The sequence below is a fragment of the Aliivibrio thorii genome, assembly GCF_057368585.1.
On the sequence record NZ_CM170654.1, the window covers coordinates 2,941,244 to 3,056,586 of the forward strand.

The window sequence follows — 115,343 nt, forward strand, 5'->3', positions numbered from 1 at the left end:
AAATAACACACTGCATCGCTACCTATTTGAAGATTTATCAGTTCGTGGTGAATTGGTTCAACTAGATGATGCTTACCAACAAATTATTTCTAGCAAGGAATACCCAAAAGCAGTTCAGAATTTATTGGGTGAGCTATTAGTTGCAACGACGCTATTAACTGCGACATTAAAATTTGAAGGATCTATTACTCTTCAACTTCAAGGTGATGGTCCTGTATCACTGGCTGTTATCAATGGCGATAACGATCAAAAAGTTCGTGGCGTAGCTCGCTTTGAGGGTGATATTGCTGACGATGCTACCTTGCACCAATTAATGGGTAAAGGTTACTTGGTTATCACGATCTCTCCAAAAGATGGTGAGCGTTACCAAGGTGTTGTTGCTCTTGATGGCAAAGATTTAGCAGCTTGTTTTGAAGGCTATTTTGAGCGTTCAGAACAATTAAAAACTCGTCTATGGTTACGCCTTGGTGAATTTGAAGGTAAACCTCAGGCAGCAGGTATGCTTCTTCAAGTCATGCCTGACGGCACAGGTTCTGCTGATGACTTTGAACATTTAGAGCAATTGACAGATACCATTAAAAACGAAGAGCTATTTGGCCTAGAAGCTGAAGATGTTCTATACCGTTTATATAATCAAGATAAAGTACAACTTTTTGAACCTCAAACTGTTGAGTTTTTCTGTGGCTGTTCTCGTGAGCGCAGTGCAGGTGCAATCGTAACAATTGAACGTGCTGAAGTTGATGATATTGTAAAAACAGAAGGCAAAGTATCTCTTCATTGTGACTACTGTGGCACAAGCTACGATTTTGATAGCATTGATGTTGCCAACATATTCGAAGAAGCAACAAAAGGTAATGACACCGTTCATTAATTTACTGCATAGAATAAGTTGTAGAAATGTTACAAAAGCCAGCCATTAGGTTGGCTTTTTTTATAACTAAATTTGATATAAACCACGTTTTTAATTCCACTTATCCACACTTAATTTTGCTTAAATAATAATCAATTACATCTAGCGCAATCGATTTCTTTAAGAGTAGAATAGGGCAATTGCTATTTTGTGATGCTGATTAAATAACCACTACTACTTTGTGGTTAATTTATGATTTATCTCCCTGTTTTCAATTTACCGCATTGATAGCATGTTTAGCAGACAATAAATAATTACAAAATATTAAAATCCCTACAAAATTCCTTTAAGGAGCACCTATGACTGTTATGGAACACAAAAAGGCTGCACAACTTGATCTTACTCAACATGGCCTAACTGGCGTTACTGACGTTCTTCGTAACCCAAGCTATGACCAATTGTTTGAAGAAGAGACCCGTCCAGACCTAGAAGGTTATGAGCGCGGTGTAATGACTGAGCTTGGCTCGGTTGCGGTAGATACTGGTATTTTTACTGGCCGTTCACCAAAAGATAAATACATCGTAAAAGATGAGACAACTAAAGATACATTATGGTGGTCTGATCAAGGTAAAAACGACAATAAAGCTATCACACCTGCAGTCTGGGATGATCTAAAAGCCCTAGTAACAGAGCAACTCTCTGGTAAGCGTCTATTTGTTATTGACGGTTACTGTGGTGCAAACCCTGATACTCGCTTAAGTGTCCGAGTTATTACTGAAGTTGCATGGCAAGCACACTTCGTAAAAAACATGTTCATTCGTCCAACAGAAGAAGAGCTAGCAACGTTTGAACCTGATTTTGTGGTAATGAACGGCGCGAAAGTCACAAACCCTAATTACGAAGCACAAGGCCTAAACTCTGAAAACTTTGTTGCCTTCAACCTAACAGAACGTGTTCAAATTATCGGCGGTACTTGGTACGGCGGTGAAATGAAAAAAGGCATGTTCGCAATGATGAACTACCTTCTTCCACTGAAAGGCATTGCCTCTATGCATTGTTCTGCCAATGTGGGTGAAGAAGGCGATGTCGCGGTATTCTTCGGTTTATCAGGCACAGGTAAAACAACACTTTCAACCGACCCTAAACGCCAACTGATTGGTGATGATGAGCACGGTTGGGATGATGACGGTATCTTCAACTTTGAAGGTGGCTGTTACGCAAAAACAATTCGCCTATCTAAAGAAGCTGAACCAGATATCTACAATGCAATCCGCCGCGATGCACTACTAGAAAATGTAACCGTTCGTAGCGATGGCACGATTGATTTTGATGATGGTTCAAAAACAGAAAACACGCGTGTTTCTTACCCAATTTATCACATTGATAATATTGTTAAGCCAGTGTCAAAAGCAGGCCATGCAAATAAAGTTATTTTCTTAACGGCTGATGCATTTGGTGTTTTACCGCCTGTTGCGAAATTGACGCCAGAACAAACTAAATACCACTTCTTGTCGGGCTTTACTGCTAAATTAGCGGGTACAGAGCGTGGTATTACTGAACCAACACCAACATTCTCTGCAGCATTTGGCGCAGCGTTCTTAACGCTACACCCAACACAATATGCAGAAGTATTAGTTAAACGTATGGAAGCGGTTGGCGCAGAAGCGTATATCGTCAATACAGGTTGGAACGGTACTGGTAAACGTATTTCTATCCAAGATACTCGTGCCATCATTGATGCAATCTTAGATGGATCAATTGACCACGCTAAGACGAAAAATATCCCAGTGTTTAACTTTGAAGTCCCAACCTCATTACCAGGTGTTGATACTTCGATTCTAGACCCTCGTGATACTTACACTGACCCTCTACAGTGGGACAGTAAAGCTGAAGATCTTGCACAACGATTCATCAAAAACTTTGCTCAATACACAGATAACGATGAAGGTAAGGCGCTTGTGAAAGCAGGCCCTCAACTTGACTAACCCAAGTTAATACCTCGATAAATTCAAGCCCTTCGATAACGAAGGGCTTTTTTTATTCTATTTGATCCCTATCTTGCTTTCAAAACAGTGATTACCTTTAAGTAAAACATTACAATAACTTGATTGAATCTCACTTTTAATCCACTCTTTCTATTCTTATTTCTTTCTGGAGTTAACAATGTATACCACGCTGAAAAGCCTTGGTTGGTTTATTACTTTCTTCCTACTACTTGTGGTCGCATTCTTATCCCTTTTGCATACTCCTTATGCGCAACCATTATTAAACCCATTAGTTGAAAAATTATCAGATCAAAAAATCTCTTTTGGTGAGCTTAATTACTCAATTCAAGATCCTCTTCACCTTACTCTATCAGAAGTCACTATCCGCACTGAGAATGAATTGTTCGTACAGCATGTTGATTTTTGGCTTTCTCAGCACCCTATCCAGCAAGGTAAGTTAGCATTTAATAGCATTAAAATTGATGGCTTAAGTTTACAAAATGGATTACCAAAAACAGAGCATCTCGATTGGGTTTCTATTGCCCAGTTAAGCATCTCTAATTTAGATTTTGCCAATGACGACTTAGTTATTCGTGACGCACAAGTCCAACTCACCAATTGGTCTGTTGAACAAGAAAAAACAGTGCCATTTGAAGGTAATTTCCAATTTTCAACTCAACAACTATATTGGCAGGGTGAAGCCCTTGACGATGTGTTAATTGATGGTTATTACAGTGAAAATTACACTGCATTACATGGAATATCACTCACTTGGCGTGACAGTACTATCACAGCTCAAGCCGAGCTGAAAGACAACAAACTATGGGTTATCCCTCAATTCACTCTGCGAAAATTTAATTTAGAATCTGACAATGCAGACATTATCGGTAAACCATTGGAATGGCTTACTAAGCAAAACTTCACCTATCAATTTGAACGAATTGATCTGTTAGATATTAATATTGAACTCCCTCAATTCTCGGTAAATAATTTAAGTTTATCTGCGGAGAATGTGTTGCTGCCTTACCATTTATGGCAACAAAGTAATGCGAATATTTCTTTTAATGCAGATAGCTTAGTATGGAATGAACAAGTTATTGAGAAGCCTATTTTTAATCTCATGCTGAATGGTAAAGAAGCAAATATCTCAACGCTTTCTTTTGATATTTTTAATGGCAATGTTCAACTTGAAGGTAAAATTTCTCCGACTAAAGTTAACCTAAAATCACTGACATTAAGCCAAATAAAATGGCTACTAAGCGAAACAGAAGTCTCCGCTATTCAAAAATACATCAAGCAACTTGAGCAAGTTAAAATAGCAAATTTAGACGTTAATAACATCCAACTCATTCAGCTTGATAATCAGCACCCTTACCAAGTTTCAGGTGTAAACCTGGAGGGTCACGATCTTGATTTATTACGTTATTATCAATGGGGGTTATGGGATGGAAAATTATCTCTTAGCGCTTCTAATGCCAGCTTTAATTACCTATTAAGTCAGCAATTATTGATAGAAATGAACGCTGAAAATGGATTATGGACAATAGAGCGAGCACTTTTCCCTTTAGCTGAAGGACTTGTTGGATTAAATGGCAGTATTTATTTAACTCAAGATAGCCAACCCTGGCAATTAGAGGCTTACGGAGATGGCTTACCAATCAGTTACCTAACCACTTTTTTCCCAAATACTATACCTCTAGAAGGCGTTGCTGAATTTAACTTAAATGCGAATGGTCTTGCTGCTAATAGAGACAGTTTTAATTACAGCTTTAATGGTGAGTTAAATATCATTCCAAGAGAGATGACAACCACCAAAACAGCGAAAGAACTGTGGCAATTTAAACTAGGATTAACCCCTGACGAAGATCATCCTAATATTTCATCTAATGGCAATGACATTAATAAGGAAGTCTCTTCTATACATTATCCAATACAAGTGGAGCCAATTAAGATAGTGGCTAACAGAGGGCGAATTTCAATCACACCCATAACCATTATTGGTGACGGTTTTAATTACAACATTGAAGGTGATTACGATTTAGTCAATCCAGAAAACGCTCAAACCGTTACTTCTATCACTCAAGAGTGTCATCAGTTAGTACAGAAATTATTTTCTAAAGAAGTTCAAATCATCAATTATTGTCAGTAATCTTTAAAAAATTAGAAAACAAAAAGCCCCATCAAACATTACGGTTGATGGGGCTTCGTTGTATTAAATTAGAGTGACTTTATTTAACAAGAATCGCTTGATACCAATTTTCTGCCTCTTGGTATGTCTTTTCTACCGTCTTTGGAGAAAAACCAAGCAAACGACTTGTCTTATCAAGCTGAGTCCAATCACCAGACTTAATGCTTTCGTATAGCTTTAGCATTGTTCCTAATAAACCCGCGCGAAGTAATATTGCTTGTTCAATTTCATCCGTTAACGAAAGCTGTTCTAACACATCATCTAATTTCCGATCAAGCAAAGCATCAAGCAGTGAAAACAGACCAACAATAAATGCTTGTTGCCCTGGTGTTCCATTTTGGCAGCGACAAATCATTAATTCACAAAAACGACCTTTCACTAACGATTGTTTATACAATTCTTTCGGTTTATTAATTGCAGCGTGCGCGGTTGCTACTAAGGTCACAAACATTTTTATTTGTTCTTCACCTAAATAGACTAATGCCTGTTTAAATGACGAGATTGGTTTTTCAAGTCGTACAGAAGCGGTATTTACAAATTTCAGAAGCTGATACGACAATGACACGTCTTGAGCAATTAACTGTTCAATCCGAGCAAAGTTTACTTCTTCACGACACACTTCTTGAAACAGTTGCATCGTTAATACTTCCTCTGGCTTCACAACTCGATTTTTAATAATTTGTGGTTTACTAAAGAAGTAGCCTTGATAAAAATGAAAGCCTACTTGAAACGCTTGTTCAAACTCTTCATAAGTCTCTACGCGTTCAGCAAGATAATGACGCTTACAGCCTTGCTGTTTTTTCTTTTTCACATAATCACAAGCAACATCAATACCTAATTGCATAATGTCTAATTTAACGATGTGTGAATAAGGTAAGAATCTATCCCACTCCGCATCCAAACTAAAGTCATCTAACGCAATAATATACCCCATTCGATGAAGGTGTTTAATCGCACTAAAAAGCTCATCATTAGGGATACAAGTTTCTAATACTTCAACGACAATTTTACGTTTAGGGAAAGCTGTAGGGACAAGAGAAATCAAAGACTCTTGAGGGAAGTTTATAAAGCTACGAGGAGATTCTAATGCAGGGTTACTGCCCGCCGACATAAAGTTTTCAACTAATAATCGGCACGTAGCCTGATTCGCTTCCATATCTGGAAACGCATTAGTCTCACCATCACGAAAAAGTAACTCATACCCTATCGTCTGTTTTTTTCGATTAAGTATCGGTTGTCGGGCAACGTATGCATACATAACTTGAAAACGGTATCCTGTGAAAATATATAGGTATGATAAATAATCATATCGGCTAATTACTTCGAATCTTGAGTAATTTAAATTAATGCCGACCTACTAAAAAAACATAGTAGTCTAATCAAATGAGTAAAAAAATGCGCTTGCTTAAGAACTGTGCAAGAACTTACCAAAATATGATACACATTTCACTATTGTTATTATAATAAGATTGAACCCGCATTCATAATCATGCAGTGAGCCCAATGAAAAAAAACGATTTCACCCAAGAAACAAACTACCTAGAAACAATAAAAAACCACATCACTCCTTTTTGGGAGAAGCGTCAGCATGGTTTTTACCAAGGTGAAAAAGAGACACAACTTCATTGGGTTAGCTTTACTAGCCCCACAAATCAGAAAGCCATTATGATCGTTAATGGCCGCATTGAAAGTGTTTATAAATACCAAGAGCTATTTTATGACCTCTTTTGCCAAGGTTATGACATTTATTCATTTGATCATCGTGGGCAAGGCTTATCTGATCGATTAACAGAAAACAGTGATATTGGTCATATCGAAGATTTTAATGATTATGTATTAGATCTCAACAATATGACTCACCATTTGATCACGCCTGAACATTATCAAGATTGCTATTTGTTGGGTCATTCCATGGGAGGCGCTATTGCCACTCAATACGTAGAAACTCATTCTCACCCATATTCAGCATTAGCGTTAAGCGCTCCAATGCATGGTATTCATATTGAACCTTGGTTAAAACCAATAGCAGGTACAGTCAGTCATTATTTAAGTCGTTGGGCTTCACACCCTACTTACGCATTAGGGCAAGAACCTTATCATGCGAAGCCTTTTTTAAATAATACACTGACAACAAGTGAGATCCGCTACCAATGGTTTAGAGAGCTATACGCCTTAAAACCAGAGCTGCAAATCGGTGGCCCAAGTAATCACTGGGTAAATCAAGGGTTAAAAGGGGCAAAACGTTGTATTAAACACGCGTCATCTTGTGTTATTCCAACTTTATTATTACAAGGGGAGAATGATCGTATCGTCGATAATAATGCGCACATCTCCTTCCAAAAAAAAGCGGCCAATTGTCAGCTCATTACAATTAAAGACGCAAAACACGAACTTCTGTTTGAATCAGATACATGCCGAAATCAAGCGTTGAGCGAGATCCTCAGCTTTTTTTCTCAGCACACAAAATAATTAAAGCGTGACACCCCACCAAAGAAAAAAGAGGAAGGCTAATATAGTTATCTTTACCCTCTTTTTTCTTTATAAAGTCACGTAAACTAAATTCAGCTGACTTCGAGTCTATTATTTTATTTTCCCCTGAGGCTTTATGATTACTATTGTTGCATCTGATCTTGACGGCACACTGCTTACTCCTGAACACAAAATTGCTGATTTCACTAAAAAAACGCTAAATAAACTTCATCAACAAGACCTAACGTTTATTTTTGCTACTGGTCGCCACCACATTGATGTTGGTAATATTCGTAAAGATGTCGGCATCCCGGCTTACATGATCACTTCTAACGGCGCTCGTGTTCATGATGTCAACGACAATCTTATTTACAGTAAAAACCTTCCTGAAGCTTTTATTCCACAAGTACTAAATCTATTAAAAGACGATGAATCTTTATCTATTCATATGTACTCAGACGATAAATGGTTTATGCATAAAGAAGACGAAAGCCTAAAAGATTTTCATGATAATGGATTCACTTACACCTTATTTGATGCAAATAAACCACCAGTTGAAAATATCGCAAAAATCTTTGTAACTATGCCAGAGCATGACTACTTAGTAGAATATGAGACTAAGCTAAAAGCACAATTTGGTGATGAATTAATGGTAGCTTTCTCTACCCCTTGGTGTTTAGAGGTAATGGCCTCTGAAGTCTCAAAGGGCGCAGCATTAGAAGCGGTTGCTAAGTTACTTGGTAAAACGTTAGATAACTGCATCGCGTTTGGTGATGGCATGAATGACTATGAAATGTTGAGCATGGCAGGCAAAGGGATCGTGATGGGTACATCGCATGAGAAAGTAAAAAAAGCCCTGCCAAATAATGAAGTTATTGGCTCGTCTGCCGACGAAGCGGTTGCTCATTACTTAGAAAACCTACTATTAAAGTAAGCTTATAGCTCACTTGGCCCATCACAGACCAAATAGTTAACTACTCTTTTAAAACAAGTAGTTATAAAATTTAAAGTGAAAACTATCAAACCTAAAAAAGCCAGATACGTCATAATTCGCACCTGGCTTTTTTATGTTGCTCTCAATCTAAATAAGTAACTACCCAGATTATTTTTTCTTCGCTCTTGGGTGCGCTTGGTCATACGCTTGAGCAAGGTGCTGAAAATCTAAATGGGTATAAATTTGCGTAGTAGAAATATTTTCATGCCCAAGTAACTCTTGAACGGCACGTAAATTACCACTCGATTCAAGCATGTGAGTTGCAAATGAGTGACGTAATTTATGCGGACTAATATGACTATTAACCCCTTGTTTCATTCCCCATTCAGCCATTCGTTTTTGTACATTTCGATGCGAAATACGAACCCCTAATTTAGATACAAACAATCCAGTTTCTTCCGGTTTAGCAAGCTGATTTCGAACTTGCAACCAATGCCCTAACCACTCTTTCGCCTGACCTGAAAAAGGAACTTTACGTTCTTTATCGCCCTTACCAATAACACGTAATTCACCTTGGCGTAATTGAATATCGCGAACATCAATGCCCACCAATTCAGCCAAACGTAAGCCTGCACCATACATTAGTTCCATCATGGCGCGATCACGAATAGATAATGGGTCATCTTCATTTACTTCGAGTAACTGCCCCATTTCATCAACATCGATATTTTTTGGTAATGGACGTGATTTACGAGGCGCTGAAACGCCTTTAGCTGGGTTTGCCGCTAATACGTTACGTAATACAAGAAAATCAAAAAAACTGCGTAGTGAAGATAATCGAGTGGATAAGCTACTCGCCTTTAATCCTTCTCGCATGCCTTTACTGGTAATTTGACGCACCCAACCCGCATCAACGTCTTGCCACGACTCAACACCTAACTCAACCAACTGCTCAGCAATCGTGGTGAGTTGGCGTTTATAACTACGCTGAGTATAAATACTTAAGCCTTTCTCATTACGTAAAAACTCATAAAAGGCATCAAGATGTTTTGAATATTGAAGAGGGAGTACATCACTCATGAAAAGATTTCGACCATTGCATTAATAAATAATGGAAAACACTAACCAGCTGTTCTAAAAATAAGGTATCCATATTAGGTTCGAAATGCCCACCATCATGACTAGCAAAAACCATAACCCCAATCGGTTGAGATTGACCTAATGGAAGAACCGCAAATGAACCCAATTCAGCACTTAATTGGTTTAGCCCACCATAGGCCAATAAGTTATCACGCTCTGCTTGACGCAAACGCCCCAAATACGCAGAGTGTCCATTCAAAAACTTTTTACTGAAATTATCGAGTGCAGTTTTATCAACATGATACTTAGGATGAGAATGATCAATAATTTTAATATGTGCAGTTAAATCTAGAGAAAGTGCTTTCTGCTCAATCACTTTCGCTGCTTGAGAAAAATCCTCACACGCGAGTAATTGTTTTTGTACATTCGCAAAATCGTGAAATAACCGATCATTCTTCGCAGCAAGTGACATAAGTTGAGTTATTTCTTCTTCTAAGTCACCGATACGATCACGCAATTTACTGACTTGTACTTCAACTAAAGAAACCACGCCTCGCTCAGGCGTGTCTACTTTAATTCGCCCAAGCAGCTCTGGATGCTGTTGAAAAAAATCCGGATGGTCCATTAAAAATTGAGCAACAACGTCTTCAGTAATCTGAGTTGGTTGCGGCTCTATTGGTGCGACATCATTCATATTGATAATTGACCATCATAAACATGAGCTGCAGGTCCTGTCATAAACAACGGATAACCCGGACCTTTCCATGAAATCTGTAAATCACCACCAGGTAAAGAAACTTTAACGTCTTCACCTAATAACTCTTGCATAATACCAATAGCAACAGCACCACACGCACCGCTGCCACACGCTTGAGTTTCACCAGCACCGCGCTCATAAACTCGTAATTTCACTTCATTAGGTGACACGATTTCCATAAAGCCTGCATTCACACGCTCAGGAAAACGATCATGACCTTCAACTAAGGGACCGTATTTATCAACGTCATAGTTATCAACATCATCCACAACCGTGACACAGTGTGGGTTACCCATACTTACTGCTCCACAGAAAAGTGTTTTATCGTCTGCTCGTAATAAATAGGTTTTCTCAGCTTGAGTTGCTTTAAATGGAATTTTATTTGGTTCAAATACTGGCTCACCCATGTTTACCGTTATTTGATCATCATCTTCCACTTTTAAGGTCATTTTGCCTTTTTTAGTGCTCACTGAAATGCTGATCTTATTGGTTAAGCCTTTCATTCGCACGAAACGTGCAAAACAGCGAGCGCCATTACCGCATTGCTCTACTTCTGTACCATCGGCATTAAAAATACGGTAGTGGAAATCAGTTTCAGGATCATAGGGAGCTTCAACCACCAATAGCTGGTCAAAACCAATACCACGATTACGATCTGCTAAACGACGAATTAAATCGGGTGAAAAGAAAATATTTTGAGTTAAGCAGTCAACCACCATAAAGTCATTGCCAAGCCCGTGCATTTTAGAAAAATGAAAGTGCATAGTTGTTCTTCTTTTTATATTTTTAGGTTGAATACCAAAAGAGCAAGTAACCTTCAGCTCCTTGCTCTTTAATCTAAGTTAATTTGGTAAGATGGATTCTAGCTCCCATAAAGAGCTTAACTCTTCTCGCTTACGAACGAGATGAACTTGGTCCCCATCGACCATAATTTCTGCGGCGCGAGTACGTGTATTATAGTTTGATGACATCACAAAGCCATAGGCTCCAGATGAACGAACTGCAAGCAAGTCATCAGCTTCGAGAACTAAGTCACGATCTTTACCTAAAAAGTCACCCGTTTCACAAATAGGGCCAACTAAATCATAGCTTTGAGCGTTACCCTCACGAGGTGCAACAGGCACGATATCTTGCCATGCTTGATATAATGCCGGACGCATTAAATCGTTCATTGCCGCATCAATAATGGCAAAGTTTTTGTGCTCTGTGTGCTTTAAGAATTCAACTTTAGTTACTAAAATACCTGCATTTGCTGCAATCGCACGGCCTGGTTCGAAAATCAGTTCAAGATCTTCACGACCAGCTAAACGACTTAATAGCGCTGTCGCATACTCTGATGGTTGTGGTGGTAATTCATCACGGTAAACAACGCCTAAGCCACCACCAACATCAAGGTGTCTAATATTGACACCCTGTGCTTTTAAATCATCAATCAAGGCAAGAAGACGATCAGTGGCATCGATGAACGGGGTAATATCCGTTAACTGGGAGCCAATATGACAATCAATGCCTTGAATATCTAAATTCGATAAGGTTTGTGCAAATTTGTATACTTCAGGTGCACGATCAAACGCAATACCGAACTTATTATCACGCAGTCCTGTCGAGATATAAGGGTGCGTTTTAGCATCAACATCGGGATTGATTCGTAATGAAATTGGCGCAATCACACCCATTTCAGCAGCCACTGCATTTAGACGCTCAAGCTCTGGCTCTGATTCCACATTAAAACATTTAATATTAAGTTCTAACGCACGACGCATTTCGTCAGCCGTTTTACCTACACCAGAGAAAACGACTTTTGCTGGGTCGCCACCCGCTGCCACAACGCGCTCAAGCTCACCTTGAGATACAATATCAAAACCTGAGCCTAGACGGGCAAGTGCATTCAACACACCAATATTTGAGTTTGCTTTAACGGCATAACACACAAGATGTGGTTGCTCACCGACAGAGCTATCAAATGCATTCCAATGACGCTCTAATGTCGCGCGAGAATACACATACAATGGCGTGCCATACTGTTCTGCTAACTGTGCAACAGGTAACTCTTCAGCCCAAAGTTGTCCATCATCCTTATAATTGAAATAATCCAATGTTATCTTCCTTGTCTAGTTCAGTGTTCATTAGCCAGTCATTACAAAATACACTGGCTACAAATAAATTATTCTGCTGCTTCTGTTTTTGGTGCATCATCCGCAGGCATATATAACGCCCCAGTTTGACCGCAACCGGCAAGTGCTAAGGCACTCAATAGCATTAATGCCATCACTCTTTTTTGCATAAGATTTTACCATTAGTGTTAATATCTGGTTATGCTCTCTATAATCGCACCACAGCCAAGAAAAGCAATAGGATAAACAAGATGAATAACACTGAATTTCACGAACTAGTCGATGAAAAACTGCAATTAATCGAAGATATGATCGATGATTCAGGTGCTGATATTGAACCGGTTATCACTGGAAACGTATTAACACTAGAGTTTGAAAACCGCAGCCAAATCGTAATTAACAAACAAGAACCAATGCACGAGATCTGGTTAGCGTCAAAATCTGGCGGCTTCCATTTTGCTTATACCGATGAGAAATGGATATGTTCTAAGACGGGCATGGAGTTTATCGAGATGGTAAAAGAAGAGTGTCAGAAGCACGCAGACGAAGAGATTGAATGGGCTTAATCAAGACGCCTGCGGCTTAAGAAGAAAATAAATTTTCTAAAGACGGGCTTCGCCCTTGAGAGTAAAGCCCTTCTCCAGAGCTTTGCTCGTCTCAAGGCGAAGCCGTCCTCAAGCAGCTTGCTGCGTCTTATCCCTTAAGCTCCAATACCTGCATGACGCAGCATTGCATCTACTTGTGGCTCACGGCCACGGAAGCGTTTAAACAATTCCATTGGCTCTTCACTGCCGCCCATTTCAAGAATATTATGCAAGAAACTTTGGCCAGTTTCTGTATTGAAAATGCCTTCTTCTTCAAAACGAGAGAACGCATCCGCTGATAATACTTCTGCCCATAGATAGCTGTAATAACCTGCACCGTAACCACCTGCAAAAATATGGCTAAAGCTGTGAGAAAAACGGTTCCACTCAACACTTGGTAATACCGCGACTTTCGCTTTTACTTCAGCCAGCGTTTCTAATACTTTGGCACCTAGATCAGGATCGTAGTTTGTGTGCAGTGTGAAATCGAACATACCGAACTCTAGCTGACGTAAAATAAACATCGCTGATTGGAAGTTTTTCGCAGCCAGCATTTTATCTAGCATCTCTTTTGGTAGCGGCTCACCCGTTTCATAGTGACCAGAAATAAACGCCAACGCTTCTTCTTCATAACACCAGTTTTCTAAGAACTGACTTGGCAATTCAACCGCATCCCAAGGCACGCCATTGATACCAGACACTGACGCCACATCAATTTGCGTTAGCATGTGGTGAATACCGTGACCAAATTCGTGGAATAAAGTAACCACTTCATCATGAGTAAACAGCGCTGGTTTACCACCAACAGGCTTACTGAAGTTACACGTTAAGTATGCCACCGGCGTTTGCAGTTCACCATTTTCAGTAATACGACGGACACGACACTCGTCCATCCATGCGCCACCACGTTTGTGCTCACGCGCGTATAAATCTAAGTAAAAACTACCACGTAAGGTATTGGTAGAATCAAAGATATCAAAGAAACGCACTGACTCATGCCATACATCAACACCCTCACGCTCAACTACCGTCATACCAAATACACGGTTCAATACTTCAAATAGACCTGACACGGCTTTTGATTCAGGGAAGTAAGGGCGCAATTCTTCATCAGAGATTTGGTATAGCTTTTGTTTTAGTTTTTCAGAGTAATAAGTCACATCCCACAGATCTAACTCATCAATATCAAATTCTTCTTTTACAAAGGCTTTTAACTCTTCAACTTCGCGCTCACCTTGTGGTTTCGCTTTTGCTGCTAAATCATTTAAAAAGCCCAGTACTTGCGTTGGGCTTTCCGCCATTTTGGTTGCTAGTGACTTTTCACTGTAAGAAGCAAAACCTAATAGACGCGAGACTTCATGACGAAGTTGCAGCTCTTCAGAGATTAAATCTGTGTTATCCCACTTACCGGCGTTTGGACCGCGATCCGATGCGCGAGTCACGAACGCTTCGTAAATTTCACGACGCAGTGGTTTATTGTCAGCATAAGTCATGACTGGAATGTAGGATGGCATTTCTAGTGTCAGTAACCAACCGTCTAACTCTTTTGCTTCGGCTGCTGCTTTTGCTGCTGCCATTGCTGATTCTGGTAAACCTGATAATTCAGCTTCATCAGTAATGTGTTTTGACCAACCCATGGTTGCATCAAGCACGTTGTTGCTGAAGTTTGAGCTTAATTCTGAGGTACGCTTGCTGATATCACCGTAACGTTTTTGTTGATCTGCCGGTAAGCCAATGCCTGATAATTCGAAATCACGCAGCTCATCAACGATTGTTTTTTGTTGAGCTTGAGACAGGGTTGCAAACGTCTCACTTTCTTTAATTGATTTATACGCTTCGTACAATCCTTTATGTTGACCAACCCACGTTCCGTATTCAGATAATGCAGGTAAACACGCTTCATACGCTTCACGCAGTGCTTCACTGTTTTGCACTGAGTTCAAATGGCTCACAGGCGACCAAATGCGACTAAGACGGTCATCGGTTTCTGCCAGAGGAACAATAATGCTGTCCCATGTTGGAGCATCATCAGAGGCTAATACTTCTTCAATTTTTGCGCGACAATCGGCAATGGCTTGTTCTACCGCAGGCTGAATATGCTCAGGCTTAATTTGAGAAAACAGCGGTAAATCAGTAAAGGTAAGTAACGGGTTAGACATATTCATTCCTTTTCTATTTTTCGTTTTTAGGATCGGCTTATCCCTTAAAGATGGTGCTTAATGGATAAAATTTCAATGGCTGATGCAAGAGTACACACATTGAGCGATAAACTTGGGTATAATCATGTGATTCCAATAGTGAGAGTTCATCCATGCTAAGTTATCGTCACAGTTTTCATGCAGGCAACCATGCCGATGTGGTTAAGCACATTGTTCAAAGTCTTATCCTTAATTCATTAACACAAAAAGATAAGCCATTTGTTTATCACGACACCCACTCAGGGGTTGGTCGTTACGATTTAACGCATGAATGGTCTGAAAAAACAGGCGAATACAAGCAAGGTATCGCTCGCATCTGGGAGCAAACAGATCTTCCTGAAGAGATCACAAGCTACCTAAATGCCATCACTGAATTAAACGACGGTGAAGAACTGCGTTATTACCCAGGCTCACCTCGTGTTGGTCGTGCTCACCTTCGTCGTCAAGACCGCATGGTATTAACCGAGCTTCACCCTGCCGATCACCCTCTGCTTGAGCAAGAGTTTCACCGTGATCGCCAAGTGTCTATTTATAAAGAAGACGGCTTTGCACGACTAAAAGCAAGTCTTCCACCAAAAGAGCGCCGAGGATTAGTCCTAATCGACCCACCTTATGAGCTTGCAAAAGAATACTACGACGTAGTTAACGCAATTGGCCAAAGCCACAAGCGTTGGGCTACTGGTATTTATGCGATTTGGTACCCAGTCGTTAATCGTCATGACATCGACGATATGATTAAGGGCCTTAAAAAATTAGATATCCGTAACATTCTACAAATTGAATTGGGTGTTTCTGCTGATACTAACGAGCGTGGTATGACCGCATCTGGCATGATCGTCATTAACCCGCCGTGGAAATTAGAAAGCCAAATGAAAGAAATTTTGCCTTTCTTGAAAGAAGCAATTGCACCAGCAACAGGTCACTTTAAAGTCGAGTGGATTGTTCCGGAATAAGCCCTAAAAGATCTAAGGGTTCAGATCGGTCGCAAGCTCCCTCAAAGGATTCAGGGAAAAAGATAGCATTGCTCAGTTTTATCTCCTTCCTGAAACCTGTAAGCGAAGCGACCTGAAACCTCGCAGACCTTGAAAAAGAAAAATTTGGTCGCATTTCATACATAGTATGTAAAAAGAATTAATATCAATGTAATTAATTAGATAATTATTGGAATTGGTATAACAATTATTGGAGAGAAAGTAATGGCTACGCATTTTGATTATATCTGTATCGGCGGTGGTTCTGGCGGTATCGCATCAGCAAACCGTGCGGCTATGCACGGCGCAAAAGTTGCTCTTATCGAGGCACAAGATCTTGGCGGCACGTGTGTAAACGTAGGTTGTGTTCCTAAAAAAGTAATGTGGCACGGCGCTCAAGTTGCTGAAGCAATTAATTTATACGCTGAAGATTACGGCTTTGATGTTGAACTGAAAAAATTCAACTGGGGCAAAATGATTGAAAGCCGCCAAGCGTACATTGGTCGTATTCATGAATCTTACGATCGCGTTCTTGGTAACAATAAAATCAATGTAATTAAAGGCTTTGCTAAGTTTGTTGACGCAAACACAGTTGAAGTTAATGGCGAACACTACACAGCAGATCATATCCTTATTGCTGTTGGCGGCCGTCCATCAATCCCAAATATTCCAGGTGCTGAGCACGGTATCGATTCAAACGGTTTCTTTGAACTGATGGAGCAACCAAAACGAGTTGCTGTTATTGGCGCAGGTTACATCGCAGTTGAAATCGCGGGCGTTCTTCACTCTCTAGGCACTGAAACTCACCTGTTCTGCCGTAAAGAATCTCCTCTTCGTAGCTTTGATCCAATGATCATCGATACGTTGGTTGAAGTAATGAATACTGAAGGTCCAACACTTCATACTCACTCGGTACCAAAAGAAGTGGTTAAAGAAGCCGATGGTAGCCTAACGCTTCACCTAGAAAACGGTGAAACACAAAACGTTGATACCCTAATTTGGGCAATTGGTCGCCACCCTGCGACTGACGCTATCAACCTAGAAAAAACAGGCGTAGCTACTAACGATCGCGGTTACATTAAGGTTGATGAATACCAAGAGACTAACGTGAAAGGCATCTACTGTGTAGGTGACATTATGGAAGGCGGCATTGAGCTAACACCTATCGCGGTTAAAGCCGGTCGTTTATTGTCTGAGCGTCTATTCAACGGTCAAACAAACGCAAAAATGGACTACACATTAGTTCCTACTGTTGTGTTTAGCCACCCACCAATTGGCACTATTGGTCTAACCGAACAAGAAGCTGACGAGCAATACGGCAAAGACAACGTGAAAGTGTATACATCAGGCTTCACTGCGATGTACACAGCGGTAACTAAGCACCGTCAGCCTTGTAAGATGAAACTAGTATGTGCGGGCGAAGACGAGAAAGTTGTTGGCCTACACGGTATCGGTTTCACGGTTGATGAAATGATCCAAGGTTTTGCAGTAGCAATGAAGATGGGCGCAACTAAGGCTGATTTCGATGCCGTTGTCGCTATCCACCCAACAGGTTCTGAAGAATTTGTAACGATGAGATAGTCTATTTTTAGACTGTTTTGACGATAAAAACGCCGCCAATTAACCTTGGCGGCGTTTTTTATCACAATTCAAGCAAATCAATAATACATTGAACAATTAAAGTTAATGACTATTAATATCTTAATGGTAGTATACTAAAACCTACCACCTTGGCGCTAAAACACAAAGAATGAAAAAACTCACAAAAAAAATGACGATACTTCTCCAAATTAGAAGAAATCAGAAGTTACGTAGTGAAGCTAAAAAAAAACGCCATTTAATTCAAAAACAACGTAAAAACCCAGAAAATGCTACTTATAGGAAAGAAGCAGCTCAATATTACAAAGAACATTTATTCGCATACTCCAAAATTAGCAACCATACACCGCGGATTTATCGGAAAATAAATCAACACATATTAAAACTCCCTAAAATGTTTTGCCTTTACGAAAATCCGGAAGGTGTTCTACAAAGCATTAAAGAAGTCGTATCATTAGCAAATTTTAAGCACATTAGCTCATTATATATTGATCATACAAAGTGTATTCAACATGATTTAGCAGCAGAAATGTTATTTGCAAGCGCGGTTAACAGCCTAAAAGCATCAAAACCAAAAGGGTTCAGAATCCGTGGAACCCTGCCTGCTGATGATAAAATGAAACGTCTACTAAAATCAGTGGGTGTAGTAAAAGATACAGCCGCTCCTAAATTTCACGAAAATGACAAAGAGCATGTAAAACGCTATAAAATGCGAAGCGACCTAAATGAAGCCTCTGAAAAAAATATTTTTGAGCAAGATCGTAAATCAGCAGCTACTACTGGGTTTGTAAACTATCTAAATGACTGTTTAGGTTTAATTTCAAGCTCTTTAGACGATGACGAAGAAAGCAAGTTATCAAAATATTTAGCGGAAGTTCTCGGTAATGCTGAAGATCATTCAGGTGAAAAGCTTTGGCAAATCGTTGGTTACCTAGATTCGACTGATCCTCAAAATCTGTGTTGTGAAATTGTAATCTTCAACGTGGGGAAAACATTTTATGAGACATTTGAGGAAAAAATAAATACTGCTGTTGTGAATGATAAACGATTAAATTATATCAACCAACACAGAAACTGTATGAAAGAAGAGCTTTTGACTCTTGTCTACGCAATGCAGCAGAATGCCTCTAGTAAATTAGATGAACAAATAGATAGAGGACAAGGTACTAAGTACTTTATGGAACTCTTTCATCATTTTGCTGACAAAAACAAAAAAAATAATTTAGCTCCAAAAATGTTAATATTATCCGGAGGCGCTATATTAAAGATGGACGGTACATATAGCCCAATAATGAATAATGATAAATTAGTCTATGCTATGAATAATGCTAACGACCTTTCAATAGCTCCCGACATTAAATATATTCACGGTCTAGGAGACGCCCGCTTCCCAGGAGCTGTTATTTACATTCGTTATTCACTTAAAGAAGTAAAAGATTTGGAACAAGAAAATGAAACCAAATGAAATTGATTTAACCATTATGGCAGGACGAGTATACGTAGGCAGACCAAATGGAGTTGCTGCTAGAGTATATTTTCAGCTACATGAACGAGAAATCGAAGGTAATTACCCGATTATTATTACTTTTCCAAATAACGCAAAGACATTAGCAAGTTCATTTTTCTTAGGTATGTTTGGAGAAAGTGTCAGATCTGCGGGCTCAAGAGATAAGTTTCTAAGCAGATATAAATTCAATGCAAATAAGCAAATATTAAGAGAAATTGAAGTTGGTATTATCGAAGCTTTAACTGCAGGAAACTAAATTGATTAAGCGTATTATTTCAGTTTTACTTATAGTTCAAGTTAATAATGTTTCAGCAGACACACTTGAAGATGTTGTATGTCATTTGAAAGAGGATGTACCAACATGTGAAGTCGAAAATAAGAAGCAGCATATAAAAATCACTTTAGATTCTAATATAAAGCAGCCACAAAATGTTACTCCAATAGTAAAAATAGAACCTGTATTAAATATTCAACCAAAAACTTCAATAAGTTTTAGAGATATAATTAGCACAATCCTTGCTGCAATAGGTTTTCTCGGCTTTTGTTTAAACTCTTGGATTTATTTCACTCAAGCAAGAAACCGAAAAAAAGATAAAGAAAGCGAGCTTTTTAACTTTTGGTTAAAGGAAATTATTTATCCAAAACATATAGAACCACTCCTTAAAGAACTATCCTATATAGATAATATCTACGATAAGTGGGTCAAGGCCATCGAAAGCGAAGAAGACTCTGCAAAAAAAAACTTTATGGATGAGTGGCCTAAAAAAAAGATCGAATTACTACAAAATGTCCCTGCTAATTCATCTCTACCGTATTTAAATAATATGTTCATGGAACTTCGTCAATCAATATCAGAGATTGATGATTATATTTTACCTCATGCATATTCAGACGAAATATTTGTTGTTAAGGATGAGGAAAAACCTGCCGATAAACTCGATAAAGAACCAATCAAAGCAGATCTTTTCTCCGCTCTAGCACAGCTTATATACAAAAGTATTCAAGAGCAACAAACAAAAGTTTTACATGAAAAGCCTAGAAATACTTTTAAATTCAGATCCAAAAAGTAAATTAACATCCTTTAACTAAAAAGTATTTGAACAATAAAAAACGCCGCCAATAGTTAATATTGGCGGCGTTTTTGTTTTATTGAGTCACGTTTAATTCAATTAAACAATTAGTGGCATTACTTACCCGACTTTTCTGCGATTTTAGCTTCAACCATTGGTGCTAATTTTTCATAAGGTAAATAGCCCGGAAGAAGTTGACCATCGATCAACATAGCAGGTGTTCCCCTTGCGCCTAAATCCGTAAATAATTGGCGGTTTTTCGCCACCATATCTTCAACTTCTTTATCCGTTGATACGTACTTTTCAGCATCATTCGCTTTTGCTACTTTCATAACAGAGCGCACATTGTGAATGCCGGGTTTACTCCATAAGGTTTCGTTAATTTTATTAAATTTTTCAGGACTTTCTTTCCATACTCTCATTGCAAAGGTGGCAGAGTTAATCGGGTTTAAGTGCTCTTTAAGTGGTACATAAATATTTATCACTTTAAGATCATCAGGATTCTCTTCGACCAACTTCATTAATACTGGATCTAGTTTTTTACACCAAGGGCAGCTTAAATCCGTTAACACCACAATAGTTAACTTAGGATCTTTGGCACCAAACGACGGAAGATTTGGGTTGTTGTACATATAATCATGATAATCCGCCAATGTTTTTTGATAGTTACCTTGTTGAACAATATACATAGCTAAACTTTCATGAAGACTATCAATGATTGCAGGGTTACCTTTAAGCATCTCATTGATATCTTGAATTTTCTCCGACTGAGTCATTGCAGAAGCAAGGGGAGAAAATAAGCATGCCATTACCAGTGTTGTGATTAGTTTCGTTTTAAATTTCATTTTTATTGTCCAAATTTATTCGTTTAGATAAGCCATAAGCGAGCAAGTAATCCCATCGGAGTTGTTATCCCCGTAGTAATATTTTTTATCTCACCTTTATCAATAATGACGATCGTTGGGGTCACTCTAATACCCCACTCTCTTGAAATATTGCCGCGCGTATCATTAATATTTTTAAAGGTATATTCGTGGGATTTCATATAGCCGGAAACTCTTCTATCCTCTCCAGAACTCGTACTCACCCCAACAACCTGATAAGAATCACTGAACCAATTAATTGTTGGTGTTACGAATCGACACGCTGCACACCACGTCGCCCAAAAATAGACCACCACAGGTTTTTCTTGGCTCATCGCAATAACATCTATCGACTCTCCTGTTGTGCTAATTCCTGCTACTGCAGGAGTTGCATTAACAGGCATATCTTTGGTTCTCCACCTATCAACAGCAAAGCTAAGAGTAATGATCATAACCAAGTAAATAAGCGCTTCTTTACCCCAACGTTTCATTTTTTTACTCTTACCCATCACTATCCCCCTGCTTTTTTAATCGCATCCATAACGGCTTTTTCATTTAAAATCACAGGAAGTTCGATGCCGTTTGGCGCTCCTGGACCATAAACCACATTAAATGGCACCCCAAATCGGCCATGATCTTGTAGGTAAGAAGTAATCTCTTCATTCGGAACCGTCCAATCTCCCTCCATAGGAACAACATTGGCGCTGTTTAACTCGCTATAAACCGGCTCTTGAAGCAACACACCAATTTTGTTTGCCTTACAGGTCACACACCAATCGGCGGTAACATCAACAAAGACCACTTTTCCTTCATCGACATGTTGCTGAATAGATTCACTCGATAAAGGAACCCAGTTGGGCTCTGCAGGTAAAAGGTCCGTTGACGTCATGCTGTCTATCACGGAGCCAAAACCAAATGCGATAGCAAACAAAATACTCAACCATCCCGCCGCTTTCTTACTATGCACTTGAACCGTTCGCAGCAAAATTGCACCACCTGCTATCACAGCAATGGCATAAACCCAAAATTCAGAGAGATGATTAGAAAGCAAGTTCAGCAACCAAATGCTAGTAATGAGCATCATTGCACCAAAGAGATACTTCACCTTACTCATCCATGGGCCGGGTTTAGGTAATGAAAGAGCAATCGATGGGAAGATCGCAACCAATATCCACGGTAAGGCCATACCAAGCGCTAACGCAGTAAAAATGCCGTACATGGTTGGGATATTTGTCGCTAAAGCAAAAGCAACCGCAGTTCCTAAGAAAGGAGCGGAGCAAGGTGTGGCAAGTAAGGTGGCAAACATACCTTGAATGAAGTGACCAAAGTAAGAGTTGTTCCCTTTTGATGCGATCCAAGTGTTGGTGTTTGATGATAATCGGATTTCAAATAAGCTCAGCATATTGGCACCAAACAACACGGTAATGAGTGTCATTGCCCCAATAAACCATGCACTTTGAAATTGAATCCCCCATCCAATTGCATTACCCGATAACTTGAGCACCACTAAGAAAGAAGCAAGAAGCCAAAACGAAAAAACAATCCCACTTGCAGAGGCTAAAAACTGCAATTTAATCTGCTTTTTCTCAAGGCCTTGGGCTGAGATAACACTACTTAATTTCATACCCAGTACAGGGAAAACACATGGCATGATATTTAAAATAAAACCACCAAATAAAGCAAACAGGACCATTTGTACAATAGACTGCATGCTGCTTGCGATCATTCCATCGCGAATACTTGCGGGTTGCTCAGCAATAAACGCCTTATCTTTTAAGGTAACACTGATATTTTCACCGGTGAGATTAGGAGTTCCCATCCAACTGCTGACATCGAATGTTGCGGTGATATCATCACCATCCACATCAATCTTTGGACGAGAAAAGTTATCGTCCTGCATCTCATCGGAAGGACCATCAACCAATACATCGGGCGCTATCCACCCCATTTTTTTGGTTGCTGTCACCTGAAGCTGCATTTTTGTGGCATCCCACACCGCTTTTACATCACTGATCAATGCCGATTCTTTTGGAACCTGACTTAGCCCTTGGGCATAAACGTGCATCGCTTCTTTGGAAAGCGTTAGATCGGTAGGAGTGAACGTAAGTTCAAATGGATAGTCAGTCAGTACACAGATAGTGGTACAAGATGACAAGGTGAGATCAGCCTTAAAGGTAACAGGCTTATTGAGATCATCAATATGAAGTGTCATAGGGAAAATCACACTTCCCTTATAGCCTAGGGTTTCAATCCCAAGTAAATCGAAGCGTTTCGGATATGGCCAATACCAATCGATACTGCGAATGTTTTGAGAATCTTCCCACGTCATGCTCGGGGCTATTCCCCCTTCTCCAGGACTTCTCCAATAGGTTTTCCAATCACCGGCAAGACGAACTTCTAAGAATCCGGCAACGGTTTGGTCTACTTTATTGATTTGCCCTGTAAGAACAAAACGCGTTTCAATCGGGGTATGATTTAGGTTTTTAAGCCATCCAGTATTCGGTGTTTCTGCTTGAGCAACGGATATAAATACGCTGCACAATACCGCGAATAGTCCAAATAAGACTATACGCGCTGTCATTACTGATTTTTGCATGTGTGTTTCCTTTAAAAATAAATATACGTCGAATGTCGATAAAACATTCGATTATTTATTCTCTAAAAACACATAACTTGAGGTGAAGCCGCCTTCCTTTATGAAGGATTGGCTCTGTAAATAGGGAGGTATAACTAAAAGATAACTGCAGCCCTATCACTAGAAGGACTGTAAATATTTGCATAATTAGCGCATGATCGCCAACTTGATGTTGCTCGAAATGGACTAAGTGCTCTGAAAGATCGCATTTGTCGGTTAGCCCATTTTTATCTTGTTGTTCTGCCTGTACTTGCTGTGCAGAATTAGATACTGACTCTCCTAACGGTAAAGAACACGAACTCAATAAACCAATATTATTTGCCGCACAGACAAAGATAACCCAACACACAAGAATGAGGGGCCATCTAAAAAAATCATGTCTGTAAAACGCAAATTTCATCAACTGGTTAACTACAAATAATAAAGAACGAGTGCAATTAGGACATACGCTCTTTAAAATAGTTTCCTAGTTTACCTATTTAAATTTAATGCGAGTGATCGTGATGATGGTGATGACCACAGCCACATGTTGGTGCTGCAACTACGCTTTGTAATGGATGGAATTCCATTTTTTCTTGCAAAGCTTCAGGTGTTAATGAATTCAATAGGTGCATATTCTCAATATTTACCACATTAACATCGCCTAATTCACGCTGTGCTTTTGTTACCTCAATAAACTGACGGCTTAATGCTTCAGGTAACGTAAATTCACGAATTGCACATAATAAATTGGTTGCTGTATCTACTGCTATCATCGAAACAGACAATGTTTTATCTTCAGTCAATGTGAAGTAATCGCCAGGAATTGCCGCTGAGTTTAATTGCATCTCAAACGCTAAATCACCAAAGCTTGCCACAACCAAACAACCGCCATTATCAGAGGTAATGACACCAAGTTGCGCGCCAGTTTGACCTAAAATCGCCTGTTCATCAGCGGTGATATTACCAAGACCAACATAAAGCATATTTGGTAAATCATTACGGAACAACTCAAGCATTGCACCGTCACCTTCTTGGAACGGGTGATCTGTAAACGTTTGTCCAACTTGAAATTGCGGAGTGTTGTGTTCAGCCATAATGATTACCTTCTATGCATTAACTCGATTTGATGAAACTAAGTGTAAGCTTTATTTGAAAAATGACTATCCCAGTAAAAAGCAAATGACTATTACGTGAGTGTAATAATAAATCTCAATCTAAAAATCCAACCAGAATCACAAAACTCATTACTCTTAATTTAACTTCCACTTTCCATTACTACGATTTCCAGTTCATAACCCTATAATAAATAAGTTAATAAATTTAAAACTTTGAACTCATCCCACCAACTCCTTCCTATTTCCACTTCAAAGTGGAAAAACTCTCCCTGTTCACTTTTTCTTTCCACTTATATTATTCAACCATCAAGTTAAACATTAAAACTTATTATGTAGAGGGAACAACAAACGTGGATAGTCCTACTCTAGAAATTAATGAAGAGTTATTCACTGAAGAAGTAGATTCAACGTTCAATAAAGTAATTTCTATTTTAAGAGCTGAGAAAATATTTCCAGACAGTGTTCAAAAACAAATGCTTTATTCTCATTTAAAAGCAATGGTAATTAGATCTCATACTCATGAACCATTACCAGAAGTTGAAATTGACATGTTTGATGAAATATCAAAATCATCACACAAATTAGCAGAAAATGTTGTTAATTTATTTCCAACATTAGCGTACGAAGAATCTTATTTATTATCTGTTCACTTTGAAGTGGCAAAAGAAAACGAATTAACCGAAGAATTTGGAGCATAACATGACAAATGTAAAAGTAGTAATTGGTGACCGTCTAGGTAAGGGACAAAAAGTAGGTTTAGGTGTTGAAGCAGCAGGTGGTGGTGTTACCGTTATTCCGGGAATGGCTGCAGACATGAAGCTTGGTGACATCATGAACCAAGAGCAAGCAGACTTTGGTATCTCTTTCTGTGGCAGCGGCGGCGCTGGTGCAATCACAGCTCAAAACAAATATGGCTACAAAGCAAAATATGGAATGCGTTCTGTTGAAGAAGGCGTAACAGCTATTAATGAAGGCTACAACGTTTTAGGTTTTGGATTCATGGATAAAGAAGAACTTGGCCAAAAATTGGTTGAAGCATTCATTAAAAAATACAGAAGCTAATATGAAAGAATCTATTACAACAACTGTAACGGTTAGTGGTGATGGAAATACAAAACAATCAGCTTTCAGTGCCGCATTAAATAATATTCAAAAAACAATTCTTAAAGATAATGAGCAAGTTATTTTACGTATAGAACCTGTTGATGTGAAATTAATCACTGCGGACAAAAAAGAAAGAATAGAAAAGTTTATGTTTTTCTTTTTACCACGAAATAAAGCCACGTATTCAGTAACGTTAGATGTCACTGTTAATGTCATCATTATTAATATTGACCAACTAGATTTTAAATCAATATAAACACCTATTCGCTTTAAATAGTAAAACTTATTTAAGTATATAAATGGAAGGTATATATAGATGTTCTTAATTATATTAATGAAGTCTCTAATAATAGGGGCTTTAGTGGGCGTAGGCGTCGGTGTAGGTGCCGCTCGTATGTTCCACGCTCCAACGGTTCAAGGTATGGGGGCATTCCGTACTCTTGGCGAACTTAACTCTTGTGAAGGCGATCCTGCATCTCACTTTTCTTTTGGCCTTGGCTTCTTCTTTAACGCATGGGCGTCTTCTGTTGCAGCGGGTGCCTTCACTCAAGATGTTGACCATCGAATCATCCCTCACTGGGGTGCTGCGGCTCTAATGTTTAAAAATAAAAATGTTGCAGAGACAATGCATGACCCGAAAAAAATGGGTATTGCGTGTGGCATCATCGGCATGATTGTCGTGGCATTTTTAAACTCAACAGCATCTGCTGTTCCTGAAAGTCTACAAATTACCGCAGTGAAAGTACTGGTTCCAGCAGCCAACCTACTCGTAAACATTGCGATGCCAGTTATCTTCTGGTTAGCCGCTATCGAAGCAGGTCGTCGCTCTGGTTTTTGGGCAACTATTTTTGGTGGTTTGGCTCAAATGATCATGGGTAACGCTGTACCTGGCCTTGTTCTTGGCATCTTAATCGGTAAAGGCGTTGAAGATGGTGGATGGAATAAAGTAACCAAAATTATGCTGGCAGCGGTTATCACTCTGTTTGTTATGAGTGCCTTCTTCCGTGGGTTCGACATTGAGCTTATCGAGTCTTTCAGGCTCACCGTTCCTACTTGGTTAGAGAATGTTCATACCACCCTTAGCGGCAATCAGTAAGTCTGGAGTTGAAAATGGATGACAAATTAAAGAATAACTTTTGGTACGCAGATTGGTCTTTTCCTTTCTTCGTAGGTCTGCTGTCTTCAGGCGTGTTTGCTGGTACACACATGTACTATTTATACGGCATTGGCGCATTTAATGAAGTGGCATTCGTATCGATGTTACGTGCTGGAATGGACAGTGGCGTATATGGTGCAGTAGCAGCCTTTGGTGCAAGCTTCCTGTTTGCTCGAATCATTGAAGGGTCACTGGTTGGTATTTTAGATATAGGTGGTGCGGTTCAAACGGGGGTTGGTTTAGGGGTTCCTGCCCTGCTACTTGGTGCTGGTATTGTTTACCCATTAGAAAACTTCGTCGCTTCATTGATTGTCGGTTTCTTACTAGGCTTAGCGATTGGCTACATCATTATCTTGGCTCGTAAATATACCATCGGCCAAAGTAACTCAACTTATGGCGCTGACGTCATGATGGGTGCTGGTAATTCATCAGGTCGATTCTTAGGTCCACTGATTGTTCTGTCTGCAATTGCCGCGTCAATTCCAATTGGTATCGGTTCATTAATTGGTGCGCTTGCATTCTATCAATGGCAAAAACCAATTACTGGCGGTGCAATTATCGGTGCAATGGTATTTGGTTCTCTATTCCCAGTCGCTATTGGCTAACTCTCTCCACATTAATGCTCTTTCAATAAGAGGGAGCATTACGTAATGCAGGTAAGAATTATGTATGACTTACTGATAAAAAACGGAAAACTGACAAATGGTGACATTGTTGATGTCGCTATTCGAAATGGGAAAATCGCTGAACTTGGCTCTAATATCAACGAAGTAGCGACAAAAGCAATAGATTTACAGGGCTTACACTACCTTAGTGCTGGTTGGATTGATTTACACACTCATTGCTATCCGTCATCTCCAATCTACAACGACGAACCAGATTTAATTGGTGTTAATCATGGCGTTACTACCGTGGTTGATGCTGGCAGTGTTGGTGCTGATGACGTAGATGATTTTTATCGTTTAACTCAACAAAGTGCAACTAACGTATACAGTATTTTAAATATCTCTCGTATTGGCTTATTACGACAAGATGAACTGGCTGACATGAGTGACATCGATTTAGATGCCGCGAAAACCGCCATCACTACACATTCCGATTTTGTCGTTGGAATTAAAGCAAGAATGAGCGGTAGCGTTGTAAAAAACAATGGGTTAGCGCCACTGGTTAAAGCCAAAGAGATGCAAGCTCAAAATAACAACCTCCCTTTAATGGTGCATGTTGGAAATAACCCTCCCAATTTAGATGATATTGCCGAGCTACTCACAAAAGGCGACATCATTACACACTGTTATAACGGTAAACCAAACCGAATCTTAACTCCTGATGGTGAGTTAAAAGAATCGATGAAAAAAACCATTAAGCGCGGTGTTATTTTAGATGTCGGTCACGGCGGGGCAAGCTTCAGTTTTGATGTGGCCGAACAAGCGATTAAAAAAGGGATTTATCCTGACACCATTAGCTCTGATATTTATTGTAAAAACCGAATTTCAGGCCCTGTACGTAGCTTATCTCATATTATGTCGAAATTTTTAACTATTGGCTTACCAATGGAACAAGTGATCGAATGTGTCACCACCAACGCTGCTAATGCGTTAAAAATAACAACAAAAGGGAGATTAGAAGTAGGCAAAGACGCTGATATCACTATTTTTAATATTCTCAATGAACCTTGTACCTTTGAAGACTCAGAGCAAGGTTCACGCAAAGGCTCTGAATCCTTTTTACCGCTAGCCTGTATTGTTTCAGGCAAACTAATTACTACACAACATGGGGAACAACATGATGTCTTCAATGCATGAAAAATACGGTCTTACTGAAGTAATTAATGCATCAGGTCGAATGACAGCATTAGGGGTTTCAACGCCAAACGAAGACATTGTAAATGCGGTGAAAGAAGGCCTTGGTCAATATTTTGATATGAAAGATCTGGTGATAAAAACTGGTGAATATATCGCAAACCTTTTAAATGTTGATGCAGCCGTTGTGGTTTCTTGTGCCTCTGCGGGTATCGCTCAATCTGTTGCTGCTGTGATTGTGCAAGACAGCCAATATCGATTAGAAAACTTACATGCTCACGCTCATGATGTTCCTTCTGAGATTGTTCTTCCAAAAGGTCATAACGTGAACTTTGGTGCGCCAGTTGGCACCATGGTGACATTAGGTGGCGGCACAATCAAAGAAGCTGGTTATGCCAATGAATGTTCATCTGAACAATTAGAAGCTGCAATCACAAAAAATACCGCAGCTATCTTATATATAAAGTCTCACCATTGTGTTCAAAAAAGTATTTTAACCGTTGAACAAGCCGTTGCTGTCGCACAAAAACATAACTTACCATTAATTGTTGATGCTGCTGCTGAAGAAGATTTACACGTTTACTTTGCTATGGGTGCTGATTTAGTTATTTACAGTGGCGCTAAAGCAATTGAAGGCCCTACAAGTGGCTTGGTTGTCGGTAAAACACAATATGTAGATTGGGTACGAAAACAATCTCAAGGTATTGGTCGAGCAATGAAGGTGGGTAAAGAAGGCATTCTCGGTCTAACTCATGCCATTACTGATTATCTGACAATTGAAAAAGAAACAGGCCAAGAAATGGTCGCTAAGATGGAAAAATTCATCTTTGATATCAATACCATTAACGGCATTAAATCCCGAGTGGTATGGGACAGTGCGGGTCGAGATATTGCAAGAGCGGAAATTGCATTTGATCACGACGCCCTAGGCACGACCACCACTGATATTGTAAAACGCTTAAACAATGGTAATCCGGCGATCTACTGCCGTGGTTACAAAGCCAACGAAGGCATTATTGAGATTGACGTTCGCAGTGTTAATGCAACTCAACTTAATACTATTTTCCTAAAAATTAACGCATTATTTTAAGAGAGACATCCCATGAGTTTAAAAGCTAATTTCTACAAAAATCGTGTATGCCTGAACGTATTAGCAGGCTCTGTTGATAATGCAGGTGAAATTTATGACGCCGCAGAAGGTCATGTTTTGGTTGGTGTTTTATCTAAAAACTACCCAGACGTTGATACCGCTGTTAGCGACATGAAAAAATACAGTGAAGTCACCAACAATGCTGTATCAGTTGGCTTGGGGGCTGGCGATCCAAACCAATCAATGATGGTGTCTCTTATTTCTCAGCACGTACAGCCACAACACATCAACCAAGTGTTTACTGGTGTCGCAACGAGTCGAGCACTAGCAGGGCAAGATAAAAGCATTGTTAATGGCTTAATTTCACCAACAGGTACGGTGGGAATGGTTAAGATCTCAACTGGCCCATTAAGTTCTCGCTCGGAAGATGCGGTTGTTCCTGTTGAAACAGCGATTGCAATGCTAAAAGACATGGGTGGAAGCTCTGTTAAATATTTCCCAATGGGTGGATTAGAAACACGTGAAGAGTTTGCCTATGTAGCCAAAGCTTGTGCCGAGCTAGATTTTTGGTTAGAGCCAACTGGCGGCATTGATCTTGAAAACTACGAAGAAATCATGCAAATCGCATTAGATGCAGGCGTGAGTAAAATCATTCCACACATCTATAGCTCAATCATTGATAAAGCAACAGGAAATACCCGTCCAGCAGACGTAACGACTCTACTTGAAATGACAAAAAAATTGATTAACTAAGTTTGCCCCTCCAAAGCCGGAACCCTGACCCCAGGTTTCTGGCTTTTTTATTTTCTTGAAAAATAGACTTATTTTTAATCAAAAAAAATAACTCAAGATAGTAATCACACATTCAATAAATATTGATATCTAGTTGCTTAAAACTAGTTGATATTATTATTAATAAAAATCAACTTACTTTATCGGTTTTCATATGATTCAATTGCCTTATCCGCGCCTTAATACCATCTTTGAAGCTCTTAGATACGAAGCTCTCCCTCAACAAGAGCTTGCACAGCGTTGTGATATTTCAACTCGAACCATTCGTACTGATATCTCTGCATTAAATGATATTTTAGCTTCTTATGGCGCCCAAATTCAGCATCAACGCGGAAAAGGCTACCACTTCGATATTTATGATGAAACACGATTCTCTGATATTGAAAAACAAACAAAAAAGATGAAAACCTCACCACGAAATGCAAAAGATCGCGTAGTGTATTTAATTATGCGCCTACTCTCTCAAGAGGAAGAATGTAAATTAGATGACTTAGCCAATCAATGGTTTGTTAGTCGCACCTCTTTACAAGCAGACATGAGCGAGATTCGTGAAATATTAGAGCAGTATAATTTAGAGATTGTCAGCAAAGCCCACCATGGGCTGAAGTTGTTTGGTGAAGAACAAGCCATACGAGCATGTATCGCTCATGTTTTATTTCAATTCAAACCAAGTGATCGTACGTTTATTAATGTATGCGAACATTTTTTCCCTGAAATAAACCTTCCATCTTTACAAGAAGATTTACTTCATTTAATTAATCAGAATCATATAAAATTAACCGATGAGGGGCTTCATCATTTATTGGTTTATTGCGGTGTAACCTTACACCGACTTAAATTAGGAGCGGTAATTCATCATATTCACCAACCAAAGTTAAGTGATGAAGCACAGAGAGCCGCATTAGACCTGAGTAAAACGATTGAAACCTTACTTGGGTTCCCTATTCCTAAATCTGAAATTGATTATTTAAGCATTCAAATTGCAGCTCGACGAGTGACAGGCGTCACTATTATCGATACAGAAAAATACACTGAACAACTTGAATTAACTCATTTTTTATTAGATTACGTTAATGAGCATTACAACTACAATTTGCGTAATGATGAGTTACTAAAACGTGATTTACTATGTCATATCACAACAATGATATTACGTGTTAAATATCAAATCACCATTCCCAATCCGCTTGTTGACCATATTAAGCGCTATTACCCACTTGCTTATGACATGACCGTCGCAGCGATTTCGCACTGGGGAAAACATTTAATTCCAGATGGAGAAGTAGGTTATTTAGTTATGCATATTGGTGTTGGTTTAGAGCGTAACTTCGCATTAGAAGAGCAACAACAACCAAAAGCACTATTGGTGTGTGATTCTGGCACTTCAATTATGCGCTTATTGGAATCTCAATTACTTCGCTCTTTACCACAGCTAGAAATTCAGAAAATTAATTCTGTCAGAGAATATGAATCTTTAATTAAAGTTGAGACTGACTTTGTTATCTCAACAGAAAAGGTATCTCAAAAAAATAAACCAACCATTACGATTTCACCACTACCAACGAGCTTCCAACTAGAACAAGTAAATAAGTTAATATTGATGAACCGCTCTCATCCTTATATGTTGGATAAGTTTTTTGATCATCGTTACTTCTCTGTGCTTACAGAGCCAATGACTCAAGCTGAAGTACTTAAAAAGTTCGCTTCTCATTTTACAGAAGAAAATATCACCCCAGATGAGTTCTATGAATCGGTGCTCGAACGTGAAAATATTACCTCGACTATTCTAGGTGAAGGCATTGCTATTCCCCACTCCTTAGGTCTATTAGCAAATGAAACCAAGGTCTACACCATTATTTCACCTCATGGCGTTGATTGGGGAAATGGAAAAATAGCCCATGTCATTTTTCTTTTTGCGATAAATAAAGATGATTATGAAGAAGCGATGAGCCTTTATGATTTATTCGTGACCTTCATGAATGGAAAAGCAGTGGATACCATTCTTGATTGTTTATCGTATGAAGAATTTCAATACGTAGCGAAAGAGTGTTGGTTTAATAGAAAAAAAGATTGGTAGTATAAAAAATCCCAGCATAACTGGGATTTTTTATAGAAAAGAGATTACGGTCGCGGCTTAAACTCCAATACTGGCGCTTTTTCACCGTCATTCACATCTTTAGGGTTATTAATCACGATTAAATCTAATGCTCGACCTGTTGGACTTAGCAGTGCGAGCTCTTCTTTGTGCTCATCTTCCAGACAGATATTTAATGAAATATCTGATAACGCCTTAACGCCAAACTCTTCTTCTAATGTTTCTAATGCTTCTTGTAAGTTCTCAGCCAGAGATTTACTGTCCCAACGACCTTTAAATTGAATTTCCAACGACTTTATCCTCTACCTTCTTAGTACACACCACATTCAGCATCGATGTGTTTTTTAATTTTCTGGCTGTACCCCCTTTAAAGAGACCGATATTATCCGCGCCCCAATAAGGTAATTGCATTGGCCATTTATCTTTCGTCATTATCGTTGAATCAACTAGTATTTGCCATTGCTCTTTAGTCAATAAATCCATCTCTATTTTTTGGCAAACGGTGTGAGCATTTTGTGCTGTTGCTCTTAACCAAGGCATTTTATTTTCCATATAGAAGCCTTCATTTCCATTATCAATAAACGGCACTGCAAAATGAACTTGGTTAATAATCACTTCTTTACGAATAGTTATCGGATCTGGTTCTATTACCTTTTCAGGCATCAGTGCTTCTTTATTAACATCTGATAAATCGACTTCACGCAGTCCTGCATGTTTAAATAACCGCTGATTTTGTAAAGCTTTCAATTCTTTATTCGCTATAAAATAATCAATATACGGACCAACTAAACAACGGTTAAGCTCTCCTTCTTTTTTCATATTAATTGGCATATCTACCGCGCGATTAATTTGTTCAATAGCGTCTTTAGTTAACTCTTTTTTAAACAGGCCACATTGGATCCAGTACTCACTATTATCAACTTTCTCTTTTGTAGGTAGACTTCCCCATAGCCCTTCCCCTATCGGGCAAAGTTCAGACAAAATATGCTCTTCTTTTTTATTGTCTCCTTTAGAAAAGCAAACCGCAGATAAAACACCTTTATTTAGAGTTTCTGGCTCTGTCGCCTTTTCGTTCGCAGATACACTTGCGACTGCTACGAAACTACCGAGAACACCTAATGATATTGCTGTTCTTTTTATTAATTTAGCCACTAGACTTCTCCAAACAAACTTACAATATTATCAGCATAGCAAAAGTTCTGTTTCAGATCCGAGATCCTATTTCCAATGCCTTCGTCTCACTCAATTTAATTGAATTAACATAGCTATCCATAAAGCGATAAACTAAAATTATAGTCTATTCTCCTTTAATTTATGTTGAGTGACGCATGGAAGTTGAACTGTTAGAGATCCAACACTTTTTATCACAATACCCTCCCTTTAACTTATTACCTGAAGAGGCAATAAAAGAAGCGGCTCAAAGCGTAGAAATATCTTATTACCGCGCAGAAAGTATGGTGATTGGGTTTGGTGATGAGATCAAAGACCTTTATATGGTTCGCAGCGGAATAATTGAAGTCTATCGTCGTAATGGCGAGCTTTATAACCGACTTGATGAAGGCAGTATTTTCGGGCAAATGGGCCTATTAATGAATAATAAGGTTCGTTTCCCAGCCAAGGCTCTGAACGATTCTTTATTATATTGCATCCCTGAATCGGTATTTGATGATTTCTGTGAACGCTATGATGAGTTCTCAGATTTTGTTGAAGTAGAAGATGCCACCCGCTTAAAGCAAGCGGTTGAAAACAATCATGATGACGCTAACGATCTAACCACGTCCAAAGTAAAAACATTACTGACTCGTGAAGCGGTCATGATTACCAAATACGAAACCATTCAATCTGCCGCTAAAACCATGGCAGAAGAAAACGTATCTGCGGTATTAATCACCGATCCTGAAATCGATACAGAAGAAGAAGACAATGATTTTGTCGGTATTATTACTGACCGTGATTTATGTACTAAAGTGCTTGCCTGTGGGTTAGATTTTGAAACCCCCGTATCTGAAGTCATGTCTACAGAGCTGATTTCACTCGACCATAATGCCTATGTATTTGAAGCCATGCTGATGATGCTTCGATACAACGTACATCACTTACCAGTATTGAGAAATAAGCAACCAATCGGTGTTCTAGAGGTGTCTGACATCGTACGTTACGAATCTCAAAATAGCCTGTTGTTCGTAAGCAGTATTTTCCAACAACAAACTATCGAAGACTTGGTTATTTTATCTAGCCAATTGAAAGATTGCTTTATTCGAATGGTAAATGAAGACGCTAATTCTCACATGGTTGGTAGCGCGATGTCTGAGATTGGTCGAAGCTTTAAACAACGTTTATTAGAGTTGGCCGAGGAAGAACTAGGCGCACCTCCAGTCCCTTATTGCTTCTTAGCGCTTGGTTCTATGGCTCGTGATGAGCAGTTAATTGTTACAGACCAAGACAACGCGATTATTTTAGATAATGATTATAACGAACAAGAGCATGGTGAATACTTTAAAGCGTTATCTACTTTTGTTTGTGATGGTTTAGCTGCGTGTGGATATACCTACTGCACTGGCGACATAATGGCAACGAATCCTGAATGGCGTAAAACGCAATCAGAATGGGAAGAATGTTTTGCCGATTGGATTGATAACCCAGATCCACAAGCACTATTAAATAGTTCTATTTTCTTTGACTTAAATGGCGTTTATGGCCGAACCAAATGGGCAGAACAACTCAATGGATTTATTGTCCGTCGAGCAAAGAAAAATAACCGTTTCCTTGCTTGCCTTGCTCGAAATGGTTTACGCCGAACACCACCACTGGGTTTCTTTAAGGATTTTGTGATGGAGAAAGATGGCCGCCATAATAATTCAATAAATTTAAAACGCCGTGGTACAGCACCTCTTGCTGATTTAATCCGAGTTCATGCATTAGCGATTGGCTCTCAAGCGCAAAACTCATTTGAACGTTTAGACGATATTATTGAAGCTGGTATTTTACCTAAATCAAAAGGCAGTGATCTTCACCATGCAATGGAATTAATTTCATTGGTTCGTCTACGCCATCAGGCATTAGATGTCGAAGCGGGGATAGAACCTGATAACAATATAGAGCCAGAGAACATGTCTGACTTTGAACGTCGAAATCTAAAAGATGCGTTCCAAGTACTGAGTAATGCGCAAAACTTCCTTAAGTTCCGTTATAGCGCTAACAAATTTTAGGAGTGAATGATGATATCGAACACTCAACAAGAAATTCTCAACTGGCCTGCTTTCTTTACGCATAAGTTTGAAATGAGTAAAGATAAACGGCTTAAAAATTTTTACCAAACCGGAACGTATGAAGAAGAAACACCACTCAAAGATATTGAATTTGTTGCTTTAGATTTTGAAACAACAGGATTAGATGCAAATCAAAACAGCATTATTAGTATTGGTTTAGTGCCATTTACTTTACAACGTATTCGTTGTCGAGAATCTCAACATTGGTTTGTTAAAGCTCAAGACAGCTTAGAAGAAAACTCTGTTGTCATTCACGGAATTACTCACTCTGACTTACAAGGGGCTCCTGATTTACGTCGTATCTTAGAGAAGGTGCTCGATGCGTTAGCAGGAAAAGTCGTAGTGGTTCATTACCGAAAAATAGAACGTGATTTTTTTGATGCTAATTTACGAAGCTTGATTGGTGAGGGTATTGTTTTTCCAGTGGTCGATACAATGCAAATCGAAGGGGATTATCAACAAGGCCAATCTAAAGGCCTAATTAATTGGCTTAAAGGAAAGCGTCCTGAATCAATCCGTTTGGCAAATAGCCGATTACGTTATGGCTTACCGGCTTACCCTCCTCATCACGCATTAACTGATGCGATTGCGACAGCTGAATTATTTCAGGCTCAAGTGCGTCATCACTTCTCGGAGAATGACCCTATTCGTAAGTTATGGCAATAATAAAAACCGTTTAACCTAAAAACAAAAAAACCGATGAAGATTATCTCTCATCGGCTTTTTAGTGTTTGTTCACTAAAGAATTAAGAACGGTTATGTTTCTCAGTTCTCATACCCATAAGTAAACTCACACACATGACAAGCAATATAATGGTGAATGGTAAGGCTGTTGAAATAGCCCCAGCTTGAAGAGCCTCAATTGCTTGAGTACCACCAACCCATAGCAGAGCAACTGCAATTGCCCCTTCCATAAATGCCCAGAACACTCGTTGTGGTACAGGCGCATCAACTTTACCACCAGCAGTAATGCTATCGATAACTAATGAACCCGAATCTGATGAGGTGATAAAGAATACCAACACTAGCACAACCGCGATCAGAGAAAGAATATTCCCCATAGGTAGAGCATCAAACATTTGGAACATAGCTAGAGAGACGTCCGTTAACCCTTCAGAGCCTAAGGTACCTACATGATTGATCACCTGATCAATCGCAACACCACCAAACGTAGACATCCAAAGCACGGTAAATACAGTTGGTACAACTAATACTGCAATCAAGAACTCACGAACAGTACGACCACGAGATACTCGAGCAATAAACATACCTACAAATGGAGACCATGAAATCCACCACGCCCAATAAGTAACAGTCCAACCGTGCATCCACGCTTGATCACCACGACCGTGTGGATTACTTAATGGAATAATATTTTCAATGTAGCCCATAACTGTCGTTGGAATCGTCCCCATCGAGACAGAAAATGAAACCAAAGCAACAAAAACAACTAATACAACCGCAATAATCATATTAATGTTACTGATGACTTTTACACCACCATCAATACCACGCATTACTGAAACAACAGCAAGCAAGGTAACAATGAAAATAATCGCGACTTGTAAACCTAATCCACCTTCAATTCCAAACACATGCTGGAAGCCACTTGCTGCTTGTTGAGCACCAAGACCTAAAGAGGTAGCAAGACCAAATAACGTTGCTAGAACAGCAAGAATATCAACAATATGACCGGGCCATCCCCATGTGCGATCTCCTAAAATTGGATAGAAGATTGAGCGCATAGAAAGTGGTAAGCCTTTATTGTAAGAAAAGAAAGCTAATGACAAGGCAACAACACCATAAATAGCCCATGGATGAATACCCCAATGGAACATGGTTGCACCAAGTGCTAATTGTTTTGCTTCCGGTGTATACGCTTCAACGCCTAGTGGTGTTTCAAACCAACCAGTAAAGTAAGCAACTGGTTCTGATACACCCCAAAACATAAGACCAATACCCATGCCAGCAGCAAATAACATCGCGATCCAAGAGACCATCGAGTAATCAGGTTTTGCTTTATCACCACCAAGGCGAATTTTACCAAATGGTGAGACAATCAATGCTAAACAGAAAATAACAAAGATATTCGCTGACCACATAAACAAACCATCAAATGCATTGATAATCTGTAATTTCAAACCATTTAGCACTGTTTTTGCAGTTTCAGGATCCGTCACTGCAACTGCTATTAAGAAGAGTGCAATCAAGCCAGCACTAATACCGAAGACGGAGTTATGAATATCCAATCCCCATTTTTGAACGTTATCCTGTCCAACAGTATAATCTGTATTATCTATACTGTACTTGTCCTTATTTCTACTCATTATTCCTCACTTCGAGCCTTAGCTCTCTGTTTTGGTTTAATTCAAATACTCGCTTTAAAATATTTAAACACACCTTATGATCCTAACAACTGAGCAAATTATTACCAGTAAAAGCGGTAAATAAGCCAGAAAAACAATAAAACAAGCGAAATTTCCTTATCTGTAAGACATTGTTTATGTTTTACAAATGAAAAAAAAGCGATGACTAAATCATCGCTTTTTATTAGTTAGCTATGATTAACCTTTATAGATTTTAGGATTAAATACATCTCTTAACCAATCACCAAGTAAATTAATTACCAAGACTAAAGTAACCAAAACTAATCCAGGGAAAGCGGTAATCCACCATGAACCAGAGAAAATATAATTAAATCCAATACTGATTAATGAACCTAATGAGGGTTGGTCTACCGGTAAACCTAAACCTAAGAAAGACAACGCAGCTTCAGACATAATCGCATTGGCAATTTGTACTGTAGATATAACTAAAATTGGAGATAAGCAGTTAGGCAGAATATGACGGAACATGATTCTCGGAGAACGAAAGCCCATCACTTTCGCTGCTTCTACGTATTCCTTCTTCTTCTCAGCCAATACTGACGCACGGATTGTACGTGCGTATTGTGGCCATTCAGCAATACCGATAATAACCACCAACATTACGACGGCATATTGACTAAAAAACTCTGTTCCAAAACTGGCTTTAAAGATAGCAGAAACAATGATTGCAACCATCATGGTTGAAAAAGACAACTGCACATCAGCAAATCGCATTAAAAAGCTATCTATTCGACCACCGAAATAACCTGCAGATAGGCCAATAATAATACCTAATGTCAGTTGTACTGCTACAGCTAAGAAGCCAATCGTTAATGATAAACGCGAGCCATAAAGAATGGTCGACAATACATCACGACCTTGGTCATCAGTGCCTAAAAGAAAGCGTTCATCTCCCTCTTCCATCCAAGAAGGAGGTAACTCTGAATCCATAATATCAATTGAACTAAGATCATATGGATTATTTGGAGCAATAACTGGTGAAAGTAATGCCCCCAGAACAAAGACCAAAAAGACAGCAAAACTAAACATTGCCACTTTGTCGCGTAAAAAATAATACAAAAAATCTGAAGATTTAAATCGTTCCCAACGAGTTGGAACGTGGTTAGTTGTAGTGTTCATGATTACGCTCCTTTACCTGTAATATCTACGGTTGGGTTAATTAGTCCATATAATAAATCAACAATCGTATTCGTTACGACGAAGATCAACCCGACAAAAATAACGTAAGCGGTAATCAAAGGAGTATCTACACGGTTAATCGCCTCTAAGAATAAAGAGCCTGTTCCCGGCCACTGAAAAACAGTTTCAGTTAAAATTGTATATGCCACCATAGTACCAATTTGAACACCACCAACCGTCAAGACAGGCAACATAGTATTTTTTAATGCGTGCTGATAATAAATTTTATTCGTTGCGACACCTTTAGCTTTTGAAAACTTAATGTACTCAGAACTCAATACTTCAAGCATTTCTGAACGCACCAAACGAATAAACAAAGGCAGCATAATGGAAGCCAGTGAAATACAAGGCAATACTAAATGAGCTAAGCCATCAATAGTAAAAAACCCTGATTCCCAACCAAGTAAATTGTACGTTTCTCCACGCCCATAGGACGGTAGCCAATTTAATTCAATTGAAAAAACATACATCAACATTATTGCGGTTAAGAAGACAGGGATCGATATACCAACGCTACTGAACGCCATAATTGCTTTAGTAAAAAAGCTTTTAGGATGAATAGCCGAATAGACACCAAGAGGGATCGAGAGACATATAATGATAATCGCAGAACCCAATACTAATTCAAGGGTTGCAACAAGCTTATCTAGGATGACCTCAACGGCCGGCTTTTTGAAGAAATAAGACGTGCCCAAGTCACCTTGAACCGCATTAGTAATAAAACGAGTATACTTTGTGATGAACGGGTCATTTAACCCTAGATCATCTCTCAGAGCTTGACGCTCTGCTTCTGAAACTGATTGTCCAACCAATTCACGTAACGGGTCACCCAAGTTATCTTGAATGGAAAACGCAACCAGACTGATCACAAACATCACTATCAGTGCCTGAAACAGGCGCTTGACCAGAAACGTAAACATTCCTTGTCCCCTTAATCTATCCTAAGAATGACATGATTATTTTCATGCCTAACACATTGTTGTTATTGCTGTGGGTATAAATAAAGGCTGCCTTGATTCATTCAAAGCAACCTACTTATTTTTGTTTAATGGCTATTTAACAACTAGGTCGCCAAAGTATGGGTATTCCATTGCATTTACGATTGGTTTGATATCAATGTTAGATTTCGCACCCCATGCAAGGTTTTGCCAATGTAGTGGAACAAACGCAGCATCGTTATATAGTGTATCTTCTACTATTTTTAGCATTTGGCTACGCTTAGCTGGATCAGTTTCTACATTTGCCGCTTCGACTAAACGGTCAACTTCAGGGTTTGAATAATGACCACAGTTGTACTGACCTTTACCAGTTTCTTCATTACGCGTCATTGTTAGGAACTCAGAGAAATTCGCTGAATCTTCGGTATCCGAATGCCAACCAATCATCATCATGTCTGCTGAACATAAATCAAACTCAGGCCAATATTGCGCTTTTGGTAAAGTTTTTAAATCAACTTTAATGCCAATTTTAGACAGCATTGCTGCAGCAGCTTGAGCAATTTTTGCATCATTTACGTAACGGTTATTTGGCGCCATCATGCTAAGTTTAAAGCCATTCTCGTAACCCGCTTCTTTCATTAGCTCTTTTGCTTTCTTAAGATCATAACGTGGAACTAAGTCAGCATCATAACCAGAATAACCTGAAGGTCCTTGTTGACCAGCTGCAGTAGCAAAACCTTTCATGATTTTCTTAACGATGCCCTCGTTATTAATTGCATGAACGATTGCCTGACGAACACGTACATCTTTTAGTGCTTCATTACTTGTTTGGTTCATTTGAAAGGAAATCAAACGAGTACCTGGTAGCGTAACTAAATCAATACCTTTGGTATTTTTTACTCGCTTGTGATCATTTGGGGCCACAGGAGCTATGACATCAACATCACCAGAAAGAAGAGCTGCAACACGCGTTGCATTTTCTTTAATTGGAACAAGAGTTAATTCGTCTACATTACCTGGAGAATTTTTATCCCAGTAACCATCAAAACGATCAAAAACAACTTTTACGCCTTGCTCACGAGATTTAACAACAAATGGACCCGTACCAGAAATGTGTGTTGAAGCGAATGAATTACCGTGTTTTACAATTTCAGACTTATCTTTACCATTTTCTGTTTTACCAGAATAGAACTTGCTGTCCATTGGGAAAAGGTATGTTGCTGTCTGCAGAACTAACGGATAAGCGCCTTTAGAAACAAGTTCAACCGTATAATCATCAATTTTAACTAGCTTTTCATAAGGTTCGAAAATCGCTTTAAAATCAGGAGAGTCTTTTAGACGATCAAACGTCCAAACAACATCGTCAGCCGTCATCTCATTACCTGAATGAAACTTAACGCCTTTACGTAAATTAAAAAGGAATGTTTTTTCATCAATACGTTCCCACTTTTCAGCAAGACGCGGTTCAAAATCAAATGACTGCGTATAACGCACTAGGGGATCAAACACCATATGAGAAAGTTGTAGTGTACCGCCAGACAATTGCTCATGTGGATCAAGTGATACTGGATCGGCATCGTAAGCAACAGTAATGTCAGCAGCTGCCGCACTAAAACTTAGGCCAGCAGCCATAAGTGCGATAGCTAATTTTGTCTTCATGGTTTTCATTGCATAACTCCTTATGCGGGAATTTATCCCTAATTTGTTGTATTTATACTTATTATTAGACGGTTTAAACCGCTGCTAGATCATCTCTTAACCCTTTAAAGTCAGGCATAAGCGAAATCAATTGCTTGCTGTATTCGTGCTGTGGGTTGGTATAAAGATTTTCCGTTGGAGCCACTTCTAAAAGTGTTCCCATTTGCATTACACCGACACGATCACACATTTGGCGAATAACAGGTAAATCATGACTGATAAACAACATGGTTAGGTTTAACTCATCTTGTAAATCTTTTAATAGGTTGAGGATTTGAGCTTGAACTGATACATCCAAAGCAGATGTAGGTTCATCACAAATAAGTAGACGTGGGCGCGTTGCTAATGCTCTAGCAATAGAAATACGTTGGCGTTGACCACCAGAAAATTCATGTGGATACTTCAATGCAGCCATTCTTCCCAAACCAACATGACCCAAAAGATCATTAACGATCTGTTGCGTTTCTGATTCTGAACGCGTTAGCTTATGAAAACGGATCGGTTCTGCAATGATATCGAAAATTTTCATACGAGGATTCATGGACGTATAAGGGTTTTGGAATACCATCTGCATTTGACGGCGCATAGGACGGCGCTCTTTTTCTGATTTCAGCGCTGTAAGGTCAATGCCTTCAAAAATAACAGAACCGGAATTAGGCGGATATAAACCAGAGATAATACGGGCAATGGTAGATTTGCCTGAACCAGACTCACCAACAAGGCCGAATGTTTCCCCTTCATGAATTTCAAAGCTAACATTATTAGAGGCTTGAACGTATTCACGGCGACTTTCGAAAAATGAGTCTTTCGTTATAAATCGTAAATTTACATTTTCTACTTTTAATAACGGCCCTACGTATTCACGCTGGTCTTGGCTTTGACCTAACCAATGATTCTTTACATCAATAGGATCGTGTTGAACAGCTTCTTCGATATAGCTCACTAACGGGAAACGCTCTAACTTAACATCAGAGCGAGGAACCGCAGAAATCAAACTACGAGTGTATGAGTGATCAGGATTACCTAATACTTTCTCTGTCTTACCAAACTCAACCAAATCACCACGGTACATTACCGCAACTTTATCCGTTACATTTGATACAACCCCCATATCATGAGTAACAAGCATACAACCTACGTTTTTCTTAACACAAAGATCTCGGATAAGACTTAAGATTTGATCTTGAATCGAAACATCTAGGGCTGTAGTCGGTTCATCGGCAATAATAAGGTCCGGTTCACCGGCTAATGCTATTGCAATAACAACACGTTGACGCATGCCACCTGAAAATTGGTGTGGATATTGTTTTAAGCGATTTTCAGGTTGCGGAATACCAACTTGCTCCATCAAAGATAATGCTCTCGCATAAGCTTCTACAGATGACATTTTTAAATTGGCATGAATGGTTTCGGTTAACTGTTGCTCAACCGTAAATAAAGGGTTTAACGAGGTCATTGGGTCTTGGAAAATAAAACCAATTTTAGAGCCTCTAACTTTACGCATATCCTCTGTTGTTAGACCTGATATTTTTTCGCCATCAAGAAATACCTCACCTCCAGCAATAACACCTGGAGGGCTTAATAAATCAATTACAGCATTACCGACAGTTGACTTACCTGCACCAGACTCTCCAACAACACCAACAATCTCACCGCGTTCTATTGAAAACGACAGCGACTTAACCGCGGCATGAACCCCGTGACGAGATGGATATTCGATACGTAAATTTTTAACTTCTAAAAGTGACATTATCAGACTCCGACTACTCGGCAGCATCCTGCCCTGTCTGCACATTGATTCCATTCGAAACAGCAATAAGTACTGTAACTTGATTAGGACACCAATGTAGTCAATTGTTCACAAAAAAGCAACAATCAAAGAGTATAAAACTAATATATGCCAATATATTGAATAAAAAGTCACTTTCCTCAACCTGACCTAATATGAAGAACTATTTTAAATAGTCATAGCAACCAAATAAAACATACAGTTAAAAACAAACTACTAAGATAGTGATTTATCTAAAACCCATCTCACTTTAGATAAATAGACAAAAATAAATTTAACATTTAAAACAACTTTTTAATTGGAATTAGAAGTTAAAGTCAGTGTTTTATATTGATTTAACTATAAATAATCAGTGTAAGCTATCAAAATAAAGATAAATAGAAGCAGTTGGAACTCAAAGAAAAAAGAAAGAAATGAGGCATAGAGCGTAATGTAAAATAGCGATTTTGTGATGAAGATAAGAATAATATAAAGCAGAAATGAAAAAAGCCTCGTCATTTCTGACGAGGCTTTCAAATGTGGTCGGTGAAGAGGGATTCGAACCCCCGACCCTCTGGTCCCAAACCAGATGCGCTACCAAGCTGCGCTATTCACCGAGCTTTTATTTGATTCTTGGGGTATAAATGAATCAAAAGGGAAACTGCTTTTACAGTTACCAAAATTAATGGGGTGGCTAACGAGATTCGAACTCGCGACCACCGGAATCACAATCCAGGGCTCTACCAACTGAGCTATAGCCACCACTAATTTTTTATATAACCGCTATTGCGATTATTGAAATAGTGGTCGGTGAAGAGGGATTCGAACCCCCGACCCTCTGGTCCCAAACCAGATGCGCTACCAAGCTGCGCTATTCACCGACAAATTTCGTTTCGATTCTTGGGGTGTTTCTTGAATAAAAACTGGAAACCTTATTTTACTACATAAACTTGGTTACCAAAATAATGGGGTGGCTAACGAGATTCGAACTCGCGACCACCGGAATCACAATCCAGGGCTCTACCAACTGAGCTATAGCCACCACTACTTTTTTTCGCCTTTAATTTATATTCCGGATGGCACGCCCGAAAGGATTCGAACCTTCGACCTTTGGCTCCGGAGGCCAACGCTCTATCCAACTGAGCTACGGGCGTATACCCTATCGGCGGAGAGGAATAATACGGATCTGCGTGACCTGCGTCTAGTGTTTTTTTTACTTTTTTTGTCGTTTGGTCTCTTTTTCAACAATTTCTACCTATTTATCCTCATTTTCTTTAGCTCTAGTGGTTTATTGCAACAATTTAAGCAGATATACTCACTCAATATTTACACAAAGTTAACGCAGCTATTTTATTAAGTTCGCTTTTCAACTGGGTAAATACAATAAAATGGGCTAAAGCCAATAATAATAACTGGGAGTGGAAAGTGAGCTTTATGGAAAAATCTATTCGTAACATCATTATTGCAACGGTTGCTGCATTAACTTTTTCAACTACCTCTTTTGCAGCGGGTAACTCTGATGATGTAATAGCTGAGCGAATTAAGCCTGTAGGTCAAGTTTACCTAGCAAGTGACGTTCCTGTGGTTGAAGAGCTGACAGGACCTCGCTCAGGGGAGCAAGTATACAAAACATTTTGTACTGCTTGCCACTCAACTGGAGCTGCTGGTGCACCAAAAACTCAAAATGCAGCAGATTGGACCCCACGTATAGCAAAAGGTATGGACGTATTAAAAGAGCACGCTCTTAATGGCTTTAATGCGATGCCTGCTCGTGGTACTTGTATGAATTGTACTGATGACGAAGTTGTCGATGCAATTAATTACCTAGTTAAAGGGTTAGTAAATTAAGACTGACTTAATCCAAAAAAATAAGTTAATCAAAAATGGCCACAGCTAAATAGCTGTGGCCATTTTTCTTTCTATTACTTTTTAAGCATGGCTCTAAGATTAGCAATATTACTCTTCCCTCTTTCCATTCTCTCTTCTTGAGTTGGCTTTGGTTTTTTCATCTCCCAATCTAAATCGTCATGTGGTAACTCTTCTAGAAAACGACTTGGTTCCGGACGAATTAATTCACCATATTGTCGACGCTCTTTGCATAATGTAAAAGTCAGTTCTTTTTGAGCTCGTGTTATTCCTACATAAGCTAAACGACGCTCCTCGTCTACGTTGTCTTCATCCATACTAACTTGGTGAGGTAAAATACCCTCTTCAGCACCAATTAAAAAGACATACGGAAACTCTAAACCTTTTGATGCATGTAAGGTCATTAACTGAACCTGATCGGCGCCGTCTTCATCCTCACCGCGCTCCATCATATCTCGTAGGGTTAAACGTTGGACAACTTCTTTTAATGTTTTCTCTTCATTATCATAATTATCCCCTTCTAAATCGGCGACAATCCACGAATAAAGATCAGAGACGTTTTTCATTCTCATCTCTGCAGCTTTTGCGCTGGTAGATGTTTCGTACAACCAATCTTCATAATGAATATCTTTCACAAGAGAGCGGACCGCTTCTACTGTATTACCACGCTCTGCGTTTTCAGAAATAGAAACAACCCAATGACTGAAACGACGTAATGACTCTAACCCTCTTCCTGTAAGCGTTTGTTCTAACCCCATTTCAAAACTGGCTTCAAATAAGCTTTTTCCACGCATGTTGGCATAAGTACCCAATTTCTCTAAAGTCACAGGGCCAATTTCACGACGAGGCGTATTCACTACTCGTAAAAATGCATTGTCATCGTCAGGGTTTGTTAACAAGCGTAAATACGCCATGATATCTTTAATTTCAGCTCGAGAGAAAAAAGAGGTTCCACCTGATATTTTATAAGGCACTCGGTTTTGCATTAGTGACTTTTCAATCAAACGAGACTGATGATTACCTCGGTATAACACTGCGTAATCTTTATAGTCCGTTCGATTTAAAAATCGATGTGCAATAATTTCACCGACAACTCGCTCTGCTTCGTGCTCATCATCTTTTGCTGTAAGTACTTTTATCTGCTCCCCATCAGGAATTTCTGAAAAAAGACGTTTTTCAAATACATGAGGGTTATTAGCAATAAGTATATTAGCCACCCGTAGAATTCGGCTGGTCGAACGGTAATTTTGCTCTAGTTTAATCACTCGTAAGTTTGGGTAATCTTCGTTTAATAGCACCAAATTTTGAGGCTTTGCACCACGCCATGAGTAAATTGATTGATCATCATCTCCTACAACGGTTAAACGCCCTCTCTCTCCAACTAATAACTTCACCAATTCATATTGACTGGTGTTGGTATCTTGATATTCATCCACAAGTAAATAACGGATCTTCATTTGCCAGCGTTCACGCACCTCTTGATTAGTTCGAAGCAGTAAAACGGGTAATGAAATAAGATCATCAAAATCAAGCGCGTTATAGGCCTTCATCTGTGCTAGGTACATTTCATAACAAAAAGCAAATAACTGGTCTTGTTCCGAACGAGCAAACCCTTTTACTTGCGCAGGTGTTAACATGTCATTTTTCCAATTAGAAATACTACTGAGTAACTGACGCAATAAATCTTTGTCACCATCAATCTGCTTTTCTGTTAACTCTTTAAGCAGAGCCAATTGGTCTTGATCATCAAATAAAGAAAAACCCGCTTTCAAGCCAAGCACTTTATATTCTCGTCGAATAATATCTAAACCTAACGAGTGAAAAGTAGAAACCATTAACCCTCGGGACTCCTGCTTATTTAGTGTCTGCCCTACACGTTCTCTCATTTCTCTCGCTGCTTTATTGGTAAACGTTACGGCTGCAATATTTCTCGCTTTATAACCACATGTCTGAACGAGGTAAGCTATTTTATTTGTGATTACACGGGTTTTACCTGACCCTGCACCAGCCAATACTAAACATGGCCCTGAGACAAATTTAACTGCCTCATCTTGCTGTGGATTAAGTCTCATGAATCACCTATTAAATCGATAATGAATTATTTGGGTCTATAATAAAGCGGACTACTTTGGAATACCATGTAAACAATCAATCAAAAAATGTGACCTTTACGTTTCTTGACACAAAAATAGATTACATTTTATTCGTCGTGTCCTAGAATAATGAATGAACGTTCATTCATTTCATAAGGATCTATTTATGAAGGAAAAACGCCAACTCATCATTGAGTCAGCTGAACAGTTGTTAGCCACCGATGGGTTTAGCGGTTTATCCATGCAAAAGGTAGCAAACCAAGCGGGCGTTGCCGCAGGTACGATCTATCGCTACTTTGATGATAAAGAAGCATTAATCCAAGAAATAAAGCTAAATATCATGCAGCGAGTAGCCCTTGCTATTCAAGAAAACGTACAGGATTCAGATCCAATTAAAGTCCGTTTTCGTACTATGTGGTTGAATATTTGGCATTTTGCTATTTCAGAAAGAAATACGTTTTTGAACCGCAATCAATACGATTCACTTCCTTGCTTTGATTTAGTCAAACTAAAGGAACTAGAGGAGAAAATGTTTGCCCAAGTTAATCAGCTCTTTATTGATGGACTTGAGCAAGGCATTTTTAAGCCTCTTAGCGTAGAAATATTAACTGGCCTTAGCTTAGAAGCGAGTGTTTGTTTAGCTCGAAAACATGCTCAAGGTTTTTTTACTTTAACAAACGATGATCTTGACGCGGCAATTGAAGCCAGTTGGGATGCCATTATTAAACACTAATTTGGAGTTCTAATCAGAATGAAAAAGTGGACTTTCTTTATGTTGCTTCTTGCGCTACTTCTTTTCGGTAGTGTTATTGGTTTTAACATGTTTAAACAACAAAAAATTGCTGAGTACATGGCAAATAGACCTGAACCTGAATTTCCTGTTACGGTTGAAACAGTTACGTCGTCCCTTTGGACTCCAACTATCGAAGCGATTGGTTTCATTGAGCCAAACCAAGGTGTAACACTGACAACTGAAGTTAATGGTGTAATCGATAAAATCTCGTTTGATTCTGGTAGTCAAGTAAAAGAAGGGCAATTACTTCTTTCTCTTGACTCTAAAGTAGAAAAAGCCAATTTAAAAAGTACTCAAGCTCGCTTACCTGCTGCAGAAGCAAAATATAAGCGCTATAAAGGCTTATACAAGAAAGGGTCGATTTCTAAAGAATCATACGATGAAGCTGAGGCGAACTACTTCTCTCTTGCTGCTGATATTGAAAGTATGAAAGCATCAATTGAACGTCGTGAGATTAAAGCACCTTTCTCTGGTGTCGTTGGTATTCGTAATGTGTATCTTGGTGAATACTTACAACCAAGCACTGATATTGTACGCCTAGAAGACACTAGCATCATGCGTTTACGTTTCACTGTTCCTCAAACTGATATCTCTCGTATCAACATTGGTCAAGACATTGATATCACTGTTGATTCGTACCCTAACGATGTCTTTAAAGGATCGATTAGTGCAATTGAACCTGCGGTAAATATCCAAAGTGGCCTAATTCAAGTTCAAGCTGACATCCCTAATAACGGTGGGAAACTACGTAGTGGTATGTTTGCTCAAGCAGATATAATTCTGCCTACATTAGAAAGCCAAGTTGTTATTCCACAAACAGCGATTACCTATACTCTTTATGGTGACAATGTTTACATCGTTACTGAAAAAGACGGTGATAAACGTGTTCAACAGCATGTAGTAAAAGTTGGTGAGCGTTCAGAAGCTATCGCACACATTCTTGACGGTGTTAAACCTGGCGATGTTGTTGTTACATCTGGCCAAGTTCGTTTAAGTAATGACGCGAAAGTACGTATCGTTGAAAGCGATGCAACAACACCACCTGCTGAAACACCAATGCTGTAACCGGAGGAACTATGCGCTTTACTGATGTTTTTATTAAACGTCCAGTTTTAGCGGTATCAATCAGCTTTTTGATTGCTTTGCTTGGCATCCAAGCTATTTTCAAAATGCAGGTTCGTGAATACCCTGAAATGACGAATACCGTTGTAACGGTAACAACAAGCTACTACGGTGCAAGTGCTGACCTTATCCAAGGTTTCATCACTCAACCCTTAGAACAAGCGGTAGCTCAAGCTGATAATATAGATTTCATGACGTCACAATCTGTAATGGGTCAATCGACTATTACGGTAACGATGAAATTAAATACAGACCCCAACGCCGCATTGTCTGACGTACTAGCTAAGACTAACTCTGTTCGCTCACAACTTCCAAAGGAAGCAGAAGATCCAACAGTTACCATGTCAACAGGTTCTACAACAGCGGTACTTTATATTGGCTTTACAAGTGATGAGCTTGTATCAAGTCAAATTACCGATTACCTAGAGCGAGTGGTTAATCCTCAACTATTTACTGTGAATGGTGTTTCAAAAATAGACCTTTATGGTGGTATGAAATATGCGTTACGTATTTGGTTAGACCCTGCTCGTATGGCTGCAATAAATATGACAGCAACTGATGTTATGGGTGTATTAAATGCCAATAACTTCCAATCAGCAGCAGGTCAAGCAACCGGTGAGTTCGTTCTTTATAATGGTAGCGCAAACACACAAGTCTCTAATGTAGAAGAACTTGAACGTTTAGTTATTAAAAGTGAAGATGGTGAAGTTGTTCGTCTAAGTGATATTGCGAAAGTATCCCTAGAAAAAAGTCATGATGTATACCGAGCAAGTGCTAACGGTAAAGAAGCTGTTGTTGCTGCAATCAATGCTGCACCAAGCGCTAACCCGATTAACATTGCTGCAGATGTTTTGGAACTGTTACCTCAACTAGAGAAAAACCTTCCTAAAAACATCAAAATGAACATCATGTACGACTCTACGATTGCGATTAACGAATCAATCCATGAAGTAATTAAGACCATTGTTGAAGCGGCTGTTATCGTACTTATCGTTATCACATTGTTCTTAGGTTCATTCCGAGCAGTAATCATCCCTATTGTAACGATCCCATTATCTCTTGTTGGTGTTGCAATGGTAATGCAAGCTATGGGGTTCTCATGGAACTTGATGACACTTCTTGCCATGGTTCTCGCCATTGGTTTGGTAGTAGATGATGCTATCGTTGTACTTGAAAACGTAGATAGGCACGTCAAACTTGGAGAGACTCCATTTAGGGCTGCGATTATTGGTACGCGTGAAATTGCGATACCTGTAATTGCAATGACTTTAACACTGGGTGCCGTATATGCTCCTATCGCTATGATGGGCGGTATTACTGGTTCTCTATTTAAAGAGTTTGCCTTAACCCTTGCTGGCTCAGTATTTGTTTCAGGGATCGTCGCACTAACACTATCTCCAATGATGTGTTCTAAGATGCTTAAAGCAAATGAAATACCAAGTAAGTTTGAAAGCACAGTTCATCACTTCCTTGATGGCATGACAAGCAAATATGAGCGCATCCTCGGTTCGGTAATGCAACACCGTCCAGTAATCATAGCATTCGCTGTTATCGTTTTTGCCAGTCTACCATTGCTATTCAAGTTCATTCCAAGTGAGCTCGCTCCTTCTGAAGATAAAGGAGTTGTAATGCTTATGGGTACTGGTACATCTAACGCTAACTTAGATTATCTACAAAATACAATGAATGATGTTAACGCAATTCTTTCAGACCAACCTGAAATTGCCTTTGCTCAAGTATTTACTGGGGTACCTAACTCAAATCAAGCATTTGGTATTGCATCAATGGTTCCTTGGAGCCAACGAGAAGCAAGTCAAGCTGATGTAACTGGTCGTGTAGGCAAATTAGTACAAGATGTTCCTGGTATGGCTGTAACTGCCTTCCAAATGCCTGAACTGCCAGGAGCTGGTTCTGGTTTACCAATTCAATTTGTAATTACAACACCAAATAGCTTTGAGAGCCTATTCCAAATAGCAACCGAAGTATTAACTGATGTTAAAGGTAGTCCTTTATTTGTTTATTCTGATATCGATTTAAACTTTGATTCAGCAACAATGAAAATCAATATCGATAAAGACAAAGCAGGAGCTTATGGCGTAACCATGCAAGATATTGGTATTACGTTAAGTACAATGATGGCTGATGGCTACGTTAACCGTATCGATCTAAATGGACGATCTTATGAGGTAATCCCTCAGGTAGAGCGTAAATACCGCTTAAACCCTGAATCAATGAACAGTTATTATGTTCGCTCTCTCAGTGGTGAAGCCGTTCCATTAGGTAGCTTAGTCTCTATTGATGTAATTGCTGAACCTCGTTCTTTACCTCACTTCAATCAGTTAAACTCTGCTACCGTTGGAGCTGTACCATCTCCAGGAGTTGCTATGGGTGATGCGATTTCTTGGTTTGAAGATATAGCAAACACGACACTACCAAGTGGTTACAATCATGATTACATGGGCGAAGCTCGCCAGTATGTAACAGAAGGTAGCGCATTATATGCAACCTTTGGTTTAGCGTTAGCGATCATCTTCTTAGTTCTTGCGATTCAATTTGAATCAATTAGAGACCCATTAGTAATTATGGTTTCTGTTCCATTAGCAATCTGTGGAGCATTAATTGCACTTGCTTGGGGTGCCGCAACAATGAATATCTACTCACAAGTAGGCCTAATCACCTTGGTTGGTCTAATTACAAAACACGGTATTCTTATTTGTGAAGTGGCCAAAGAAGAACAATTACACAATCTAAAAACTCGTATGGAAGCGGTAACCGAAGCTGCAAAAGTTCGTCTTCGCCCGATCCTAATGACAACAGCTGCAATGATTGCCGGTTTAATTCCGTTAATGTACGCAACTGGTGCAGGTGCAGCACAACGCTTTAGTATTGGTATTGTTATCGTTGCGGGACTAGCAATTGGTACCCTGTTTACTCTATTTGTACTGCCTGTAATTTACAGCTACTTAGCAAGTGAACATAAACCACTACCTGTTTTTGAAGAAGGCAAAGAAATTCAAGAATAAGGTAAGTAAAATTTTAAAGGCTACTTCGGTAGCCTTTTTTATATTTGAATAGCGACAATGAGCTGTGCTTTATTTAAAATAAAGAAAAGTATCGACCAAGGAATAAATGATGTTTGATCCAAAAAAGTTAGAGCAGGTAGCAAAACAGATTCATGATTCAATGCCACAACCAGTCAAAGAGTTAGGTAGTGATGTAGAGCAAAAAGTACGTCAAGTAATTCAGGGGCAATTGAATAAACTTGATGTGGTGAGTAGAGAGGAATTTGATGTTCAAACACAAGTTCTCCTACGTACCCGTCAGAAACTAACAGCGATGGAACAAAAACTTACTGAAATAGAAGAAAAATTGTCAGAAAAATAAAATCGTATTTATATACGACTAGGATAAATCATTACGTTATCCAAAAGATACATCGAGTAGGGTGAGGCTTTTGCCTCATCCCTCTCACAGAACCGTACGTACGGACCTCGTATACGGCTCCTGCAATTTACTATTTCTTAATAAAAAGAAGCGAGTACACCTGTTTTAACTTCGTCTATTGAATACAAGCCTAGATTTTTGAACCACTGATTAGGCATCGCATAGCTTGCTAACGGACTCGCACTGTTTCGCCATGAGTCCATTTTTATGGACTTAAATGGCGGTTTGTACTTTAGTTGCTTAAGACGACGATGCAATCTGCACGGCTTCTTCCACAAACTCATTTGTACCGCTCGCAATCTCCGCCTTATCCAAGCCGCAAGGCTTTTCAGTGTGCTCGTAATATTGGCTATTTTGAAGTAGTTTACAAACTGGATTCAGTTACTTTAGCACTCTCGCTAAATTCAATCCTCCATTACGCTTGGTGAGTTGTCTTACTTTCGCTTTTAATGTTTTGAGCTTCTTTTCTTGAATTGCCGTGTAATTTGTAAAAATTTCCACTCCCAAGAATTTAATACCTGTATCGCTATGTGCTATATGGGTTTTCCGCTCATTCACTTTAAGTTTTAGCGTTACTTCTAAAATATGGCTAGCTACTTTTAATGCATTCTCTGCACCCTTTTTCGAGGTGCAGAATATCAAAATGTCATCCGCGTATCGCACTATTCGATGCTTACGCCTCATCATTTCTTGATCGAATTCATCTAAGTAGATATTAGCAAGTAGTGGACTAATCACCCCACCTTGTGGACTGCCTATTACACTATTCTGCCAGTTTTCACCAACCATGACTCCACTTTTTAGAAATTGACGGAGCAAGCCTAAGATACTGCCATCCACGATGCGCTTTCGCACGAACTTGATTATCAGATCGTGGTCAAGCATGTCAAAGCATTTAGACAGATCCATATCAACAACATGCCGCTTATTATATTTACGTATAAAGAGTGTAGCTTTGCTGATGGCTTGATGACAGCTTCGCCCAACCCGATATCCATAACTGGATGGATGAAAGTTTGGGTCAAATATGGGAGTCATTATATTCGTTAAACATTGTTGAACAATTCGGTCTCGAACTGTGGGGATCCCCAATAACCTGATACCGCCATCGTCTTTGGCGATCTCAACTCGTTTTACGGGCCGCGCTTGATAGCGCTTTTCTTGTAGTTCAAGTAATAGTTTTCTGAGCTCTACTTCCAAATTTTGTGTGAAATCATCGATACGCTGCCCGTCAATACCAGCTGCGCCTCCATTCTTTCTCACTTGTTTGTATGCCACGTAAAGCGCTTGCAGTGATAGCATGCGCCCGTAAAGGCTATAGTGTACTCTCAAATTATTATCTCACATCACCTGCTGCTGACTTTATTTATGTTGGTTAGGTTTATTTCGTTGTCGCGTTAAGTTTTCTAGCAAGGCTACGCCCTTTTATTCGCAATATGCTTAACCGCCTCTATGCCTCTAGTAAAGAGAAACACTTACTCCCCGTGCCCAGTTCTATTCACAGCTTTAGTATCACCCTTAGCCATTAAAATAGAGACTTTACCTTATTTGGTAATTCGTGAACCCATCATAAATTACGTCACTTTAAGGTAATTTATAAATCACTTCCCCCCTTCGCAATCAATAAGTGCTTTTGGCTCAAATTGACTCTATCAGATATATTACTGATAGTCGGCTTGGTTTTGTCCTCCACACCATCACTGGCTTTCACAGGCCTAGCCTTACTCACTACTACGGGTTCATCTGCCACCTCACATCGGCATTAGATCTTGAGTTTCTTCTTGAATCTAAGCCACTTACTGACAATTAAGTTTAGATGCCAGGCTTCCCCAGTTATTGCACTGACTCCCTGTTAGATATGCCACCCTCAAGCACAGAATTGGTCTGACTAAGTATTGGGCTTCGCGCTATTTTGGACGCTTACCCACCAATCCCGCCGAAACAGGTTACGGTTAGTTGTGTACATCTAACTTCCTATGGCTTCCTTCAGACCTCACCGTTAGCCAGTGACGCCCTTGCCATTCAGATTGTCTTCCCCTTAGTCGGGGTGACTCTGCTATCTTGCAAGCAGACGGGTTTGCCAGCTTTGCTGGGCAAACAAAAAAGGCTTGGTCATTAAACCAAGCCTTTTTAATTCAGATATTAATTCAATTAGAATTAACCGCCTACGGCAATTCGCTTCATATCACTCATATAGCTACGCAACTCCTCACCAATATACTCTACTGGGTGATTACGAATGGCTTCGTTAACAGCGATTAGCGTTGCATTATCAACTTGATTTGATGTTTCACCTAAACCTCGACCAATTACATTAGTCTCAACAGATGGCATAAACTTCTCACGAAGCAACGGTGTTGCTACATTAGCAAATAGGTAGTTGCCATACTCAGCAGTATCTGAAATTACGACATTCATTTCATATAAGCGCTTACGAGCTACTGTATTTGCAATTAATGGAAGCTCATGCAGTGATTCATAGTATGCAGACTCATCAACGATACCCGATGACGTCATTGCTTCAAACGCCAGCTCTACACCAGCACGAACCATTGCCACTAACAAAATACCATTATCAAAATATTCTTGTTCTGAGATTTCAACATCAGACTCAGGGTAGTTTTCAAAAGCTGTTTGCCCTGTTTCTTCACGCCAACCTAGAAGGTTAACATCATCATTTGCCCAATCCGCCATCATTGTACGAGAAAACTCACCTTGGATGATGTCATCCATATGTTTATTGTATAGAGGGCGCATTAAATCTTTAAGCTCTTCTGAAAGTTCAAAAGCTTTAACTTTAGCTGGATTAGACAAACGATCCATCATGTGAGTAACACCACCAAATTTAAGTGCTTCAGTGATAGTTTCCCAACCAAATTGTAATAGCTTACCGGCATAACCAGGTTTAATGCCATCAGCAATCATTTTTTCATAAGAAACAATTGAACCAGCTTGTAACATGCCGCATAAAATTGTTTGTTCACCCATTAAGTCAGATTTAACTTCAGCCACAAAAGAAGACTCAAGGCAACCAGCACGATGTCCGCCAGTACCAGCAGCCCATGCTTTTGCAATATCCCAACCTTCATCTTTTGGATCATTTTCAGGATGAACAGCTATCAAAGTCGGAACACCAAAGCCACGCTTATATTCTTCGCGAACTTCTGTACCTGGACACTTAGGAGCAACCATAACAACAGTGATGTCTTTACGAATCTGCATGCCTTCTTCAACAACATTAAAGCCATGAGAATAACCTAATGCCGCACCCTCTTTCATTAATGGCATTACTGTTTCAACAACATTCGTATGTTGTTTATCTGGGGTTAGGTTAACAACAAGGTCTGCTTGAGGAATTAATTCTTCATAGCTAGCAACTACAAACCCATTTTCTTTTGCATTTTTAAATGATTGACGTTGTTCATCAATAGCAGCCTGACGTAGTGCATATGCAACATCTAAACCTGAATCTCGCATATTAAGGCCCTGATTAAGCCCTTGAGCACCACAACCAACAATTACAACCTTCTTGCCTTTTAGATAATCAGCTTCGGTTGCAAATTCTTCTCGGTCCATGAAACGACAACGACCAAGTTGATCCAATTGCTCACGTAAATTCAGTGTATTAAAGTAGTTAGCCATGATAAAACTCCGTAAATATCATTTAATCCATTAGGATGATTCTGTGTATACAAAGATAATAACGAAAGATTAACATTGTAAAAAGTGATATATTAGCAATACATGATTGCAAAAATAACAACAATATGAATATAAAATTACTACAAACATTTTTACACCTTTGTGAGAGCCATAGTTTTACTTATACATCTAAAGCTATGCATTTAAGTCCTTCAGCATTAAGTAGGCAAATTCAGAAACTTGAAGAGGACATAGGACATCCCTTATTTATCAGAGACAATCGCAGTGTAGAATTAACTAGCGCAGCCAAACAATTAATACCAGTCGCAATGAATATATGCTCAGAATGGAATGGTTATAAAACACATTCAAATATTGTAAATAATGCTTTGAAAGGGCAGTTAAAACTATTTTGCTCCGTAACTGCTAGCTATAGTCACCTCCCTCAATTACTAAATGATTTTAAAGTTAATTATCCTCATATAGACATTAAGTTATCTACTGGAGATCCAGCACAAGCAATAGAAAAAATTGAAAGCTCAGATGCTGACATTGCTATATCTGCGATTCCTGAGAAGATTTCAAATAAATTAGCTTTTGAAATCATCAGTGAAATACCACTATCTGTAATTGCCCCTACAGGAAATAATCAATTTATTGGCGATATAAATAAAGAAAATACAAATTGGAATTCACTGCCTTTCATTCTTCCTGAATCTGGAACCGCTAGAAACAGAGCAAATCAATGGTTTAAAGAACAAAAAATCAAACCAACAATTTACGCTCAAGTTTCAGGACATGAAGCTATTGTCAGCATGGTGGCTTTAGGTTGTGGGATTGGAATTGCGCCAGATGTGGTTATTAATAACAGCCCTGTAAAAGACAAAATTCAACGCTTGAATACTACACCTATAGCACCATTTAAATTAGGGCTATGTTGTAAAAAATCAAAGCTTAATGACCCTGTAGTTCAAGCTTTATGGCAAATAGCAGAAAATACATTTATTTAGGTTTAGAAACAGAAAAAGGCTTCCCAATGGGAAGCCTTTTAAAATTTGAGCCTAGCGATGTCCTACTCTCACATGGGGAAACCCCACACTACCATCGGCGCTATTACGTTTCACTTCTGAGTTCGGCATGGGTTCAGGTGGGTCCATAACGCTATGGTCGCTAAGCAAAATCTGTCAGTAAATGGTGCTGATACCCAGACTCGAACTGGGGACCTCACCCTTACCAAGGGTGCGCTCTACCGGGCTGAGCTATATCAGCAATATCTATTTACTTATGTAATCGAAAAAAGCCATCCGTTAAGATGGCTTTTTAAAATTCAAGCCTGGCGATGTCCTACTCTCACATGGGGAAACCCCACACTACCATCGGCGCTATTACGTTTCACTTCTGAGTTCAGCATGGGATCAGGTGGGTCCATAACGCTATGGTCGCCAAGCAAATTCTTTCTATCTACCTCAATAAGAGATAAATAATAATCTGGAAAGCTGTTTCTCTATATAAAGAGCTGTTCTTAATCACATTCAATCTGTTTCTTGTTACTTCAAATCCGTTCAAAACCCCTTGGGTGTTGTATGGTTAAGCCTCACGGGCAATTAGTACAGGTTAGCTCAATGCCTCGCAGCACTTACACACCCTGCCTATCTACGTCGTAGTCTCCAACAACCCTTTAGGATACGTAAAGTATCAGGGATGACTCATCTCAAGGCTCGCTTCACGCTTAGATGCTTTCAGCGTTTATCGATCCCGAACTTAGCTACCGGGCAATGCTACTGGCGTAACAACCCGAACACCAGAGGTTCGTCCACTCCGGTCCTCTCGTACTAGGAGCAGCCCCTTTCAATCATCCAACGCCCACGGCAGATAGGGACCGAACTGTCTCACGACGTTCTAAACCCAGCTCGCGTACCACTTTAAATGGCGAACAGCCATACCCTTGGGACCGACTTCAGCCCCAGGATGTGATGAGCCGACATCGAGGTGCCAAACACCGCCGTCGATATGAACTCTTGGGCGGTATCAGCCTGTTATCCCCGGAGTACCTTTTATCCGTTGAGCGATGGCCCTTCCATTCAGAACCACCGGATCACTATGACCTGCTTTCGCACCTGCTCGAATTGTCATTCTCGCAGTCAAGCGGGCTTATGCCATTGCACTAACCACACGATGTCCAACCGTGTTTAGCCCACCTTCGTGCTCCTCCGTTACTCTTTGGGAGGAGACCGCCCCAGTCAAACTACCCACCAGGCACTGTCCGCAACCCCGATAAGGGGCCAACGTTAGAACATCAAGCATACAAGGGTGGTATTTCAAGATTGCCTCCACCAATACTAGCGTACTGGTTTCAAAGGCTCCCACCTATCCTACACATGTAGGGTCAATGTTCAGTGCCAAGCTGTAGTAAAGGTTCACGGGGTCTTTCCGTCTAGCCGCGGGTACACTGCATCTTCACAGCGATTTCAATTTCACTGAGTCTCGGGTGGAGACAGCGTGGCCATCATTACGCCATTCGTGCAGGTCGGAACTTACCCGACAAGGAATTTCGCTACCTTAGGACCGTTATAGTTACGGCCGCCGTTTACTTGGGCTTCGATCAAGAGCTTCGACCGAAGTCTAACCCCATCAATTAACCTTCAAGCACCGGGCAGGCGTCACACCGTATACGTCATCTTACGATTTAGCACAGTGCTATGTTTTTAATAAACAGTTGCAGCCACCTGGTATCTGCGACTCCCGGCAGCTTAGAGAGCAAGTCTCATCACCGCTAGGAGCGTACCTTCTCCCGAAGTTACGGTACCATTTTGCCTAGTTCCTTCACCCGAGTTCTCTCAAGCGCCTTAGTATTCTCTACTCGACCACCTGTGTCGGTTTGGGGTACGATTCCTTACAATCTGAAGCTTAGAGGCTTTTCCTGGAAGCATGGCATCAATGGCTTCACTACCGTAGTAGCTCGACATCGTGTCTCAGCCTAGTGTATTCCCGGATTTGCCTAAGAATACAGCCTACACACTTGAACTTGGACGACCGTCGCCAAGCCCACCTAGCCTTCTCCGTCCCCCCATCGCAATTATAAGAAGTACGGGAATATTAACCCGTTTCCCATCGACTACGCTTTTCAGCCTCGCCTTAGGGGTCGACTTACCCTGCCCCGATTAACGTTGGACAGGAACCCTTGGTCTTCCGGCGAGGGGGTTTTTCACCCCCTTTATCGTTACTCATGTCAGCATTCGCACTTCTGATACCTCCAGCAGCCCTTACAGACCACCTTCAACGGCTTACAGAACGCTCCCCTACCCAGCACAATAAATTGCACTGCCGCAGCTTCGGTGTATAGTTTAGCCCCGTTACATCTTCCGCGCAGGCCGACTCGACCAGTGAGCTATTACGCTTTCTTTAAATGATGGCTGCTTCTAAGCCAACATCCTGGCTGTCTGAGCCTTCCCACATCGTTTCCCACTTAACTATAACTTTGGGACCTTAGCTGGCGGTCTGGGTTGTTTCCCTCTCCACGACGGACGTTAGCACCCGCCGTGTGTCTCCCGGATAGTACTTACTGGTATTCGGAGTTTGCAAAGGGTTGGTAAGTCGGGATGACCCCCTAGCCTTAACAGTGCTCTACCCCCAGTAGTATTCGTCCGAGGCTCTACCTAAATAGATTTCGGGGAGAACCAGCTATCTCCAGGTTTGATTGGCCTTTCACCCCTAGCCACAAGTCATCCGCTAATTTTTCAACATTAGTCGGTTCGGTCCTCCAATTGATGTTACTCAATCTTCAACCTGCCCATGGCTAGATCACCTGGTTTCGGGTCTATATCCAGAGACTGAACGCCCAGTTAAGACTCGGTTTCCCTACGGCTCCCCTAAACGGTTAACCTTGCCACTGAATATAAGTCGCTGACCCATTATACAAAAGGTACGCAGTCACACCACGAAGGTGCTCCTACTGCTTGTACGTACACGGTTTCAGGTTCTATTTCACTCCCCTCACAGGGGTTCTTTTCGCCTTTCCCTCACGGTACTGGTTCACTATCGGTCAGTCAGTAGTATTTAGCCTTGGAGGATGGTCCCCCCATATTCAGACAGGATATCACGTGTCCCGCCTTACTCGTTTTCACTGATGATGAGATGTCGGTTACGGGGCTATCACCCTGTATCGCGGCACTTTCCAGAGCCTTCACCTGTCTCATTAAAAGCTTAAGGGCTAACCCAATTTCGCTCGCCGCTACTTTCGGGATCTCGGTTGATTTCTCTTCCTCGGGGTACTTAGATGTTTCAGTTCTCCCGGTTTGCCTCACTACACTATGTATTCATGTAGTGATACTAGCTTATGCTAGTGGGTTTCCCCATTCAGAAATCGTAGACTCAAATGGTTTTTACTACCTAATCTACGCTTATCGCAAGTTAATACGTCTTTCATCGCCTCTGACTGCCAAGGCATCCACCGTGTACGCTTAGTCACTTAACCATACAACCCCAAGAGGTTTCGTATGGCATAAACAACCAAGGTTGAACTCGTCATTGCGAGTTCTGGTTTTTCGCCGGATTCAAAATACAAGAACACTTGAATGTGTTTTTAGTTTGTTTATCTAAAGATAAACAAAAGATATTAAGAACTTTTAAATTTTGATTTATCTAACTCGTAAGTCAGTTAAATCAGTCAGCTTTCCAAATTGTTAAAGAGCAATGTTTCTTTCGAAACCATTTTTAAAGACTCTCAAAGAGAATACTTAAAGATGGTGGGCGATACCGGGCTCGAACCAGTGACCCCCTCCTTGTAAGGGAGGTGCTCTCCCAACTGAGCTAATCGCCCACGAAAGTTTTAATTCCTTCGTGAGAAAGAATGGTGGGTCGTGCAGGATTCGAACCTGCGACCAATTGATTAAAAGTCAACTGCTCTACCAACTGAGCTAACGACCCAATGGTATCCCGTAGGGGAGTCGAACCCCTGTTACCGCCGTGAAAGGGCGGTGTCCTAGGCCTCTAGACGAACGGGACACTGGATATTTGAAGGTGTTGGGCACCTTCTATTGCTTCTTTACGTTTTTAACCTAATCAATCTGTGTGAACACTCATAAATTGCAATCTATCGTTTAAGGAGGTGATCCAGCCCCAGGTTCCCCTAGGGCTACCTTGTTACGACTTCACCCCAGTCATGAACCACAAAGTGGTGAGCGTCCTCCCGAAGGTTAAACTACCCACTTCTTTTGCAGCCCACTCCCATGGTGTGACGGGCGGTGTGTACAAGGCCCGGGAACGTATTCACCGTGACATTCTGATTCACGATTACTAGCGATTCCGACTTCACGGAGTCGAGTTGCAGACTCCGATCCGGACTACGACGCACTTTTTGGGATTCGCTCACTATCGCTAGCTTGCAGCCCTCTGTATGCGCCATTGTAGCACGTGTGTAGCCCTACTCGTAAGGGCCATGATGACTTGACGTCGTCCCCACCTTCCTCCGGTTTATCACCGGCAGTCTCCCTGGAGTTCCCACCATTACGTGCTGGCAAACAAGGATAAGGGTTGCGCTCGTTGCGGGACTTAACCCAACATTTCACAACACGAGCTGACGACAGCCATGCAGCACCTGTCTCAGAGCTCCCGAAGGCACTAAGCTATCTCTAGCGAATTCTCTGGATGTCAAGAGTAGGTAAGGTTCTTCGCGTTGCATCGAATTAAACCACATGCTCCACCGCTTGTGCGGGCCCCCGTCAATTCATTTGAGTTTTAATCTTGCGACCGTACTCCCCAGGCGGTCTACTTAACGCGTTAGCTCCGAAAGCCACGGCTCAAGGCCACAACCTCCAAGTAGACATCGTTTACGGCGTGGACTACCAGGGTATCTAATCCTGTTTGCTCCCCACGCTTTCGCATCTGAGTGTCAGTGTCTGTCCAGGGGGCCGCCTTCGCCACTGGTATTCCTTCAGATCTCTACGCATTTCACCGCTACACCTGAAATTCTACCCCCCTCTACAGCACTCTAGTTCACCAGTTTCAAATGCGGTTCCGAGGTTGAGCCCCGGGCTTTCACATCTGACTTAATGAACCACCTGCATGCGCTTTACGCCCAGTAATTCCGATTAACGCTCGCACCCTCCGTATTACCGCGGCTGCTGGCACGGAGTTAGCCGGTGCTTCTTCTGTCGCTAACGTCAAGATGTGCAGCTATTAACTACACACCCTTCCTCACGACTGAAAGTACTTTACAACCCGAAGGCCTTCTTCATACACGCGGCATGGCTGCATCAGGCTTTCGCCCATTGTGCAATATTCCCCACTGCTGCCTCCCGTAGGAGTCTGGACCGTGTCTCAGTTCCAGTGTGGCTGATCATCCTCTCAGACCAGCTAGAGATCGTCGCCTTGGTGAGCTCTTACCTCACCAACAAGCTAATCTCACCTGGGCTAATCTTAGCGCGAGAGGTCCGAAGATCCCCCTCTTTGGTCCGAAGACATTATGCGGTATTAGCTATCGTTTCCAATAGTTATCCCCCACACTAAGGCATATTCCCAGGCATTACTCACCCGTCCGCCGCTCGTCAGCGAATTAGCAAGCTAATTCCTGTTACCGCTCGACTTGCATGTGTTAGGCCTGCCGCCAGCGTTCAATCTGAGCCATGATCAAACTCTTCAATTAAAGTTTTTTGGTTTGTTTCAGCAGAAACAAAACCGGCTCAATGATTAATACTGATTGTTACATAAAAGTAATTTTGTGTAGTCACTCAGTTCATTGATTATTTTGTTCGTCTTACTTCGAGAAGTAAGAGCAAACTAGTGATTATCAACTCACAAGTGCCCACACAGATTGATTTGGTTAAATTGTTAAAGAGCGTTGTCTTTCAACCACTTAGCGCTTCAGCTTCGTCGTTTCAGGCTGCGTATATTACGCTTTCTGATTTGAAAGTCAAGATAATATTTTCAACTTTTTCATTTATTTATGAAAGACTTAAAAACGTTATGTTGACTTGGCTCACAGTGACAATCTGAGAGCGAAATAAAAGCCCGTTCTATTGAACGGGCACTTATTCAAATTCAAGCCTGGCGATGTCCTACTCTCACATGGGGAAACCCCACACTACCATCGGCGCTATTACGTTTCACTTCTGAGTTCGGCATGGGATCAGGTGGGTCCATAACGCTATGGTCGCCAAGCAAATTCTTTCTATCTACCTCAATAAGAGATAAATAATAATCTGGAAAGCTGTTTCTCTATATAAAGAGCTGTTCTTAATCACATTCAATCTGTTTCTTGTTACTTCAAATCCGTTCAAAACCCCTTGGGTGTTGTATGGTTAAGCCTCACGGGCAATTAGTACAGGTTAGCTCAATGCCTCGCAGCACTTACACACCCTGCCTATCTACGTCGTAGTCTCCAACAACCCTTTAGGATACGTAAAGTATCAGGGATGACTCATCTCAAGGCTCGCTTCACGCTTAGATGCTTTCAGCGTTTATCGATCCCGAACTTAGCTACCGGGCAATGCTACTGGCGTAACAACCCGAACACCAGAGGTTCGTCCACTCCGGTCCTCTCGTACTAGGAGCAGCCCCTTTCAATCATCCAACGCCCACGGCAGATAGGGACCGAACTGTCTCACGACGTTCTAAACCCAGCTCGCGTACCACTTTAAATGGCGAACAGCCATACCCTTGGGACCGACTTCAGCCCCAGGATGTGATGAGCCGACATCGAGGTGCCAAACACCGCCGTCGATATGAACTCTTGGGCGGTATCAGCCTGTTATCCCCGGAGTACCTTTTATCCGTTGAGCGATGGCCCTTCCATTCAGAACCACCGGATCACTATGACCTGCTTTCGCACCTGCTCGAATTGTCATTCTCGCAGTCAAGCGGGCTTATGCCATTGCACTAACCACACGATGTCCAACCGTGTTTAGCCCACCTTCGTGCTCCTCCGTTACTCTTTGGGAGGAGACCGCCCCAGTCAAACTACCCACCAGGCACTGTCCGCAACCCCGATAAGGGGCTAACGTTAGAACATCAAGCATACAAGGGTGGTATTTCAAGATTGCCTCCACCAATACTAGCGTACTGGTTTCAAAGGCTCCCACCTATCCTACACATGTAGGGTCAATGTTCAGTGCCAAGCTGTAGTAAAGGTTCACGGGGTCTTTCCGTCTAGCCGCGGGTACACTGCATCTTCACAGCGATTTCAATTTCACTGAGTCTCGGGTGGAGACAGCGTGGCCATCATTACGCCATTCGTGCAGGTCGGAACTTACCCGACAAGGAATTTCGCTACCTTAGGACCGTTATAGTTACGGCCGCCGTTTACTTGGGCTTCGATCAAGAGCTTCGACCGAAGTCTAACCCCATCAATTAACCTTCAAGCACCGGGCAGGCGTCACACCGTATACGTCATCTTACGATTTAGCACAGTGCTATGTTTTTAATAAACAGTTGCAGCCACCTGGTATCTGCGACTCCCGGCAGCTTAGAGAGCAAGTCTCATCACCGCTAGGAGCGTACCTTCTCCCGAAGTTACGGTACCATTTTGCCTAGTTCCTTCACCCGAGTTCTCTCAAGCGCCTTAGTATTCTCTACTCGACCACCTGTGTCGGTTTGGGGTACGATTTCTTATAATCTGAAGCTTAGAGGCTTTTCCTGGAAGCATGGCATCAATGGCTTCACTACCGTAGTAGCTCGACATCGTGTCTCAGCCTAACAAGAGTCCGGATTTACCTAAACTCTTAGCCTACGCACTTGAACTTGGACGACCGTCGCCAAGCCCACCTAGCCTTCTCCGTCCCCCCATCGCAATTATAAGAAGTACGGGAATATTAACCCGTTTCCCATCGACTACGCTTTTCAGCCTCGCCTTAGGGGTCGACTTACCCTGCCCCGATTAACGTTGGACAGGAACCCTTGGTCTTCCGGCGAGGGGGTTTTTCACCCCCTTTATCGTTACTCATGTCAGCATTCGCACTTCTGATACCTCCAGCATGCCTTACAGCACACCTTCGACGGCTTACAGAACGCTCCCCTACCCAACACAATAAATTGCATTGCCGCAGCTTCGGTGTATAGCTTAGCCCCGTTACATCTTCCGCGCAGGCCGACTCGACCAGTGAGCTATTACGCTTTCTTTAAATGATGGCTGCTTCTAAGCCAACATCCTGGCTGTCTGAGCCTTCCCACATCGTTTCCCACTTAGCTATAACTTTGGGACCTTAGCTGGCGGTCTGGGTTGTTTCCCTCTCCACGACGGACGTTAGCACCCGCCGTGTGTCTCCCGGATAGTACTTACTGGTATTCGGAGTTTGCAAAGGGTTGGTAAGTCGGGATGACCCCCTAGCCTTAACAGTGCTCTACCCCCAGTAGTATTCGTCCGAGGCTCTACCTAAATAGATTTCGGGGAGAACCAGCTATCTCCAAGTTTGATTGGCCTTTCACCCCTAGCCACAAGTCATCCGCTAATTTTTCAACATTAGTCGGTTCGGTCCTCCAGTTGATGTTACTCAACCTTCAACCTGCCCATGGCTAGATCACTTGGTTTCGGGTCTATATCCAGAGACTGAACGCCCAGTTAAGACTCGGTTTCCCTACGGCTCCCCTAAACGGTTAACCTTGCCACTGAATATAAGTCGCTGACCCATTATACAAAAGGTACGCAGTCACATAACAAGTATGCTCCTACTGCTTGTACGTACACGGTTTCAGGTTCTATTTCACTCCCCTCACAGGGGTTCTTTTCGCCTTTCCCTCACGGTACTGGTTCACTATCGGTCAGTCAGTAGTATTTAGCCTTGGAGGATGGTCCCCCCATATTCAGACAGGATATCACGTGTCCCGCCTTACTCGTTTTCACTGATGATGAGATGTCGGTTACAGGGCTATCACCTTGTATCGCGGCACTTTCCAGAGCCTTCACCTGTCTCATTAAAAGCTTAAGGGCTAACCCAATTTCGCTCGCCGCTACTTTCGGGATCTCGGTTGATTTCTCTTCCTCGGGGTACTTAGATGTTTCAGTTCTCCCGGTTTGCCTCGCTGCGCTATGTATTCACGCAGCGATACTAGCTTATGCTAGTGGGTTTCCCCATTCAGAAATCGTAGACTCAAATGGTTTTTACTACCTAATCTACGCTTATCGCAAGTTAATACGTCTTTCATCGCCTCTGACTGCCAAGGCATCCACCGTGTACGCTTAGTCACTTAACCATACAACCCCAAGAGGTTTCGTATGGACCATTTGCTTTCACTTTTAAAAAGTGAAGACAAAACAGCAACCAAGGTTGAACTCGTCATTGCGAGTTCTGGTTTTTCGCCGGATTCAAAATACAAGAACACTTGAATGTGTTTTTAGTTTGTTTATCTAAAGATAAACAAAAGATATTAAGAAATTTTAAATTTTGATTTATCTAACTCGTAAGTCAGTTAAATCAGTCAGCTTTCCAAATTGTTAAAGAGCAATGTTTCTTTCGAAACCATTTTTAAAGACTCTCAAAGAGAATACTTAAAGATGGTGGAGCTATGCGGGATCGAACCGCAGACCTCCTGCGTGCAAGGCAGGCGCTCTCCCAGCTGAGCTATAGCCCCAAAATATAATGTTATCACCAATACTTACTGGAAAAGTATTGGTGGGTCTGAGTGGATTTGAACCACCGACCTCACCCTTATCAGGGGTGCGCTCTAACCAACTGAGCTACAGACCCAACATTATGTCTCTTTTATTTTTTAACCTAATCAATCTGTGTGAACACTCATAAATTGCAATCTATCGTTTAAGGAGGTGATCCAGCCCCAGGTTCCCCTAGGGCTACCTTGTTACGACTTCACCCCAGTCATGAACCACAAAGTGGTGAGCGTCCTCCCGAAGGTTAAACTACCCACTTCTTTTGCAGCCCACTCCCATGGTGTGACGGGCGGTGTGTACAAGGCCCGGGAACGTATTCACCGTGACATTCTGATTCACGATTACTAGCGATTCCGACTTCACGGAGTCGAGTTGCAGACTCCGATCCGGACTACGACGCACTTTTTGGGATTCGCTCACTATCGCTAGCTTGCAGCCCTCTGTATGCGCCATTGTAGCACGTGTGTAGCCCTACTCGTAAGGGCCATGATGACTTGACGTCGTCCCCACCTTCCTCCGGTTTATCACCGGCAGTCTCCCTGGAGTTCCCACCATTACGTGCTGGCAAACAAGGATAAGGGTTGCGCTCGTTGCGGGACTTAACCCAACATTTCACAACACGAGCTGACGACAGCCATGCAGCACCTGTCTCAGAGCTCCCGAAGGCACTAAGCTATCTCTAGCGAATTCTCTGGATGTCAAGAGTAGGTAAGGTTCTTCGCGTTGCATCGAATTAAACCACATGCTCCACCGCTTGTGCGGGCCCCCGTCAATTCATTTGAGTTTTAATCTTGCGACCGTACTCCCCAGGCGGTCTACTTAACGCGTTAGCTCCGAAAGCCACGGCTCAAGGCCACAACCTCCAAGTAGACATCGTTTACGGCGTGGACTACCAGGGTATCTAATCCTGTTTGCTCCCCACGCTTTCGCATCTGAGTGTCAGTGTCTGTCCAGGGGGCCGCCTTCGCCACTGGTATTCCTTCAGATCTCTACGCATTTCACCGCTACACCTGAAATTCTACCCCCCTCTACAGCACTCTAGTTCACCAGTTTCAAATGCGGTTCCGAGGTTGAGCCCCGGGCTTTCACATCTGACTTAATGAACCACCTGCATGCGCTTTACGCCCAGTAATTCCGATTAACGCTCGCACCCTCCGTATTACCGCGGCTGCTGGCACGGAGTTAGCCGGTGCTTCTTCTGTCGCTAACGTCAAGATGTGCAGCTATTAACTACACACCCTTCCTCACGACTGAAAGTACTTTACAACCCGAAGGCCTTCTTCATACACGCGGCATGGCTGCATCAGGCTTTCGCCCATTGTGCAATATTCCCCACTGCTGCCTCCCGTAGGAGTCTGGACCGTGTCTCAGTTCCAGTGTGGCTGATCATCCTCTCAGACCAGCTAGAGATCGTCGCCTTGGTGAGCTCTTACCCCACCAACTAGCTAATCTCACCTGGGCTAATCTTGACGCGAGAGGTCCGAAGATCCCCCTCTTTGGTCCGAAGACATTATGCGGTATTAGCTATCGTTTCCAATAGTTATCCCCCACATCAAGGCATATTCCCAGGCATTACTCACCCGTCCGCCGCTCGTCAGCAAATTAGCAAGCTAATTTCTGTTACCGCTCGACTTGCATGTGTTAGGCCTGCCGCCAGCGTTCAATCTGAGCCATGATCAAACTCTTCAATTAAAGTTTTTTGGTTGCTCTGTCTTTTCTATAAAGAGAAGCAGAAACAAAACCGACTCAATGATTAATACTGATTGTTACATAAAAGTAATTTTGTGTAGTCACTCAGTTCATTGATTATTTTGTTTGAATTCACTTCGAAAAGTAAAAGCAAACTAGTGATTATCAACTCACAAGTGCCCACACAGATTGATTTGGTTAAATTGTTAAAGAGCTTGTCTTTCAACCACTTAGCGTTACCGCTTCGTCGCTTCAGGCTGCGTATAATACGCTTTCTGATTTGAAAGTCAAGATAATATTTTCAACTTTTTCATTTATTTATGAAAGACTTAAAAACGTTATGTTGACTTGGCTCACAGTGACAAACTGGGAGCGAAATAAAAGCCCGTTCTATTGAACGGGCACTTATTCAAATTCAAGCCTGGCGATGTCCTACTCTCACATGGGGAAACCCCACACTACCATCGGCGCTATTACGTTTCACTTCTGAGTTCGGCATGGGATCAGGTGGGTCCATAACGCTATGGTCGCCAAGCAAATTCTTTCTATCTACCTCAATAAGAGATAAATAATAATCTGGAAAGCTGTGTATGCGTTCTTAATCACATTCAATACGTTTCTTGCAACTTCAAATCCGTTCAAAACCCCTTGGGTGTTGTATGGTTAAGCCTCACGGGCAATTAGTACAGGTTAGCTCAATGCCTCGCAGCACTTACACACCCTGCCTATCAACGTCGTAGTCTTCAACAACCCTTTAGGATACTTAAAGTATCAGGGATGACTCATCTCAAGGCTCGCTTCACGCTTAGATGCTTTCAGCGTTTATCGATCCCGAACTTAGCTACCGGGCAATGCTACTGGCGTAACAACCCGAACACCAGAGGTTCGTCCACTCCGGTCCTCTCGTACTAGGAGCAGCCCCTTTCAATCATCCAACGCCCACGGCAGATAGGGACCGAACTGTCTCACGACGTTCTAAACCCAGCTCGCGTACCACTTTAAATGGCGAACAGCCATACCCTTGGGACCGACTTCAGCCCCAGGATGTGATGAGCCGACATCGAGGTGCCAAACACCGCCGTCGATATGAACTCTTGGGCGGTATCAGCCTGTTATCCCCGGAGTACCTTTTATCCGTTGAGCGATGGCCCTTCCATTCAGAACCACCGGATCACTATGACCTGCTTTCGCACCTGCTCGAATTGTCATTCTCGCAGTCAAGCGGGCTTATGCCATTGCACTAACCACACGATGTCCAACCGTGTTTAGCCCACCTTCGTGCTCCTCCGTTACTCTTTGGGAGGAGACCGCCCCAGTCAAACTACCCACCAGGCACTGTCCGCAACCCCGATAAGGGGCCAACGTTAGAACATCAAGCATACAAGGGTGGTATTTCAAGATTGCCTCCACCAATACTAGCGTACTGGTTTCAAAGGCTCCCACCTATCCTACACATGTAGGGTCAATGTTCAGTGCCAAGCTGTAGTAAAGGTTCACGGGGTCTTTCCGTCTAGCCGCGGGTACACTGCATCTTCACAGCGATTTCAATTTCACTGAGTCTCGGGTGGAGACAGCGTGGCCATCATTACGCCATTCGTGCAGGTCGGAACTTACCCGACAAGGAATTTCGCTACCTTAGGACCGTTATAGTTACGGCCGCCGTTTACTTGGGCTTCGATCAAGAGCTTCGACCGAAGTCTAACCCCATCAATTAACCTTCAAGCACCGGGCAGGCGTCACACCGTATACGTCATCTTACGATTTAGCACAGTGCTATGTTTTTAATAAACAGTTGCAGCCACCTGGTATCTGCGACTCCCGGCAGCTTAGAGAGCAAGTCTCATCACCGCTAGGAGCGTACCTTCTCCCGAAGTTACGGTACCATTTTGCCTAGTTCCTTCACCCGAGTTCTCTCAAGCGCCTTAGTATTCTCTACTCGACCACCTGTGTCGGTTTGGGGTACGATTCCTTATAATCTGAAGCTTAGAGGCTTTTCCTGGAAGTATGGCATCAATAGCTTCACATCCGTAGATGCTCGACATCGTGTCTCAGCCTAACAAGAGTCCGGATTTACCTAAACTCTTAGCCTACGCACTTGAACTTGGACGACCGTCGCCAAGCCTACCTAGCCTTCTCCGTCCCCCCATCGCAATTATAAGAAGTACGGGAATATTAACCCGTTTCCCATCGACTACGCTTTTCAGCCTCGCCTTAGGGGTCGACTTACCCTGCCCCGATTAACGTTGGACAGGAACCCTTGGTCTTCCGGCGAGGGGGTTTTTCACCCCCTTTATCGTTACTCATGTCAGCATTCGCACTTCTGATACCTCCAGCAGCCCTTACAGACCACCTTCAACGGCTTACAGAACGCTCCCCTACCCAGCACAATAAATTGCACTGCCGCAGCTTCGGTGTATAGTTTAGCCCCGTTACATCTTCCGCGCAGGCCGACTCGACCAGTGAGCTATTACGCTTTCTTTAAATGATGGCTGCTTCTAAGCCAACATCCTGGCTGTCTGAGCCTTCCCACATCGTTTCCCACTTAACTATAACTTTGGGACCTTAGCTGGCGGTCTGGGTTGTTTCCCTCTCCACGACGGACGTTAGCACCCGCCGTGTGTCTCCCGGATAGTACTTACTGGTATTCGGAGTTTGCAAAGGGTTGGTAAGTCGGGATGACCCCCTAGCCTTAACAGTGCTCTACCCCCAGTAGTATTCGTCCGAGGCTCTACCTAAATAGATTTCGGGGAGAACCAGCTATCTCCAGGTTTGATTGGCCTTTCACCCCTAGCCACAAGTCATCCGCTAATTTTTCAACATTAGTCGGTTCGGTCCTCCAATTGATGTTACTCAATCTTCAACCTGCCCATGGCTAGATCACCTGGTTTCGGGTCTATATCCAGAGACTGAACGCCCAGTTAAGACTCGGTTTCCCTACGGCTCCCCTAAACGGTTAACCTTGCCACTGAATATAAGTCGCTGACCCATTATACAAAAGGTACGCAGTCACACCACGAAGGTGCTCCTACTGCTTGTACGTACACGGTTTCAGGTTCTATTTCACTCCCCTCACAGGGGTTCTTTTCGCCTTTCCCTCACGGTACTGGTTCACTATCGGTCAGTCAGTAGTATTTAGCCTTGGAGGATGGTCCCCCCATATTCAGACAGGATATCACGTGTCCCGCCTTACTCGTTTTCACTGATGATGAGATGTCGGTTACGGGGCTATCACCCTGTATCGCGGCACTTTCCAGAGCCTTCACCTGTCTCATTAAAAGCTTAAGGGCTAACCCAATTTCGCTCGCCGCTACTTTCGGGATCTCGGTTGATTTCTCTTCCTCGGGGTACTTAGATGTTTCAGTTCTCCCGGTTTGCCTCACTACACTATGTATTCATGTAGTGATACTAGCTTATGCTAGTGGGTTTCCCCATTCAGAAATCGTAGACTCAAATGGTTTTTACTACCTAATCTACGCTTATCGCAAGTTAATACGTCTTTCATCGCCTCTGACTGCCAAGGCATCCACCGTGTACGCTTAGTCACTTAACCATACAACCCCAAGAGGTTTCGTATGGCATAAACAACCAAGGTTGAACTCGTCATTGCGAGTTCTGGTTTTTCGCCGGATTCAAAATACAAGAACACTTGAATGTGTTTTTAGTTTGTTTATCTAAGATAAACAAAAGATATTAAGAACTTTTAAATTTTGATTTAGATAACTCGTAAGTTATTTAAATCAGTCAGCTTTCCAAATTGTTAAAGAGCAATATTTCTTTCGAAACCATTTTTAAAGACTCTCAAAGAGAATACTTAAAGATGGTGGGCGATACCGGGCTCGAACCAGTGACCCCCTCCTTGTAAGGGAGGTGCTCTCCCAACTGAGCTAATCGCCCACGAAAGTTTTAATTCCTTCGTGAGAAAGAATGGTGGAGCTATGCGGGATCGAACCGCAGACCTCCTGCGTGCAAGGCAGGCGCTCTCCCAGCTGAGCTATAGCCCCAAATATTTTATTTCCTTGGGAGGAAATGGTGGGTCGTGCAGGATTCGAACCTGCGACCAATTGATTAAAAGTCAACTGCTCTACCAACTGAGCTAACGACCCAATGGTATCCCGTAGGGGAGTCGAACCCCTGTTACCGCCGTGAAAGGGCGGTGTCCTAGGCCTCTAGACGAACGGGACACTGGATATTTGTATTTGAAGGTGTTGGGCACCTTCTATTGCTTCTTTACGTTTTAACCTAATCAATCTGTGTGAACACTCATAAATTTCAATCTATCGTTTAAGGAGGTGATCCAGCCCCAGGTTCCCCTAGGGCTACCTTGTTACGACTTCACCCCAGTCATGAACCACAAAGTGGTGAGCGTCCTCCCGAAGGTTAAACTACCCACTTCTTTTGCAGCCCACTCCCATGGTGTGACGGGCGGTGTGTACAAGGCCCGGGAACGTATTCACCGTGACATTCTGATTCACGATTACTAGCGATTCCGACTTCACGGAGTCGAGTTGCAGACTCCGATCCGGACTACGACGCACTTTTTGGGATTCGCTCACTATCGCTAGCTTGCTGCCCTCTGTATGCGCCATTGTAGCACGTGTGTAGCCCTACTCGTAAGGGCCATGATGACTTGACGTCGTCCCCACCTTCCTCCGGTTTATCACCGGCAGTCTCCCTGGAGTTCCCACCATTACGTGCTGGCAAACAAGGATAAGGGTTGCGCTCGTTGCGGGACTTAACCCAACATTTCACAACACGAGCTGACGACAGCCATGCAGCACCTGTCTCAGAGCTCCCGAAGGCACTAAGCTATCTCTAGCGAATTCTCTGGATGTCAAGAGTAGGTAAGGTTCTTCGCGTTGCATCGAATTAAACCACATGCTCCACCGCTTGTGCGGGCCCCCGTCAATTCATTTGAGTTTTAATCTTGCGACCGTACTCCCCAGGCGGTCTACTTAACGCGTTAGCTCCGAAAGCCACGGCTCAAGGCCACAACCTCCAAGTAGACATCGTTTACGGCGTGGACTACCAGGGTATCTAATCCTGTTTGCTCCCCACGCTTTCGCATCTGAGTGTCAGTGTCTGTCCAGGGGGCCGCCTTCGCCACTGGTATTCCTTCAGATCTCTACGCATTTCACCGCTACACCTGAAATTCTACCCCCCTCTACAGCACTCTAGTTCACCAGTTTCAAATGCGGTTCCGAGGTTGAGCCCCGGGCTTTCACATCTGACTTAATGAACCACCTGCATGCGCTTTACGCCCAGTAATTCCGATTAACGCTCGCACCCTCCGTATTACCGCGGCTGCTGGCACGGAGTTAGCCGGTGCTTCTTCTGTCGCTAACGTCAAGATGTGCAGCTATTAACTACACACCCTTCCTCACGACTGAAAGTACTTTACAACCCGAAGGCCTTCTTCATACACGCGGCATGGCTGCATCAGGCTTTCGCCCATTGTGCAATATTCCCCACTGCTGCCTCCCGTAGGAGTCTGGACCGTGTCTCAGTTCCAGTGTGGCTGATCATCCTCTCAGACCAGCTAGAGATCGTCGCCTTGGTGAGCTCTTACCTCACCAACAAGCTAATCTCACCTGGGCTAATCTTAGCGCGAGAGGTCCGAAGATCCCCCTCTTTGGTCCGAAGACATTATGCGGTATTAGCTATCGTTTCCAATAGTTATCCCCCACACTAAGGCATATTCCCAGGCATTACTCACCCGTCCGCCGCTCGTCAGCAAATTAGCAAGCTAATTTCTGTTACCGCTCGACTTGCATGTGTTAGGCCTGCCGCCAGCGTTCAATCTGAGCCATGATCAAACTCTTCAATTAAAGTTTTTTGGTTTGTTTCAGCAGAAACAAAACCGGCTCAATGATTAATACTGATTGTTACATAAAAGTAATTTTGTGTAGTCACTCAGTTCATTGATTATTTTGTTCGTCTTACTTCGAGAAGTAAGAGCAAACTAGTGATTATCAACTCACAAGTGCCCACACAGATTGATTTGGTTAAATTGTTAAAGAGCGTTGTCTTTCAACCACTTAGCGTTTCAGCTTCGTCGTTTCAGGCTGCGTATATTACGCTTTCTGATTTGAAAGTCAAGATAATATTTTCAACTTTTTCATTTATTTATGAAAGACTTAAAAACGTTATGTTGACTTGGCTCACAGTGACAATCTGAGAGCGAAATAAAAGCCCGCTCTATTGAACGGGCACTTATTCAAATTCAAGCCTGGCGATGTCCTACTCTCACATGGGGAAACCCCACACTACCATCGGCGCTATTACGTTTCACTTCTGAGTTCGGCATGGGATCAGGTGGGTCCATAACGCTATGGTCGCCAAGCAAATTCTTTCTATCTACCTCAATAAGAGATAAATAATAATCTGGAAAGCTGTTTCTCTATATAAAGAGCTGTTCTTAATCACATTCAATCTGTTTCTTGTTACTTCAAATCCGTTCAAAACCCCTTGGGTGTTGTATGGTTAAGCCTCACGGGCAATTAGTACAGGTTAGCTCAATGCCTCGCAGCACTTACACACCCTGCCTATCTACGTCGTAGTCTCCAACAACCCTTTAGGATACGTAAAGTATCAGGGATGACTCATCTCAAGGCTCGCTTCACGCTTAGATGCTTTCAGCGTTTATCGATCCCGAACTTAGCTACCGGGCAATGCTACTGGCGTAACAACCCGAACACCAGAGGTTCGTCCACTCCGGTCCTCTCGTACTAGGAGCAGCCCCTTTCAATCATCCAACGCCCACGGCAGATAGGGACCGAACTGTCTCACGACGTTCTAAACCCAGCTCGCGTACCACTTTAAATGGCGAACAGCCATACCCTTGGGACCGACTTCAGCCCCAGGATGTGATGAGCCGACATCGAGGTGCCAAACACCGCCGTCGATATGAACTCTTGGGCGGTATCAGCCTGTTATCCCCGGAGTACCTTTTATCCGTTGAGCGATGGCCCTTCCATTCAGAACCACCGGATCACTATGACCTGCTTTCGCACCTGCTCGAATTGTCATTCTCGCAGTCAAGCGGGCTTATGCCATTGCACTAACCACACGATGTCCAACCGTGTTTAGCCCACCTTCGTGCTCCTCCGTTACTCTTTGGGAGGAGACCGCCCCAGTCAAACTACCCACCAGGCACTGTCCGCAACCCCGATAAGGGGCCAACGTTAGAACATCAAGCATACAAGGGTGGTATTTCAAGATTGCCTCCACCAATACTAGCGTACTGGTTTCAAAGGCTCCCACCTATCCTACACATGTAGGGTCAATGTTCAGTGCCAAGCTGTAGTAAAGGTTCACGGGGTCTTTCCGTCTAGCCGCGGGTACACTGCATCTTCACAGCGATTTCAATTTCACTGAGTCTCGGGTGGAGACAGCGTGGCCATCATTACGCCATTCGTGCAGGTCGGAACTTACCCGACAAGGAATTTCGCTACCTTAGGACCGTTATAGTTACGGCCGCCGTTTACTTGGGCTTCGATCAAGAGCTTCGACCGAAGTCTAACCCCATCAATTAACCTTCAAGCACCGGGCAGGCGTCACACCGTATACGTCATCTTACGATTTAGCACAGTGCTATGTTTTTAATAAACAGTTGCAGCCACCTGGTATCTGCGACTCCCGGCAGCTTAGAGAGCAAGTCTCATCACCGCTAGGAGCGTACCTTCTCCCGAAGTTACGGTACCATTTTGCCTAGTTCCTTCACCCGAGTTCTCTCAAGCGCCTTAGTATTCTCTACTCGACCACCTGTGTCGGTTTGGGGTACGATTTCTTATAATCTGAAGCTTAGAGGCTTTTCCTGGAAGCATGGCATCAATGGCTTCACTACCGTAGTAGCTCGACATCGTGTCTCAGCCTAACAAGAGTCCGGATTTACCTAAACTCTTAGCCTACGCACTTGAACTTGGACGACCGTCGCCAAGCCCACCTAGCCTTCTCCGTCCCCCCATCGCAATTATAAGAAGTACGGGAATATTAACCCGTTTCCCATCGACTACGCTTTTCAGCCTCGCCTTAGGGGTCGACTTACCCTGCCCCGATTAACGTTGGACAGGAACCCTTGGTCTTCCGGCGAGGGGGTTTTTCACCCCCTTTATCGTTACTCATGTCAGCATTCGCACTTCTGATACCTCCAGCATGCCTTACAGCACACCTTCGACGGCTTACAGAACGCTCCCCTACCCAACACAATAAATTGCATTGCCGCAGCTTCGGTGTATAGCTTAGCCCCGTTACATCTTCCGCGCAGGCCGACTCGACCAGTGAGCTATTACGCTTTCTTTAAATGATGGCTGCTTCTAAGCCAACATCCTGGCTGTCTGAGCCTTCCCACATCGTTTCCCACTTAGCTATAACTTTGGGACCTTAGCTGGCGGTCTGGGTTGTTTCCCTCTCCACGACGGACGTTAGCACCCGCCGTGTGTCTCCCGGATAGTACTTACTGGTATTCGGAGTTTGCAAAGGGTTGGTAAGTCGGGATGACCCCCTAGCCTTAACAGTGCTCTACCCCCAGTAGTATTCGTCCGAGGCTCTACCTAAATAGATTTCGGGGAGAACCAGCTATCTCCAAGTTTGATTGGCCTTTCACCCCTAGCCACAAGTCATCCGCTAATTTTTCAACATTAGTCGGTTCGGTCCTCCAGTTGATGTTACTCAACCTTCAACCTGCCCATGGCTAGATCACTTGGTTTCGGGTCTATATCCAGAGACTGAACGCCCAGTTAAGACTCGGTTTCCCTACGGCTCCCCTAAACGGTTAACCTTGCCACTGAATATAAGTCGCTGACCCATTATACAAAAGGTACGCAGTCACATAACAAGTATGCTCCTACTGCTTGTACGTACACGGTTTCAGGTTCTATTTCACTCCCCTCACAGGGGTTCTTTTCGCCTTTCCCTCACGGTACTGGTTCACTATCGGTCAGTCAGTAGTATTTAGCCTTGGAGGATGGTCCCCCCATATTCAGACAGGATATCACGTGTCCCGCCTTACTCGTTTTCACTGATGATGAGATGTCGGTTACAGGGCTATCACCTTGTATCGCGGCACTTTCCAGAGCCTTCACCTGTCTCATTAAAAGCTTAAGGGCTAACCCAATTTCGCTCGCCGCTACTTTCGGGATCTCGGTTGATTTCTCTTCCTCGGGGTACTTAGATGTTTCAGTTCTCCCGGTTTGCCTCGCTGCGCTATGTATTCACGCAGCGATACTAGCTTATGCTAGTGGGTTTCCCCATTCAGAAATCGTAGACTCAAATGGTTTTTACTACCTAATCTACGCTTATCGCAAGTTAATACGTCTTTCATCGCCTCTGACTGCCAAGGCATCCACCGTGTACGCTTAGTCACTTAACCATACAACCCCAAGAGGTTTCGTATGCCATAAACAACCAAGGTTGAACTCGTCATTGCGAGTTCTGGTTTTTCGCCGGATTCAAAATACAAGAACACTTGAATGTGTTTTTAGTTTGTTTATCTAAAAATAAACAAAAGATATTAAGAACTTTTAAATTTTGATCTATCTAACTCGTAAGTCAGTTAAATCAGTCAGCTTTCCAAATTGTTAAAGAGCTTAAAGCAAAAAGCTTTAATCAATAATCGAAATCATTAATTAAAGCTCTGTCACTTCAACTTATTAAAACCTAATCAATCTGTGTGAACACTCATAAATTGCAATCTATCGTTTAAGGAGGTGATCCAGCCCCAGGTTCCCCTAGGGCTACCTTGTTACGACTTCACCCCAGTCATGAACCACAAAGTGGTGAGCGTCCTCCCGAAGGTTAAACTACCCACTTCTTTTGCAGCCCACTCCCATGGTGTGACGGGCGGTGTGTACAAGGCCCGGGAACGTATTCACCGTAGCATTCTGATCTACGATTACTAGCGATTCCGACTTCACGGAGTCGAGTTGCAGACTCCGATCCGGACTACGACGCACTTTTTGGGATTCGCTTACTATCGCTAGTTTGCAGCCCTCTGTATGCGCCATTGTAGCACGTGTGTAGCCCTACTCGTAAGGGCCATGATGACTTGACGTCGTCCCCACCTTCCTCCGGTTTATCACCGGCAGTCTCCCTGGAGTTCCCACCATTACGTGCTGGCAAACAAGGATAAGGGTTGCGCTCGTTGCGGGACTTAACCCAACATTTCACAACACGAGCTGACGACAGCCATGCAGCACCTGTCTCAGAGCTCCCGAAGGCACTAAGCTATCTCTAGCGAATTCTCTGGATGTCAAGAGTAGGTAAGGTTCTTCGCGTTGCATCGAATTAAACCACATGCTCCACCGCTTGTGCGGGCCCCCGTCAATTCATTTGAGTTTTAATCTTGCGACCGTACTCCCCAGGCGGTCTACTTAACGCGTTAGCTCCGAAAGCCACGGCTCAAGGCCACAACCTCCAAGTAGACATCGTTTACGGCGTGGACTACCAGGGTATCTAATCCTGTTTGCTCCCCACGCTTTCGCATCTGAGTGTCAGTGTCTGTCCAGGGGGCCGCCTTCGCCACTGGTATTCCTTCAGATCTCTACGCATTTCACCGCTACACCTGAAATTCTACCCCCCTCTACAGCACTCTAGTTCACCAGTTTCAAATGCGGTTCCGAGGTTGAGCCCCGGGCTTTCACATCTGACTTAATGAACCACCTGCATGCGCTTTACGCCCAGTAATTCCGATTAACGCTCGCACCCTCCGTATTACCGCGGCTGCTGGCACGGAGTTAGCCGGTGCTTCTTCTGTCGCTAACGTCAAGATGTGCAGCTATTAACTACACACCCTTCCTCACGACTGAAAGTACTTTACAACCCGAAGGCCTTCTTCATACACGCGGCATGGCTGCATCAGGCTTTCGCCCATTGTGCAATATTCCCCACTGCTGCCTCCCGTAGGAGTCTGGACCGTGTCTCAGTTCCAGTGTGGCTGATCATCCTCTCAGACCAGCTAGAGATCGTTGCCTTGGTGAGCTCTTACCTCACCAACAAGCTAATCTCACCTGGGCTAATCTTAGCGCGAGAGGTCCGAAGATCCCCCTCTTTGGTCCGAAGACATTATGCGGTATTAGCTATCGTTTCCAATAGTTATCCCCCACACTAAGGCATATTCCCAGGCATTACTCACCCGTCCGCCGCTCGTCAGCAAATTAGCAAGCTAATTTCTGTTACCGCTCGACTTGCATGTGTTAGGCCTGCCGCCAGCGTTCAATCTGAGCCATGATCAAACTCTTCAATTAAAGTTTTTTGGTTGCTCTGTCTTTTCTATAAAGAGAAGCAGAAACAAAACCGACTCAATGATTAATACTGATTGTTACATAAAAGTAATTTTGTGTAGTCACTCAGTTCATTGATTATTTTGTTCGTCTTACTTCGAGAAGTAAGAGCAAACTAGTGATTATCAACTCACAAGTGCCCACACAGATTGATTTGGTTAAATTGTTAAAGAGCTTTTCTTCTACTTTCAAAGCGTTTTCGCTTTTCTGTGAAGAGGACGGTCATTTTATCGATTTAAGCCTCAGTGTCAAGCACTTATTTGAAACTTAATTCTAAACCATCTTACCAACTCCGATTGCTAACCCCTTATGGGATGGGCTCTCCGTGTCAGTGAGGTCGCATTATAGAGAGTTCGATCACATTAGCAAGAGCTTTTTTAAGATAATTTCATATTTATGTTTTTATGGTTAAAGTACGAACAAATCAGTGTTAAATTATCTTAATTAGCTCATTTCATTAACAGTAAGTTATCATATTTAAGGGATATCGTATGAAATCGTCATTACGCAGTTATAAATCTATCTTTCCTACTATTGGTTTACGAGCTTATATCGATCCATCCAGTGTTTTAATAGGTGATATTAATATTGGTGATGATTCTAGTGTTTGGCCTTTAGTTACAGCAAGGGGAGATGTTAATTCTATTATTATTGGACTTCGTACTAACATTCAAGATGGAGCCGTCTTACACGTAACCCATAAAAATCAAGATAACCCTAGAGGTGCACCATTACTTATTGGAGATGATGTGACAATAGGACATAAAGTAATGCTTCATGGTTGTGAAATACAAAATCGTGTACTTGTAGGTATGGGAAGTATTATTTTAGATCATGCCATTATTGAATCTGATATAATGATTGGCGCTGGTAGTTTAGTCCCACCAAACAAAACACTCAAAAGTGGCTACCTTTATATAGGTAGCCCTGTAAAGCAAATTCGTGAATTATCTGTAGAAGAAATTGCCTTTTTAAAAACATCAGCGATGAATTACGTTTCATTCAAAAATGACTATATAAAGGAAGAAGCTAGTTAATGATAATTTCACCAGAAGCATTGAACTCTTCATCTTCAATCAATGCTTCTGCTTGCTCCTCAACATCAAAGCGATACTCTTCAAAAATACGTAACGCATCAGAGTCATTTATTATCTGTTCTCCACTTTCAGATTCTAACCATGAAGTTGTGACGCCACATTGAATTAAGTTTCCCATCTGTTGAGCAGAAAACAAGATGATTTGTGCCTCTTCACTCCATTGTGTTTCATCACTAAAAAGGATCGACTGATTCATTTAACTACCTTCTAAATTTTTTCGTAATTCACGTAATATCTGCTTCCCACTAGGACGAAGACCTCGCCACACAGTAAAACTTTCTGCCGCTTGCCCAACGAGCATTCCTAATCCATCATAAGCTTGGTGTGCGTGGTGTTCTAACGCCCATTGGTTAAATACCGTTTTTCCTTGGCCATACATCATGTCATAACTAATCGTATTTTTAGAAAAAATCGTTGAACTGATATCTGGTAGCTGTCCAGATAAACTTGCTGACGTCGAGTTAATAATTACATCAAATGATTCATCAACCTCATTCATCGGTACTGCATTAATGGTTCCGTAATTTGAAAAGATAGTAGCCAGTGTTTCTGCTTTTTCATAAGTACGATTTACGACAGTAATAAAAGAAGGCTTTTGCTTTAATAAAGGAAGAAGCACACCACGAGCCGCACCGCCAGCACCTATTAATAAGATGCGCTTACCTTGAAGTGGGATTTGGTATTGCAGCAAATCTTGAACGAGTCCTTCGCCATCTGTATTGTCACCCAAAACAATGCCATCATCTAATTTCTTTAATGTATTAACCGCACCCGCTAATTTTGCTCTCTCTGTTAATTGGTTTGCAAATTGAAATGCTTCTTCTTTAAAAGGAACGGTAACATTACAGCCTTTTCCACCGTTAACGAAAAAATCAGTTACTGCATCTAGAAAACCATCCACAGGAGCCTCAATAGCAACATACTCTAAAGATTGAATTGTCTGACGCGCGAATAAGGTATGTATAAAGGGAGATTTACTTTGTGTAATAGGATTACCAAAAACTGCATACTTATCCATAAGTGATTCCTTTCAATAAATAACGTTAATTGAGCCACCTTACCTTAAAGAAATAATAGATGCATTAGCCTTGGCGTAATGTGTTTCCTGTTTTTGCATCACGAATTTCCGTTGGCTGAGTTCGGTTACCGACTTTCCCTTCAAAGATAACAACTCCAGTATCACCTAGTTGCTTCTGAACTTCAGATATAGTACGACAAGGTTCATAACCAGAAAGGTTTGCGCTTGTTGATGTAATTGGCTTGCCAAACGCAGAACAAATAGCTTTAACTTGTTCATGAGCAGTAACTCTAACTGCGATACTGTCAAACTGACCAGTAACTAAAGGTGGAGCATTTTGATTTACAGGTACAATCCACGTCACAGGCCCTGGCCATGTCGACTTTATTTGCTCTATCTGTTTATTTTCTAGTTGAGAGAAATCAACATAAGGAAGTAATTGTTCAATAGAAGCGGCAATTAATATTAACCCCTTCTCTTGAGGGCGTTGCTTAACAGTTAATAGCCTATGGATTGCAAGCTCATTATCAGGATCACAGCCAACACCAAAAACACCTTCAGTCGGGTAGGCGATAACACCACCATTATTTAAGGCTTCTACGACTAGATCTAGATTCTTCACTCTTACACCATTAATTAGACTAAATTAGTCTCTCTATTCTATTGATAAGATGAAATCAAACAACTGCTTTCCATTTTTCAATTGTCAATAATCGTTAATAACTTATTTTTTTCCTTACGCAAACGTTTCCCTTGGCATCAAATACCCATATAATGCTGCCAACTTTTTATATATTGCCAATATCTTTATCCAAGGAGTTCACAATGAAAGTCGGTATTATCATGGGTTCAAAATCAGACTGGCCAACAATGAAACTAGCTGCTGAAATGCTTGATCGTTTTAATGTTCCTTATGAAAAAAAAGTAGTTTCAGCTCATAGAACTCCACAGCTACTTGCTGACTATGCAACCCAAGCAAAAGATCGTGGTATCAAAGTTATTATTGCTGGAGCAGGTGGGGCTGCTCACCTCCCTGGAATGGCCGCTGCATTTACTAGCATTCCCGTTCTTGGTGTTCCTGTTCAATCTAAAGCATTAAAAGGAATGGATTCTCTTCTTTCTATCGTCCAAATGCCAAAAGGCATCGCAGTAGGTACTCTTGCAATTGGTGAAGCAGGAGCTGCCAATGCAGGTATTCTTGCAGCTCAAATCATTGGAACATCAAACGAAGAAGTAATGGCCTCTGTTGAAGCATTCCGTAAAGAGCAAACAGAGACTGTATTAGCAAACCCAGATCCATCAGAGGACTAATCATGAAAGTGCTTGTACTCGGTTCAGGTCAACTCGCTCGTATGATGGCGCTCGCAAGTGCACCATTGAATATTGAAATTATTGCTTATGACGTAAATAACCAAAATGTTGTACATCCATTAACTCAGCAGCTTATTAATTTATCATTAGAACAAGCTATTGATGACGTTACGGTAATTACTGCTGAGTTCGAACATATTCCACATGATATTTTAGATATATGTAGCCAAAGTGGAAAATTTCAGCCAAATCCTGATGCAATAAAAGCAGGAGGAGATCGTCGCTTAGAAAAAGCTCTTTTGGGCAATGCTAAAGTATCTAATGCCAAATACCACATCATCAATACAAAAGAAGATTTCTTAAACGCAATTGATATTGTTGGACTTCCAATGGTATTAAAAAGCGCACTTGATGGCTATGATGGCAAAGGCCAATGGCGCTTAAAAGAACACGACCAAGTAAACCAAGTTTGGAATGAAATGGAAGAACTTATAAAGAGTTCACCAAACCAAGCAATGGTTGCTGAACAATTCATTCCATTTAACCGTGAAGTTTCATTGATTGGTGCTCGTAATAAAAACGGCGAAATGGTGACATATCCTCTGACTGAGAATGTTCACGTTGATGGTGTACTTGCACTATCAACAGCCCTAGAAGGGAACTGTGAATTACAACAACAAGCTGATGAGATGTTTTCAGCTATTGCTGATGAACTCAACTATATTGGTGTACTTGCAATTGAGTTCTTTGATGTAGATGGTCAGTTATTGGTAAATGAAATTGCACCACGAGTTCATAACTCTGGTCATTGGACGCAGCAGGGTACTGATATTTGCCAATTTGAAATGCACATACGAGCCGTATGCAATTTACCTTTAAATGGCACAAAACTGCTTAGATCAACAGCAATGATCAATATTCTAGGCGAAGACACTTTACCTGAAAATATACTCATGATGTCTAACTGTCATGTACATTGGTATGGGAAAGAGAAAAGGGCAGGAAGAAAAATGGGACACATCAACGTATGTGCCTCATCTTCAGAAAACCTACAAAAAGAATTGACTAAACTATCAACAATATTAGACAGTAACGCTTTCTCTGCTCTTGCATAACATTATTGATATAGAGTAACTCTGTCTATTTTTAAGAATAGATACGAGTTACTCTTATTTTTGTATCGTGCTACATTTTTTATCTGCACAAACAAGCTTTACCCCTGTTACCATCTCTTTCTTCAACAACAAAGAAAAGCCACACTCTTGGCAATTACCACTCTGAGGCTCTAAATTAACGATAAAACGACAATTTGGATACCCATCACACGCATAAAATGTTTTACCAAAGCGTGATTTTTTTTCATGTAAAAGCCCTTTATAACAGCTTGGGCAAGCAATATGATCTTTGGGTTCTTCTTTTTTCTGTTCTAGCGACTCAATGTGTGTGCATTCAGGGAAAGAAGAGCAACCAATAAACATCCCATAACGCCCTTGCCTTAGTACTAATTCACTTTCACACTCAGGACAAGGTATACCAAGCTCTTTAACTACATGCCCATCGTTACTTTTTAATGGGTGGATATAATTACATTCAGGGTAATTTTGACACCCCAAAAACGGGCCTCTTTTACCGTAACGAATAGTTAATTCACCACTGCATTCAGGGCAAGATTCATGCTCTAAAGCTTGTTCATGAGCTTTAAATAATTGCTTATCTATTTTTCCAGACATTCAACAAAGCCTTAATGTGTCATGCCTACATCAGCAGTATAAAGTAGCTCTTCCATCTGTGTATAAGCACTCTCTTGACCAGGAACGTTAAATAACACCATTAACACAACCCACTTCAAGTCATCTAAAGATAGCTCATCCGTTTCTAAAGCCATTACTTGCTCGATAACCATTTCTCTGGTTTCACTGGTCAATACTTTAATTTGCTCTAAGAAAAGTAAAAAACCACGACAAGCAGTATCAATACCCTCAATTTCTTGTTGAGTATAAATACGCATTGAGGTTGATGTACTTTTTTCTATATGTGTATAAGAATCATCTTCTTGTAAACGTGCTAAATCTTCCAACCAATCCAGTGCTTTATAGACTGCGTCTTGGTGAAACCCCGCTTTAAGTAACTCATCTTCTAGTTTTTCTTGATCCACACTGAGTTCAACATCACTATGGATATATGTTTCAAATAGATACATAAGAACATCCATCATGGCTAGCCCCTCCGCTTTTTAATGTAACCACCTGGGACTGCAGCGATGAAACCTTGCAACTCTAATTCAAGTAATTGCATCATGATTTCATGTACAGGCATCTGACACCGCTCTGCGATAATATCAACAGGCGTCGCCTCATTGCCTACGGTAGCGAACACTTTAGGAAATGGCAATTGTTCTGTGATAACTTCTTGCTCGAATAATGACGGTTGATGAGATATTGCACACTCAGTTAATGCTCCTATTTCATCAAAAATATCTTCAGGAGAAGAAACTAACTTTGCTCCAGCTTTTATTAATCCATTAGACCCTTTTGCTGTTGGATTTTGTATTGAGCCCGGAAGAGCAAACACTTCACGACCTTGTTCATTCGCATATCTTGCTGTAATTAACGATCCTGAACGTTCCGCAGCTTCAATTACAAGAACACCAGTTGATAACCCACTAATAATACGATTGCGTCTTGGGAAATTATCAGCCCTTGGTGGTGCATCCGGACGAAACTCAGAAACAAGTGCACCGTTATCAATCACTCGGTCAGCCAATAGGCGATGTTTTGCCGGATATATTTTATCTAATCCAGAACCCAGCACGGCTATCGTTTTTCCCTTAGCTTCAATCGCTCCATGATGAGCATAACCATCAACCCCCAGAGCCAAGCCACTAGTAACAACATAATTATGTTGAACAATGGAACGCGCAAATTGCTCAGCACAATCTAATCCTTCTAAACTGGCATTACGACTACCAACGATTGCTACTTGCGGTTCTGATAGCGTAAGAGGGTCTCCTTTAATAAATAAAATTGGAGGAGGCGCACTGATCTCTGAAAGCAACTTTGGGTATATAGGACTACTTAATGGCAAGATAATATGAGTATCATTTTTCTCCTGCCACTCTAAACACTTATTAACCTCTTTATGCTCTGAGCATTGAAGGTATGTTATTTGTGCTGACGACAACCCCAAAGCAAGCAATTGTTCTGTACTGTATTTCAATATATTTTCTGGTGAATCAACCGCCCGTAAGCGAGTCATCACTTTTCCTCCAATTCGAGGGCAAAAACATAAGGTAAGCCAAGCTGATAAGTGTGCTTCTGACGTTGTCACTATGCATCACTCCTTATTTGGAGAGACCGCTATCACCCCTTTGTGTATAGGCATTTCACTTCGAGTTATAAGAGCTAAACTGAACCTCTCATAAGGTCTAATAACTATTAGCTCTCCAATTTGTGTTTGTGGTAATTGGAGGCTATTTTTATTTTTTCCTTTATCAAGATCATAATAATATTCTCCTTTATTTCCTTTAACGATATTTCCTTCTTCTCTTAAGGAAAACATACTGCCTTGCAATAAGCCGTCCTTGCTTCCTCGATCAATAACCGCAACCTGATTTACCGCTAAGTAGTCAGCCCCATCTATTGAACCGAGAATAGACACGCCCATTCCTTTTGGTGCAGGTTGTGGGTAAAAAGTAGTGGTTAGTTCTTTATTAATATCACCAGATGTAATTGGAAGAACTACATCATTAATCGCAATTTCTTGTTGCTGCTTAATGACTTTTAATCCACTCATCTCCTTTGTTGTTTCAGCTAATTCGGCCAAACCGACGAGTCGAAGTGCATAAGAGGTTTCTTTCGTCTCTTTTCTAGAGAATTTATTTACTGCACGGTAAATTCCCCATTCCTTATGTTCTAATTCAGCATCGACATATACTCGCTCATTCCCACTCAAGAATTTTCGTCCATCACTGGTCCCAAGAACTCGATATGCTTCTCTATAATTAGTAGCATCAATCAATCGATCCGATTGTAAATAAGGAACAACCAAACTAGTTGGCAAGGTCGGTACAGGCTCTTTAATTACTGTTCTCATCTTAGGTGAGAGTTTTTTTAATGGTTTAACGCTCAGCACAGGGTTGCCATTCTGCCAACTCAAACTCAATTCATCTCCTGGATAAATTAAATGAGGGTTATCTATCTCTGGGTTAATTTTCCATAATTTTGGCCAAAACCAGGGGTTATCCAAAAATAAAGCGGATATATCCCAAAGCGTATCACCCTTTTTAACGGTGTAATTACTAGGATAATCTTGTTTTAACACCAATTTTTCTTCACTTGAAAATGAAGGTAATGAGAAGATAATGGCACTAAAAAATGAAGTAAAAATGAGTAATTTTTTAAACATGGTCCGCTTTCCTTATCAGACATTTGAACCGATGCTGTCATTTGCTTAATAAAATGTCTAGAATTGGAGCTATTAGGTTTATGCCGTTTACGGCGCAGTTCAATATTTAGAGTAATTATGGCTTTATTAGAAGTATTAACGTTTCCGGACGATCGTCTACGTACCGTAGCAAAACCGGTTGAAGCAGTGACACCTGAAATCCAAAAATTCATCGATGACATGATTGAAACCATGTACGACGAAGAAGGCATTGGCCTTGCTGCTACGCAAGTTGATTTCCACCAGCGTATTGTTGTGATCGATGTTTCTGACACTCGTGACGAACCAATGGTATTAATCAACCCTGTTATCACACAAAAAAGTGGCGATGATGGCATTGAAGAAGGTTGTTTATCTGTTCCTGGCGCAAAAGGAATGGTTCCTCGTTCTGCTGAAGTATCAGTAACGGCTCTTGATCGCGATGGTAAAGAATTTAGCTTTGATGCTGATGACTTATTAGCTATCTGCGTTCAGCACGAATTAGATCACCTTGATGGCAAACTTTTTGTTGATTACTTATCGCCGTTAAAGCGTAAACGTATCAAAGAAAAGTTAGAGAAGATCAAAAAATTCAACGCTAAAAACTAGCCATAACAATCCAAATAATTACTACGCTACTTATTTGGATTGATATTAGAGATACCGAGGTCAACTTGAATAAACCATTACGCATTATTTTTGCGGGCACGCCCGATTTTGCCGCTCGCCATTTATCAGCACTTATCGACTCTCACCATGAAGTGATAGGCGTATATACTCAACCGGATCGTCCTGCGGGCCGTGGTAAAAAGCTGACGGCAAGCCCAGTAAAAGAGCTGGCTCTTGAACACAACATTCCCGTGTTCCAACCAGAAAACTTTAAAACTGACGAAGCAAAGCAAGAACTTGCCGATCAAAATGCAGATTTAATGGTTGTGGTTGCCTATGGGCTGCTATTACCACAAGCGGTACTTGATACACCTAAATTAGGTTGTATTAACGTTCATGGTTCAATTTTACCTCGCTGGCGTGGCGCTGCTCCAATTCAACGCTCAATCTGGGCTGGCGATGCCGAAACTGGCGTAACCATTATGCAAATGGATATCGGTTTAGATACTGGTGACATGCTAAGTATTGCAACGCTGCCAATTGAAGCAACAGATACCAGCGCATCAATGTACAACAAATTAGCTGAACTTGGCCCAGTTGCTTTAGTTGATTGTTTATCTACGATTGCGAATGGCACTGCGGTTGCACAAAAGCAAAACGATGAACTGGCTAATTACGCGAAGAAACTGAGCAAAGAAGAAGCTAAAATTGATTGGACTATGGATGCAGATGCTATTGAACGTTGTGTTCGAGCTTTTAATCCTTGGCCGATGAGCCATTTCTCTGTTGAAGATAAAGCGATTAAAGTATGGCAATCTCGTGTAGAAACCTACACAGGGAACGCAACGCCAGGCACTATTATTCAAGCAGATAAAACAGGGATCTATGTGGCAACTGGTTCAAACGCGATTGTATTTGAACAACTGCAAGTTCCTGGAAAAAAAGCGATGGGCGTTAAAGATATCTTGAATTCTCGTAAAGAATGGTTCGAAGTGGGTAATACACTTAACTAATTCTTCAAAACATAAAAAGGTGGCATAATTGCTACCGTTATTTTTTAAATGGCAAATATCATATTTGCCATTTTATTTTTGCCAATCATATTTTAGGTGATGACATGAACGTTCGTGCTGCGGCAGCAAAAGTTATTTATCAAGTTGTCGATCAGGGTCATTCTCTCTCTTCTGCACTTCCAAAAGCTCAAGCCGAGATAAAACCTCGTGATCAGGCTTTACTGCAAGAGATTTGTTATGGCGTATTGCGCTTTCTTCCTCGTTTGGAATCGGTTGCTCAATCTCTTATGGATAAACCGCTAAAAGGGAAGCAACGTGTTTTTCACCACCTGATATTAGTCGGTATTTACCAATTAAGCTTCATGCGTATCCCTGCTCATGCCGCGGTTGGCGAAACCGTTGAAGGCACGAAAAACCTAAAGGGCCCAAAACTGCGTGGCTTAATTAATGGCGTTCTTCGTAGCTATCAACGTAACCAAGAAGAATTGGATGCCAAATCTATCAGTCACGACTCTGGTAAATATGGTCACCCTGGTTGGTTACTAAAAATGCTAAAAGAAGCGTATCCAGACCAATGGAAATCGATTGTTGAAGCCAACAACAACAAGGCACCAATGTGGTTACGCGTAAACAGTCAGCACCATACTCGCGATGAATACATCGCTCTACTTGAAAAAGAAGAGATCGAAGTAACCCCACACAGCCAAGCAACCGACGCATTATTATTAGATAAAGCGCGTGATGTATTTACCTTGCCTGGTTTTGAGCAAGGTTGGGTATCGGTACAAGATGCAGCAGCTCAACTTTCAGCTGAGTATTTACAACCACAAGGTGGTGAACTCATTCTTGATTGCTGTGCTGCTCCTGGTGGCAAAACTGCACATATTTTAGAGCGAACAAAAGACACAAACGTTGTTGCTATCGATTGTGATGAAACACGCTTAACTCGCGTGTACGAAAACTTAGAACGCCTTAACTTAACAGCAAAAGTTATTTGTGGTGATGCTCGTTATCCTGAACAATGGTGGAAAGGCGAACAGTTTGACCGCATTTTATTAGATGCACCTTGTTCTGCTACTGGTGTTATTCGTCGTCATCCAGACATCAAATGGTTGCGTCGTTCAGAAGATATTAAAGCGCTTGCTGAACTGCAAAGTGAAATCTTTGATGCAATGTGGCTACAGTTAAAATCTGGCGGCACCATGGTGTATGCGACGTGTTCAATCACACCGCAAGAAAACTGCGATCAAGTAAAAGCCTTTTTAGAGCGCACAGAAAATGCCTCTTTGGTTGATAATACTGATCCAGCAAAACCTGGGCGTCAAATTCTTCCTGGTGAAGAAAATATGGACGGCTTCTATTACGCTGTTCTACAAAAAGCATAATCTATATACGAGCGAGCAAGCGGTATGAAAATCATAATCTTAGGTGCAGGGCAGGTTGGCGGCACACTAGCTGAAAACTTGGTTGGCGAAAACAACGACATTACGGTTGTTGATAAGAGTTCAGAGCGACTGCGTGAGTTACAAGATAAATACGACTTACGCGTAGTTCAAGGATTTGCCAGTCACCCAGATACCTTAAGAGAGGCTGGTGCACAAGATGCTGATATGTTGGTTGCCGTAACCAACTCTGACGAAACCAATATGATTGCTTGTCAGATAGCCTTTACTATTTTCAATACTCCTAACCGTATTGCTCGTATTCGCTCACCTGAATACCTAAAAGAAAAAGAGCGTTTATTTCAATCAGATGCTATTCCTGTTGATCATCTCATCGCACCAGAAGAGTTAGTTACGGGCTATATCGAGCGTCTAATTGAATACCCTGGCGCACTCCAAGTGGCGAGTTTTGCTGAGAAAAAAGTTAGCTTGGTAGCAGTAAAAGCCTACTATGGCGGCCCACTTGTCGGAAACGCACTATCTGCACTTCGTGATCATATGCCTCATATTGATACTCGTGTTGCGGCAATTTTCCGTCAAGGTCGTCCTATTCGACCTCAAGGAACAACTGTTATTGAAGCCGATGATGAGGTTTTCTTTGTTGCAGCAAGTAATCACATTCGTTCAGTAATGAGTGAACTGCAACGTTTAGAGCGTCCATACAAACGAATTATGATTGTTGGTGGCGGTAATATCGGTGCAGGTCTTGCGAGACGTTTAGAGCAAAACTACAGCGTTAAGCTCATTGAACGTAACATGAAACGCGCAGAGCAATTATCAGAGTTGCTTGAAGAAAGTATTGTCTTCTGTGGCGATGCAGCCGATCAAGAGTTACTTAGTGAAGAGCATATCGACCAAGTTGATGTCTTCATTGCGGTAACCAACGAAGATGAAGCCAACATCATGTCAGCCATGCTTGCGAAACGCATGGGGGCCAAAAAGGTAATGGTACTGATCCAACGTGGTGCTTATGTCGATTTAGTTCAAGGAGGCGTGATTGATGTTGCTATTTCTCCGCAACAAGCAACGATCTCAGCACTATTAACTCATGTTCGCCGTGCTGATATTGTAAATGTCTCTTCTCTTCGTCGTGGCGCAGCTGAAGCGATTGAGGCAATTGCTCATGGTGATGAAACGACCTCTAAAGTGGTTGGTAAAGAAGTACAACACATCAAACTTCCACCAGGTACAACCATTGGTGCGATTGTTCGTGGCGAAGAAGTCCTCATCGCACACGATAAGACTGTGATCGAACAGGATGATCACGTTGTTATGTTCCTAGTGGATAAAAAATACGTTCAGGATGTTGAGCGTTTATTCCAACCGAGTCCGTTCTTCTTGTAATTATGGTTAACTACAAACCGATCTTATTTGTTATAGGGCTTGTGCTGTCTAAGCTAGCCCTATTCATGTATATCCCAACCCTTGTTGCCTTATTTACTGGTACAGGTGGTTTTATCGAATTTGCACAAGCGGTTGCTATTACACACATAGTGGCATTTGCTTGTTTAACTTTGGGTCGCAGTAAGCAGTTTAAAATGAACGTGCGGGATATGTTTCTTATCACTACACTCGTATGGACAATAGCTAGCGCCTTTGCAGCTCTGCCTTTTGTATTTATCAACCACATTAGCTTTACTGACGCTTACTTTGAAACCATGTCAGGGATAACAACGACAGGTTCAACGGTTCTCAGTGGCTTAGATGATATGGCACCAAGTATTCTACTGTGGCGCTCGACTCTGCAATGGCTTGGTGGTGTCGGCTTTATCGTAATGGCAGTAGCTATCTTGCCGATGTTAAATGTAGGTGGCATGCGATTGTTCCAAACAGAATCCTCTGATTGGTCAGAAAAAAGCGCACCAAGAACCAAATATGTAGCCAAATACATAGTCAGTGTCTATTTAAGCTTAACGCTCTTATGTTTTTTAAGTTACTTGGTTACAGGGATGACACCGTTTGAGGCAATAAACCACGCTTTTACCACGTTATCCACGGGTGGTTACTCTACATCAGACAGCTCTATGAATCGATTTTCCAATAGTACTCATTGGGTTGCTTCTTTCTTTATGTTTGCTGGCGGTTTGCCTTTCTTACTGTTTATTCAGGTGCTTAAAAAGCGGGATCCTAAGGTTCTATTTAAAGATGCTCAAGTCGTTGGTTACCTTAAGTTGGTCTTAATCACCAGCTTATTAATTGCAGCTTGGCTCGTTGTTCATAATGATTATAAAATCATGGATGCCTTACGTGTTTCTGTATTCAATATCATATCTGTTGTTACAACCACAGGATTTGGTTTGGATGATTTCACTGCTTGGGGTGCCTTTCCTGCAATTATTTTTGCCTTTGTAATGTTAACTGGTGCATGTTCAGGCTCCACTGCTGGTGGTATTAAAATATTCCGCTTTCAAATCGCCTCCACCATGCTCAATAAACAAATGATGAAATTAATACACCCGTCAGGAATATTTGTTCAACGCTATAATGGACGTCCTGTAACTGATGATATTGCCCGCTCAGTGGTTGCCTTAGTATTTACTTTTATTCTTACCATCATCGTTATCTCAGCCCTATTAGGTAGTTTAGGTCTTGATCCTGTTACAAGTATAACCAGTGCAGTCACAGCAGTGGCTAACGTAGGACCGGGAATGGGGCACATTGTGGGCCCAACAGGAAACTTTGCCACATTGCCTGATACGGCAAAGTGGATATTAAGTATTGGTATGTTAATGGGACGCTTAGAAATACTGACGGTATTAGTTCTTTTCTTCCCCGCGTTTTGGAAGGGTTAATACCTATTACCGTAATATAAAAAATGACCTAGTGTTTACGCACTAGGCCATTTTTTATAATCAGAAAGTTGTATTTAAACTGGTTTTACGTAGTAATAGATTGATAGAAATTGGGTAATACAACCACCTAATACAAACAAATGCCAAATTGCATGGTTATATGGGATCTTCTTCGCGACATAAAAAATAACCCCTAAAGAATAAATCACACCACCAAGGCCTAATAAAATAACGCCATTAATATCAATATGAATGACTAACTGATAAACCGCAATAACGGATAACCAACCCATAACAAGATAAGTTATTAGTGACAATTTTTTAAACCGATACACAAAAACAATCTTGCCTATAATTCCAATCAAAGCAATAGCCCAAATAACAGCCATCAACCAATAGGCTAGAGGGGTACGCAAACTCACTAATAGATAGGGAGTGTAACTACCCGCGATAAGCAAAAATATGGCACAGTGATCAAGGGTTTTTAATAAACGCTTTGCTTTAGGTGCTGCAATAGAATGGTATAGCGTTGAAGCCAAAAACAGTAAAATAATACTAATACCATAAACAGACATACTTACCATTGTAAGCCAATCTGCATCAACAGCATATGCCTTAACAAGCAATAATATTAATGCAACAACACCAAAAATAAGTCCTAAACCATGAGTTAGGCTATTGGCTAATTCTTCTTTTTTTGAATAAGGGGTAAGAGTAGACATTAATTATCCCATAGAGTGATTACTCGATAAGATAAGTATGCCACATTTAAGCGTACAGTTGTAAGCTTAAATGTGGCGATTTTTCACCAAAATAATGAATTATGTTGTTTGATTTAAGAAATCAATAACTTGTTGGCCAGCATCTTCTGGGGATAATGTTGTTGAGAGCACTAATTTACGCTTTAAATCCCCACTACTTAACACTGAAGATAATAGGTTCAATACTCCTCCTTGGTGTCTTCTATCAACCTCAAACCACAGCTCTAATTCGTCATTATTTCTATAAGCGATTAACTCAAGTTCACGCCAGCGACCATGATATGGGCCATCAAAAGGAACAAATTCAAACTCTTGTACAAAAGGTAAATCAAACCCTTCAACATGCTCGCACTCAACCTGACGAATGCGCAGCCCTTCGGTTTCTAACGCTGTTAGCACCCCATCAAGTAATGCTTCTGGCCGAACGGTAATCGGATCTTTATCTGTTGGATCTAAGCCTAAAGAAATATCTAGTCCTGTTTGTACCCACACTTTAGATTCACCAATAGTCACCGGAGTATTGAGTGGTAAATCTAATTCTATTTCAAACTTTCGTTCTTGTTTGGGCTCTATCATAAACACATAAGGTAAGCTCCAATCGGCCAACACATGAGTTTGTTTGATAATTTGTGTATGTGAGCTGTTATCACGATTACGTTTAACTTCTTTTTTATATTGGCAGCATAACTTCAAATCAATATTATCAATTTGCTGAGCCGTTGCCCCACCAGTCACTTCTATTGTCACCGACACCTTTTGTCCAGGGATCAATACTTCATGATGAATGATCGTGTCAACATTCGCAGAACCAATGCCTAATGACGCCAACGTTTTCTTAAAAAAAGACATTCTTATCTCCTAACTCATCCATATTTTTATACAGTTATTATTACCTAGATCGTAAAAATACGTTGAGATGCACCTCGACTAATTAACAGTTTATGATACCCTTAATGGGTGTTTTTTAAACACATAATCCTAACTATTTATATGGATTGCGAAAGCTAGAAAAGAGTTCCACCTTGGTGTAACTCATAAATAGTTAGGTCATTAATTTGGCCAAGGAAGTGCCTGGCTATAGAGATCGACAATGCGTCCTATGACTGTCAGGTTCTCACGCTCTGCTTCAACGCACAGCGTGGATCGTCGTCGCAGCCACTTTGTAAAAGTTGCGGTAACGAAAAAGAACGTCCCTGAAATGACTTTAGTAGTTTCAGAAAAACCAGAAACTCTAAAAGAAGTTTCATTTGCAGCATAATTAAAAAGCGTAGCCTATTGGTTACGCTTTTTTTTCTAAGAACAACCATTACATCCCGCTTAACATCTTTTATAACTTAGATATACTAACCCTAATAATTATAGGGAGAATGCTCAATGAAATGCCACCGCGTTAATGAATTAATCGAATTAATCCACCCTGAGTGGAAAAAAGAACCAGAACTAAATCTTATGCAGTTTATTATGAAACTAGTAGAGGAAACGAAGTACGAAGGCAAGTTAGAAGACCTAACCGATGACGTTCTTATTTATCATCTAAAAATGCGTAACAGCGAAAAAACAGAAATGATCCCTGGTCTTGCAAAAGACCAAGAAGATGATTTTAAAACCGCTATTTTAAGAGCTCGTGGACTACTATAAGTAACCAACAGTACTAACTTCTACTCTATACCCAAGTAATTTCTGAAACGTTTCAATAACTCTTACTTGGGTATATCAATAAAAATGATCGTTTTCTCCTCAAATAAAACACACTTTTTTAACTAAATTTGAACCTTCTTACGAACTCCACTTATTCATCAGGCTATAATTCAGCCGCAATGTCTTAATATCTCAAACAAATAAGTAGTTATGCTCAATAAACTACCATGGGATACCCATAAAAATAATAGGAAGAATAATGAGTCAGGATAAGATCGACATCAAAGATGTGACTCCAAAACAATTTAATCCCAAAACACATAAGTCTAGCAGTGATCGCTTTAACCCTAATTCCGGTATTTATGTGCGTCAAAGTAAAGGGGCATTTCAAAAACTACGCCGTTATGGTGGCTGGTTTTTACTTGCTCTCTTTGTTTTAACACCTTGGATTTCATTTGGTGAGCGCCAAGCCATTTTATTAGATATAGGTAGCCAACAATTTAATTTTTTTGGCACTACGTTATTCCCTCAAGATCTCACATTACTTGCTTTATTGTTTGTTATAGCCGCTTTCGGCCTCTTTTTTATTACCACCTTTTTAGGCCGAGTATGGTGTGGTTATCTTTGTCCTCAAACCGTTTGGACTTTTATGTATATCTGGTTTGAGGAAAAGCTAGAAGGCCCTGCCAACAAGCGACGTAAGCAAGACCAAATACCAATGACCTCAAATTTACTGGTAAGAAAAACCATCAAACACATAGCATGGGTAGCGATAGCTATCGCAACAGGCTTAACCTTCGTTGGATATTTCGTTCCAGTCAAAGAGCTTGTGATCGATTTCTTCACCTTCAATAGTGATTTTTTACCAGCATTTTGGATACTCTTTTTTGCCGCCTGTACTTACGGTAACGCAGGATGGATGCGCTCTATTGTTTGTTTACATATGTGTCCCTATGCTCGCTTTCAATCTGCAATGTTTGATAAAGATACTTATATTGTTGGCTATGATCCCAAGCGAGGCGAAGCTCGAGGACCAAGATCCCGCAAGAAAGATAATAAAGAACTAGGGCTAGGCGACTGTATTGATTGTAATTTATGCGTTCAAGTTTGCCCTACTGGCATTGATATTCGAGACGGCCTACAATATGAATGCATTAATTGCGGAGCTTGTATTGATGCATGTAATGAAACTATGCGTAAAATGGGTTACGAAAAAGATCTTATTAGCTATACAACCGAACACAAACTTGCAGGACATAAAACTCATATTATGCGTCCAAAACTGATTGGTTACGGGCTGGTGATGACTTTAATGATGGGTTTATTCTTTGCTCAAATTGCAACAGTAGATCCTATGGGACTTGATGTATTACGAGATAGAAACCAACTATCTCGGATTAACAATGCTGGATTAGTTGAAAATACCTACACACTAAAAATCATCAACAAAACGCAACAAAAACAAGATTACCACCTGTCTGTTGTTGGTTTGGAAGGAGTGACTTGGTATGGTTCTAATAGTGTAAATGTCGATCCCGGTGAAGTGTTTAGTTTACCGATCAGCTTAGGTATCAGTGCTGATAACTTAACAACACCAATTACTACCATTGTTTTTGAAATTAAAAATAATGAACAACAAGTAATAAAAGCAGAAAGCCGTTTCTTTAAACCGCTATAATTACTCTATTATTGACTCAAAAGGCTCATAATGAGCCCTTTTTATTTGAGAATAACTATGTCTGAACATGCCTTTAATTTCAGTACCCTCACCCCTGATATATTATGGAACGCCCTTGCTGATATCGGTATTCGAGCTGAATCAGGTTTTTTAGCTTTAAACAGCTACGAGAATCGTGTTTATCAATTCACAGATGAAGAAAGACGTCGTTATGTCGTTAAATTCTATCGACCTCAGCGTTGGTCTGAAGCTCAAATATTAGAAGAGCATCTTTTTGCTCAGCAACTTGTTCAACAAGATATTCCCATTGCTGCCCCCGTAGAAATAAATGGTAAAACGCTTCACTTTGCTAACGGTTATTGGTTTGCTCTATTTAATAGTTTAGGTGGTCGCACATTTGAAGTGGATAACTTTGATCAGCTTGAATGGGTGGGTAGATTTTTAGGCCGAATTCATAAAGTTGGAGAATCCGAGCTATTTACTCACCGCCCAACATTCGGACTAGACGAATATCTATATCAACCTCGTAAATTATTAGAGAATAGCTCTTTCATCCCATCACATTTAGAAAATAGCTTCTTTTCTGATCTTGATATGTTAATTGGCCGAATAGAAGAACATTGGCAACCAAGTAAAGCAATCCGTTTACATGGCGACTGTCATCCTAGTAATATTTTATGGCGAGATGGTCCACTATTTGTTGATTTAGATGACGCAAGAAACGGTCCTGCAGCCCAAGATATTTGGATGCTTTTAAATGGAGAACGACACGATAAATTAGTTCAGTTAGATATTCTCGTTGAAGCTTATTCTGAATATTGCGATTTTGACCACAACCAACTGAAACTAATTGAGCCTTTACGTGGTCTACGAATGGTACACTACATGGCATGGCTAGCAAAACGCTGGCAAGATCCTGCTTTTCCTATTGCATTTCCATGGTTTGCCGACGCAAAATACTGGGAAAGCCAAGTTCTAGGCTTTAAAGAACAAATTGCAGCCTTAAATGACGCACCTTTAGAGCTAATGCCACAATGGTGATATCGTTTAAATAAGCTGCTATGTCTGTAAATGACATAACAAGCTAACATAATAAAACAAACACAAATGGATTGGAGAAAGTTACACATGATGAAGAAAATGATGGCACTGTTTGGTGCTTTAGCGCTAAGTTTTTCAGTTAACGCAGCAAACTTTACAGAAGGGGATTACTATAAAGTTTTAGACCTTCCTGAATCAAAAACACCAACAGTAAACGAGTTCTTTTCTTTCTACTGCCCGCATTGTAATAGCTTTGAACCACTGATTCAGGGATTGAAAAAAACACTGCCAGATAATGCGACTTTTAAGAAAACACACGTTTCATTCATGGGTGGAAAAATGGGCCTATCGATGAGTAAAGCTTATGCAACAATGGTATCTCTTGGTGTTGAAGATAAAATGATTCCTGTTTTTTTCAACCGTATTCATGCCATGAACAAGCCACCACGTAATGAAAAAGAAATTCGTCAAATCTTCTTAGATGAAGGCGTGAACGCTGATGAATTTGATGGTACTTACAATAGCTTTGCAATTAATTCTATGGTTAACCGCTTCGATAAAGCTTTCCAAGACAGCGGCCTAACGGGTGTTCCTGCTCTTATCGTTAACAATAAATATCTTGTTGAAACTGGCAAAATTCAAAGTTCAGAAGAATACTATGAATTAGTTAACTGGTTACTTAAAAAGTAGTTAAACTGTATTACCCTGAAAAAACAGATACTAAAAAGGGAGCGAATTATCTCTCCCTTTTTATATATCTAAATTCATTTATTTAAAATACCTTGCAAGTACTCATCCTTCTCTTTCCATAAATCATTTATCCACTTATGGAAGCTGCGTTTAAACGCTTTATCACCAAAATAATCACCATTCACTTTCTCATCATTTTCGTGCAAATTAATACGAACAACCACTTTAGTCAACTTGCCTTGCAACATATCAATAAAAGGAGAATCCTGATTCTCAGGGTAAGCTAAAGTAACATCCACAATACCATCAAATAACTCCCCCATAGCAGAAAGAGTAAAGGCTATTCCACCTATCTTTGGCTTAAATAAATACTGATAAGGCGTACGTGCTTCTTTTAATTTTTCTGGCGTTGCTCGTGTTCCTTCAACAAAGTTAACCACGGTTGTTGGTACTGAACGAAAGTTTTCACATGATTTTTGAATCGCTTTAAAATCATCTTCACGGCGTTCAGGATCACGACGCATAAAAGGCATATCAGCCCCCCAGCACGCTAGACCTACAAACGGGACATAAAGTAATTCATGCTTTAAAAAGAATTTGGTCATTGGTATTTTATCTTTCATCACCGATGACAATATAACAATATCAGCCCAGCTAACATGGTTAGAAAGAAGCAAATACCATTTATCTTGAGAAAGTTCATCACCACCATCAATAACCCATTCAATGGTGTTATTCACATTCAACATCCAAAGATTCAATGTAGCCCAACCCCATAAGGTTTTATTTGCCATTGATACTGTGGTTTTTTTTATAAAATAAAAAGGAAGTATGAGTTTGATAACAGCAAAAAAACTGATAATCAAAGAGGTTAACGCTGTATTAAGCATAACAAGCAAAACACTGATAACCAGTCGAATATTAGCAAACATAAGGTTCTTCATTTATTAACAGGGTGAAAATTGCTCATATCATAACAAGCCTCACTTTGTTTTTGTAATCATCTTTACGCCCATCTAGATAAAAAAGTACTACACAGCCTGAGCAGTAAGTTGCTTTAACAAGCGGTCCATTGCTCTATATCCAACAGCTTCAGCAAGGTGAATCCGTTGAATTTGTTCTTCTCCTGCTAGATCTGCAATGGTTCTCGACACTTTAATTATTCGATGATAAGCACGAATAGAAAGGCCAAGTTGATGAAGTGTATTTTCTAAAAATGCCGCATCTTCCTTTATTAATGGGCAATATTTCTCGACCTCTCTGCTGCCTAATAAAGCATTCACCTTATTACTGCGTTCAAGCATTCGGGCGCGAGCAACAAGGACTCTCTCCTTTACTTTTTGTGTCGACTCTCCTCTATCTCCTCCTTCTGTTAGTGTTCCTTTAGGTAATAGAGGTATCTCTAATGACATATCAAAACGGTCAAGCAAAGGGCCTGAAATTCGATTAAGGTAACGGAGTATTAATTGAGGATTAGTACGAGTTTGATTCCCTTCATAATACCCTGTAGGACTAGGATTTAATGCCCCAACCAATTGAAAACGAGCAGGGAATCGAGTCTTACTTGCTGCACGGGAAATGACAATCTCTCCAGACTCTAATGGCTCACGCAGTGAATCAAGTACCTTTCTTTCAAACTCAGGCATTTCGTCCAAAAATAAAATACCATTATGAGCTAGTGAAATTTCTCCCGGTCTAGGAATTGATCCGCCACCAACCAAAGCGGCCATAGAGCTAGAATGATGTGGAGAACGAAACGGACGAGCACGCCAATTAGATTCCGTAATATTTTGATGAGTTAATGAAGCCACAGCCGCGGTTTCTAGCGCTTCATCATTAGTCATCTCCGGAAGTAAATCACTCATACGAGAGGCCAACATTGTTTTCCCTGTCCCCGGAGGGCCAAGGTATAAAAGATTATGCCCACCTGCTGCAGCTATCTCTAATGCTCTTTTGCCTTGTTGCTGTCCGATAATATCTTGCAGATCACGCTCAAGCGATTGCATCGGCTCATCAACAGGAGAGGACGTTAATAACCCAAGCTGTTGTTGACCACATAAAAAACCACATACAAACAATAAATGAGGCGCTGATTTATGAATATCTTTACCCACCAATGCAGCCTGATCACCATTATCATCAGGAACAACCAAGCAACGATTTGACTTTAATGAAGCAAGTGCTGCAGGTAAAACACCCTTTACCTTTCTAAGCTCTCCCGATAATGCTAACTCACCAACAAATTCATGCCCCTCCAATTTTGTCTCTGGGATCTGATCTGAAGCAGCAAGAATACCAAGCGCAATAGGGAGATCAAATCGACCTCCTTCTTTAGGTAAATCTGCAGGTGCTAAATTTACTGTAATTCGTTTTGATGGGAATTCAAAGTTCGCATTAATGATCGCACTTCTTACCCTGTCTTTTGCTTCTTTAACTGTGGTTTCTGGCAACCCAACAAGACTAAATCCAGGCATTCCATTGCTGATATGAACCTCAACGGTTACTTCTGGTGCCTCAACCCCTACGCACGCTCGGCTGTGTATTATTGCTAATCCCATTTCCCTACCCAATGATTTATAAAGCGACTATTTCTACGCTTTTTATTGATTTGTTATATATAAGCGCTAAATGAACGAGAATTGTGAATAAAATGAGAGTTTTTTCTTGTCATGAGAGCCATGTCTGTGTTACCACTAAGTTAATGTAACGAATTATCAAAAAAAACACGTTTACGGATAGATTAAATGACCTTGTTTGCTCAACTGAATATTCTAATTATTAACATTCTCGTGGTGATTCTGGTCACCGCGCGGGGATGTGTGAGCAAAAAGTAGCAACAGTAACGCACACTTAAAACCCCCAAGCTCATAAGCAAGGGGGTTTTTTTATGAATTCAGGAAGAAATGGGAGCGCATGATGTGCAAGAATAGAGAAAGAATCACTCACGCAGGGAGCGACAGTGTATGAATGGCTCACAATTAGTAGTTAAAGCTTTAAGAGATGAAGGGATCACAACCGTTTTTGGTTATCCAGGTGGGGCAATTATGCCTATCTATGACGCCTTGTATGACGGCGGTGTAGAACACATTTTATGTCGGCATGAACAAGGTGCAGCAATGGCTGCAATTGGTATGGCACGAGCCAATAAAGACGTTGCGGTTTGTCTTGCGACTTCAGGCCCAGGTGCAACCAACCTAATTACAGGTCTTGCTGATGCAATGCTTGACTCTATTCCCCTTGTTGCTATCACTGGACAAGTTGCTAGTCACCTCATTGGTACTGATGCCTTCCAAGAGATGGATGTCATTGGTATGTCTCTCTCTTGTACCAAACACAGTTATCTTGTTACTGACATCAATGAACTGGCACCAGTCATTGCTGAGGCCTTTGAAGTTGCTAAATCTGGCCGACCAGGACCCGTATTAATCGATATAGCCAAAGATGTGCAAGTTGCCGAAGCGCCAGTTACTTCTCTTCCTCATTTTGAAGCACCAAGTATTCCTGTCGTATCTCCTGAAAGTATTGAAGCCGCACAAGTCATTTTAAAATCAAGTAAAAAGCCTGTTTTATATGTTGGTGGTGGCGTTCAATTGGCTCATGCTACTGATGCCGTACGTGAATTTTTAAACAACAATCCTATGCCTTCAGTCAGCACACTAAAAGGATTAGGATCGATTGCTCGTCATGATCCTCATTACTTAGGTATGGTAGGCATGCATGGTACTAAGGCTGCAAACCTTATCGTACAAGAATCTGATTTATTAATCGTTGTTGGTGCTCGCTTTGATGACCGAGTCACAGGCAAGCTTGAGGGTTTCGCCCCTCACGCTAAAGTTATTCATATAGATATAGATGCTGCAGAATTCAATAAACTTCGTCACGCTCACTCCACATTACGTGGCGACATTAATGTTGTTTTACCTCAATTAACTGCCTCTCAAGATATAACTCCATGGTTAGAACATGTTTCTACTCTGCGTACTGAATTTAAATGGCGTTACGATCATCCCGGCGATCTAATCTACGCACCATTATTACTAAAGCAGCTATCAGACATGATGCCAGACAGCTCTATTGTTGCTACCGATGTTGGTCAGCATCAAATGTGGGCTGCCCAGCACATTCAACCCCGAGCTCCTGAAAACTACTTAACCTCTGCAGGTCTTGGCACTATGGGGTTTGGCTTACCTGCAGCAATGGGAGCTAAAGTCGCTCGCCCTAATGATGAGTCCATTCTTATCACTGGTGATGGTTCATTTATGATGAACGTTCAAGAACTAGGCACATTAAAGCGTAAGCAAATTCCTGTAAAAATGGTGCTATTAAACAATCAGCGCCTAGGTATGGTTCGTCAATGGCAATCACTTTTCTTTGATGGCCGTCATAGTGAAACTATCCTTGATGATAACCCTGACTTTGTCGCATTAGCTGCTGCCTTTAATATCCCTGGAAAAACGATCACTCGTAAAGAAGAAGTAGAGCCAGCACTAAAAGAACTACTAGAAAGTAAAACAGCGTATATGCTGCATGTGCTTATCTCTGAAGAAGAAAATGTATGGCCACTTGTTCCGCCAGGTGCCGCAAACCAAGATATGGTGGAGGGTGAATAATGCAACGTTATATTTTAGAAATTAAAGCGACAGATAAACCAGTACTATTAGAACGCGTATTACGTGTTATTCGTCACCGTGGCTTTTCTATTAAACAAGTATTGGCAACCCAGAATCAATCTGACGGGGTTGCCGCTATCGAAATTATTGTAGAAAGTGATCGTCCAATTAGCCTTCTAACCAATCAAATAGAGAAGCTTTGGGATATTACCGCTGTAAACGTATCTACCTTACATCGCGCATAAAAATTTAAAGGATTAAAATAATGTCTACGACTCCTAAAAACAAATACCGTTCAGCCACCACAACTCATGGCCGTAACATGGCTGGTGCTCGTGCACTGTGGCGCGCTACAGGCGTAAAAGAAGAAGATTTTGGTAAGCCAATTATTGCAGTGGTAAACTCATTTACTCAATTTGTTCCGGGTCACGTTCATCTAAAAGACATGGGCCAACTGGTTGCAGGGGAAATAGAAAAAGCAGGTGGTATTGCTAAAGAATTTAATACCATTGCTGTTGATGATGGTATTGCAATGGGTCACGGTGGCATGCTTTATTCACTACCGTCACGTGAGCTGATTGCCGACTCTGTTGAATACATGGTCAATGCTCACTGTGCCGATGCTATGGTTTGTATTTCTAACTGTGACAAAATAACTCCAGGAATGATGATGGCAGCAATGCGTCTTAACATTCCGGTGATCTTTGTGTCTGGTGGCCCAATGGAAGCAGGTAAGACTAAGCTTTCAGATCAAATCATCAAGCTGGATCTTGTCGACGCAATGATCCAAGGCGCCGATCCAACAATTTCAGATGAACAAAGTGAGCAAGTAGAGCGCTCTGCATGCCCAACTTGTGGTTCTTGTTCTGGTATGTTTACGGCTAACTCGATGAACTGCCTAACTGAAGCACTTGGTTTATCTCAACCGGGTAATGGCTCAATGCTAGCTACTCACGCTGATCGTGAACAACTGTTTATCAATGCCGGTAAACGTGTCGTTGAATTAACGAAACGCTATTATGAGCAAGGGGATGATTCCGCATTACCACGCAATATTGCGAACCGTGCTGCGTTTGAAAATGCGATGGCACTTGATATTGCAATGGGGGGATCAAGTAATACCGTTCTTCACCTTCTTGCGTCAGCTCAAGAGGGCGATATTGATTTTGATATGGGTGACATTGATGAAATGTCTCGTCGTGTACCTCACCTATGTAAAGTCGCTCCATCAACGCCTAAATATCATATGGAAGACGTTCACCGTGCTGGTGGTGTTATGGCTATTCTTGGTGAATTAGATCGTGCAGGCCTACTTAATGGTGATACCAATACCGTACTTGGCTTAACAATGAAAGAACAGCTAGCCCAATACGACATTATGCAAACTGAAGATGAAGCGGTACTTAAGTTCTTCCGCGCAGGTCCTGCTGGCATTCGAACCACCAAAGCTTTCTCACAAGATTGCCGTTGGGATCGCCTAGATGACGATCGCGAAAATGGCTGTATTCGAACAAAAGAGAACGCTTTTAGCCAAGAAGGTGGCCTAGCGGTCCTTTCTGGCAATATTGCAATCGATGGCTGTATTGTCAAAACGGCAGGTGTCGATGAAGATAATCTAAAATTCCAAGGCCCTGCGATTGTATTTGAAAGCCAAGACAGTGCTGTAGAAGGTATTCTAGGCGGAAAAGTAAAAGCTGGGGAAGTTGTGGTTATTCGCTACGAAGGACCTAAAGGTGGCCCTGGAATGCAAGAAATGCTGTACCCAACCACTTATCTTAAATCGATGGGACTAGGTAAAGCGTGCGCGCTTCTTACTGATGGTCGCTTCTCTGGTGGCACTTCAGGTCTTTCTATTGGCCATGTATCTCCAGAAGCTGCAAGTGGTGGTACTATTGGTTTAGTAAATACAGGCGACATCATTACGATTGATATTCCAAGTCGCTCAATTACTCTTGATGTATCTGACGTGGAATTGGCTGAACGTCGAGTGAAACAAGACCAATTAGGCTGGAAACCCGTCAATCGTCAACGTGAAGTCTCTTTTGCATTAAAAGCCTATGCAATGATGGCAACTAGTGCAGACAAAGGTGCAGTACGTGATAAATCTAAGTTAGAGGGATAAGTTTATGCCTACACCTTCTAATCAAACTGGCGCAGAATATCTGCGTCAGATCTTACGAGCACCAATCTATGAAGTGGCCACAGTGACACCACTTCAAGATATGCCTCGTTTGTCAGAACGTATTCAAAACCGAGTTCAATTGAAGCGAGAAGACCGTCAACCGGTTCACTCATTCAAGCTTCGTGGCGCTTACAATATGGTTTCTAGTCTAACTGAAGAGCAAAAGAAAGCTGGCGTTATCGCGGCATCTGCAGGAAACCATGCTCAAGGAATGGCGTTATCTGGTACTAAACTTGGAATTCAAACCACAATAGTTATGCCACGCACCACTCCAGATATAAAAGTAGAAGCGGTAAAAGGCTTTGGCGGCAATGTGGTTCTTCATGGCAGTAATTTTGATGAAGCCAAAGCAGAAGCAGAACGCTTATCAGAACTCCATGGTTATACATTTGTTCCTCCATTTGATCATCCACTTGTGATAGCTGGTCAAGGAACAATAGGAATGGAAATGCTACAACAAAATGGGCATTTAGATTATATTTTTGTTCCTGTTGGTGGTGGTGGTTTAGCCGCTGGTGTTGCTGTTCTTATTAAACAATTAATGCCTGAAATTAAAGTCATTGCTGTAGAACCGGAAGACTCAGCTTGTTTAAAAGCAGCCTTAGATGCAGGAGAACCCGTCGTTCTAGATCAAGTAAGTATGTTTGCTGATGGTGTCGCCGTAAAACGCATTGGGGATGAAACATTCCGTTTATGCCAAAAATATATTGATGGACATATTACCGTTTCTAGCGATGAAATCTGCGCTGCCGTCAAAGACATTTTTGAAGATACTCGTGCAATTGCTGAACCATCAGGCGCATTAGCACTCGCAGGTCTCAAAAAATTCGCCGATAAACATCAACTGAAAGGTAAGCAGTTAGCGACGGTTCTTTCTGGCGCAAACACTAATTTTCATGGTTTACGTTATGTTTCTGAACGATGTGAGCTTGGTGAAAAAAGAGAAGGATTACTAGCAGTTACGATTCCCGAGCGCCAAGGGGCATTTTTCGAATTTTGTAACCTTATTGGCGGTCGAGCAGTTACTGAGTTTAACTACCGTTATAGCGATGATAAATCAGCGAATATTTTTGTCGGTGTTCGATTACAAGAAGGGCAGCAAGAGCTAGATAATATCATTACTGATTTACAGCAAGGAGATTACCCTGTTGTTGATCTGTCTGATAATGAAATGGCAAAGCTTCATATTCGTTACATGATTGGAGGAAAGCCCTCTAAGTCATTAAACGAAAAATTATATAGCTTTGAGTTTCCAGAATATCCTGGCGCGTTAGTTAAATTCTTAAGTACCTTAGGTACTCATTGGAATATAAGCCTCTTTAATTATCGTAACCATGGTGCTGACTATGGCCGTGTTTTATGTGGTTTTGAACTAACGGATTCTGATCTTGTTAGTTTTTCAAAACACCTTAAAGAACTTGGATATCAATGGAAAGATGAAACCGATAATCTAGCTTATCAATTCTTTTTATCCTAAGACCGTACGGCGTAATAAGGCTAAGTAAATTTTAGCCTTATTTTCATTCATTTTTGAAATTATGCTATACAATCGGTTAAAAAATGCTATTATTTTTCTCGGCCTGTAAACAGACCTATTTATCTGTAATATTATGCTTTTGAAACCTTCGTTATACTGCTTTACCAGTTATGCTTGAAGCTTTTTATACATATGTTTTACCTCAAATAAATAATTCTTTATGGCTACAACTTCGCATTATGCGAATTATTTAATTAAAAAAATTAGGATATATATTATGTCTAAAACAACTGGTATCGTTAAGTGGTTTAACGAAGAGAAAGGTTTCGGCTTCATTACTCAAGATAACGGCGGCGCTGACGTATTCGTTCACTTCCGTGCTATCGCATCTGAAGGCTTCAAAACTCTGAAAGAAGGCCAAAAGGTTTCTTTCGAAGTTGAACAAGGTCAAAAAGGCCCACAAGCAGCTAACGTTGTTGGTGAGTAATTCGAATTTTCGAATTGAATTCTAAAAAATGCTGACTTCGGTCGGCATTTTTTTTATCTGCAATTTGAGTAAAACAATTAAGCACAAATTATAGACATAAAAAAGAAGCCTAAGTGACTTCTTTTTTACTATCCATACACTACAGATTAATTATTTTTTAGCAGGACGCTGCCAGTTAGCAATTCGACGCTCTTTCGCACGACTAATGTATAATTCATTTTCACTAACGTCTTTAGTTACTGTTGAACCAGCACCGACTGTCGCGCCATTAGCAATAGTAACCGGAGCGATCAGTTGACTATCAGAACCAACAAATACATCATCACCAATGATTGTTTTAAATTTATTGGCACCATCGTAATTACATGTAATGACACCAGCACCAACATTTACACGTTGACCAATTTCAGCATCACCAAGGTATGTTAAATGATTTGCTTTAGAGCCTTCACCTAAACGTACATTTTTCACTTCAACGAAGTTACCTACATGGGCATCATTACAAAGCTCTGCGCCTGGACGCAAACGAGTAAATGGACCAACAGTACAATCTTCACCAACCGTAGCGCCTTCAATAACACTGTATGGACGAACAATGGTATTGTCATCAATCTCACAGTCTTTCAGTACACAGCCGGCACCAATAACAACATTATCACCCAATGTTACATTACCTTCGATGATTACGTTTACGTCGATCTCGATATCCATACCGCACTGTAATGATCCTCTTAGATCAAAGCGACTAGGATCACGAAGCATAACTCCTTGCTCTAATAACTTTTGTGCTTGTGCTGATTGAAATGCTCTTTCTAAACGCGCTAATTGAGCACGATCATTCACGCCTTCAACTTCAATAGGGCTAACAGGATGCACCGCTTCAACAGCACGACCTTCATCATGAGCAGCAGCAATAATATCTGTTAGATAATATTCACCTTGCGCGTTTTCATTTTTAAGAGCCGCTAACCAACGTTTTAAATCACCGCCAGTAGCAACCATTACACCAGTGTTGATCTCTTTAATAAGCTTCTGTTCTTCTGTCGCATCTTTCTGCTCTACAATCGCTATAACAGGACCATTACGACGAATAATACGCCCATACCCCATAGGATTATCTAAAACAACAGTAAGTAAAGCGATACCACCAGTTGGTTGAGCATCTAATAAGTTTTCGACTGTTTCAGCGCTGATAAGTGGAACATCACCATAAAGAATTAATACTTTTTCATCATCAGCAAATTCTGGCGACGCTTGATTAACTGCATGACCAGTACCAAGTTGCTCAGCTTGAAGAACCCATGTTACTCGCTCTTGACCTAGCTCAGCTTGCATTTGATCACCGCCGTGACCATACACAAGATGGATGTTTTTAGCCCCAAGACCTTCACATGTATCAATAACATGCTTAGCCATTGGCTTACCTGCTAAAGTATGAAGTACTTTAGGTTTATTTGAATACATGCGAGTGCCTTTACCCGCTGCCAAAATTACTGCACTGAAGTTCATAGGAAGCCCATTTTATTTTTATGCTGACTTAATTTGCCTAGCTCGTTAATACCAAAAATACTAAATCCATTATTTACTGCATCATTTTATGAGTGAATAACTAATGGGATTAATATGAGGGTTAAATTATATGCTAAAAAATAGACGATAGGGTGAGAGATTAGTAAGAATTACAACGAACAATAAAGAAAAGGCGACCATATAGGTCGCCTTCTTTCTAATGGTGCTTGATTAACGCGAACGTTTTGTCAGTTCGATAACTCGAAGCTGTGCGATCGCTTTAGCCAAATCACTGGCCGCTTGAGCGAAGTTAATGTCGCTATGCTGATTACGGATATTCTCCTCAGCCTTGCGTTTAGCTTCTTCTGCCTTAGCTGCGTCTAGGTCTTCACCACGGATAGCTGCATCTGCAAGAACAGTTGCCGAACCAGGTTGAACCTCAACAATACCACCAGAAATATAAATAATTTCTTCGTGGCCATGTTGTTTAACAATACGCACCATACCAGGCGTGATAGCGGTCAGCAGCGGTGCGTGACCATGGAAAATACCAAGTTCACCTTCGCTACCGGTCACCTGAATCGTTTCAACCAGTCCTGAGAATAGTTTTTTCTCAGCACTTACAACGTCCAGGTGAAAGGTCATTGCTGCCATATCGCCTCCTAATCAGCCTTATAGCTTCTTCGCATTCTCAAGCGCGTCTTCAATTTTACCGCAGTACATGAAGGCTTGCTCAGGAACGTCATCGTAATCACCAGCTAATAAACCTTTAAAGCCAGCTAATGTGTCTTTAAGCGGTACGTAAATACCAGGGTCACCCGTGAATACTTCAGCTACGTGGTAAGGTTGAGTTAAGAACTTCTCAATCTTACGAGCACGAGATACAACTTGCTTATCTTCTTCAGATAGCTCGTCCATACCTAGGATAGCGATGATATCTTTTAGCTCTTTATAACGCTGTAATGTTGATTGAACATTACGAGCGATATCATAGTGCTCTTGACCAACAACAAGTGGATCAAGTTGACGAGATGTAGAATCTAACGGGTCAATCGCAGGGTATAAACCCATAGATGCGATATTACGGTTAAGTACAACTGTCGCATCTAAGTGAGCAAACGTTGTTGCTGGAGATGGATCCGTTAAGTCATCCGCAGGTACATATACCGCTTGAACTGAAGTGATAGAGCCACTACGAGTTGAAGTAATACGCTCCTGAAGAACACCCATCTCTTCAGCTAGTGTAGGTTGGTAACCTACCGCTGATGGCATACGACCTAGTAGAGCTGATACTTCAGTTCCCGCTAGCGTATAACGATAGATGTTATCAATGAATAGTAAAACGTCACGACCTTCGTCACGGAAACGTTCTGCCATTGTTAGACCAGTCAAAGCAACGCGTAAACGGTTACCTGGTGGCTCATTCATTTGACCGTAAACCATCGCTACTTTTGATTCTTCAGGTTTTTCGATGTTTACAACACCAGCTTCCTGCATCTCAAAGTAGAAATCATTACCTTCACGAGTACGCTCACCTACACCTGCAAATACAGATAGGCCAGAGTGTTGTAGTGCGATGTTGTTGATAAGTTCCATCATGTTGACAGTCTTACCTACACCAGCACCACCGAATAGACCGATTTTACCACCCTTAGCGAATGGACAAATTAAGTCGATTACTTTAACACCCGTTTCTAAAAGTTCAGTCGAGTTAGACTGCTCTTCATAGCTAGGCGCTTCGCGGTGAATTGAATAATGCTCTTCAGCACCAATCTCGCCACACTCATCAATCGCGTCACCAAGAACGTTCATGATACGGCCTAAAGTTTTAGTACCCACTGGAACAGTAATTGGCGCGCCAGTATTTTCTACTGTTAAGCCACGACGTAAACCATCTGAGCTACCCATTACGATACAGCGCACTACGCCGCCACCGATTTGCTGTTGCACTTCAAGAACAAGACGCTCTTTTGCATCAACAACATTCAAAGCATCGTATACACGAGGTACATTGCCTTGTGGGAACTCTACATCGACTACCGCACCGATGATCTGTACGATCTTACCTGTAGTCATCGTTAATCCTCTAAACTGTTTAAATACCTATGCTTAAACCGCTGATGCGCCTGAAACAATTTCAGAAAGCTCTTGTGTAATCGCCGATTGACGGGCTTTGTTATACACAAGTTGCAGTTCATCAATGATGTCACCAGCGTTATCAGTCGCTGCTTTCATCGCAATCATTCGCGCTACATGTTCGCACGCTAAGTTTTCAACTACACCCTGATATACTTGTGATTCAACGTATCGAACCAATAATGTATCTAGTAGTAGCTTAGGCTCAGGTTCATAAATGTAATCCCAAGAATGAGTACGTTTCATTGCTTCATCTTCAGATTTAGGCAAAGGAAGTAATTGGTCAATTGCTGGCTCTTGTACCATAGTATTAATGAACTTATTGTTCACTACATACAGGCGATCCAGCTGGCCTTCATCGTATTTCTTTAGCATAACGCCAACACTACCGATCAATTCTTCAAGACTTGGGTTATCACCTAAGCCAGAGTTTTGAGCAATAACGTTACCGCCATAGCTATTAAAAAATGCTGTCGCTTTAGAACCGATAACGGCTAAATCAATTTCAACACCATCTTTTGACCATGTATTCATTTCTGCCATGACTTTTTTAAACAAGTTAATGTTTAAGCCACCACACAAACCACGGTCACTAGAAATAACAATGTAACCAACACGCTTAGCTTCGCGTTCCTCAAGATACGGATGACGATACTCAAGGCTACCAAGCGCTAAATGACCGATTACTTTACGTATTGTGTCAGCATATGGACGAGACGCAGCCATCGACTCTTGCGAGCGACGCATTTTAGAAGCGGCTACCATTTCCATTGCTTTCGTGATCTTTTGAGTGCTTTTTACACTCCCGATCTTGTTACGAATCTCTTTCGCACCGGCCATCGTTACTCTCCGTTTTCGGGTGACCCATAACAGGTCACCAACGAATTACCAGGTCTGGGTTGCTTTGAAATCTTCAACCAGTTTCACGAACTGAGCTTCAATTTCATTATTCCAAGCACCCGATGAGTCGATCTCTGTTGCTAGATCGGCAAATTGACCACGAGCATACGACAGCAGAGCTTCTTCAAAATCAGCAAGCTTAGAAAGCTCAACATCATTCAAATAGCCTTTCTCAGCTGTAAAGATAACTAACGCTTGATCAAAAACAGACATTGGAGCGTACTGTTTCTGTTTCATAAGTTCAGTTACTTTTTCACCGTGATCCAGTTGCTTTTTAGTCGCGTCATCAAGATCAGATGAGAACTGAGCAAATGCTGCAAGTTCACGATACTGTGCAAGCGCAGTACGAATACCACCAGACAGTTTCTTAATGATCTTAGTTTGCGCAGCACCACCTACACGAGATACAGAGATACCAGGATCTACCGCAGGACGAACACCAGCAGTGAACAGTTCTGTTTGTAGGAAGATCTGACCATCAGTAATCGAGATTACGTTGGTTGGTACGAATGCAGATACGTCACCAGCTTGAGTTTCGATGATAGGTAGAGCAGTTAAAGAACCAGTTTTACCTTTCACTTCACCATTAGTGAATTTCTCAACATACGCTTCACTTACACGAGCAGCACGCTCTAGTAGGCGAGAGTGTAAATAGAATACGTCGCCAGGGAATGCTTCACGACCTGGTGGACGTTTCAGTAGTAGAGAAATCTGACGATAAGCTACCGCTTGTTTAGATAAGTCATCATAAACAATCAGAGCGTCTTCACCGCGGTCACGGAAGTATTCACCCATCGCACAACCTGAGTACGGTGCAAGGTATTGCAACGCAGCAGATTCAGAAGCTGATGCAACAACAACGATAGTATTAGCTAACGCACCGTGCTCTTCTAATTTGCGAACTACGTTAGCAATTGTTGATGCCTTTTGGCCAATCGCAACATAGATTGAGAAAATACCAGAATTCTTCTGGTTAATGATCGCATCGATCGCCATTGCTGTTTTACCAGTCTGACGGTCGCCGATGATTAGCTCACGCTGACCACGGCCGATTGGGATCATTGAGTCAACTGACTTATAGCCAGTTTGTACAGGTTGGTCTACTGATTTACGATCGATTACACCAGGTGCAATCACTTCTACTGGAGAAGTCAGTTTCGCATCAATAGGGCCTTTACCATCAATTGGCTCACCAAGTGTGTTTACAACACGACCTAGCATTTCAGGACCTACTGGCACTTCAAGGATACGACCAGTACCTGTTACTTTCATGCCTTCCTGTAGGTCAGCATATGGGCCCATTACAACAGCACCAACTGAGTCACGCTCAAGGTTAAGTGCTAGCGCATAACGGCCACCCGGTAATTCAATCATTTCGCCTTGCATAACATCTGCAAGGCCGTGGATACGAATGATACCGTCGCTTACCGAAACGATTGTACCTTCATTACGAGCTTCACTTACAACGTTAAATTTTTCAATACGTTGTTTGATTAGGTCGCTAATTTCCGTGGAATTAAGTTGCATGCTCCATTCCCCATCAAGACTGCAATGTTTCACTCAGGCGGCTCAAACGGCCACGTGCTGAGTTATCAATGACTAGGTCTCCGGCTCGAATTATGACCCCAGCTAACAGGGCCTCATCTACGCTACAATTCAGCTTCACTTTACGCTCTAGACGAGCTTCAAGTTTGGCACTAATGTCAGCTTTTTGCTGCTCAGTCAGTTCAATTGCTGAAGTAACTTCAGCATCAATTTCTTTTTCAAGCTCATGCTTTAAAAAGATAAATTGCTCTAACACACTAGGTAAAATCTTCAAACGGCCGTTT

Annotated in this window: 86 protein-coding genes, 15 tRNA genes, 13 rRNA genes and 1 pseudogene (2 of these 115 running past the window's edge); 46 read left to right on the forward strand and 69 right to left on the reverse strand. The window is 41.4% G+C overall.

Annotation, left to right across the window (positions count from 1 at the left end):
• The 3 genes from hslO to AC2IP4_RS13590 all read left to right on the forward strand — a co-directional run.
• Positions 1-871, forward strand: partial view of an Hsp33 family molecular chaperone HslO gene (gene hslO, locus AC2IP4_RS13580; protein ID WP_375321400.1) — the 3' portion only. The gene continues 5 nt to the left of window position 1, outside the view; 871 of the gene's 876 nt are visible here — the last part of the coding sequence; its start codon lies off the left edge, out of view; it ends in the stop codon at positions 869-871.
• Positions 872-1,209: 338 nt separating this feature from the next.
• On the forward strand, positions 1,210-2,835 hold the full coding sequence (gene pckA / locus AC2IP4_RS13585; RefSeq protein ID WP_105056937.1) for a phosphoenolpyruvate carboxykinase (ATP): 1,626 nt from the start codon (positions 1,210-1,212) through the stop codon (positions 2,833-2,835).
• Between the two features lie 178 nt (positions 2,836-3,013).
• Positions 3,014-4,984: an AsmA family protein gene (locus AC2IP4_RS13590; protein ID WP_375321401.1), complete on the forward strand. Its 1,971-nt coding sequence runs from the start codon at positions 3,014-3,016 to the stop codon at positions 4,982-4,984.
• Positions 4,985-5,063: 79 nt separating this feature from the next.
• Here the strand turns inward: AC2IP4_RS13590 and AC2IP4_RS13595 are convergent, their stop codons facing one another.
• The gene (locus tag AC2IP4_RS13595; protein WP_375321402.1) at positions 5,064-6,281 is read right to left on the reverse strand and encodes an EAL and HDOD domain-containing protein; all 1,218 of its coding nucleotides are present in this window, start codon (positions 6,279-6,281) and stop codon (positions 5,064-5,066) included.
• 245 nt (positions 6,282-6,526) lie between these two features.
• Here AC2IP4_RS13595 and AC2IP4_RS13600 point away from each other — a divergent pair, with 245 nt between their 5' ends.
• Positions 6,527-7,492, forward strand: a complete 966-nt coding sequence (locus AC2IP4_RS13600; protein WP_486306823.1) for an alpha/beta fold hydrolase — start codon at positions 6,527-6,529, stop codon at positions 7,490-7,492.
• 136 nt (positions 7,493-7,628) lie between these two features.
• The gene (locus AC2IP4_RS13605; protein WP_105056933.1) at positions 7,629-8,426 is read left to right on the forward strand and encodes a Cof-type HAD-IIB family hydrolase; all 798 of its coding nucleotides are present in this window, start codon (positions 7,629-7,631) and stop codon (positions 8,424-8,426) included.
• 168 nt (positions 8,427-8,594) lie between these two features.
• Here AC2IP4_RS13605 and xerC read toward each other — a convergent pair whose 3' ends face one another.
• The 5 genes from xerC to lptM form a co-directional block, all read right to left on the reverse strand.
• Positions 8,595-9,506: a tyrosine recombinase XerC gene (gene xerC / locus AC2IP4_RS13610; protein ID WP_060994020.1), complete on the reverse strand. Its 912-nt coding sequence runs from the start codon at positions 9,504-9,506 to the stop codon at positions 8,595-8,597.
• Positions 9,499-10,200: a DUF484 family protein gene (locus AC2IP4_RS13615; RefSeq protein WP_486306824.1), complete on the reverse strand. Its 702-nt coding sequence runs from the start codon at positions 10,198-10,200 to the stop codon at positions 9,499-9,501. The genes xerC and AC2IP4_RS13615 overlap by 8 nt, the downstream gene beginning before the upstream one ends.
• Positions 10,197-11,027: a diaminopimelate epimerase gene (gene dapF, locus AC2IP4_RS13620; protein ID WP_105056931.1), complete on the reverse strand. Its 831-nt coding sequence runs from the start codon at positions 11,025-11,027 to the stop codon at positions 10,197-10,199. Before dapF ends, AC2IP4_RS13615 begins: the two co-directional genes overlap by 4 nt.
• 78 nt (positions 11,028-11,105) lie before the next feature.
• Positions 11,106-12,359 (reverse strand): diaminopimelate decarboxylase, encoded by a 1,254-nt coding sequence (gene lysA / locus AC2IP4_RS13625; protein ID WP_375321406.1) that lies wholly within the window; start codon positions 12,357-12,359, stop codon positions 11,106-11,108.
• A gap of 68 nt (positions 12,360-12,427) precedes the next feature.
• Entirely contained in the window at positions 12,428-12,547 is a 120-nt protein-coding gene (gene lptM / locus AC2IP4_RS13630; RefSeq protein WP_375321407.1) for an LPS translocon maturation chaperone LptM, read from the reverse strand.
• An 81-nt stretch (positions 12,548-12,628) separates the two neighbouring features.
• Here lptM and cyaY point away from each other — a divergent pair, with 81 nt between their 5' ends.
• Positions 12,629-12,943 carry an iron donor protein CyaY gene (gene cyaY, locus AC2IP4_RS13635; protein WP_375321408.1) on the forward strand — a complete coding sequence of 105 codons (315 nt, stop codon included), beginning with the start codon at positions 12,629-12,631 and terminating at the stop codon, positions 12,941-12,943.
• Between the two features lie 134 nt (positions 12,944-13,077).
• On the opposite strand, the gene prlC is transcribed toward cyaY, so the two are convergent.
• Positions 13,078-15,120: an oligopeptidase A gene (gene prlC / locus AC2IP4_RS13640; protein WP_486310419.1), complete on the reverse strand. Its 2,043-nt coding sequence runs from the start codon at positions 15,118-15,120 to the stop codon at positions 13,078-13,080.
• Between the two features lie 152 nt (positions 15,121-15,272).
• On the opposite strand from prlC, the gene AC2IP4_RS13645 reads away from it, so the two are divergent.
• The 5 genes from AC2IP4_RS13645 (at position 15,273) to AC2IP4_RS13665 (ending at position 20,306) form a co-directional block, all read left to right on the forward strand.
• On the forward strand, positions 15,273-16,112 hold the full coding sequence (locus AC2IP4_RS13645) for a 23S rRNA (adenine(2030)-N(6))-methyltransferase RlmJ (protein WP_130048582.1): 840 nt from the start codon (positions 15,273-15,275) through the stop codon (positions 16,110-16,112).
• 243 nt (positions 16,113-16,355) lie between these two features.
• Positions 16,356-17,711, forward strand: coding sequence for a glutathione-disulfide reductase (gene gorA / locus AC2IP4_RS13650; protein WP_486306826.1), 1,356 nt, complete (start codon positions 16,356-16,358; stop codon positions 17,709-17,711).
• Positions 17,712-17,880: 169 nt separating this feature from the next.
• Positions 17,881-19,194, forward strand: a complete 1,314-nt coding sequence (locus AC2IP4_RS13655; protein WP_486310420.1) for a hypothetical protein — start codon at positions 17,881-17,883, stop codon at positions 19,192-19,194.
• Positions 19,181-19,492 (forward strand): hypothetical protein, encoded by a 312-nt coding sequence (locus AC2IP4_RS13660; protein ID WP_486310421.1) that lies wholly within the window; start codon positions 19,181-19,183, stop codon positions 19,490-19,492. The genes AC2IP4_RS13655 and AC2IP4_RS13660 overlap by 14 nt, the downstream gene beginning before the upstream one ends.
• Position 19,493: 1 nt before the next feature.
• Positions 19,494-20,306: a hypothetical protein gene (locus tag AC2IP4_RS13665; protein ID WP_486310422.1), complete on the forward strand. Its 813-nt coding sequence runs from the start codon at positions 19,494-19,496 to the stop codon at positions 20,304-20,306.
• 116 nt (positions 20,307-20,422) lie between these two features.
• Here the strand turns inward: AC2IP4_RS13665 and AC2IP4_RS13670 are convergent, their stop codons facing one another.
• The 5 genes from AC2IP4_RS13670 to AC2IP4_RS13690 form a co-directional block, all read right to left on the reverse strand.
• Positions 20,423-21,151 (reverse strand): DsbA family protein, encoded by a 729-nt coding sequence (locus AC2IP4_RS13670; protein WP_375321412.1) that lies wholly within the window; start codon positions 21,149-21,151, stop codon positions 20,423-20,425.
• Between the two features lie 23 nt (positions 21,152-21,174).
• Positions 21,175-21,678 (reverse strand): protein disulfide oxidoreductase, encoded by a 504-nt coding sequence (locus AC2IP4_RS13675; RefSeq protein WP_375321413.1) that lies wholly within the window; start codon positions 21,676-21,678, stop codon positions 21,175-21,177.
• Positions 21,679-21,680: 2 nt separating this feature from the next.
• On the reverse strand, positions 21,681-23,765 hold the full coding sequence (locus tag AC2IP4_RS13680; protein WP_486310423.1) for a protein-disulfide reductase DsbD family protein: 2,085 nt from the start codon (positions 23,763-23,765) through the stop codon (positions 21,681-21,683).
• Positions 23,766-23,820: 55 nt separating this feature from the next.
• Entirely contained in the window at positions 23,821-24,153 is a 333-nt protein-coding gene (locus AC2IP4_RS13685) for a copper resistance protein (protein WP_486317127.1), read from the reverse strand.
• A gap of 136 nt (positions 24,154-24,289) precedes the next feature.
• Positions 24,290-24,880 carry a hypothetical protein gene (locus AC2IP4_RS13690; RefSeq protein ID WP_375321414.1) on the reverse strand — a complete coding sequence of 197 codons (591 nt, stop codon included), beginning with the start codon at positions 24,878-24,880 and terminating at the stop codon, positions 24,290-24,292.
• A gap of 371 nt (positions 24,881-25,251) precedes the next feature.
• On the opposite strand from AC2IP4_RS13690, the gene AC2IP4_RS13695 reads away from it, so the two are divergent.
• The 9 genes from AC2IP4_RS13695 to AC2IP4_RS13735 all read left to right on the forward strand — a co-directional run bounded on the left by AC2IP4_RS13695 (position 25,252) and on the right by AC2IP4_RS13735 (position 32,919).
• The gene (locus AC2IP4_RS13695) at positions 25,252-25,599 is read left to right on the forward strand and encodes a transcriptional regulator (protein WP_375321415.1); all 348 of its coding nucleotides are present in this window, start codon (positions 25,252-25,254) and stop codon (positions 25,597-25,599) included.
• Between the two features lies 1 nt (position 25,600).
• Positions 25,601-25,963 carry a glycine-rich SFCGS family protein gene (locus AC2IP4_RS13700; RefSeq protein WP_375321416.1) on the forward strand — a complete coding sequence of 121 codons (363 nt, stop codon included), beginning with the start codon at positions 25,601-25,603 and terminating at the stop codon, positions 25,961-25,963.
• Position 25,964: 1 nt separating this feature from the next.
• A complete protein-coding gene (locus AC2IP4_RS13705; RefSeq protein WP_375321417.1) occupies positions 25,965-26,261 on the forward strand; it encodes a DUF4312 family protein in 297 nt (98 codons plus the stop codon).
• A gap of 60 nt (positions 26,262-26,321) precedes the next feature.
• Positions 26,322-27,101, forward strand: coding sequence for a DUF4311 domain-containing protein (locus AC2IP4_RS13710; protein WP_060994042.1), 780 nt, complete (start codon positions 26,322-26,324; stop codon positions 27,099-27,101).
• A 14-nt stretch (positions 27,102-27,115) separates the two neighbouring features.
• Positions 27,116-27,766 (forward strand): DUF4310 family protein, encoded by a 651-nt coding sequence (locus AC2IP4_RS13715; RefSeq protein ID WP_060994043.1) that lies wholly within the window; start codon positions 27,116-27,118, stop codon positions 27,764-27,766.
• 60 nt (positions 27,767-27,826) lie between these two features.
• Complete coding sequence (locus AC2IP4_RS13720; RefSeq protein ID WP_486310770.1) at positions 27,827-28,963, forward strand: amidohydrolase/deacetylase family metallohydrolase; 1,137 nt, start codon at positions 27,827-27,829, stop codon at positions 28,961-28,963.
• Positions 28,947-30,050 carry a DgaE family pyridoxal phosphate-dependent ammonia lyase gene (locus AC2IP4_RS13725; RefSeq protein WP_486310771.1) on the forward strand — a complete coding sequence of 368 codons (1,104 nt, stop codon included), beginning with the start codon at positions 28,947-28,949 and terminating at the stop codon, positions 30,048-30,050. Before AC2IP4_RS13720 ends, AC2IP4_RS13725 begins: the two co-directional genes overlap by 17 nt.
• 12 nt (positions 30,051-30,062) lie before the next feature.
• On the forward strand, positions 30,063-30,803 hold the full coding sequence (gene dagF, locus AC2IP4_RS13730; protein WP_486306833.1) for a 2-dehydro-3-deoxy-phosphogluconate aldolase: 741 nt from the start codon (positions 30,063-30,065) through the stop codon (positions 30,801-30,803).
• A 193-nt stretch (positions 30,804-30,996) separates the two neighbouring features.
• Positions 30,997-32,919, forward strand: coding sequence for a BglG family transcription antiterminator (locus tag AC2IP4_RS13735; RefSeq protein WP_486306834.1), 1,923 nt, complete (start codon positions 30,997-30,999; stop codon positions 32,917-32,919).
• 44 nt (positions 32,920-32,963) lie between these two features.
• On the opposite strand, the gene AC2IP4_RS13740 is transcribed toward AC2IP4_RS13735, so the two are convergent.
• Positions 32,964-33,227, reverse strand: coding sequence for a hypothetical protein (locus tag AC2IP4_RS13740; RefSeq protein WP_181044705.1), 264 nt, complete (start codon positions 33,225-33,227; stop codon positions 32,964-32,966).
• Positions 33,211-34,089 (reverse strand): SPOR domain-containing protein, encoded by an 879-nt coding sequence (locus AC2IP4_RS13745; protein WP_375321421.1) that lies wholly within the window; start codon positions 34,087-34,089, stop codon positions 33,211-33,213. Before AC2IP4_RS13745 ends, AC2IP4_RS13740 begins: the two co-directional genes overlap by 17 nt.
• A gap of 176 nt (positions 34,090-34,265) precedes the next feature.
• On the opposite strand from AC2IP4_RS13745, the gene AC2IP4_RS13750 reads away from it, so the two are divergent.
• Both AC2IP4_RS13750 and AC2IP4_RS13755 read left to right on the forward strand, forming a co-directional pair.
• Positions 34,266-36,146 (forward strand): DUF294 nucleotidyltransferase-like domain-containing protein, encoded by a 1,881-nt coding sequence (locus AC2IP4_RS13750; RefSeq protein WP_375321422.1) that lies wholly within the window; start codon positions 34,266-34,268, stop codon positions 36,144-36,146.
• A 9-nt stretch (positions 36,147-36,155) separates the two neighbouring features.
• A complete protein-coding gene (locus AC2IP4_RS13755) occupies positions 36,156-36,872 on the forward strand; it encodes a 3'-5' exonuclease (protein ID WP_105056909.1) in 717 nt (238 codons plus the stop codon).
• 80 nt (positions 36,873-36,952) lie between these two features.
• Here the strand turns inward: AC2IP4_RS13755 and AC2IP4_RS13760 are convergent, their stop codons facing one another.
• The 10 genes from AC2IP4_RS13760 to AC2IP4_RS13805 all read right to left on the reverse strand — a co-directional run bounded on the left by AC2IP4_RS13760 (position 36,953) and on the right by AC2IP4_RS13805 (position 45,330).
• Positions 36,953-38,533, reverse strand: coding sequence for a BCCT family transporter (locus AC2IP4_RS13760; protein ID WP_375321423.1), 1,581 nt, complete (start codon positions 38,531-38,533; stop codon positions 36,953-36,955).
• A 237-nt stretch (positions 38,534-38,770) separates the two neighbouring features.
• Entirely contained in the window at positions 38,771-39,712 is a 942-nt protein-coding gene (locus tag AC2IP4_RS13765; RefSeq protein WP_486306836.1) for an ABC transporter permease, read from the reverse strand.
• Between the two features lie 2 nt (positions 39,713-39,714).
• A complete protein-coding gene (locus tag AC2IP4_RS13770; RefSeq protein ID WP_486306837.1) occupies positions 39,715-40,692 on the reverse strand; it encodes an ABC transporter permease in 978 nt (325 codons plus the stop codon).
• 132 nt (positions 40,693-40,824) lie between these two features.
• Positions 40,825-42,378, reverse strand: coding sequence for an ABC transporter substrate-binding protein (locus AC2IP4_RS13775; protein WP_486310424.1), 1,554 nt, complete (start codon positions 42,376-42,378; stop codon positions 40,825-40,827).
• 64 nt (positions 42,379-42,442) lie between these two features.
• Positions 42,443-44,158, reverse strand: a complete 1,716-nt coding sequence (locus AC2IP4_RS13780; RefSeq protein ID WP_486310425.1) for a dipeptide ABC transporter ATP-binding protein — start codon at positions 44,156-44,158, stop codon at positions 42,443-42,445.
• Between the two features lie 558 nt (positions 44,159-44,716).
• Positions 44,717-44,793 (reverse strand) — tRNA-Pro (locus AC2IP4_RS13785).
• A gap of 69 nt (positions 44,794-44,862) precedes the next feature.
• Positions 44,863-44,938, reverse strand: a tRNA-His gene (locus AC2IP4_RS13790).
• A gap of 42 nt (positions 44,939-44,980) precedes the next feature.
• Positions 44,981-45,057 (reverse strand) — tRNA-Pro (locus tag AC2IP4_RS13795).
• Positions 45,058-45,142: 85 nt separating this feature from the next.
• Positions 45,143-45,218: transfer RNA gene (locus AC2IP4_RS13800), tRNA-His, on the reverse strand.
• Positions 45,219-45,253: 35 nt separating this feature from the next.
• A tRNA-Arg gene (locus AC2IP4_RS13805) sits at positions 45,254-45,330 on the reverse strand.
• A gap of 280 nt (positions 45,331-45,610) precedes the next feature.
• Between AC2IP4_RS13805 and AC2IP4_RS13810 the strand changes: the two genes are divergently transcribed.
• Positions 45,611-46,024, forward strand: a complete 414-nt coding sequence (locus tag AC2IP4_RS13810; RefSeq protein ID WP_375321427.1) for a c-type cytochrome — start codon at positions 45,611-45,613, stop codon at positions 46,022-46,024.
• A gap of 74 nt (positions 46,025-46,098) precedes the next feature.
• Here AC2IP4_RS13810 and rep read toward each other — a convergent pair whose 3' ends face one another.
• Positions 46,099-48,114 carry a DNA helicase Rep gene (rep, locus tag AC2IP4_RS13815; protein ID WP_486310426.1) on the reverse strand — a complete coding sequence of 672 codons (2,016 nt, stop codon included), beginning with the start codon at positions 48,112-48,114 and terminating at the stop codon, positions 46,099-46,101.
• A gap of 187 nt (positions 48,115-48,301) precedes the next feature.
• Here rep and AC2IP4_RS13820 point away from each other — a divergent pair, with 187 nt between their 5' ends.
• The 4 genes from AC2IP4_RS13820 (at position 48,302) to ubiK (ending at position 53,434) form a co-directional block, all read left to right on the forward strand.
• Complete coding sequence (locus AC2IP4_RS13820) at positions 48,302-48,868, forward strand: TetR/AcrR family transcriptional regulator (protein ID WP_375321429.1); 567 nt, start codon at positions 48,302-48,304, stop codon at positions 48,866-48,868.
• Between the two features lie 18 nt (positions 48,869-48,886).
• Positions 48,887-49,993 (forward strand): efflux RND transporter periplasmic adaptor subunit, encoded by a 1,107-nt coding sequence (locus AC2IP4_RS13825; protein ID WP_375321430.1) that lies wholly within the window; start codon positions 48,887-48,889, stop codon positions 49,991-49,993.
• An 11-nt stretch (positions 49,994-50,004) separates the two neighbouring features.
• Positions 50,005-53,073: a multidrug efflux RND transporter permease subunit gene (locus AC2IP4_RS13830; RefSeq protein ID WP_105056902.1), complete on the forward strand. Its 3,069-nt coding sequence runs from the start codon at positions 50,005-50,007 to the stop codon at positions 53,071-53,073.
• 109 nt (positions 53,074-53,182) lie between these two features.
• Positions 53,183-53,434 (forward strand): ubiquinone biosynthesis accessory factor UbiK, encoded by a 252-nt coding sequence (gene ubiK / locus AC2IP4_RS13835; protein ID WP_105056901.1) that lies wholly within the window; start codon positions 53,183-53,185, stop codon positions 53,432-53,434.
• 137 nt (positions 53,435-53,571) lie between these two features.
• On the opposite strand, the gene AC2IP4_RS13840 is transcribed toward ubiK, so the two are convergent.
• From AC2IP4_RS13840 to ilvC, 4 genes and pseudogenes are all read right to left on the reverse strand, one after another.
• Positions 53,572-53,778, reverse strand: coding sequence for a hypothetical protein (locus AC2IP4_RS13840; RefSeq protein ID WP_486310411.1), 207 nt, complete (start codon positions 53,776-53,778; stop codon positions 53,572-53,574).
• Positions 53,779-53,790: 12 nt separating this feature from the next.
• A pseudogene (locus AC2IP4_RS13845) lies at positions 53,791-53,871 on the reverse strand (hypothetical protein); the annotation flags it as partial.
• A gap of 4 nt (positions 53,872-53,875) precedes the next feature.
• Positions 53,876-54,796 (reverse strand): group II intron reverse transcriptase/maturase, encoded by a 921-nt coding sequence (ltrA, locus tag AC2IP4_RS13850; RefSeq protein ID WP_486310412.1) that lies wholly within the window; start codon positions 54,794-54,796, stop codon positions 53,876-53,878.
• An 855-nt stretch (positions 54,797-55,651) separates the two neighbouring features.
• A complete protein-coding gene (gene ilvC / locus AC2IP4_RS13855; protein WP_375321431.1) occupies positions 55,652-57,136 on the reverse strand; it encodes a ketol-acid reductoisomerase in 1,485 nt (494 codons plus the stop codon).
• A 125-nt stretch (positions 57,137-57,261) separates the two neighbouring features.
• Between ilvC and ilvY the strand changes: the two genes are divergently transcribed.
• Positions 57,262-58,146 carry an HTH-type transcriptional activator IlvY gene (ilvY, locus tag AC2IP4_RS13860; protein ID WP_375321432.1) on the forward strand — a complete coding sequence of 295 codons (885 nt, stop codon included), beginning with the start codon at positions 57,262-57,264 and terminating at the stop codon, positions 58,144-58,146.
• A 49-nt stretch (positions 58,147-58,195) separates the two neighbouring features.
• On the opposite strand, the gene rrf (AC2IP4_RS13865) is transcribed toward ilvY, so the two are convergent.
• The 23 genes from rrf (AC2IP4_RS13865) to AC2IP4_RS13975 form a co-directional block, all read right to left on the reverse strand.
• Positions 58,196-58,311: ribosomal RNA gene (rrf, locus tag AC2IP4_RS13865) — 5S ribosomal RNA — on the reverse strand.
• Between the two features lie 17 nt (positions 58,312-58,328).
• Positions 58,329-58,405: transfer RNA gene (locus tag AC2IP4_RS13870), tRNA-Thr, on the reverse strand.
• A 62-nt stretch (positions 58,406-58,467) separates the two neighbouring features.
• Positions 58,468-58,583, reverse strand: a 5S ribosomal RNA gene (gene rrf, locus AC2IP4_RS13875).
• Between the two features lie 136 nt (positions 58,584-58,719).
• A 23S ribosomal RNA gene (locus AC2IP4_RS13880) occupies positions 58,720-61,610 on the reverse strand.
• A gap of 269 nt (positions 61,611-61,879) precedes the next feature.
• Positions 61,880-61,955, reverse strand: a tRNA-Val gene (locus AC2IP4_RS13885).
• A 31-nt stretch (positions 61,956-61,986) separates the two neighbouring features.
• Positions 61,987-62,062: transfer RNA gene (locus tag AC2IP4_RS13890), tRNA-Lys, on the reverse strand.
• 2 nt (positions 62,063-62,064) lie between these two features.
• Positions 62,065-62,140 (reverse strand) — tRNA-Glu (locus tag AC2IP4_RS13895).
• Between the two features lie 96 nt (positions 62,141-62,236).
• Positions 62,237-63,779, reverse strand: a 16S ribosomal RNA gene (locus tag AC2IP4_RS13900).
• Between the two features lie 399 nt (positions 63,780-64,178).
• Positions 64,179-64,294 (reverse strand): 5S ribosomal RNA (gene rrf, locus AC2IP4_RS13905).
• A gap of 136 nt (positions 64,295-64,430) precedes the next feature.
• A 23S ribosomal RNA gene (locus AC2IP4_RS13910) occupies positions 64,431-67,321 on the reverse strand.
• Between the two features lie 302 nt (positions 67,322-67,623).
• Positions 67,624-67,699: transfer RNA gene (locus AC2IP4_RS13915), tRNA-Ala, on the reverse strand.
• Positions 67,700-67,738: 39 nt separating this feature from the next.
• Positions 67,739-67,815: transfer RNA gene (locus AC2IP4_RS13920), tRNA-Ile, on the reverse strand.
• Between the two features lie 70 nt (positions 67,816-67,885).
• Positions 67,886-69,428: ribosomal RNA gene (locus AC2IP4_RS13925) — 16S ribosomal RNA — on the reverse strand.
• 416 nt (positions 69,429-69,844) lie between these two features.
• Positions 69,845-69,960 (reverse strand): 5S ribosomal RNA (rrf, locus tag AC2IP4_RS13930).
• 124 nt (positions 69,961-70,084) lie between these two features.
• A 23S ribosomal RNA gene (locus AC2IP4_RS13935) occupies positions 70,085-72,975 on the reverse strand.
• A gap of 268 nt (positions 72,976-73,243) precedes the next feature.
• Positions 73,244-73,319, reverse strand: a tRNA-Val gene (locus AC2IP4_RS13940).
• Between the two features lie 31 nt (positions 73,320-73,350).
• Positions 73,351-73,426, reverse strand: a tRNA-Ala gene (locus tag AC2IP4_RS13945).
• A gap of 26 nt (positions 73,427-73,452) precedes the next feature.
• Positions 73,453-73,528 (reverse strand) — tRNA-Lys (locus AC2IP4_RS13950).
• 2 nt (positions 73,529-73,530) lie between these two features.
• Positions 73,531-73,606, reverse strand: a tRNA-Glu gene (locus tag AC2IP4_RS13955).
• 101 nt (positions 73,607-73,707) lie between these two features.
• Positions 73,708-75,250, reverse strand: a 16S ribosomal RNA gene (locus tag AC2IP4_RS13960).
• A 399-nt stretch (positions 75,251-75,649) separates the two neighbouring features.
• A 5S ribosomal RNA gene (rrf, locus tag AC2IP4_RS13965) occupies positions 75,650-75,765 on the reverse strand.
• Positions 75,766-75,901: 136 nt separating this feature from the next.
• Positions 75,902-78,792 (reverse strand): 23S ribosomal RNA (locus tag AC2IP4_RS13970).
• A 330-nt stretch (positions 78,793-79,122) separates the two neighbouring features.
• Positions 79,123-80,665 (reverse strand): 16S ribosomal RNA (locus AC2IP4_RS13975).
• Together the 16S, 23S and 5S rRNA genes with 10 tRNA genes alongside form the textbook arrangement of a ribosomal RNA operon.
• Positions 80,666-81,192: 527 nt before the next feature.
• On the opposite strand from AC2IP4_RS13975, the gene AC2IP4_RS13980 reads away from it, so the two are divergent.
• The gene (locus AC2IP4_RS13980) at positions 81,193-81,738 is read left to right on the forward strand and encodes a gamma carbonic anhydrase family protein (RefSeq protein WP_375321433.1); all 546 of its coding nucleotides are present in this window, start codon (positions 81,193-81,195) and stop codon (positions 81,736-81,738) included.
• Here the strand turns inward: AC2IP4_RS13980 and AC2IP4_RS13985 are convergent.
• From AC2IP4_RS13985 to tsaC, 3 genes are all read right to left on the reverse strand, one after another.
• Complete coding sequence (locus tag AC2IP4_RS13985; RefSeq protein ID WP_375321434.1) at positions 81,731-81,994, reverse strand: DUF1488 family protein; 264 nt, start codon at positions 81,992-81,994, stop codon at positions 81,731-81,733. The two genes, AC2IP4_RS13980 and AC2IP4_RS13985, sit on opposite strands and share 8 nt — an antisense overlap.
• Positions 81,995-82,816, reverse strand: coding sequence for a shikimate dehydrogenase (gene aroE / locus AC2IP4_RS13990; protein ID WP_375321435.1), 822 nt, complete (start codon positions 82,814-82,816; stop codon positions 81,995-81,997).
• 64 nt (positions 82,817-82,880) lie between these two features.
• Positions 82,881-83,438 carry an L-threonylcarbamoyladenylate synthase type 1 TsaC gene (gene tsaC, locus AC2IP4_RS13995; RefSeq protein WP_375321436.1) on the reverse strand — a complete coding sequence of 186 codons (558 nt, stop codon included), beginning with the start codon at positions 83,436-83,438 and terminating at the stop codon, positions 82,881-82,883.
• A 203-nt stretch (positions 83,439-83,641) separates the two neighbouring features.
• On the opposite strand from tsaC, the gene purE reads away from it, so the two are divergent.
• Both purE and AC2IP4_RS14005 read left to right on the forward strand, forming a co-directional pair.
• Complete coding sequence (gene purE, locus AC2IP4_RS14000; RefSeq protein WP_375321437.1) at positions 83,642-84,127, forward strand: 5-(carboxyamino)imidazole ribonucleotide mutase; 486 nt, start codon at positions 83,642-83,644, stop codon at positions 84,125-84,127.
• A 2-nt stretch (positions 84,128-84,129) separates the two neighbouring features.
• A complete protein-coding gene (locus AC2IP4_RS14005) occupies positions 84,130-85,242 on the forward strand; it encodes a 5-(carboxyamino)imidazole ribonucleotide synthase (RefSeq protein WP_486310427.1) in 1,113 nt (370 codons plus the stop codon).
• A 54-nt stretch (positions 85,243-85,296) separates the two neighbouring features.
• On the opposite strand, the gene AC2IP4_RS14010 is transcribed toward AC2IP4_RS14005, so the two are convergent.
• From AC2IP4_RS14010 to AC2IP4_RS14025, 4 genes are read right to left on the reverse strand one after another with little or no spacing between them, the layout of a single operon-like run.
• Entirely contained in the window at positions 85,297-85,857 is a 561-nt protein-coding gene (locus AC2IP4_RS14010; protein ID WP_375321439.1) for a DNA topoisomerase family protein, read from the reverse strand.
• Positions 85,858-85,868: 11 nt separating this feature from the next.
• Positions 85,869-86,342: a DUF494 family protein gene (locus AC2IP4_RS14015; RefSeq protein ID WP_105056604.1), complete on the reverse strand. Its 474-nt coding sequence runs from the start codon at positions 86,340-86,342 to the stop codon at positions 85,869-85,871.
• A 2-nt stretch (positions 86,343-86,344) separates the two neighbouring features.
• Positions 86,345-87,454: a DNA-processing protein DprA gene (gene dprA / locus AC2IP4_RS14020; RefSeq protein WP_486310428.1), complete on the reverse strand. Its 1,110-nt coding sequence runs from the start codon at positions 87,452-87,454 to the stop codon at positions 86,345-86,347.
• A gap of 6 nt (positions 87,455-87,460) precedes the next feature.
• On the reverse strand, positions 87,461-88,531 hold the full coding sequence (locus tag AC2IP4_RS14025) for a LysM peptidoglycan-binding domain-containing protein (protein ID WP_375321441.1): 1,071 nt from the start codon (positions 88,529-88,531) through the stop codon (positions 87,461-87,463).
• A 117-nt stretch (positions 88,532-88,648) separates the two neighbouring features.
• Between AC2IP4_RS14025 and def the strand changes: the two genes are divergently transcribed.
• The 5 genes from def to AC2IP4_RS14050 all read left to right on the forward strand — a co-directional run bounded on the left by def (position 88,649) and on the right by AC2IP4_RS14050 (position 94,405).
• Positions 88,649-89,158 (forward strand): peptide deformylase, encoded by a 510-nt coding sequence (gene def / locus AC2IP4_RS14030; RefSeq protein ID WP_122033472.1) that lies wholly within the window; start codon positions 88,649-88,651, stop codon positions 89,156-89,158.
• A 65-nt stretch (positions 89,159-89,223) separates the two neighbouring features.
• Positions 89,224-90,171 (forward strand): methionyl-tRNA formyltransferase, encoded by a 948-nt coding sequence (gene fmt / locus AC2IP4_RS14035; protein WP_375321442.1) that lies wholly within the window; start codon positions 89,224-89,226, stop codon positions 90,169-90,171.
• Between the two features lie 104 nt (positions 90,172-90,275).
• On the forward strand, positions 90,276-91,556 hold the full coding sequence (gene rsmB, locus AC2IP4_RS14040) for a 16S rRNA (cytosine(967)-C(5))-methyltransferase RsmB (protein WP_486310429.1): 1,281 nt from the start codon (positions 90,276-90,278) through the stop codon (positions 91,554-91,556).
• Between the two features lie 24 nt (positions 91,557-91,580).
• Complete coding sequence (gene trkA, locus AC2IP4_RS14045; RefSeq protein WP_060993495.1) at positions 91,581-92,957, forward strand: Trk system potassium transporter TrkA; 1,377 nt, start codon at positions 91,581-91,583, stop codon at positions 92,955-92,957.
• Positions 92,958-92,959: 2 nt separating this feature from the next.
• Positions 92,960-94,405, forward strand: coding sequence for a TrkH family potassium uptake protein (locus tag AC2IP4_RS14050; RefSeq protein ID WP_375321444.1), 1,446 nt, complete (start codon positions 92,960-92,962; stop codon positions 94,403-94,405).
• Between the two features lie 74 nt (positions 94,406-94,479).
• Here the strand turns inward: AC2IP4_RS14050 and trhA are convergent, their stop codons facing one another.
• Together trhA and AC2IP4_RS14060 are read right to left on the reverse strand one after the other, a co-directional pair.
• A complete protein-coding gene (gene trhA / locus AC2IP4_RS14055; protein ID WP_105056611.1) occupies positions 94,480-95,127 on the reverse strand; it encodes a PAQR family membrane homeostasis protein TrhA in 648 nt (215 codons plus the stop codon).
• A gap of 99 nt (positions 95,128-95,226) precedes the next feature.
• Entirely contained in the window at positions 95,227-96,015 is a 789-nt protein-coding gene (locus tag AC2IP4_RS14060; RefSeq protein WP_375321445.1) for a sporulation protein, read from the reverse strand.
• A gap of 241 nt (positions 96,016-96,256) precedes the next feature.
• On the opposite strand from AC2IP4_RS14060, the gene AC2IP4_RS14065 reads away from it, so the two are divergent.
• The 5 genes from AC2IP4_RS14065 (at position 96,257) to AC2IP4_RS14085 (ending at position 100,213) form a co-directional block, all read left to right on the forward strand.
• Positions 96,257-96,424 (forward strand): hypothetical protein, encoded by a 168-nt coding sequence (locus AC2IP4_RS14065; RefSeq protein ID WP_105056613.1) that lies wholly within the window; start codon positions 96,257-96,259, stop codon positions 96,422-96,424.
• A 116-nt stretch (positions 96,425-96,540) separates the two neighbouring features.
• Positions 96,541-96,804 (forward strand): YihD family protein, encoded by a 264-nt coding sequence (locus tag AC2IP4_RS14070; protein WP_375321446.1) that lies wholly within the window; start codon positions 96,541-96,543, stop codon positions 96,802-96,804.
• A 259-nt stretch (positions 96,805-97,063) separates the two neighbouring features.
• Positions 97,064-98,482: a cytochrome c oxidase accessory protein CcoG gene (gene ccoG, locus AC2IP4_RS14075; RefSeq protein WP_375321447.1), complete on the forward strand. Its 1,419-nt coding sequence runs from the start codon at positions 97,064-97,066 to the stop codon at positions 98,480-98,482.
• 57 nt (positions 98,483-98,539) lie between these two features.
• Positions 98,540-99,523, forward strand: a complete 984-nt coding sequence (locus tag AC2IP4_RS14080; RefSeq protein WP_181044695.1) for a serine/threonine protein kinase — start codon at positions 98,540-98,542, stop codon at positions 99,521-99,523.
• 90 nt (positions 99,524-99,613) lie between these two features.
• Positions 99,614-100,213, forward strand: coding sequence for a thiol:disulfide interchange protein DsbA/DsbL (locus AC2IP4_RS14085; RefSeq protein WP_181044702.1), 600 nt, complete (start codon positions 99,614-99,616; stop codon positions 100,211-100,213).
• Positions 100,214-100,287: 74 nt separating this feature from the next.
• Here AC2IP4_RS14085 and AC2IP4_RS14090 read toward each other — a convergent pair whose 3' ends face one another.
• Together AC2IP4_RS14090 and AC2IP4_RS14095 are read right to left on the reverse strand one after the other, a co-directional pair.
• On the reverse strand, positions 100,288-101,145 hold the full coding sequence (locus AC2IP4_RS14090; protein ID WP_486306846.1) for an acyltransferase: 858 nt from the start codon (positions 101,143-101,145) through the stop codon (positions 100,288-100,290).
• A gap of 99 nt (positions 101,146-101,244) precedes the next feature.
• Positions 101,245-102,771 carry a YifB family Mg chelatase-like AAA ATPase gene (locus AC2IP4_RS14095; protein WP_486310430.1) on the reverse strand — a complete coding sequence of 509 codons (1,527 nt, stop codon included), beginning with the start codon at positions 102,769-102,771 and terminating at the stop codon, positions 101,245-101,247.
• A gap of 405 nt (positions 102,772-103,176) precedes the next feature.
• Between AC2IP4_RS14095 and ilvG the strand changes: the two genes are divergently transcribed.
• The 5 genes from ilvG to cspE all read left to right on the forward strand — a co-directional run bounded on the left by ilvG (position 103,177) and on the right by cspE (position 108,969).
• Positions 103,177-104,823 (forward strand): acetolactate synthase 2 catalytic subunit, encoded by a 1,647-nt coding sequence (gene ilvG, locus AC2IP4_RS14100; RefSeq protein ID WP_486306856.1) that lies wholly within the window; start codon positions 103,177-103,179, stop codon positions 104,821-104,823.
• Positions 104,823-105,068 (forward strand): acetolactate synthase 2 small subunit, encoded by a 246-nt coding sequence (ilvM, locus tag AC2IP4_RS14105; RefSeq protein ID WP_060993484.1) that lies wholly within the window; start codon positions 104,823-104,825, stop codon positions 105,066-105,068. The genes ilvG and ilvM overlap by 1 nt, the downstream gene beginning before the upstream one ends.
• 20 nt (positions 105,069-105,088) lie before the next feature.
• Entirely contained in the window at positions 105,089-106,945 is a 1,857-nt protein-coding gene (ilvD, locus tag AC2IP4_RS14110; protein WP_486310431.1) for a dihydroxy-acid dehydratase, read from the forward strand.
• A 4-nt stretch (positions 106,946-106,949) separates the two neighbouring features.
• Positions 106,950-108,482, forward strand: a complete 1,533-nt coding sequence (gene ilvA, locus AC2IP4_RS14115; RefSeq protein ID WP_486310432.1) for a threonine ammonia-lyase, biosynthetic — start codon at positions 106,950-106,952, stop codon at positions 108,480-108,482.
• Positions 108,483-108,759: 277 nt separating this feature from the next.
• Complete coding sequence (gene cspE, locus AC2IP4_RS14120) at positions 108,760-108,969, forward strand: transcription antiterminator/RNA stability regulator CspE (protein WP_060993481.1); 210 nt, start codon at positions 108,760-108,762, stop codon at positions 108,967-108,969.
• Between the two features lie 150 nt (positions 108,970-109,119).
• Here the strand turns inward: cspE and glmU are convergent, their stop codons facing one another.
• The 6 genes from glmU to atpH form a co-directional block, all read right to left on the reverse strand.
• Entirely contained in the window at positions 109,120-110,478 is a 1,359-nt protein-coding gene (gene glmU, locus AC2IP4_RS14125; RefSeq protein WP_486310433.1) for a bifunctional UDP-N-acetylglucosamine diphosphorylase/glucosamine-1-phosphate N-acetyltransferase GlmU, read from the reverse strand.
• 231 nt (positions 110,479-110,709) lie between these two features.
• Positions 110,710-111,132 carry a F0F1 ATP synthase subunit epsilon gene (locus AC2IP4_RS14130; protein ID WP_375321454.1) on the reverse strand — a complete coding sequence of 141 codons (423 nt, stop codon included), beginning with the start codon at positions 111,130-111,132 and terminating at the stop codon, positions 110,710-110,712.
• Positions 111,133-111,150: 18 nt separating this feature from the next.
• Positions 111,151-112,554 carry a F0F1 ATP synthase subunit beta gene (gene atpD, locus AC2IP4_RS14135; RefSeq protein WP_375321455.1) on the reverse strand — a complete coding sequence of 468 codons (1,404 nt, stop codon included), beginning with the start codon at positions 112,552-112,554 and terminating at the stop codon, positions 111,151-111,153.
• A gap of 33 nt (positions 112,555-112,587) precedes the next feature.
• A complete protein-coding gene (gene atpG / locus AC2IP4_RS14140; RefSeq protein WP_060993477.1) occupies positions 112,588-113,454 on the reverse strand; it encodes a F0F1 ATP synthase subunit gamma in 867 nt (288 codons plus the stop codon).
• Positions 113,455-113,499: 45 nt separating this feature from the next.
• Positions 113,500-115,041, reverse strand: a complete 1,542-nt coding sequence (gene atpA, locus AC2IP4_RS14145) for a F0F1 ATP synthase subunit alpha (protein ID WP_375321456.1) — start codon at positions 115,039-115,041, stop codon at positions 113,500-113,502.
• Positions 115,042-115,054: 13 nt separating this feature from the next.
• Positions 115,055-115,343, reverse strand: partial view of a F0F1 ATP synthase subunit delta gene (gene atpH, locus AC2IP4_RS14150; RefSeq protein ID WP_486310434.1) — the 3' portion only. It continues 245 nt past the right edge of the window; 289 of the gene's 534 nt are visible here — the last part of the coding sequence; the start codon falls outside the window, past its right edge — the gene reads right to left on this strand; it ends in the stop codon at positions 115,055-115,057.

Excerpts from the sequence above, each read along its gene's own strand:
- atpD (WP_375321455.1), bottom strand. The coding sequence starts at position 112,554 with ATGACTACAGGTAAGATCGTACAGATCATCGGTGCGGTAGTCGATGTA.
- AC2IP4_RS13820 (WP_375321429.1), top strand. The coding sequence starts at position 48,302 with ATGAAGGAAAAACGCCAACTCATCATTGAGTCAGCTGAACAGTTGTTA.
- AC2IP4_RS14015 (WP_105056604.1), bottom strand. The coding sequence starts at position 86,342 with ATGATGGATGTTCTTATGTATCTATTTGAAACATATATCCATAGTGAT.
- AC2IP4_RS13675 (WP_375321413.1), bottom strand. The coding sequence starts at position 21,678 with ATGGGTAAGAGTAAAAAAATGAAACGTTGGGGTAAAGAAGCGCTTATT.
- AC2IP4_RS14005 (WP_486310427.1), top strand. The coding sequence starts at position 84,130 with ATGAAAGTGCTTGTACTCGGTTCAGGTCAACTCGCTCGTATGATGGCG.
- AC2IP4_RS13735 (WP_486306834.1), top strand. The coding sequence starts at position 30,997 with ATGATTCAATTGCCTTATCCGCGCCTTAATACCATCTTTGAAGCTCTT.
- aroE (WP_375321435.1), bottom strand. The coding sequence starts at position 82,816 with ATGGATAAGTATGCAGTTTTTGGTAATCCTATTACACAAAGTAAATCT.
- rep (WP_486310426.1), bottom strand. The coding sequence starts at position 48,114 with ATGAGACTTAATCCACAGCAAGATGAGGCAGTTAAATTTGTCTCAGGG.
- atpA (WP_375321456.1), bottom strand. The coding sequence starts at position 115,041 with ATGCAACTTAATTCCACGGAAATTAGCGACCTAATCAAACAACGTATT.
- ilvM (WP_060993484.1), top strand. The coding sequence starts at position 104,823 with ATGCAACGTTATATTTTAGAAATTAAAGCGACAGATAAACCAGTACTA.
- AC2IP4_RS14010 (WP_375321439.1), bottom strand. The coding sequence starts at position 85,857 with ATGTCTGGAAAAATAGATAAGCAATTATTTAAAGCTCATGAACAAGCT.
- def (WP_122033472.1), top strand. The coding sequence starts at position 88,649 with ATGGCTTTATTAGAAGTATTAACGTTTCCGGACGATCGTCTACGTACC.
- AC2IP4_RS14130 (WP_375321454.1), bottom strand. The coding sequence starts at position 111,132 with ATGGCAGCAATGACCTTTCACCTGGACGTTGTAAGTGCTGAGAAAAAA.
- AC2IP4_RS14085 (WP_181044702.1), top strand. The coding sequence starts at position 99,614 with ATGAAGAAAATGATGGCACTGTTTGGTGCTTTAGCGCTAAGTTTTTCA.
- ilvA (WP_486310432.1), top strand. The coding sequence starts at position 106,950 with ATGCCTACACCTTCTAATCAAACTGGCGCAGAATATCTGCGTCAGATC.
- rsmB (WP_486310429.1), top strand. The coding sequence starts at position 90,276 with ATGAACGTTCGTGCTGCGGCAGCAAAAGTTATTTATCAAGTTGTCGAT.
- cspE (WP_060993481.1), top strand. The coding sequence starts at position 108,760 with ATGTCTAAAACAACTGGTATCGTTAAGTGGTTTAACGAAGAGAAAGGT.
- AC2IP4_RS13810 (WP_375321427.1), top strand. The coding sequence starts at position 45,611 with ATGGAAAAATCTATTCGTAACATCATTATTGCAACGGTTGCTGCATTA.
- lptM (WP_375321407.1), bottom strand. The coding sequence starts at position 12,547 with ATGCAAAAAAGAGTGATGGCATTAATGCTATTGAGTGCCTTAGCACTT.
- ccoG (WP_375321447.1), top strand. The coding sequence starts at position 97,064 with ATGAGTCAGGATAAGATCGACATCAAAGATGTGACTCCAAAACAATTT.
- AC2IP4_RS14070 (WP_375321446.1), top strand. The coding sequence starts at position 96,541 with ATGAAATGCCACCGCGTTAATGAATTAATCGAATTAATCCACCCTGAG.
- AC2IP4_RS14095 (WP_486310430.1), bottom strand. The coding sequence starts at position 102,771 with ATGGGATTAGCAATAATACACAGCCGAGCGTGCGTAGGGGTTGAGGCA.
- AC2IP4_RS13710 (WP_060994042.1), top strand. The coding sequence starts at position 26,322 with ATGTTCTTAATTATATTAATGAAGTCTCTAATAATAGGGGCTTTAGTG.
- ilvG (WP_486306856.1), top strand. The coding sequence starts at position 103,177 with ATGAATGGCTCACAATTAGTAGTTAAAGCTTTAAGAGATGAAGGGATC.
- AC2IP4_RS14065 (WP_105056613.1), top strand. The coding sequence starts at position 96,257 with ATGCGTCCTATGACTGTCAGGTTCTCACGCTCTGCTTCAACGCACAGC.
- gorA (WP_486306826.1), top strand. The coding sequence starts at position 16,356 with ATGGCTACGCATTTTGATTATATCTGTATCGGCGGTGGTTCTGGCGGT.
- AC2IP4_RS13655 (WP_486310420.1), top strand. The coding sequence starts at position 17,881 with ATGAAAAAACTCACAAAAAAAATGACGATACTTCTCCAAATTAGAAGA.
- xerC (WP_060994020.1), bottom strand. The coding sequence starts at position 9,506 with ATGAGTGATGTACTCCCTCTTCAATATTCAAAACATCTTGATGCCTTT.
- AC2IP4_RS13765 (WP_486306836.1), bottom strand. The coding sequence starts at position 39,712 with ATGAACACTACAACTAACCACGTTCCAACTCGTTGGGAACGATTTAAA.
- AC2IP4_RS13825 (WP_375321430.1), top strand. The coding sequence starts at position 48,887 with ATGAAAAAGTGGACTTTCTTTATGTTGCTTCTTGCGCTACTTCTTTTC.
- AC2IP4_RS13780 (WP_486310425.1), bottom strand. The coding sequence starts at position 44,158 with ATGTCACTTTTAGAAGTTAAAAATTTACGTATCGAATATCCATCTCGT.
- prlC (WP_486310419.1), bottom strand. The coding sequence starts at position 15,120 with ATGTCTAACCCGTTACTTACCTTTACTGATTTACCGCTGTTTTCTCAA.
- trkA (WP_060993495.1), top strand. The coding sequence starts at position 91,581 with ATGAAAATCATAATCTTAGGTGCAGGGCAGGTTGGCGGCACACTAGCT.
- ilvC (WP_375321431.1), bottom strand. The coding sequence starts at position 57,136 with ATGGCTAACTACTTTAATACACTGAATTTACGTGAGCAATTGGATCAA.
- trhA (WP_105056611.1), bottom strand. The coding sequence starts at position 95,127 with ATGTCTACTCTTACCCCTTATTCAAAAAAAGAAGAATTAGCCAATAGC.
- AC2IP4_RS13605 (WP_105056933.1), top strand. The coding sequence starts at position 7,629 with ATGATTACTATTGTTGCATCTGATCTTGACGGCACACTGCTTACTCCT.
- AC2IP4_RS14025 (WP_375321441.1), bottom strand. The coding sequence starts at position 88,531 with ATGTTTAAAAAATTACTCATTTTTACTTCATTTTTTAGTGCCATTATC.
- AC2IP4_RS13770 (WP_486306837.1), bottom strand. The coding sequence starts at position 40,692 with ATGTTTACGTTTCTGGTCAAGCGCCTGTTTCAGGCACTGATAGTGATG.
- AC2IP4_RS13590 (WP_375321401.1), top strand. The coding sequence starts at position 3,014 with ATGTATACCACGCTGAAAAGCCTTGGTTGGTTTATTACTTTCTTCCTA.
- AC2IP4_RS13980 (WP_375321433.1), top strand. The coding sequence starts at position 81,193 with ATGAAATCGTCATTACGCAGTTATAAATCTATCTTTCCTACTATTGGT.
- AC2IP4_RS13725 (WP_486310771.1), top strand. The coding sequence starts at position 28,947 with ATGTCTTCAATGCATGAAAAATACGGTCTTACTGAAGTAATTAATGCA.
- AC2IP4_RS13760 (WP_375321423.1), bottom strand. The coding sequence starts at position 38,533 with ATGAGTAGAAATAAGGACAAGTACAGTATAGATAATACAGATTATACT.
- AC2IP4_RS13600 (WP_486306823.1), top strand. The coding sequence starts at position 6,527 with ATGAAAAAAAACGATTTCACCCAAGAAACAAACTACCTAGAAACAATA.
- ubiK (WP_105056901.1), top strand. The coding sequence starts at position 53,183 with ATGTTTGATCCAAAAAAGTTAGAGCAGGTAGCAAAACAGATTCATGAT.
- ilvD (WP_486310431.1), top strand. The coding sequence starts at position 105,089 with ATGTCTACGACTCCTAAAAACAAATACCGTTCAGCCACCACAACTCAT.
- AC2IP4_RS13595 (WP_375321402.1), bottom strand. The coding sequence starts at position 6,281 with ATGTATGCATACGTTGCCCGACAACCGATACTTAATCGAAAAAAACAG.
- AC2IP4_RS14060 (WP_375321445.1), bottom strand. The coding sequence starts at position 96,015 with ATGTCTTTTTTTAAGAAAACGTTGGCGTCATTAGGCATTGGTTCTGCG.
- AC2IP4_RS14050 (WP_375321444.1), top strand. The coding sequence starts at position 92,960 with ATGGTTAACTACAAACCGATCTTATTTGTTATAGGGCTTGTGCTGTCT.
- AC2IP4_RS13690 (WP_375321414.1), bottom strand. The coding sequence starts at position 24,880 with ATGGCTGAACACAACACTCCGCAATTTCAAGTTGGACAAACGTTTACA.
- AC2IP4_RS13830 (WP_105056902.1), top strand. The coding sequence starts at position 50,005 with ATGCGCTTTACTGATGTTTTTATTAAACGTCCAGTTTTAGCGGTATCA.
- atpG (WP_060993477.1), bottom strand. The coding sequence starts at position 113,454 with ATGGCCGGTGCGAAAGAGATTCGTAACAAGATCGGGAGTGTAAAAAGC.
- AC2IP4_RS14090 (WP_486306846.1), bottom strand. The coding sequence starts at position 101,145 with ATGTTTGCTAATATTCGACTGGTTATCAGTGTTTTGCTTGTTATGCTT.
- AC2IP4_RS13985 (WP_375321434.1), bottom strand. The coding sequence starts at position 81,994 with ATGAATCAGTCGATCCTTTTTAGTGATGAAACACAATGGAGTGAAGAG.
- AC2IP4_RS13660 (WP_486310421.1), top strand. The coding sequence starts at position 19,181 with ATGAAACCAAATGAAATTGATTTAACCATTATGGCAGGACGAGTATAC.
- AC2IP4_RS13840 (WP_486310411.1), bottom strand. The coding sequence starts at position 53,778 with ATGAGTTTGTGGAAGAAGCCGTGCAGATTGCATCGTCGTCTTAAGCAA.
- AC2IP4_RS13715 (WP_060994043.1), top strand. The coding sequence starts at position 27,116 with ATGGATGACAAATTAAAGAATAACTTTTGGTACGCAGATTGGTCTTTT.
- dagF (WP_486306833.1), top strand. The coding sequence starts at position 30,063 with ATGAGTTTAAAAGCTAATTTCTACAAAAATCGTGTATGCCTGAACGTA.
- AC2IP4_RS13680 (WP_486310423.1), bottom strand. The coding sequence starts at position 23,765 with ATGCAAAAATCAGTAATGACAGCGCGTATAGTCTTATTTGGACTATTC.
- AC2IP4_RS13670 (WP_375321412.1), bottom strand. The coding sequence starts at position 21,151 with ATGAAATTTAAAACGAAACTAATCACAACACTGGTAATGGCATGCTTA.
- glmU (WP_486310433.1), bottom strand. The coding sequence starts at position 110,478 with ATGAACTTCAGTGCAGTAATTTTGGCAGCGGGTAAAGGCACTCGCATG.
- AC2IP4_RS13705 (WP_375321417.1), top strand. The coding sequence starts at position 25,965 with ATGAAAGAATCTATTACAACAACTGTAACGGTTAGTGGTGATGGAAAT.
- ilvY (WP_375321432.1), top strand. The coding sequence starts at position 57,262 with ATGAATATAAAATTACTACAAACATTTTTACACCTTTGTGAGAGCCAT.
- AC2IP4_RS13700 (WP_375321416.1), top strand. The coding sequence starts at position 25,601 with ATGACAAATGTAAAAGTAGTAATTGGTGACCGTCTAGGTAAGGGACAA.
- AC2IP4_RS13720 (WP_486310770.1), top strand. The coding sequence starts at position 27,827 with ATGTATGACTTACTGATAAAAAACGGAAAACTGACAAATGGTGACATT.
- AC2IP4_RS13615 (WP_486306824.1), bottom strand. The coding sequence starts at position 10,200 with ATGAATGATGTCGCACCAATAGAGCCGCAACCAACTCAGATTACTGAA.
- AC2IP4_RS14080 (WP_181044695.1), top strand. The coding sequence starts at position 98,540 with ATGTCTGAACATGCCTTTAATTTCAGTACCCTCACCCCTGATATATTA.
- pckA (WP_105056937.1), top strand. The coding sequence starts at position 1,210 with ATGACTGTTATGGAACACAAAAAGGCTGCACAACTTGATCTTACTCAA.
- AC2IP4_RS13775 (WP_486310424.1), bottom strand. The coding sequence starts at position 42,378 with ATGAAAACCATGAAGACAAAATTAGCTATCGCACTTATGGCTGCTGGC.
- dapF (WP_105056931.1), bottom strand. The coding sequence starts at position 11,027 with ATGCACTTTCATTTTTCTAAAATGCACGGGCTTGGCAATGACTTTATG.
- AC2IP4_RS13645 (WP_130048582.1), top strand. The coding sequence starts at position 15,273 with ATGCTAAGTTATCGTCACAGTTTTCATGCAGGCAACCATGCCGATGTG.
- cyaY (WP_375321408.1), top strand. The coding sequence starts at position 12,629 with ATGAATAACACTGAATTTCACGAACTAGTCGATGAAAAACTGCAATTA.
- AC2IP4_RS13750 (WP_375321422.1), top strand. The coding sequence starts at position 34,266 with ATGGAAGTTGAACTGTTAGAGATCCAACACTTTTTATCACAATACCCT.
- purE (WP_375321437.1), top strand. The coding sequence starts at position 83,642 with ATGAAAGTCGGTATTATCATGGGTTCAAAATCAGACTGGCCAACAATG.
- AC2IP4_RS13755 (WP_105056909.1), top strand. The coding sequence starts at position 36,156 with ATGATATCGAACACTCAACAAGAAATTCTCAACTGGCCTGCTTTCTTT.
- ltrA (WP_486310412.1), bottom strand. The coding sequence starts at position 54,796 with ATGCTATCACTGCAAGCGCTTTACGTGGCATACAAACAAGTGAGAAAG.